This window comes from Streptomyces sp. NPDC089915 (genome assembly GCF_040684675.1).
Taxonomy (GTDB): Bacteria; Actinomycetota; Actinomycetes; order Streptomycetales; family Streptomycetaceae; genus Streptomyces.
This window is the reverse complement of sequence record NZ_JBFBGN010000006.1, coordinates 1-106840: the sequence shown is the minus strand read 5'-3', so window position 1 is coordinate 106840 and position 106840 is coordinate 1. Positions and strand designations below refer to the sequence as shown.

The 106840-nt window shown below is 74.0% G+C and carries 95 protein-coding genes and 2 pseudogenes; 51 read left to right on the top strand and 46 right to left on the bottom strand.

Annotation, left to right across the window (positions count from 1 at the left end; translation table 11 throughout):
* Both AB0O29_RS03770 and AB0O29_RS03765 read left to right on the top strand, forming a co-directional pair.
* The coding region (locus tag AB0O29_RS03770; RefSeq protein WP_365145539.1) for a Pls/PosA family non-ribosomal peptide synthetase at nt 1-3715 on the top strand (3715 nt) is incomplete at its 5' end.
* A gap of 97 nt (nt 3716-3812) precedes the next feature.
* Entirely contained in the window at nt 3813-4166 is a 354-nt protein-coding gene (locus AB0O29_RS03765; RefSeq protein WP_365145536.1) for a YrdB family protein, read from the top strand.
* Between the two features lie 9 nt (nt 4167-4175).
* Here the strand turns inward: AB0O29_RS03765 and AB0O29_RS03760 are convergent, their stop codons facing one another.
* Complete coding sequence (locus tag AB0O29_RS03760) at nt 4176-4877, bottom strand: NAD(P)H-binding protein (protein ID WP_365145533.1); 702 nt, start codon at nt 4875-4877, stop codon at nt 4176-4178.
* Nucleotides 4878-5089: 212 nt separating this feature from the next.
* Between AB0O29_RS03760 and AB0O29_RS03755 the strand changes: the two genes are divergently transcribed.
* Nucleotides 5090-5629: a DUF3291 domain-containing protein gene (locus tag AB0O29_RS03755; RefSeq protein WP_365145530.1), complete on the top strand. Its 540-nt coding sequence runs from the start codon at nt 5090-5092 to the stop codon at nt 5627-5629.
* Between the two features lie 40 nt (nt 5630-5669).
* Here the strand turns inward: AB0O29_RS03755 and AB0O29_RS03750 are convergent, their stop codons facing one another.
* The gene (locus AB0O29_RS03750; RefSeq protein ID WP_365145527.1) at nt 5670-6521 is read right to left on the bottom strand and encodes a LysR substrate-binding domain-containing protein; all 852 of its coding nucleotides are present in this window, start codon (nt 6519-6521) and stop codon (nt 5670-5672) included.
* Between the two features lie 82 nt (nt 6522-6603).
* Between AB0O29_RS03750 and AB0O29_RS03745 the strand changes: the two genes are divergently transcribed.
* A complete protein-coding gene (locus AB0O29_RS03745) occupies nt 6604-7116 on the top strand; it encodes a cupin domain-containing protein (protein ID WP_365145524.1) in 513 nt (170 codons plus the stop codon).
* 23 nt (nt 7117-7139) lie between these two features.
* Here AB0O29_RS03745 and AB0O29_RS03740 read toward each other — a convergent pair whose 3' ends face one another.
* Nucleotides 7140-8141, bottom strand: a complete 1002-nt coding sequence (locus AB0O29_RS03740) for a cation:proton antiporter (RefSeq protein WP_365145521.1) — start codon at nt 8139-8141, stop codon at nt 7140-7142.
* A 255-nt stretch (nt 8142-8396) separates the two neighbouring features.
* Between AB0O29_RS03740 and AB0O29_RS03735 the strand changes: the two genes are divergently transcribed.
* Both AB0O29_RS03735 and AB0O29_RS03730 read left to right on the top strand, forming a co-directional pair.
* Nucleotides 8397-9179: an SDR family oxidoreductase gene (locus AB0O29_RS03735; protein ID WP_365145518.1), complete on the top strand. Its 783-nt coding sequence runs from the start codon at nt 8397-8399 to the stop codon at nt 9177-9179.
* Between the two features lie 111 nt (nt 9180-9290).
* Nucleotides 9291-11123: a glycoside hydrolase family 15 protein gene (locus AB0O29_RS03730; protein ID WP_365145515.1), complete on the top strand. Its 1833-nt coding sequence runs from the start codon at nt 9291-9293 to the stop codon at nt 11121-11123.
* A 115-nt stretch (nt 11124-11238) separates the two neighbouring features.
* Here the strand turns inward: AB0O29_RS03730 and AB0O29_RS03725 are convergent, their stop codons facing one another.
* Nucleotides 11239-11712, bottom strand: coding sequence for a tRNA adenosine deaminase-associated protein (locus tag AB0O29_RS03725; protein WP_365145512.1), 474 nt, complete (start codon nt 11710-11712; stop codon nt 11239-11241).
* Nucleotides 11713-11889: 177 nt separating this feature from the next.
* On the opposite strand from AB0O29_RS03725, the gene AB0O29_RS03720 reads away from it, so the two are divergent.
* Nucleotides 11890-12951, top strand: a complete 1062-nt coding sequence (locus tag AB0O29_RS03720) for an NAD-dependent epimerase/dehydratase family protein (RefSeq protein WP_365145509.1) — start codon at nt 11890-11892, stop codon at nt 12949-12951.
* 87 nt (nt 12952-13038) lie between these two features.
* Here the strand turns inward: AB0O29_RS03720 and AB0O29_RS03715 are convergent, their stop codons facing one another.
* Both AB0O29_RS03715 and AB0O29_RS03710 read right to left on the bottom strand, forming a co-directional pair.
* The gene (locus AB0O29_RS03715; protein WP_365145506.1) at nt 13039-14157 is read right to left on the bottom strand and encodes a HAMP domain-containing sensor histidine kinase; all 1119 of its coding nucleotides are present in this window, start codon (nt 14155-14157) and stop codon (nt 13039-13041) included.
* On the bottom strand, nt 14154-14885 hold the full coding sequence (locus AB0O29_RS03710) for a response regulator transcription factor (RefSeq protein WP_365145503.1): 732 nt from the start codon (nt 14883-14885) through the stop codon (nt 14154-14156). The genes AB0O29_RS03715 and AB0O29_RS03710 overlap by 4 nt, the downstream gene beginning before the upstream one ends.
* Before the next feature lie 124 nt (nt 14886-15009).
* On the opposite strand from AB0O29_RS03710, the gene AB0O29_RS03705 reads away from it, so the two are divergent.
* From AB0O29_RS03705 to AB0O29_RS03670, 8 genes are all read left to right on the top strand, one after another.
* Complete coding sequence (locus tag AB0O29_RS03705) at nt 15010-15741, top strand: glycosyltransferase family 2 protein (protein WP_365145500.1); 732 nt, start codon at nt 15010-15012, stop codon at nt 15739-15741.
* Nucleotides 15738-16367 carry a DUF2064 domain-containing protein gene (locus tag AB0O29_RS03700; protein WP_365145497.1) on the top strand — a complete coding sequence of 210 codons (630 nt, stop codon included), beginning with the start codon at nt 15738-15740 and terminating at the stop codon, nt 16365-16367. The genes AB0O29_RS03705 and AB0O29_RS03700 overlap by 4 nt, the downstream gene beginning before the upstream one ends.
* On the top strand, nt 16364-17083 hold the full coding sequence (locus AB0O29_RS03695; RefSeq protein WP_365145494.1) for a class I SAM-dependent methyltransferase: 720 nt from the start codon (nt 16364-16366) through the stop codon (nt 17081-17083). Before AB0O29_RS03700 ends, AB0O29_RS03695 begins: the two co-directional genes overlap by 4 nt.
* Nucleotides 17080-18486 carry a glycosyltransferase 87 family protein gene (locus AB0O29_RS03690; RefSeq protein ID WP_365145491.1) on the top strand — a complete coding sequence of 469 codons (1407 nt, stop codon included), beginning with the start codon at nt 17080-17082 and terminating at the stop codon, nt 18484-18486. Before AB0O29_RS03695 ends, AB0O29_RS03690 begins: the two co-directional genes overlap by 4 nt.
* A gap of 32 nt (nt 18487-18518) precedes the next feature.
* Complete coding sequence (locus AB0O29_RS03685; RefSeq protein WP_365145488.1) at nt 18519-19952, top strand: molybdopterin-dependent oxidoreductase; 1434 nt, start codon at nt 18519-18521, stop codon at nt 19950-19952.
* A complete protein-coding gene (locus tag AB0O29_RS03680; RefSeq protein WP_365145485.1) occupies nt 19916-20467 on the top strand; it encodes a hypothetical protein in 552 nt (183 codons plus the stop codon). The genes AB0O29_RS03685 and AB0O29_RS03680 overlap by 37 nt, the downstream gene beginning before the upstream one ends.
* A 137-nt stretch (nt 20468-20604) precedes the next feature.
* Nucleotides 20605-21786 carry a serine hydrolase gene (locus tag AB0O29_RS03675; protein WP_365145482.1) on the top strand — a complete coding sequence of 394 codons (1182 nt, stop codon included), beginning with the start codon at nt 20605-20607 and terminating at the stop codon, nt 21784-21786.
* Between the two features lie 131 nt (nt 21787-21917).
* Nucleotides 21918-22235, top strand: a complete 318-nt coding sequence (locus AB0O29_RS03670) for a hypothetical protein (protein ID WP_365145479.1) — start codon at nt 21918-21920, stop codon at nt 22233-22235.
* Nucleotides 22236-22294: 59 nt separating this feature from the next.
* Here the strand turns inward: AB0O29_RS03670 and AB0O29_RS03665 are convergent, their stop codons facing one another.
* Entirely contained in the window at nt 22295-23110 is an 816-nt protein-coding gene (locus tag AB0O29_RS03665) for a hypothetical protein (protein ID WP_365145477.1), read from the bottom strand.
* Between the two features lie 63 nt (nt 23111-23173).
* On the opposite strand from AB0O29_RS03665, the gene AB0O29_RS03660 reads away from it, so the two are divergent.
* A complete protein-coding gene (locus tag AB0O29_RS03660; RefSeq protein ID WP_365145474.1) occupies nt 23174-24145 on the top strand; it encodes an SDR family oxidoreductase in 972 nt (323 codons plus the stop codon).
* On the opposite strand, the gene AB0O29_RS03655 is transcribed toward AB0O29_RS03660, so the two are convergent.
* From AB0O29_RS03655 to AB0O29_RS03640, 4 genes and pseudogenes are all read right to left on the bottom strand, one after another.
* Nucleotides 24136-25176, bottom strand: coding sequence for a WYL domain-containing protein (locus AB0O29_RS03655; RefSeq protein WP_365145471.1), 1041 nt, complete (start codon nt 25174-25176; stop codon nt 24136-24138). The genes AB0O29_RS03660 and AB0O29_RS03655 overlap by 10 nt on opposite strands.
* 39 nt (nt 25177-25215) lie before the next feature.
* The gene (locus AB0O29_RS03650; RefSeq protein ID WP_365145468.1) at nt 25216-26565 is read right to left on the bottom strand and encodes a tannase/feruloyl esterase family alpha/beta hydrolase; all 1350 of its coding nucleotides are present in this window, start codon (nt 26563-26565) and stop codon (nt 25216-25218) included.
* A 129-nt stretch (nt 26566-26694) separates the two neighbouring features.
* A pseudogene (locus tag AB0O29_RS03645) lies at nt 26695-28108 on the bottom strand (PHB depolymerase family esterase).
* A gap of 255 nt (nt 28109-28363) precedes the next feature.
* Nucleotides 28364-28900 (bottom strand): hypothetical protein, encoded by a 537-nt coding sequence (locus AB0O29_RS03640; RefSeq protein ID WP_365145465.1) that lies wholly within the window; start codon nt 28898-28900, stop codon nt 28364-28366.
* Between the two features lie 214 nt (nt 28901-29114).
* Between AB0O29_RS03640 and AB0O29_RS03635 the strand changes: the two genes are divergently transcribed.
* Genes AB0O29_RS03635 through AB0O29_RS03625 form a run of 3 tightly spaced genes read left to right on the top strand, consistent with a single transcriptional unit; the run spans nt 29115 to nt 34020 of the window.
* The gene (locus AB0O29_RS03635; RefSeq protein WP_365145462.1) at nt 29115-29972 is read left to right on the top strand and encodes a serine/threonine-protein kinase; all 858 of its coding nucleotides are present in this window, start codon (nt 29115-29117) and stop codon (nt 29970-29972) included.
* A gap of 1 nt (nt 29973) precedes the next feature.
* Entirely contained in the window at nt 29974-33546 is a 3573-nt protein-coding gene (locus AB0O29_RS03630) for a serine/threonine-protein kinase (RefSeq protein WP_365145459.1), read from the top strand.
* Nucleotides 33547-33603: 57 nt separating this feature from the next.
* A complete protein-coding gene (locus AB0O29_RS03625; RefSeq protein WP_365145456.1) occupies nt 33604-34020 on the top strand; it encodes a DUF3592 domain-containing protein in 417 nt (138 codons plus the stop codon).
* A 24-nt stretch (nt 34021-34044) separates the two neighbouring features.
* Here the strand turns inward: AB0O29_RS03625 and AB0O29_RS03620 are convergent, their stop codons facing one another.
* A complete protein-coding gene (locus AB0O29_RS03620) occupies nt 34045-34884 on the bottom strand; it encodes an EamA family transporter (RefSeq protein WP_365145453.1) in 840 nt (279 codons plus the stop codon).
* Nucleotides 34885-35100: 216 nt separating this feature from the next.
* Here AB0O29_RS03620 and AB0O29_RS03615 point away from each other — a divergent pair, with 216 nt between their 5' ends.
* Nucleotides 35101-36048 carry a LysR family transcriptional regulator gene (locus AB0O29_RS03615; RefSeq protein ID WP_365145450.1) on the top strand — a complete coding sequence of 316 codons (948 nt, stop codon included), beginning with the start codon at nt 35101-35103 and terminating at the stop codon, nt 36046-36048.
* Here AB0O29_RS03615 and AB0O29_RS03610 read toward each other — a convergent pair.
* The 6 genes from AB0O29_RS03610 to AB0O29_RS03585 form a co-directional block, all read right to left on the bottom strand.
* On the bottom strand, nt 36035-37453 hold the full coding sequence (locus tag AB0O29_RS03610; protein ID WP_365145447.1) for a cellulase family glycosylhydrolase: 1419 nt from the start codon (nt 37451-37453) through the stop codon (nt 36035-36037). The genes AB0O29_RS03615 and AB0O29_RS03610 overlap by 14 nt on opposite strands.
* A 150-nt stretch (nt 37454-37603) precedes the next feature.
* Nucleotides 37604-38881 carry a VWA-like domain-containing protein gene (locus tag AB0O29_RS03605; protein WP_365145444.1) on the bottom strand — a complete coding sequence of 426 codons (1278 nt, stop codon included), beginning with the start codon at nt 38879-38881 and terminating at the stop codon, nt 37604-37606.
* Nucleotides 38882-38916: 35 nt separating this feature from the next.
* Nucleotides 38917-40200, bottom strand: a complete 1284-nt coding sequence (locus AB0O29_RS03600) for a MoxR family ATPase (protein ID WP_365145441.1) — start codon at nt 40198-40200, stop codon at nt 38917-38919.
* Between the two features lie 121 nt (nt 40201-40321).
* The gene (locus AB0O29_RS03595; protein WP_365145438.1) at nt 40322-41764 is read right to left on the bottom strand and encodes a hypothetical protein; all 1443 of its coding nucleotides are present in this window, start codon (nt 41762-41764) and stop codon (nt 40322-40324) included.
* Between the two features lie 89 nt (nt 41765-41853).
* Complete coding sequence (locus tag AB0O29_RS03590) at nt 41854-43038, bottom strand: ATP-binding protein (protein ID WP_365145435.1); 1185 nt, start codon at nt 43036-43038, stop codon at nt 41854-41856.
* A gap of 260 nt (nt 43039-43298) precedes the next feature.
* The gene (locus AB0O29_RS03585) at nt 43299-43919 is read right to left on the bottom strand and encodes a DUF2867 domain-containing protein (RefSeq protein WP_365145432.1); all 621 of its coding nucleotides are present in this window, start codon (nt 43917-43919) and stop codon (nt 43299-43301) included.
* A gap of 96 nt (nt 43920-44015) precedes the next feature.
* Between AB0O29_RS03585 and AB0O29_RS03580 the strand changes: the two genes are divergently transcribed.
* The 4 genes from AB0O29_RS03580 (at nt 44016) to AB0O29_RS03565 (ending at nt 47715) form a co-directional block, all read left to right on the top strand.
* Nucleotides 44016-44573, top strand: a complete 558-nt coding sequence (locus AB0O29_RS03580; protein ID WP_365145429.1) for a TetR/AcrR family transcriptional regulator — start codon at nt 44016-44018, stop codon at nt 44571-44573.
* Between the two features lie 95 nt (nt 44574-44668).
* Nucleotides 44669-45178, top strand: coding sequence for a hypothetical protein (locus tag AB0O29_RS03575; protein WP_365145426.1), 510 nt, complete (start codon nt 44669-44671; stop codon nt 45176-45178).
* Nucleotides 45179-45637: 459 nt separating this feature from the next.
* Entirely contained in the window at nt 45638-47014 is a 1377-nt protein-coding gene (locus AB0O29_RS03570; RefSeq protein WP_365145423.1) for a nucleobase:cation symporter-2 family protein, read from the top strand.
* A gap of 107 nt (nt 47015-47121) precedes the next feature.
* Complete coding sequence (locus AB0O29_RS03565; RefSeq protein ID WP_365145420.1) at nt 47122-47715, top strand: molybdopterin-dependent oxidoreductase; 594 nt, start codon at nt 47122-47124, stop codon at nt 47713-47715.
* A 27-nt stretch (nt 47716-47742) separates the two neighbouring features.
* Here the strand turns inward: AB0O29_RS03565 and AB0O29_RS03560 are convergent, their stop codons facing one another.
* The 8 genes from AB0O29_RS03560 to AB0O29_RS03525 all read right to left on the bottom strand — a co-directional run bounded on the left by AB0O29_RS03560 (nt 47743) and on the right by AB0O29_RS03525 (nt 58360).
* Nucleotides 47743-48450 (bottom strand): M24 family metallopeptidase, encoded by a 708-nt coding sequence (locus tag AB0O29_RS03560; RefSeq protein WP_365145417.1) that lies wholly within the window; start codon nt 48448-48450, stop codon nt 47743-47745.
* Between the two features lie 49 nt (nt 48451-48499).
* The gene (locus AB0O29_RS03555; protein WP_365145414.1) at nt 48500-49174 is read right to left on the bottom strand and encodes a pyridoxal 5'-phosphate synthase; all 675 of its coding nucleotides are present in this window, start codon (nt 49172-49174) and stop codon (nt 48500-48502) included.
* 126 nt (nt 49175-49300) lie between these two features.
* Complete coding sequence (locus AB0O29_RS03550; RefSeq protein ID WP_365145412.1) at nt 49301-50407, bottom strand: type IV pilus twitching motility protein PilT; 1107 nt, start codon at nt 50405-50407, stop codon at nt 49301-49303.
* The gene (locus AB0O29_RS03545; RefSeq protein ID WP_365145409.1) at nt 50404-54300 is read right to left on the bottom strand and encodes a hypothetical protein; all 3897 of its coding nucleotides are present in this window, start codon (nt 54298-54300) and stop codon (nt 50404-50406) included. Before AB0O29_RS03545 ends, AB0O29_RS03550 begins: the two co-directional genes overlap by 4 nt.
* Complete coding sequence (locus tag AB0O29_RS03540) at nt 54297-54821, bottom strand: type II secretion system protein (protein ID WP_365145406.1); 525 nt, start codon at nt 54819-54821, stop codon at nt 54297-54299. Before AB0O29_RS03540 ends, AB0O29_RS03545 begins: the two co-directional genes overlap by 4 nt.
* Entirely contained in the window at nt 54818-55252 is a 435-nt protein-coding gene (locus AB0O29_RS03535) for a type II secretion system protein (protein WP_365145403.1), read from the bottom strand. The genes AB0O29_RS03540 and AB0O29_RS03535 overlap by 4 nt, the downstream gene beginning before the upstream one ends.
* Nucleotides 55249-56460, bottom strand: coding sequence for a type II secretion system F family protein (locus AB0O29_RS03530; RefSeq protein WP_365145400.1), 1212 nt, complete (start codon nt 56458-56460; stop codon nt 55249-55251). The genes AB0O29_RS03535 and AB0O29_RS03530 overlap by 4 nt, the downstream gene beginning before the upstream one ends.
* Nucleotides 56461-56524: 64 nt before the next feature.
* Complete coding sequence (locus AB0O29_RS03525; protein WP_365145397.1) at nt 56525-58360, bottom strand: GspE/PulE family protein; 1836 nt, start codon at nt 58358-58360, stop codon at nt 56525-56527.
* 250 nt (nt 58361-58610) lie between these two features.
* On the opposite strand from AB0O29_RS03525, the gene AB0O29_RS03520 reads away from it, so the two are divergent.
* From AB0O29_RS03520 to AB0O29_RS03510, 3 genes are all read left to right on the top strand, one after another.
* Nucleotides 58611-58994 carry a prepilin-type N-terminal cleavage/methylation domain-containing protein gene (locus tag AB0O29_RS03520; protein WP_365145394.1) on the top strand — a complete coding sequence of 128 codons (384 nt, stop codon included), beginning with the start codon at nt 58611-58613 and terminating at the stop codon, nt 58992-58994.
* Between the two features lie 140 nt (nt 58995-59134).
* Nucleotides 59135-59959 carry a prepilin peptidase gene (locus AB0O29_RS03515; RefSeq protein ID WP_365145391.1) on the top strand — a complete coding sequence of 275 codons (825 nt, stop codon included), beginning with the start codon at nt 59135-59137 and terminating at the stop codon, nt 59957-59959.
* Between the two features lie 84 nt (nt 59960-60043).
* Nucleotides 60044-60607 carry a helix-turn-helix transcriptional regulator gene (locus tag AB0O29_RS03510; protein WP_365145388.1) on the top strand — a complete coding sequence of 188 codons (564 nt, stop codon included), beginning with the start codon at nt 60044-60046 and terminating at the stop codon, nt 60605-60607.
* Nucleotides 60608-60704: 97 nt separating this feature from the next.
* Here the strand turns inward: AB0O29_RS03510 and AB0O29_RS03505 are convergent, their stop codons facing one another.
* Together AB0O29_RS03505 and AB0O29_RS03500 are read right to left on the bottom strand one after the other, a co-directional pair.
* The gene (locus AB0O29_RS03505; protein WP_365145385.1) at nt 60705-62693 is read right to left on the bottom strand and encodes an FG-GAP-like repeat-containing protein; all 1989 of its coding nucleotides are present in this window, start codon (nt 62691-62693) and stop codon (nt 60705-60707) included.
* Between the two features lie 114 nt (nt 62694-62807).
* Nucleotides 62808-63971: a hypothetical protein gene (locus AB0O29_RS03500; protein ID WP_365145382.1), complete on the bottom strand. Its 1164-nt coding sequence runs from the start codon at nt 63969-63971 to the stop codon at nt 62808-62810.
* 357 nt (nt 63972-64328) lie between these two features.
* On the opposite strand from AB0O29_RS03500, the gene AB0O29_RS03495 reads away from it, so the two are divergent.
* From AB0O29_RS03495 to AB0O29_RS03485, 3 genes are all read left to right on the top strand, one after another.
* A complete protein-coding gene (locus tag AB0O29_RS03495) occupies nt 64329-64958 on the top strand; it encodes a hypothetical protein (RefSeq protein WP_365145379.1) in 630 nt (209 codons plus the stop codon).
* A 95-nt stretch (nt 64959-65053) separates the two neighbouring features.
* Nucleotides 65054-66622 carry a prepilin-type N-terminal cleavage/methylation domain-containing protein gene (locus tag AB0O29_RS03490; RefSeq protein ID WP_365145376.1) on the top strand — a complete coding sequence of 523 codons (1569 nt, stop codon included), beginning with the start codon at nt 65054-65056 and terminating at the stop codon, nt 66620-66622.
* Nucleotides 66623-66626: 4 nt separating this feature from the next.
* Nucleotides 66627-67016, top strand: coding sequence for an excalibur calcium-binding domain-containing protein (locus AB0O29_RS03485; protein ID WP_365145374.1), 390 nt, complete (start codon nt 66627-66629; stop codon nt 67014-67016).
* Between the two features lie 115 nt (nt 67017-67131).
* Here the strand turns inward: AB0O29_RS03485 and modA are convergent, their stop codons facing one another.
* Nucleotides 67132-67950 (bottom strand): molybdate ABC transporter substrate-binding protein, encoded by an 819-nt coding sequence (gene modA / locus AB0O29_RS03480; RefSeq protein WP_365145371.1) that lies wholly within the window; start codon nt 67948-67950, stop codon nt 67132-67134.
* Nucleotides 67951-68319: 369 nt separating this feature from the next.
* On the opposite strand from modA, the gene AB0O29_RS03475 reads away from it, so the two are divergent.
* Nucleotides 68320-68739, top strand: a complete 420-nt coding sequence (locus AB0O29_RS03475; RefSeq protein WP_365145368.1) for a TOBE domain-containing protein — start codon at nt 68320-68322, stop codon at nt 68737-68739.
* Nucleotides 68740-68835: 96 nt separating this feature from the next.
* On the opposite strand, the gene AB0O29_RS03470 is transcribed toward AB0O29_RS03475, so the two are convergent.
* Entirely contained in the window at nt 68836-69537 is a 702-nt protein-coding gene (locus AB0O29_RS03470; RefSeq protein WP_365145365.1) for a M24 family metallopeptidase, read from the bottom strand.
* 326 nt (nt 69538-69863) lie between these two features.
* Nucleotides 69864-71276: an aminopeptidase P family protein gene (locus tag AB0O29_RS03465; protein ID WP_365145362.1), complete on the bottom strand. Its 1413-nt coding sequence runs from the start codon at nt 71274-71276 to the stop codon at nt 69864-69866.
* 147 nt (nt 71277-71423) lie between these two features.
* Here AB0O29_RS03465 and AB0O29_RS03460 point away from each other — a divergent pair, with 147 nt between their 5' ends.
* Nucleotides 71424-72407 (top strand): helix-turn-helix transcriptional regulator, encoded by a 984-nt coding sequence (locus AB0O29_RS03460; protein ID WP_365145359.1) that lies wholly within the window; start codon nt 71424-71426, stop codon nt 72405-72407.
* 33 nt (nt 72408-72440) lie between these two features.
* Here AB0O29_RS03460 and AB0O29_RS03455 read toward each other — a convergent pair whose 3' ends face one another.
* The gene (locus tag AB0O29_RS03455) at nt 72441-73412 is read right to left on the bottom strand and encodes an NADP-dependent oxidoreductase (protein ID WP_365145356.1); all 972 of its coding nucleotides are present in this window, start codon (nt 73410-73412) and stop codon (nt 72441-72443) included.
* A 108-nt stretch (nt 73413-73520) separates the two neighbouring features.
* Between AB0O29_RS03455 and AB0O29_RS03450 the strand changes: the two genes are divergently transcribed.
* Nucleotides 73521-73958, top strand: a complete 438-nt coding sequence (locus AB0O29_RS03450; RefSeq protein ID WP_365145354.1) for a helix-turn-helix domain-containing protein — start codon at nt 73521-73523, stop codon at nt 73956-73958.
* A gap of 10 nt (nt 73959-73968) precedes the next feature.
* Here AB0O29_RS03450 and AB0O29_RS03445 read toward each other — a convergent pair whose 3' ends face one another.
* A complete protein-coding gene (locus AB0O29_RS03445) occupies nt 73969-74184 on the bottom strand; it encodes a DUF6087 family protein (RefSeq protein ID WP_365145351.1) in 216 nt (71 codons plus the stop codon).
* 41 nt (nt 74185-74225) lie between these two features.
* Complete coding sequence (locus tag AB0O29_RS03440; RefSeq protein WP_365145348.1) at nt 74226-74660, bottom strand: peptidase inhibitor family I36 protein; 435 nt, start codon at nt 74658-74660, stop codon at nt 74226-74228.
* A 241-nt stretch (nt 74661-74901) separates the two neighbouring features.
* Between AB0O29_RS03440 and AB0O29_RS03435 the strand changes: the two genes are divergently transcribed.
* The 5 genes from AB0O29_RS03435 to AB0O29_RS03415 all read left to right on the top strand — a co-directional run bounded on the left by AB0O29_RS03435 (nt 74902) and on the right by AB0O29_RS03415 (nt 81307).
* The gene (locus tag AB0O29_RS03435; RefSeq protein WP_365145345.1) at nt 74902-77280 is read left to right on the top strand and encodes a serine/threonine-protein kinase; all 2379 of its coding nucleotides are present in this window, start codon (nt 74902-74904) and stop codon (nt 77278-77280) included.
* A gap of 38 nt (nt 77281-77318) precedes the next feature.
* A complete protein-coding gene (locus AB0O29_RS03430; RefSeq protein ID WP_365145342.1) occupies nt 77319-79406 on the top strand; it encodes a protein kinase in 2088 nt (695 codons plus the stop codon).
* 380 nt (nt 79407-79786) lie between these two features.
* Nucleotides 79787-79969: a hypothetical protein gene (locus AB0O29_RS03425; RefSeq protein WP_365145340.1), complete on the top strand. Its 183-nt coding sequence runs from the start codon at nt 79787-79789 to the stop codon at nt 79967-79969.
* Complete coding sequence (locus AB0O29_RS03420; protein ID WP_365145337.1) at nt 79966-80571, top strand: sigma-70 family RNA polymerase sigma factor; 606 nt, start codon at nt 79966-79968, stop codon at nt 80569-80571. The genes AB0O29_RS03425 and AB0O29_RS03420 overlap by 4 nt, the downstream gene beginning before the upstream one ends.
* A 7-nt stretch (nt 80572-80578) precedes the next feature.
* A complete protein-coding gene (locus AB0O29_RS03415; protein ID WP_365145334.1) occupies nt 80579-81307 on the top strand; it encodes a hypothetical protein in 729 nt (242 codons plus the stop codon).
* Nucleotides 81308-81364: 57 nt separating this feature from the next.
* Here the strand turns inward: AB0O29_RS03415 and AB0O29_RS03410 are convergent, their stop codons facing one another.
* The 3 genes from AB0O29_RS03410 to AB0O29_RS03400 form a co-directional block, all read right to left on the bottom strand.
* Entirely contained in the window at nt 81365-81583 is a 219-nt protein-coding gene (locus AB0O29_RS03410) for a hypothetical protein (RefSeq protein WP_365145331.1), read from the bottom strand.
* Nucleotides 81584-81675: 92 nt separating this feature from the next.
* On the bottom strand, nt 81676-82014 hold the full coding sequence (locus tag AB0O29_RS03405; RefSeq protein ID WP_365145328.1) for a metalloregulator ArsR/SmtB family transcription factor: 339 nt from the start codon (nt 82012-82014) through the stop codon (nt 81676-81678).
* 49 nt (nt 82015-82063) lie between these two features.
* The gene (locus AB0O29_RS03400) at nt 82064-82501 is read right to left on the bottom strand and encodes a transporter associated domain-containing protein (RefSeq protein ID WP_365145325.1); all 438 of its coding nucleotides are present in this window, start codon (nt 82499-82501) and stop codon (nt 82064-82066) included.
* A 174-nt stretch (nt 82502-82675) separates the two neighbouring features.
* On the opposite strand from AB0O29_RS03400, the gene AB0O29_RS03395 reads away from it, so the two are divergent.
* A complete protein-coding gene (locus tag AB0O29_RS03395) occupies nt 82676-83641 on the top strand; it encodes a sporulation protein (protein WP_365145322.1) in 966 nt (321 codons plus the stop codon).
* A 27-nt stretch (nt 83642-83668) separates the two neighbouring features.
* Here the strand turns inward: AB0O29_RS03395 and AB0O29_RS03390 are convergent, their stop codons facing one another.
* Together AB0O29_RS03390 and AB0O29_RS03385 are read right to left on the bottom strand one after the other, a co-directional pair.
* Nucleotides 83669-84601: a M56 family metallopeptidase gene (locus tag AB0O29_RS03390; RefSeq protein WP_365145319.1), complete on the bottom strand. Its 933-nt coding sequence runs from the start codon at nt 84599-84601 to the stop codon at nt 83669-83671.
* A gap of 4 nt (nt 84602-84605) precedes the next feature.
* Nucleotides 84606-85010 carry a BlaI/MecI/CopY family transcriptional regulator gene (locus tag AB0O29_RS03385; protein ID WP_365145316.1) on the bottom strand — a complete coding sequence of 135 codons (405 nt, stop codon included), beginning with the start codon at nt 85008-85010 and terminating at the stop codon, nt 84606-84608.
* A gap of 156 nt (nt 85011-85166) precedes the next feature.
* Here AB0O29_RS03385 and AB0O29_RS03380 point away from each other — a divergent pair, with 156 nt between their 5' ends.
* Nucleotides 85167-85433: a GlsB/YeaQ/YmgE family stress response membrane protein gene (locus tag AB0O29_RS03380; RefSeq protein WP_365145313.1), complete on the top strand. Its 267-nt coding sequence runs from the start codon at nt 85167-85169 to the stop codon at nt 85431-85433.
* Nucleotides 85434-85769: 336 nt separating this feature from the next.
* Here AB0O29_RS03380 and AB0O29_RS03375 read toward each other — a convergent pair whose 3' ends face one another.
* Nucleotides 85770-86429 carry a TetR/AcrR family transcriptional regulator gene (locus AB0O29_RS03375; RefSeq protein ID WP_365145310.1) on the bottom strand — a complete coding sequence of 220 codons (660 nt, stop codon included), beginning with the start codon at nt 86427-86429 and terminating at the stop codon, nt 85770-85772.
* Between the two features lie 119 nt (nt 86430-86548).
* Here AB0O29_RS03375 and AB0O29_RS03370 point away from each other — a divergent pair, with 119 nt between their 5' ends.
* Both AB0O29_RS03370 and rph read left to right on the top strand, forming a co-directional pair.
* Complete coding sequence (locus tag AB0O29_RS03370) at nt 86549-87628, top strand: aldo/keto reductase (protein WP_365145307.1); 1080 nt, start codon at nt 86549-86551, stop codon at nt 87626-87628.
* 135 nt (nt 87629-87763) lie between these two features.
* Nucleotides 87764-90424 (top strand): rifamycin-inactivating phosphotransferase, encoded by a 2661-nt coding sequence (gene rph / locus AB0O29_RS03365; RefSeq protein ID WP_365145545.1) that lies wholly within the window; start codon nt 87764-87766, stop codon nt 90422-90424.
* A 94-nt stretch (nt 90425-90518) separates the two neighbouring features.
* Here the strand turns inward: rph and AB0O29_RS03360 are convergent, their stop codons facing one another.
* A complete protein-coding gene (locus AB0O29_RS03360) occupies nt 90519-90689 on the bottom strand; it encodes a hypothetical protein (protein ID WP_365145304.1) in 171 nt (56 codons plus the stop codon).
* Nucleotides 90690-91265: 576 nt separating this feature from the next.
* Between AB0O29_RS03360 and AB0O29_RS03355 the strand changes: the two genes are divergently transcribed.
* Complete coding sequence (locus AB0O29_RS03355; RefSeq protein ID WP_365145301.1) at nt 91266-91721, top strand: hypothetical protein; 456 nt, start codon at nt 91266-91268, stop codon at nt 91719-91721.
* A gap of 80 nt (nt 91722-91801) precedes the next feature.
* Here the strand turns inward: AB0O29_RS03355 and AB0O29_RS03350 are convergent, their stop codons facing one another.
* Nucleotides 91802-92785: an NAD(P)-dependent alcohol dehydrogenase gene (locus AB0O29_RS03350; protein ID WP_365145299.1), complete on the bottom strand. Its 984-nt coding sequence runs from the start codon at nt 92783-92785 to the stop codon at nt 91802-91804.
* Nucleotides 92786-92964: 179 nt separating this feature from the next.
* Between AB0O29_RS03350 and AB0O29_RS03345 the strand changes: the two genes are divergently transcribed.
* The gene (locus AB0O29_RS03345) at nt 92965-93642 is read left to right on the top strand and encodes a TetR/AcrR family transcriptional regulator C-terminal domain-containing protein (protein WP_365145297.1); all 678 of its coding nucleotides are present in this window, start codon (nt 92965-92967) and stop codon (nt 93640-93642) included.
* Between the two features lie 187 nt (nt 93643-93829).
* Here the strand turns inward: AB0O29_RS03345 and AB0O29_RS03340 are convergent, their stop codons facing one another.
* Nucleotides 93830-94021: a hypothetical protein gene (locus AB0O29_RS03340; RefSeq protein ID WP_365145294.1), complete on the bottom strand. Its 192-nt coding sequence runs from the start codon at nt 94019-94021 to the stop codon at nt 93830-93832.
* A 256-nt stretch (nt 94022-94277) separates the two neighbouring features.
* Between AB0O29_RS03340 and AB0O29_RS03335 the strand changes: the two genes are divergently transcribed.
* The 6 genes from AB0O29_RS03335 to AB0O29_RS03310 all read left to right on the top strand — a co-directional run bounded on the left by AB0O29_RS03335 (nt 94278) and on the right by AB0O29_RS03310 (nt 101332).
* Nucleotides 94278-94850: a YbaK/EbsC family protein gene (locus AB0O29_RS03335; protein WP_365145291.1), complete on the top strand. Its 573-nt coding sequence runs from the start codon at nt 94278-94280 to the stop codon at nt 94848-94850.
* A 167-nt stretch (nt 94851-95017) separates the two neighbouring features.
* Nucleotides 95018-95662 (top strand): LysE family translocator, encoded by a 645-nt coding sequence (locus AB0O29_RS03330; protein ID WP_365145288.1) that lies wholly within the window; start codon nt 95018-95020, stop codon nt 95660-95662.
* Between the two features lie 196 nt (nt 95663-95858).
* Complete coding sequence (locus AB0O29_RS03325; RefSeq protein ID WP_365145285.1) at nt 95859-98072, top strand: helix-turn-helix domain-containing protein; 2214 nt, start codon at nt 95859-95861, stop codon at nt 98070-98072.
* 164 nt (nt 98073-98236) lie between these two features.
* Nucleotides 98237-98794: a DM13 domain-containing protein gene (locus AB0O29_RS03320; protein WP_365145282.1), complete on the top strand. Its 558-nt coding sequence runs from the start codon at nt 98237-98239 to the stop codon at nt 98792-98794.
* Between the two features lie 78 nt (nt 98795-98872).
* Nucleotides 98873-99745, top strand: a complete 873-nt coding sequence (locus AB0O29_RS03315; protein WP_365145279.1) for a hypothetical protein — start codon at nt 98873-98875, stop codon at nt 99743-99745.
* A 108-nt stretch (nt 99746-99853) separates the two neighbouring features.
* Nucleotides 99854-101332, top strand: a complete 1479-nt coding sequence (locus AB0O29_RS03310; protein WP_365145276.1) for an MFS transporter — start codon at nt 99854-99856, stop codon at nt 101330-101332.
* A gap of 36 nt (nt 101333-101368) precedes the next feature.
* Here the strand turns inward: AB0O29_RS03310 and AB0O29_RS03305 are convergent, their stop codons facing one another.
* Entirely contained in the window at nt 101369-102412 is a 1044-nt protein-coding gene (locus tag AB0O29_RS03305) for an alpha/beta hydrolase-fold protein (RefSeq protein WP_365145542.1), read from the bottom strand.
* 127 nt (nt 102413-102539) lie between these two features.
* Nucleotides 102540-104990: a penicillin acylase family protein gene (locus AB0O29_RS03300; RefSeq protein WP_365145273.1), complete on the bottom strand. Its 2451-nt coding sequence runs from the start codon at nt 104988-104990 to the stop codon at nt 102540-102542.
* 293 nt (nt 104991-105283) lie between these two features.
* On the opposite strand from AB0O29_RS03300, the gene AB0O29_RS03295 reads away from it, so the two are divergent.
* Nucleotides 105284-105895 (top strand): hypothetical protein, encoded by a 612-nt coding sequence (locus AB0O29_RS03295; RefSeq protein WP_365145270.1) that lies wholly within the window; start codon nt 105284-105286, stop codon nt 105893-105895.
* A gap of 18 nt (nt 105896-105913) precedes the next feature.
* Here the strand turns inward: AB0O29_RS03295 and AB0O29_RS03290 are convergent.
* Nucleotides 105914-106840, bottom strand: a pseudogene (locus AB0O29_RS03290) (hypothetical protein); the annotation flags it as partial.

The following is a 106840-nucleotide window of genomic DNA, read 5'->3' as shown; positions in this document are numbered from 1 at the left end:
GGCCCGCCTGCGCCGGGCCGGCGCGGGCCCCGGCGACCGGATCGGCGTACGCGTCCCGTCCGGCACGGCGCACCTCTACGTGGCGGTCCTCGCGGCCCTGCGCTGCGGCGCGGCGTACGTACCGGTGGACGCCGACGACCCCGAGGAACGCGCCGCCACGGTCTTCCGCGAGGCGGGCGTCTGCCTGGTCCTCGGGGCCGGGGGCGAGATCGGCCCGGGAGCGGTGCCGCCGCTGGGCGCCACCGTGGGAGCCGCGCCGCGCCCCGTCGAACCGGGCGACGACGCCTGGATCATCTTCACCTCCGGATCCACCGGCCTCCCCAAGGGCGTGGCCGTCCGCCACCGCAGCGCCGCCGCCTTCGTCGACGCCGAGGCCGGGCTGTTCCTGCGGGACCGGCCGCTCGGACCGGGGGACCGCGTCCTGGCGGGGCTCTCGGTGGCCTTCGACGCCTCCTGCGAGGAGATGTGGCTGGCCTGGCGGCACGGAGCCTGCCTGGTACCCGCGCCCCGGTCGCTCGTGCGGGCCGGCCACGAACTCGGGCCCTGGCTGGTCGAGCGGGGCATCACCGTCGTCTCCACGGTGCCCACCCTCGCCGCGCTGTGGCCGGCCGGCTCCCTGGACCGGGTCCGGCTGCTGATCGTGGGCGGCGAGGCCTGCCCGGCGGAGCTCGTGGACCGCTACGCCGTCGACGGCCGCGAGATGTGGAACACCTACGGCCCCACGGAGACCACCGTCGTGGCCTGCGCGGCCCGGATGCACCCCGGCGAACCCGTGCGGATCGGACTGCCGCTCGACGGCTGGGACCTGGCCGTCGTCGACGAGGCCGGGGAGGCCCTCGCGGCCGGGGAGACCGGCGAACTGGTGGTCGCCGGCGCCGGACTGGCCCGCTACCTCGACCCGGGCAAGGACCGCGAGGGCTACCGCCCCTGCCCCGCCCTGGGCACCGACCGCGCCTACCGCACCGGCGACCTCGTCCGGGCCGACCCGCGCGGCCTGGTGTTCGCCGGCCGCGCCGACGACCAGGTCAAGCTCGGCGGCCGGCGCGTGGAGCCGGGCGAGATCGACGCCGCGCTGACCGCGCTGACCGGAGTGCTCGCGGCCGCCACGGTCGTCCGGGAGACCCCGGCGGGCGGCAGGCTCCTCGTCGGGTACGTGGTGACCGGCCCGGACTACGTACGGGAAGGCGCCCGCGAGGAACTCTCCCGGCGCCTGCCCGCCGCACTCGTCCCCCTCCTCGCCGAGGTGCCCGAGCTGCCCACCCGTACCTCCGGCAAGGTGGACCGCGACGCCCTGCCCTGGCCGCTGCCCGCCGACCCCGCGCAGCAGGCCCCGCTGACCCCGACGGAGGCCCGGCTCGCCGCCCTGTGGCAGGACCAGCTCGGCATCCGGCCCGGCCCCGGCGACGACTTCTTCGCCCTCGGCGGCACCAGCCTGGGCGCGGCCCGCCTCGCCTCCGCGCTGCGCCCGGGCCACCCGGGCATCTCGGTCGCCGACCTCTACCGCCAGCCGGTCCTGCGGGACATGGCGGCCCACGCCGACACCCTCGTCGCCCGCCGGGACCCGCGCCCTCCCGTCCGCCCCGTCCCCCGCCGGGCCGGCCTCGTCCAGCTCCTGACGCAGACGGCCTCGTACGCGGTCACCGGCCTGCGCGGGGTGGTCGTCCTCGCCGGCGTCGACAACGTGCTGGGCCTGCTCACCCCGCACGTCTGGACCCCGCACACCCCCTGGTGGCTCGTCCTGACCGGCTGGCTGCTGCTCTTCACCGCCCCCTCGCGGTTCGCCCTCGGCACCCTCGCCGCCCGGCTGCTGACCCGGGGCGTGCGCCCCGGCACCCACCCGCGCGGCGGCTCCACCCACCTGAGGCTGTGGGCGGCCGAACGGGCCGTCGCGCTCTTCGGGGTCCCCGCGCTGCTCGGCACCCCGTGGGCCGCCCGCTACGCCCGCGCGCTCGGCTGCGCCACCGGTCCGGGGGCCGCCCTGCACGCGATGCCGCCGGTCACCGGGCTCGCCGAGTTCGGCGCCGGCTGCGCGGTGGAACCGGAGGCCGACCTCCGCGGCTGGTGGCTCGACGGGGACCGGCTGGTGGTCGGGGCCGTCCGGATCGGGGCGGGCGCGCGCGTCGGCCACCGTGCGGTGGTGATGCCCGGCGCCGAACTCGGCGAGGACGCCGAACTCGCCCCCGGGGCCTGCCTCGACGGCCGGATCCCGGCGGGCGGGAGCTGGCACGGCTCCCCGGCGCGGCCCCGGCCCGACGCCCCCGCCGCCCGGGACGCCGTCCGGCGCGGCCGCGCGGCGCTCCGACGGCCCTACCCGCGCCGTTGGCGGGCCGCCTACGGGCTCTCGCTCCTCCTCCTGCCCCTGCTGCCGGTCCTCGCCTCGCTGCCGGTGCTGGCCGCCACGTACCGGCTCGTCGCGGACAGCCCCACGCTCGGCGAGGTCGCCCGCCGCCTGGTGCTCGCCGCACCCCTCTCCGTCCTCGTGTCCGTCCTCTGCTGGATCGCCCTGGTCGCCCTGGTGGTACGCCTCCTCGGCCGGCGGATCACCCCCGGCAGCCACCCGGCCGACGGCGGCGTGGCCTGGCGGGTATGGCTGGTCCACCGGCTCCTCGACACCAGCCGGACCGGCCTGTTCCCGCTGTACGCGAGCCTCGCCACCCCGCTGTGGCTGCGCCTGCTGGGCGCCCGGATCGGCCGGAACACCGAGATCTCCACCGTGCTTCCGCTGCCCTCGCTGCTGCTCGTCGACGACGGGGCCTTCCTCGCCGACGACACCCTCACCGCCCCCTACGAACTGCGGGACGGCCGGATGCACCTGGGCGCCGTACGGGTCGGGCGCCGGGCCTTCGTCGGCAACTCGGGCATCGTGGGGCCGGGGCGGGACGTGCCCGACGGCGCCCTGGTCGGCGTCCTCTCCGACGCCCCGGCGGACCCCGCCCCCGGCACCTCCTGGCTGGGCCGCCCCGCGCTCGAACTGCCGCGCAGCGCCCCGTCCGTCGACGCGAGCCGCACCTTCGCCCCGCCCCGGCGGCTGGTCGTGGCCCGGGCCGCCGTCGAACTGTGCCGGCTGGTCCCGCTGGTCTGCGGGCTGCTGCTGGCCGAGGGCGTGTTCCTCGGGGAGGACCAGGCCCTGCAGACCGGCGGGCCGCTGTGGGCGGTGCTGGCCGCGGTGGCCCTGCTGCCGGCCGCCGGGGTGGCCGCCGCGCTGACCACCACCGCCGCCAAGTGGCTGCTGGTCGGCCGGTTCCGGGTCGCCGAACACCCGCTGTGGAGCCCGTTCGTCTGGCGCAACGAGCTCTACGACACCTTCGTCGAGTCCCTCGCCGTCCCCTGGCTGGCCGGCCCCTTCACCGGCACCCCCGTCCTCAACTGGTGGCTGCGCACCCTCGGGGCGCGGATCGGCCGGGGCGTGTGGTGCGACACCCACTGGCTGCCCGAGACCGATCTGGTCACCCTGGGGGACGGGGCCACGGTGAACCGGGGCTGCGTGCTCCAGACCCACCTGTTCCACGACCGCATCATGCGGATGGACGCCGTACGCCTCGACGCGGGCGCCTCGCTCGGCCCGCACAGCATCGTCCTGCCCGGCAGCACGGTCGGCGCGCACACCTCCGTGGGCGCCGCGTCCCTGGTGATGCGCGGCGAGACCCTCCCCGCCGGCACCGCCTGGGCGGGCAACCCGGTCGCGGGCGCCGCGGCGGCCGCGACCGGGGCGTGACGGGCGAACCCGGGCCGCGCATGGCCTGTTCATGACCATGCGCGGCCTGATCTAATGCACCGACCGTTCGCCGTCCGCCCACGAAAGGCACCGGCCGATGCTTCCCACCCCGCTCCACGTCGTCAACGAAGGTCTGGCCTTCCTCATGGAGCTGGCCGGGCTGGCACTGCTGGCCTGGTGGGGGTGGTCCACCGGCCAGAACACCGCGATCCGGATCCTGCTGGCCGTCGGCGCCCCGGCGCTCGCGGCCACCGTCTGGGGCCTGTTCGCCGCCCCCAAGGCCACGTTCACCATCCCGCTCGCGGCGATCCTCGTGGTCAAGGCCCTCTTCTTCGCCTCGGCCACGGCCGCCCTCCACTCCCTCGGCCACACCCGGCTCGCCGTCGCGTTCGCCGTGGTGGCCGTCGTCAACACCGGCCTCGCGGAAATGGACCGCCTGCGCCGCGGCTGACGCCGCCGGCTACTGGGCCGGGTACCCGCCGTCGCCCGGCTCGGCGGCGGCCGGCTCCGGGGCGAGGGCCAGGAAGTCCTCGTGGGTGCGGACGTGGACCCCGGGCCGGTCCTCCGCCAGCGCGGCGATCATCGCGGCGGCCAGCCGTCCCGCGGGCACCGGCCGGTAGGGGCGGGCGGGCCCGGCCAGCAGCGGGGCCAGCACGGTCGCGGCGGTGCCGCCGAGCCCCTCGCCCCGGCGGTGCGAAGGGCGGTGGCCGAGGATGAAGGAGGGCCGGAAGAACTCGGTCTGCGGGTAGCCCAGCGCCGTCACCTCCGCCTCCATGTCCCCCTTGACCCGCAGGTAGAAGGCCCGGGAACCGGATCCGGCGCCGACCGAGGAGACCACGGCGATCCGCTCGGCGCCCGCCTCCCGGGCCAGTGCGGCCACCCGCACGGTGTGGTGCTGGTCCACCTCACGGAAGGCCTCCTGCGAGCCGGCCTGCCGGATGGTGGTCCCCAGCGCCCCGAACACGTCGTTGACGTCCGGCAGTTCACCGTCGTTGAGCCCGGCGAAGTCCACCACCCGCGCGTCCAGCCGCGGGTGGCGCAGCCCCAGCGGCCGCCGCGCGAGCACGGTGACGCGGCCATAGCGCGGATCGCGCAGCAGCCGCGCCAGCAGCTGACCGCCGACGAGTCCGGTGGCTCCGACCAGGAGCGCGCTGCGGGTCACGGGATTCCCCTTCCACCGCCGACGGCCGCCCCGCCGGGATCCCGGCAGGATGCCACACCCGCACCGGCGCCCCGGCCAGGACCGGCCGCGAGAGGCCATGCGGACAGGGAAAACGCAACTTCGACAGGGCCCGCGCGGGCGGCTACCTTCACCTGGTCTCCGGCGATCGCCCACGCTCGCACCGGAGTTGCACACCAGACAGGGAGAGACGCATGCCCCAGCTCGCGCTGTACACCTTCGGCGTACTGAAGTCGCCCCTCGCCGATCCCGGCCCTCTCACGCGCGAGTTCTACGCCAGCGGTGAGGCCGTCTACCGGAAGCTCAGCGGGCACCCCGGATACCTGGCCCACGCGGAACCGACGGCCGCGGAGCAGGGCGTGCTCTTCACCGCGGACTGGGGCGCCTGGGGGGAGTTCGCCGTACCGGACTGGTACGACAAGGGCCGAACGGCGCAGACCACCGCCCTGGCCACGACCCTCTCGCTCTGGACCGACCTGCGCTCCGCCTTCGACGCGGTCTACACCGGGCTGCACCGCGAGGCGCTGAACCGGCGCCACGACTGGTTCGAGAGGACGGGACACCCGAGCCACGTCTTCTGGTGGGTCCCCGACGGCGCGATACCCACCTGGCGGGACGGGGTGTCCGGCCTGGAACACCTCCACGCACAAGGCCCCGCCCCACGCGCCTTCACCTTCCAGCGCTCCTTCGCCCCGGACGGCACCCCGTCCGGGTTGAGGGACGTCGAGGCCTGAGCCGTCCACGTCGAGGGCGGCGACGGAGGAGGCGTCCGGGTCAACCGCGGTAGGCCTCGACGGCGATCCGGACGAACGCCGCCACCAGCGGGTTCGCGTCGCCCCGCCGCCAGGCCGCCACCACGGGGTTCGGGACCATGCCGGAGAGCGGCACCAGGGCCAGCCCCTCGGGCGGGGCGTGGCCGAGCGGTGCCAGGCCGACGGTCCCGTTCCAGCGCACCGCCTGGAGGCACTCCTGTACCGCGCGGACGACCGGGCCCTCGCGCGGCTCGCCGGCGTGCCAGTAGGCCTGCCAGAGCGGATCGGTGCCCGCGGGGAACCGGAACCAGCGCCGGCCGGCCAGGTCGGCCGGCTCCAGCCGCTCCCTGCCGGCCAGCGGGTCGTCCGCGCGCAGGACCGCCCCCACGGGATCGGCGCGCAGCTCACGCACCGTCAGACCGGTCCCGTCGAACGGCCCGCGGGTCAGGGCGACGTCGACGAGTCCGGCCCGCAGCCCGCACGTCGGATCGGCCAGACCGGTCTCGCGGACGCGGACCTCGACACCCGGATGGCGGCGCCGGTAGGCGGCGGCCAGACGCCGGGCTCCCGCGTCGGCCTGGTCGCTCAGCATGCCGACCGTCAGCGTCGCGGCCCCGGCCGCGGAGGCCACCCGCACCCGCGCCCGCTCCACCCGCTCCAGCAGCGTGCGCGCCTCGTCCAGCAGCACCGCCCCGGCCGGGGTGAGCGCGACGCCCGAGGCCGAGCGGTCCAGCAGGACGGCCCCGAGGTCCGCCTCGAGCCCCTTGACCGCCCGGCTCAGCGGCGGCTGGGTCATGTGCAGCCGGGCGGCGGCCCGGCCGAAGTGGAGCTCCTCCGCGACGGCGACGAAGTACCGCAGTGTCCTCAACTCCATGACCGGCAACGATACTCAGGCGGTATCGGGGTTCCCCAGGCGGTATTGGACGGCCCCCGGTCCCCGGCGCTGGAATCGGGACATGACAGAGAACTCAACGGCCGGGCACCCCGGCGCCGACCCCGCCGTGTCCGTCGTCCGCCCGGACCAGGGCGAGACGATCGTCCTGGGCACCACGCGGATGCGCATCCTGGAGGACGGCACCACCACCGGACACCGGATCGGCTTCGCGGAATCCGTCCTCGCCCCGCACACCCCCGGCCCGCCGCAGCACCGCCACGCCGAGCACGACGAGGGGTTCTACGTGGTCTCCGGCACCATCCGCTTCACCGTCGGCCACGACAGCCACGACGCTCCCGCCGGCACCCTCGTCGTGGTCCCGCCCGGCGCCCCGCACACCTTCGCCAACGTGACCGGCCGGCCGGCCGTCATGCTCAGCACCTTCACCCCCGGCCGGTACGCGCAGTACTTCCGAGACCTGCGCGACCTGGCCTCCGACGGACGGGCCCCGTCCCCGCAGGCGCACATCGCCGCCATGAGCCGCTACGCCACCCACCCCGCCACCGACCACCCCGGCACCCCGCACGACGCCTGAGACCCCTCCCCGCCCGCGGAGGCTCAGCCGCGCGTCGCCGTGCGGGCGCGGGCCACCGCTCCGCGTTCGAACGCGAGGGCGATCGGGCGGACGGACAGCCCGTGCAGCACCACGCTGAGCAGCACGGTGGCGCACATCGCCGCGACCACGAAGTCCGCCAGGCCGCCCAGGACGAACCAGACCGCGAAGGCGAGCACCTGCCCGACGTGGTGGACGAGCGACAGGTTGGCGTGGCCGAGCGCGCGGGCGGCGGGGGCGTAGCAGACGCCGGAGACGAAGGCCGCCACGAAACCGTTCCCGTGGGCGAGGACGGCCGCCGCGTAGGTGAGGAAGGGCAGCGCCAGGGTGGCGAGCCGCAGGCTCTCGGCGGTGGCCCACTCCGCGCGGAGCGCGCGCCGCACGAGCCAGGCGGCTCCCAGCCCGAGCAGTCCGCCGATGAGCACGGCGGTCGCCGACTCCCGCACCACCCGCCACACCAGTGCGCCCAGCCCGCTGTCGCCGCTCGTGGTGAGATGGGCGAGGGCGAAGAGGAACAGGGGGGAGATCAGCCCGTCGTTCAGGCCCCCCTCCAGGTTGAGGGCCGCCCGCACCCGCAGCGGAACGCGCTCGTCGACGAGGAGCGTCGAGATCGGCGCGAGGTCGATCGGCATCACCACCAGCGCGGTCACCAGCAGCAGCCACCAGCCCGTGCCGGGGAACAGCAGGGCCCCGCCGAGCGTGGCCGCGCCGATGGTCAGGGGCAGCGCGATCGCGAGCAGCCGCCACTCGCCGACCGTGGTCTTCAGCCGGTGGTACTCGGTGGATTCGCAGGCGTCCAGGAACAGCAGCACGGCCAGGACCAGCTCGACGCCCCGCTGGAACGCGTGCGCGCTCAGGTTCTCCCGCACCGCCGGATCCTCGCCGGTGCTCAGGAACGCACCCGCGACCGCGAACGCCAGCGAGGCCGTCACGCTCCAGCGGGCGAGCCGTTCGGCCGTCACCGCCCACGCGAACAACAGGCACGCCACGATGAGGAACGCCGCCATGAACCCTCGCAGAATCGGGAGACCGGCCCGGCCTCGCGCCCCGCCCGGACACCGGACGGAGCCACGACCGGCCCCTGAACGCGGACCGTAACGGAGCCCGGGCCCCGCCGCTCCGGAGCCGAACGGGGCGCCCGCACGATTGACCCGATCGGCCGCCCCGGACCGCCACGGGGCCCACTCCCGGCCCGAGGCCCCGGAACCTAGACTGGAGCGTCCCCGGCTCCGGCCGTACCCCACGGGAGGGATGAGGCGGCGATGGGCGAACTGGACGGCAGGACCGCACTGGTGACGGGCGGCTCGCGCGGGATCGGGCGGGCGGTCGCCCTGCGCCTCGCCGCCGACGGGGCGCTGGTCGCGGTGCACTACGGCGGCAACGAGGCGGCGGCCGCCGAGACCGTGGCGCGGATCGCGGAGGCCGGCGGCCGGGCGTTCTCGGTGCGGGCCGCGTTCGGTGAAAGCGGCGCGGTGGACCGGCTGTTCGAGGGGTTCACCGCCGGGCTCGCGGCCCAGGGCGCGGACCGCGGCCTGGACGTCCTGGTCAACAACGCCGGCATCCACTCCACCCGTCCGATCGGACGGCTCTCCGAGGAGGAGTTCGAGCGGCTGCTGGCGGTCAACGTGAGCGCACCGCTCTTCGTCGTCCAGCGCGCGCTCCCCCTGCTCAGGGACGGCGGCCGGATCGTGAACATGGGCTCGGCGGCCACCCGGATCGCCAGCCCGCTCCAGATCGGCTACACCGTCACCAAGGCGGCCCTGGCGGCCCTCGGCCCCTCCCTCGCCCACGAACTCGGCGGACGCGGGATCACCGTGAACACGATCGCCGCCGGGGTGGTGCGCACCGACATGATCGCCCCCTACCTCGCGGTCCCCGAGGCGGTGGCGGGACTGGAGGCGATCACCGCCCTCGGGCGGGTGGGCGAGCCGGAGGACGTCGCGGACGTGGTGGGCTTCCTGGCCGGACCGCGCGGCCGGTGGGTCACGGGCCAGACCATCGACGTCTCCGGAGGCACGTACCTGGGTCCGCCGACGGCCGGGTGATCCCTCGCCGCGCCAACCGGGATTCGAATGGGCGTGCGATCGCAGGCGCGGGTCATCGGCTCACCGCGCCGGAATCCGTGCCCGATCTACCATGGACGGCAGGAGGCCGGCATGGAGTTCGGGAACGGATCCGGGGGAGCGGACGGCCCGCGGTACCTGCCGATCTCCGAGCACGGGCTCATCGGCGACCTCCGCACCGCCGCGCTCGTCGGGACCAACGGCACGATCGACTGGTACTGCTGCCCGCGCTTCGACGCCCCGAGCGTGTTCGCGTCCATCCTCGACGCCGAGCGGGGCGGCTCGTGGGAGCTGGCCGCGGACGTGCCGGCGCGGACCCGGCAGTTCTACTTCCCCGACACCAACGTGCTGATCACACGGTTCTACGCCGCCGACGGGGTGGCCGAGATCCAGGACTTCATGCCCGTCGTGGACGAGTCGCGGGAGGCCGTCCGCCACCGGCTGATCCGGCGGGTGATCTGCGTACGCGGCACCCTGCCCTTCAGGACGCGCGTCGCCCCGCGCTTCGGCTACGGCACGGAGGCGCACACCGTACGCGCACAGGCCCACGAGGCCGTCTTCGACTCCCCGTCGCTCTCCCTGGCCCTGACCTCCACCGCCCCGCTGGAAACCGACGGCACGGACGTGCGCGCGCACTTCAAGCTCCTCGAAGGCGAGTCCGTGGTGTTCGCCCTCGACAAGGTCGGCGACGGCGTCACCCCCCGGGGCTGCCCGCGCGCCGAGGCGCAGGAGCAGTTCGAGGCGACGGTCCGGTTCTGGAGCCGGTGGCTGAGCCGCTCGCGCTACCGGGGCCGCTGGCGGGAGATGGTGGACCGGTCCGCGCTGACGCTGAAGCTGCTCACCTACGTGCCGACGGGGGCGATCGTCGCCGCGCCCACGACGAGCCTGCCCGAGCGGGTCGGCGGCGAGCGCAACTGGGACTACCGGTACGTGTGGGTCCGCGACGCCGCCTTCTGCGTCTACGCCATGCTCCGCCTGGGCTTCACCTCGGAGGCGGAGGCGTTCATGGGCTTCCTGTCCGAACGGTGCATCGAGCCCGGAGCCGGCCCGGCCGGCCCCCTCCAGATCATGTACGGCATCGACGGGCGCACCGACCTGCCCGAATCCGAACTGACCCACCTCGAAGGCCACCTGGGGTCCGCCCCGGTGCGGGTGGGCAACGCCGCCACCGGCCAGCTCCAGCTGGACATCTACGGAGCCATGATCGACTCCGTCTACCTGTACGACAAGTGGGGCAAGCCCATCAGCAGCGCCCACTGGGACGAGGTCGGCACCGTCGTCGACTGGCTCTGCGACCACTGGGACCAGCCCGACGAGGGCGTCTGGGAGACCCGGGGCGGCCGGAGGAACTTCGTCTACTCGCGGCTGATGTGCTGGGTGGCGATCGAACGGGCCGTCCGGATGGCCAACCGGCGCGGCCTGCCCGCCGACCTCGCGCGCTGGCAGCGGAGCCGGGACGCGATCTACCGGCAGATCATGCGGGAGGGCTGGTCGGCCGAACGCGGCGCGTTCACCCAGGGCCTCGGCGACGACGTGCTCGACGCCTCCGTGCTGATGATGCCGATGGCCAAGTTCATCGCGCCCACCGACCCCAAGTGGCTGTCGACCCTGGACGCGCTGACCGCGGACCTGGTCTCCGACTCGCTGGTCTACCGCTACGACCCGCAGGCCAGCCCCGACGGCCTGCGCGGCTCCGAAGGCACGTTCTCCATCTGCTCGTTCTGGTACGTCGAGGCACTCACCCGCGCGGGACGCCTGGAGGAGGCGCGGCTGGCCTTCGAGAAGATGCTCACCTACGCCAACCACGTCGGGCTGTACGCCGAGGAGATCGGCCGCAGCGGCGAACAACTCGGCAACTTCCCCCAGGCCTTCACCCACCTCGCCCTCATCAGCGCCGCCTTCAACCTCGACCGCGCCCTCGGCTGAACCCGCGCGTCCCGTGTCGGCGGGACGTCGGCGGCCGGGGCCACCGTCGTACGCGGCTGCCGCGACCCCGCCCGTCCCCCGGCGGCGTCCGGGCCGCCGCCGGAGAAACGCCGGCTCAGGCCTTCACGCGGTCGAACTCGGCGGCGAACCCGCACCGCTCCGCGATCGTCCGCAGCAGGTCGTCCGGCAGGCCGTCCGGCCGGGCCAGCACGGCGGCCATGTCCTGCGCGGTGAGCCCCAGGTCGGTGACGATGCCCAGGTCCCCGGCCGGGACCCCGTCCGGTGCGTCGGCGTCGGGGAGGGCGGCGCCCAGGGCGTCCAGCGCCTGGGCGGCGAGGGTGTGCCGGTGCGCGGCCCGGGCGTCCGACAGCAGCAGGGCCGTGCCGGCCGGAGTGGGGCGCAGGATCAGGAAGAACGCCTCGTCGGCGTTGAAGAGCCCGCACAGGGGCTCCGGGGTACCCGCCCCGCGCACCGCGGCGACCGCCTCGTCGAGGCCGGTGAGCGCGGTGCGGTCCAGTCGGGTGCACTGCCAGTGGCCGTCCCGGCGGGCTACGGCGACGGCGTACCGGTGGTTCCTTCGTCGTGTCACGGCCCCACACCTGCCCCGTCGGCGCACCGGATAGCCCTCAGGGGTCCCGGCGTGGCCCGCACGGAGCAAGCGCGCCGCCCGGCGTACCCCGCCGCGCCGGTGGACGGAGGTGACGGAAGTCTTACGGGCCGGTGCGGGAGCCGTCATCGGGGGGCGGGGGTCCGTAGCGTGCGGGGCATGCGCGTACTCGTGACAGGAGGAGCCGGGTTCATCGGCTCGCAGGTGGTGGCCGTCCTGGCGGCCGAAGGACATACGCCGGTGGTGCTGGACGCCCTGCTGCCGGCCGCTCATCCGCAGGCCCCGCCGGAGCCGGACGCCGAGTTCCACCGGGGCGACGTCCGGGACGCCGCGACGGTGCGGCGGGCGCTGCGGGGGGTGGACGCCGTCTGCCACCAGGCCGCGATGGTGGGCCTGGGGAAGGATTTCGCCGACGCTCCGGAGTACGTGGCCTGCAACGATCTGGGGACGGCGGTGCTGCTGGCCGCCATGGCGGAGGCGGGGGTGCGGCGGCTCGTCCAGGCGGGGTCGATGGTGGTGTACGGCGAGGGGCGGTACGAGTGCCGTGAGCACGGGGTGGTGCGCCCGGGGCCGCGGGCGGTCGCGGATCTGGAGGCGGGCCGGTTCGAGCCGCGCTGCCCGCGCTGCGGCCGCGACCTCGTCCCCGGGCTGGTGGACGAGGACGCGCCGGTGGACCCGCGGAACGTGTACGCGACGACGAAGCTCGCGCAGGAGCACCTGGCCGCCGCCTGGGCGCGGTCCGCCGGCGGTACGGCCGTGTCGCTGCGCTACCACAACGTGTACGGGCCGGGCATGCCCAGGGACACCCCGTACGCGGGCGTCGCGTCCTTCTTCCGCTCCGCGCTGGCCCGGGGCGAGGCCCCGAGGGTGTTCGAGGACGGCGCGCAGCGGCGGGACTTCGTGCACGTACGGGACGTCGCGCGGGCGAACGCGGCCGCCCTGGCCGCCGTCGAGGACCTGCCGGCCGGCGGCCACAGGGCCTACAACGTGGGCAGCGGCGACCCGCACACCGTGGGGGAGATGGCCGCCGTCCTCGCGGCGGAGCACGGCGGCCCGGCGCCCGTGGTGACGGGGGAGTTCCGGCTGGGCGACGTCCGGCACATCACGGCCGACTCCTCCCGGCTGCGGCGCGAGCTGGGCTGGCGCCCCGAGACCGGGTTCGCACAGGGCATGGCCGAGTTCGCCCGAGCCGGACAGCGGGCCTCGGCCAGGGTCGGGTAGGCCGTCTCTTCCGGATCTTGCCGGGCGGCGCGGGTCGGGCAAGAGCCGGAGGAGACGGCCTGGGGGAGCCGGGCGGGGTCGTCCCGCTCAGCCGGGGCTGGCGGCCAGGGGGAGGGTGACCTCGAAGCGGCAGCCGCCGGGGACGTTGCGGACGTGCGCCCGGCCGGCGTGGGCCTCGACGATGCCCCGTACGATCGCCAGCCCGAGCCCGGCTCCGGCGGGGGGAGTGCGGGCGGGGTTGCCGCGCCAGCCGGTGTCGAAGACCTTCGTCAGGTCCTCCTCGGGGATGCCGCCGCACCCGTCGGTGACGGACAGCACGGCGGTGTCCTCCCGCCGGTCGACGCGGACGGCCACGGTGCCGTCGGCCGGGGTGTGGCGGATGGCGTTGCCGAGGAGGTTGGCCAGGACCCGGGTCATCTCCCTGCCGTCCACCTCGACCGGGACGGGGGCGATCTCGTCGCCGCACAGGCGGACGCCCCGTTCGCGGGCGAGCGGGTCGGCGCCGAGGAGGGCGTCGGCCGCGAGGTCCCGCAGGGAGACGCGGCTGGGGGTCAGCTCCAGGGCCCCTGCGTGGATGCGGGAGAGCTCGAAGAGGTCGCCGACCATGCCGGCGAGCCGGTCGACCTCGGTGCGGATCTGCCGGTGGTAGCGCGCGGGCTCGGCGGCCACCCCGTCCTCCAGGGCCTCGGCCATGGCCCGCAGCCCGGCGAGCGGGGTGCGCAGGTCGTGGGAGATCCAGGCGACGAGTTCACGGCGCGAGGCCTCCAGGGCGCGCTCGCGCTCCCGGGAGGCGGCGAGCCTGGCGCTGGTGGCGGCCAGCTCGCGGGTGACGGCGGCCAGCTCCGCCGTGGCCCGGGCCGGGGGCGCGGCGAAACTGCCCCCCTCGCCGAACGCGCGTGCCGCGAGGGCGAGTTCGCGGCCACGGGCCACGACCCAGCGGCCGAGCAGCAGCGCGGTGGCCAGGGACACGACGGCGGCCATCGCGGCCACCAGGGTGACGACGCTCAGGTCGTGCGGGGAGAGGAACATCGCGCGGGCGACGGCGAGGGTGCCGGCCAGCATCGCGGTGACGGTGACGGCGGCGACGACGGTCAGGGAGACGGCGACGGACCGGTGCCGCAGCAGGCGCAGCGCGACCGCCCCGAGCAGCCCGGCGCAGGCCGCGCCCCCGAACGCGAAGGCCGCGATCAGCAGAAGGTCCTTCATCCGGCGTCCGCCTCCCCGCCCGGCTCGAAGCGGTACCCGACGCCCCAGACGGTCCGGATGAGCCGGGGTGCGGCCGGATCGTCCTCGATCTTGGCGCGCAGGCGGCGCACGTGGACGGTGACGGTGGACAGGTCCCCGAACTCCCAGCCCCACACGTCCCGCATCAGCTCCTCCCGTCCGTGGGCCCGGCCCGGGCGGGAGAGGAAGTGCGCGAGGAGGTCGAACTCGCGCAGCGTGAGCGTCAGCTCCCGCCCGTTCCTGGCCGCCCGGCGGGTCCGCGGGTCGAGCAGGATCCCCCCGCCGGCCAGCGGCCCCGGCGCGGCGGGTTCCGGGGCCGCGGCCCGGCTGCGGCGCAGCACGGACTCGACGCGCAGGACCAGCTCGCGCGGGCTGAAGGGCTTGGTGACGTAGTCGTCCGCGCCCAGTTCCAGCCCGGCGATCCGGTCGTCCTCGTCGCCCCGCGCCGTCAGCATGATCACCGGAACGGGACGCTCCGCGCGCAGCCGCCGGCACACCTCCAGTCCGTCGAAGCCCGGCAGCATCAGGTCCAGGACGACGAGGTCCGGGTCGTGCCGCGCGGCGGAGTCGAGGGCGGCGGGGCCGTCGGCGGCGTGGTGGACGCTGTGGCCGGCCCGGCGGAGGTAGCCGGTGACGACCTCGGCGACGGTGGGGTCGTCGTCGACGACGAGGACCCGGGCGGGCGGGGAGGTGCTCATGGCCGTGCTCATGGGGCAAGCCTCCCACCCGGGCACCCGCTCCGTCTGCGGCGGGCGGCCACCGGGCGGCCGACGTCCGCGTTTCGTAAGGAGTCGATGTCCGCTATGTCCCCCGGGAATTCCTACGGTGGGAGCCGTGACCGAAACACAAGCCGTGCCCGGACCGTCCGTGGACGTCGTTCTGCCCTGTCTGAACGAGGCCGGGGCCCTGCCCTGGGTCCTCGCCCGCATCCCCGCCGGATGGCGGGCCCTGGTCGTGGACAACGGGTCCACCGACGGATCCGCCGACCTCGCCCGCTCCCTGGGCGCCACCGTCGTCACCGAGTCCCGGCGCGGCTTCGGGGCCGCCTGCCACGCCGGGCTCATGGCCGCCGAGGGGGAGTACGTCTGCTTCTGCGACTGCGACGCCTCCCTCGACCCGGGCCTGCTCAGCGGGTTCGTCCGGGCGGTGGCGGCCGGCGAGGCCGACCTCGTGCTCGGCCGCCGCCGCCCGCAGGGCCGGGGCGCCTGGCCCGCGCACGCCCGGGCCGGCAACCTCGCCCTCTCCCTGATGCTGCGCCGCCGCACCGGCCTGCGCCTGCACGACCTCGGCCCCCTGCGGGCCATGCGCCGGGCGGACCTCCTGCGCCTGGAACTGACCGACCGGCGCTCCGGCAACCCGCTCCAGATGGTCGTACGGGCGGCCGACACGGGCTGGCGGGTGCGCGAGGAGGACGTGCCCTACCTGCCGCGCGAGGGCAGGTCCAAGGTCACCGGCACCTGGCGCGGCACCTGGCAGGCCGTCCGCGACATGCGCGCGGTGCTCGGCGAACCCCCGTACGTCCCCGCCGGCGCCGGCCGGGCCGGGCGGTCGGGAGGCGTCCGGTGACCACCCTCCTCGTGATCGCCAAGGCCCCCGTGCCCGGCCGGGTCAAGACCCGGCTCACCCCGCCCTTCACCCCCCGGCAGGCGGCGGAACTGGCCGAGGCCGCGCTCGCCGACACCCTGGCGGCCGCGGCGGCCACCCCGGCCGACCGGCACGTCCTGGTGCTGGACGGCGCCCCGGGGCCCTGGCTGCCGCCCGGCTTCGAGGTACTGCCGCAGAGCGGCGGCGGCCTCGACGAGCGCCTCGCCGCCGCCTTCGCCGCGTGCGCCGGCCCGGCGCTGCTCATCGGCATGGACACCCCGCAGGTCACCCCCCGGCTCCTGGCACCCGCACTGGACTACACCGCCCGCGACGCCTGGTTCGGCCCGGCCGCCGACGGCGGCTTCTGGGCCCTCGGCCTGGCGGCGCCCGACCCGGCGCTCCTGCTCGGCGTGCCCATGTCCGTACCCGAGACCGGGGCCGTGCAGTACGAGCGGCTGCGCGCGGCCGGCCTGCGCACCGGGCTGCTGCCCCGGCTGCGGGACGTGGACACCGCCGCCGACGCCGCCGCCGTGGCCGCCCTGGCCCCCGGCGGCCGGTTCGCCACGCGGTACCGGCGGCTCAGCGCACCCGCACCGGCGGTCCGATGAGCGCCCCCACCACCTCCAGGCCGCCCGCCGGCCCCGCCCCGGCCTGGCGGGCCGACCCCTACGCCCTGGCCCTGCGCACCGGGCACGGCCCCCTCTTCCTGCGGCGCACCGACGGCTGGCTGCTGCCGCTGGAGGTCGAACGCTGGTGCGCCGGCGTCGACGCCGCCGACGAGAGCGTGCTCTCCCGCTGCCGCGGAAGCGTCCTCGACATCGGCTGCGGCCCCGGCCGGCTCGTCGCCGCACTGGCCGGACGAGGCCGCCGCGCCCTCGGCATCGACGTGACCCCGGCCGCCGTGAGCCGGACCGTCCGGAGCGGCGGAACCGCCCTGTGCCGCTCCGTCTTCGAGCCCCTGCCCGGCGAACGCCGCTGGGACACCGCCCTGCTGATCGACGGGAACATCGGCATCGGCGGAGACCCGGCCGCCCTCCTCGAGCGCACCGCACACCTCCTTGCCCCCGGCGGCCGCCTGCTCGCCGAGGCCGCGCCCGTCGAGGTGGACGAGCGGTGCGAGGTACGCCTCGACGACGGCCGCGGCACCCTCGGCGCTCCCTTCCCCTGGGCCCGGGTCGGCCGGCGGGCCCTGCTGCGCCACGCCGGGGCCGCAGGATGGCGCGCCGTCGGCAGCTGGACGGTGGCCGGCCGGCACTTCGCCGAGCTCACACACGGGACGGCGCCCGGCCCCGAGGCCCCCACGCCCCCCGGAGCCGCACCGTGATCCGGCCGTCCCCCGACCCCGTACGGGCCACCGCCGTCACCGCCGTCCTCGTCACCGCCCTGACCGCGGCGCTCGTCGTCACCGTCCGCGATGACGGCTACTTCACGGACCCGGCCGGCCTGTCCTGGCGGTACGCCGCCTGCTGGGCCCTGTTCGCGGCGGCCGTGTGGTCCCTGCGCCGCGTCCCCGCCCGGCACGCGGCCGCCCTCGTCCTCGCCGGCGGCGTCGCCGTCGCCCTGACGGGCCTGGTCGCCCCGCCGCGCACCAGCACCGACTCGTTCCGCTACGCCTGGGACGGCCGCGTCCAGGCGGCCGGCGTCTCCCCCTACGACCACGCCCCGGCCGACCCCGCCCTGCTGCGCTACCGCGACGACTGGCTGTTCCCCACCGGGAAGGCGTGCGGCGCCCCGGACCTCGCCCCGGTGTCCGAAGGCGTCTGCACCCGCATCAACCGCCCCCGCGTCCACACCATCTATCCCCCGGCCGGCGAACTGTACTTCCTCCTCGTCCACGCCCTCTCGCCCGACGGAGCCCGCCACAAACCCTTCCAGGCGGGCGGCGCCGTCCTCGCCGTCGCCACCACCCTGGTGCTGCTGCGCTTCCTGCGCCGGCGCGGTGACCCCCGTGCCGCGGCCTACTGGGCCTGGTGCCCGGCGATCGCCGTCGAGGCCGTCAACAACGCCCACGCCGACGCCCTCGCCGTCCTGCTGTCCGTCATCGGCCTGATCCTGACGGTCCGCCACCGGGCCTGGGGCGGGGCCCTGCTCGGCCTGGCCACGGCGGCCAAACTCCTGCCCGCCGTCCTGCTCCCCGGCGCCCTGTCCGGAGTGCGCCGCCCCCGGGACGCCGCCGCCACCCTGCTCCCCGCCGCCGCCGTCCTCACCGCCCTCTACCTGCCGTACGTCCTGCTCTCCCACTCCTCCGTCCTCGGCTACCTCGGCGGCTACGCCGGAGAGGAGGGCTACGAGGACGCCTCCGCCGGCGACCGCTACGCCCTCCTGCGGCTGCTGCTCCCCGACTCCTGGGCCCTCCCCGCCGTCCTCGTGGGCATGCTGGCCGTCAGCGCGTACGTGATCCGGCGGGGCGACCCCGGGCGCCCCTGGAGCGGTGCCCTCCTGGTCACCGGGACGGCCTTCCTGCTGACCACTCCCGGCTACTCCTGGTACGCCCTCCTGCTGATCGCCCTGGTGGCGCTCGACGGGCGCTGGGAGTGGCTCGGCGTCGCCGTCGCGGGCGCCGCCGCCTACCTGACGGGCCGTGCCGTCCCGCACGCGGGCACGGCCGTGTACGCCGCGGCCGCCGTCGCCGTCCTCTGCGGCTGGGCGGTACGCCGGCGGGCCGCCGCACGCGACCGCGCGGACCGGGGGCGGCTCACGTTCTCCACACCGGGGCCGAGCCGGTGAACCCACACGAGCGAGATCAGCGGAGGAACCCCATGGACGCCGACCACCACCGCCCCGACACCCCCGACGGCCCGGCGCGGGGGGACACCGAACCCGGCACCGACGGCCCGTCACGGCCGGCCCCGCTACGGGCGGCCTCGGCCTCCGCCCGCGCGGCCTCGGCCTCCGCCCGCGCGGCCTCGGCCTCCGCGCGAGCGGCCCTCGCCTCCGCCCGGGCGGCCGGCCCGCCGAGGGGCCCGTCCCGCCCGGAGTTCTGGCGCAGCCCGCTGCGCGGCCCGTGGCTGACCGCGGTGCTGGGCATCGTCCTGCTCCTCGGCATCACGGTCCTGTTCGCCACGGGCCTGCTGTCGTACGCCGCGTACGAACCGGACCTCGCGGCGGTCAACGACCAGACCCCCGGCAAGGGCCTGCTCGGCTTCTACCTGTTCTCCTGGCCGACCTCCCCCTACTGGCTCTACCGGGTCACCCAGGGCGTCCACGTCACCCTCGGCGTCGTCCTCGTACCCGTGCTCCTCGCCAAACTGTGGTCGGTGATCCCCAAGCTCTTCGCCTGGCCCCCCGTGCGGTCGCCCGCCCAGGCCGTCGAGCGGCTCTCCCTGCTCCTGCTGGTGGGAGGCGCCGGATTCGAGTTCGCCACCGGCATCCTCAACGTCCAGCTCCACTACGTCTTCCCCGGCTCCTTCTACACGCTCCACTTCTACGGGGCCTGGGTGTTCATCGGCGCCTTCGCGGTCCACGTGGCCTTCCGGCTGCCCCGTGCCGTACGGGCCCTGCGCGCCGGGCCCCGGCAGCCGGCCCCGGACAGCGAGGAGGCCGCCGGCCTCGTCTCGCCCGCCCCGGCCGCCCCCACCATCTCCCGGCGCGGCGTGCTGGGCATGGTCGGCCTCGGCTCCCTCGCGCTGCTCGCCGTGACCGCCGGACAGAGCGTGGGCGGCTGGTTCCGCCGGACGGCGCTCCTCGCACCGCACGGCCGGGACCCCGGCCCCGGCCCGGGCGGCTTCCAGATCAACAAGACGGCCGCCTCCGTCGGCATCCGGCCCAGCGACACCGGCCCGGCCTGGCGGCTGACCGTCCGGGGCGGCGGCCGCCAGATCGACCTCACCTACGCCCGGCTGCTCGCCCTCCCGCAGAACGAGGCCCTGCTCCCCATCGCCTGCGTCGAGGGCTGGTCCACCGCCGACCAGCACTGGAGCGGAGTCCGCCTCACCGACCTGGCCGCACTCGTCGGCCTGGGCACCGACACCCCGCAGGTCCTGGTCGAATCCGTCCAGCGGGGAGGATCGTTCAGCTCGGTCGTCCTGAGCGGCCGCCAGGTCCGGGACGCCCGCTCGCTGCTGGCCGTACGGGTCAACGGGGCCGTCCTCTCCCGCGACCACGGACACCCGGCCCGGGTGATCATCCCCGGCGCCCCCGGCGTGCACAACACCAAATGGGTCACCCGCCTCACCTTCGGGGAAACCACGTGAACACACCCCTGCCCACGGCCGCCTTCCGCCACCGCTACGGCGCCTCCACGCTCCACCTGCTCCTCGTCCTCGCCTCCTTCGCCCTGGCCTGCTACGCGGGCCTGCGCCTGCTCGAAGGCGACGCCCTCGGCGTGGCCGTGTGGTTCGTCGGGGCCGCGCTCCTGCACGACCTCGTCCTCCTGCCCCTGTACGCGGTCACCGACCTGGCCGTTCAGAGGCTCCTCGCGCGCGGTACGGCGGAAGGCGCCCGGACGGGGCGGACCGTCGTCAACCACGTCCGGGTGCCCGCCTTCGTCTCCGGGGTCCTGCTGCTGGTCTACTGGCCGCTGGTGCTCGGCCGGGTGGACCACTACACGGTCACCACCGGCCTGCCGTCCGGGGAGTTCCTCGGCAGGTGGCTGCTGATCACGGCCTGCCTGTTCGCCGCGTCGGCGGCCTGCCTGGCCGTGCGGCTGTGGAACGGGGGCCGGGACGCGCGCGGGTCCCGGGCCCGGGCGCGCGGGTCCGGCGGGTGACACCCGCCCCGCCGCCCCGCCTCCGGGACCGGACCGGACGGCGCACCCGCCGGCCGTCGCTGTCACACCGTCAGGGCACTACGCCGGTCGGCCGATGCCCGGCTGCGAACCCGCCGCGGCCTCCCTACCGTGACGGAATGACCCTCAGCCCGTCAGTGCGCAGGCTCCTCTCCTGTGCGGCCGCCATGGCCGCGGGGATGAGCGTCGTCGTCGTGCCGGCGTCCGCCGCCGTCCGAGCCGAACCGGCGCCCCCGCGGGCGGCCGCCCCGCCCGACCCGGCCCTCCTGCACCGCCCCGGCGTCCAGCTGCGGCCGCGCGAGGGCGCCCCCGCCCTGCCCGAGGACCTCTCCGCGCTCTCCTGGCTGGTGGCCGACGCCGACAGCGGGGAGGTGCTCGCCGCCCACAACGCCCACCTGGGCCTGCCGCCCGCCAGCACCATGAAGACGCTCTTCGCGCTCACGGCCCTGCCCCGGCTGCCGCGTACCGGGACCCACACCGTCACCGACGCCGAACTCGCCGACATCGGCGAGGGGAGCAGCATGGTCGGCCTCGACGCCGGCCTCACGTACCGGATCGCGGACCTGTGGAAGGGCGTCTTCCTCAGCTCCGGCAACGACGCCGTGCACGTCCTCGCCGCCATGAACGGCGGCTGGGAGCAGACGGCCGCCCGGATGCAGGCCAGGGCCCGCGCCCTGGGAGCGGTCGACACGCACGTGGTCTCACCGGACGGCTACGACGCCGAAGGCCAGGTGTCCTCCGCCTACGACCTGGCCGTGTTCGGCCGCGCCGGCCTCGCCGACCCCGACTTCGCCCGCTACGCGGCCCTCACCGACGCCCCGTTCCCCGGGGACACCGACTCCGAGGGCCGGCCGACGTGGACGTTCGGCATCGAGAACACCAACCGGCTGCTGACCGGCGAGGACGGCGTCGGCCGCTACCCGGGCATCGTCGGCATCAAGAACGGCTACACCTCCGAGGCCGGATACACCCTGGTCACGGCCGCGCGCCGGGACGGCCGCACCCTTCTGGCCACCGTCATGAACCCCCAGCGGGGCGGCGCCTTCGCGGTCTACGACGAGACGCGCGCCCTGCTGGACTGGGGCTTCGCCGCCGCCGGGCACGTGGACCCGGTCGGATCGCTCCAGCCCCCGCAGAAGAAGCCCGCACGGGCCGCCGCACCCGTCGTCACCGCCTCCACGGCCCCCGAGGAGCCCGGCTCCGGCTACGCCTGGCCGGCCGCGGCCCTCCTCACGGGCGCCGGCGCGGCAGCGGCGGCGGGCCTCCACCGGCGCCGGCGGGGCGGGGCCCGGACGCCGTGAGATGCCCGCACGCGAACGGGACGATAGCCTTGAACCGCCATGAGTACGGCGTAGCGGCCCGACCGCTGCCGCGGATTCCGGAGCCGTCACGCCCCACCGGCCGTATCTCAGCTCCCAAGGCAGGTTGAACGATGAAGCGGACACGTCGTCTCGCGGTACTCGCGCTCCTGATCGCTCCCCCTCTCGCACTGGGCCCCGCCGTCGCCGCCCACGCCTCGGCCCCCGCGGCCGCGAAGTGCAGCGTCGAAGTGGACTCGGCGGGCAAGTACCACGTGTGGGGCCAGGGGTTCCCCGCCGGCACGACGGTGACCTACTCCGGCTCCTCCACCGGCTCGGTCCCGATCGACACCTCGGGCAGGTTCGACCTCGGCGGCCTGACCGGAAGCACGTACACGGTCAAGACGGCGGACGGCAAGACCACGGTCACCTGCGCGGAGGTCCGCCACTGACCCCACTGCCGGCAGGCTCCCCGCCGGGAGTCCGGCCGCTGAACCGAGCGGCCGCCGGATCAGTGGGCCCAGGGCAGGCGTACGGCCTCGATGTCGTGGTCGTGGAGGAGGGCTTCGACGAGTGGGGGCGGGCCGGCGAGTTTGGTGGCCCACAGGTCGTAGTCCGTGCACAGGACCCACGACCGGTCGTCCGCCCAGAGGTTGGACGGGGTCCGGTAGTCCTCCTCGGCTTGGTCGTACAGGGCCTTGGCGTCCGCGAGCCGGCCGGCCCGGACGTGGGGGGTGTCGAAGTCCTCCGTGTTCTGGCCCAGCGGCGTGTAGTAGGCGAGGCAGCGGGTGTCCGGTCCCAGGGGGGCGTGCTCGGTGAGGATCTCGATCAGCCGGTCCCAGTCGGCCCGGTCCAGGCTGCCCTCGGACGGACCGGAGACGTCGAGCGGCCAGCCGCCCGCCTCGCGCAGCGACGGGAAGGAGCGGTGGCAGGGCAGGAGTCCCTCGGCGGCCACGGGATCCCCCGTCCGCCGGGCGAGTTCCGCCCAGGGCAGGCGGCGCCAGCGCCGTCCGGGGTGCTCGCCCTTGGACGGGGCGAAGGTGTCGGAGGGGTCCTCGAACACCTCGGCGGGGTCGAGCCCCGGGATGATCTCGTGGCCGCCGCTCTCGCTGTTCAGAAAGGCCCGCCGGTACTCGGCGTACGTCATGCCGAAGGGCCCGAGTTCGTGTGCGTGCATGCGGTGCAGCACCCAGGCCGCATCGGGCAGGGCCGGCGGCATGAAACCGGTGAGGCCGTCGTCGTCGGCCAGTTCCCGCAGCCAGCCGGTCTCCGCGGGCGCGGCGATCGGCCACAGGTCGGCTGTCGCGGGCGTCGAGGTCTCGTACACCGGCTCAGGATACGAGCCGGAAAGGTGACGTGTTCTGTCAGGTTTGGCAGGAACGATGGAGACATGAGCAACGAGGACACCACCACTCAGAACACCGCACGCCCCGGCCCGGCCGGTCCGCTCGCCGGGCGGATCGCGCTCGTGGCGGGTGCCACCCGCGGGGCGGGACGGGCGCAGGCCGTGGAGCTCGGCCGGGCCGGAGCGACCGTGTACGTCACCGGCCGCACCACCCGGACCCGGGCCAGCGAGGTCGGCCGGACCACCGAGACCATCGAGGAGACCGCCGAACTCGTCACCGCGGCCGGCGGCACCGGCATCGCCGTCCCCACCGACCATCTCGACGAAGCCCAGGTCCGCGCCCTCGCCGAGCGGATCGACCGGGACCACGGACGGCTCGACATCCTCGTCAACGACCTCTGGGGCGGCGAACACCTCCTGGCGGCCTCGGTGTTCGGGAAGAAGAGCTGGGAGACCCCGCTCGCCGACGGCCTGCGCATCCTCGAACTCGGCGCCCGCTCCCACGTGATCACGGCGGCGCTCCTGCTCCCGCTGCTGATCCGCTCCGACGCGCCGCTGCACGTCGAGGTCACGGACGGCACCGCGCACTCCAACCGCCGCTACCGGGAGAACATGTACTACGACCTCGCGAAGAACGCCCCGATCCGCCTCGCGTTCGGGCTGGGCCAGGAACTCGCCGAGTACAACGGAACGGCGGTCGCGGTCTCGCCGGGCTTCCTGCGCTCGGAGCAGATGCTCTCGTTCTTCGGCGTGAGCGAGGAGAACTGGCGTGACGCGATCGCCCGGGAGCCCTCCTTCGCGATCGCGGAGTCCCCGCGCTACCTGGCCCGCACGGTTGCGGCACTGGCCGCCGACCCGGACCGGGCGCAGCGGTGGAACGGCAAGTCCACCTCCAGCGCGGAACTCGCCCGGGCGTACGGGGTGACGGACGTGGACGGCAGCCGGCCGGACGCCTGGGCGTACTTCGAGGATGTCGTCTACGGAGGAAAGGAGGGATCCCCCGAGGACTACCGCTGACCGTCCGCCCGGTCGGCGCGGTAGAGGGCGGCCAGGGCGCAGGCGTGCTCGCGGAAGCGGGCGCGCAGCCCGGCCGGCGCCAGGACCTCGGCGTCCGCACCGAGCCGGGCCAGCTGGTCGAAGGCGACCTCCTCGGACTCCGCCGGCAGATCGACGGTCACCAGGCCTGCGGCATCCGGGGCGCCCGCCGAGGCGAGCGCGTGCGCGACGGCCGCCCCGTCCACGACGGCGGGCAGCCGCCGCAGCCCCCCGGCGGTCAGCCGGACCGTGACGGTCGTACGCAGCAGGGCGCGGGCGAACAGGGCCGAGCGGGCCTCCCAGTGCGCGGCCAGCTCGAAGGCCGGATCACGCGCGAACGGCTCCTCCGCTCCGGGCGCGGCCCCGAGCGCGGTGATCCGGTCGACGCGGTACGTACGCCAGCCGCCGTCACGGTCCTCCTCCCGCGCACCGGGGACGCGGACCACCGCGTACCAGGTGCCCGCCTTCAGCACGAGCCCGTACGGCTCCGCCACCCGCGTCACGGTCGAGGACGGCGCGCCGTCCCGGCCCGGACGCGCGTACGACAGCTCGACGGCCCGGTCCGCCCACACCGCCCGGGCCAGCTCCGGCAGCAGCTCCGGGGTGGCGGGCTCCCGGAACCACGCCGGCGCGTCGAGGTGGAAGCGGCGCACCGAGGACTCGGCGGCCTGGCGCACCGACGGGAGCAGCGTCGCGGTGAGCTTCAGCCGGGCGGTCTGCGCCGCGTCCGACAGCCCGAGGTCCCGCAGCGCCGACGGCAGACCGGAGAGGAAGAGGGTCTCCGCCTCGCTCGGATGGAGCGAGGTGAGCCGGGTCCGGTACCCCGCGGCGAGGAAGTAGCCGCCCACCCGGCCCCGCTCCGACCGGACGGGCACGCCGGCCTCCTGGAGCGCCTGCGCGTCGCGGATCACGGTCCGCTCGGACACCTCCAGCTCCCGGGCGAGCGCGGGCGCGGTCAGGCCGGGGTGTGACTGGATCAGGAGGGCCATACGGATCAGGCGGGCGGCACGCATGCTCCAAGGATCACCGACCGGGCGGGCGGACGGGACCTCTCAGGCGAGCGGGCAGCTGGTGAGCGGGTCCTCGCCCGGGGCGGGGAACGGCAGCGTACGCCCGGCCGGCGGCGGGACGCCCCGGCCGAGCCAGGTCTCCAGGGCGCTCATCGCGGAGCGGTGGCAGGGCAGGAGGGGGCGGACCCGGCCGGGGAAGGCGTCGGCCAGGGAGTCGACGTGCGTTCCCCCCTCGACCCGGTAGTAGCGCAGGAGCCGGCCGCGGCCCGCGTCGGCGACCATGCGCGCGTACACGTCGGAGTCCCGGCTGATCGGCAGGAGGACGTCGAGCGTGCCGTGCAGCGTGATGAGGGGCTTCCCGATGCGGCCCGTCAGCGCGATCCCCGCCACGGCGTCGTGGACGCTCCGGGGCCGCAGGCGGTAGTCGTAGTCCGCGTCGCAGGCGGGGGTGCCCGGCGTGCAGAACGGGGTTCCCGCCTCCCGGGCGCCGTCGTAGCCGGGGTCCAGTTCCTCGCGGTAGATGCGCTGGGTCAGGTCCCAGTAGTACTGGTGGTGGAAGGGCCACAGGAACTCGGAACCGGCCGGGAACCCGGCCGCGAGCATCTCCCGGTGCGCCCGGTCCGCCTCCGCGCCGCCGGCGGCGTAGCGCGGGTAGGCGGCCAGGGCAGGCGGCAGGAAGGTGAGGAGGTTCGGCCCCTGCTCCCGCCAGAGGGTGCCCTCCCAGTCGACGCCGCCGTCGTACAGCTCGGGATGGTTCTCCAGCTGCCAGCGCACCAGATAGCCGCCGTTGGACATGCCGGTGGCCAGGGTCCGGGAGGGAGGCCGCAGGTAGCGCTGGGCGACGACGGCGCGGGCGGCCCGGTTGAGCTGCGTGACCCGTTCGTTCCACTCGGCGATCGCGTCGCCGGGCGCCCGGCCGTCACGGTAGAAGGCGGTGCCCGTGTTGCCCTTGTCGGTCGCCGCGAAGGCGTAGCCGCGCGAGAGGACCCAGTCGCCGATGGCCCGGTCGTTGGCGTACTGCGCCCGCACCCCGGGGGAGCCGGTGACGACCAGGCCGCCGTTCCAGTGGTCCGGCAGGCGGATCACGAACTGGGAGTCGTGGTTCCAGCCGTGGTGGGCGTTGGTGGCGGAGGAGTCGGGGAAGTACCCGTCGATCTGGATGCCGGGCACCCCGCTCGGTTCGCTCAGGCCGGCCGGGGTCAGCCCGGCCCAGTCCGCCGGGTCCGTGTGCCCCGAGGCGACGGTCCCGGCCGTGGTCAGCTCGTCCAGGCAGGACGGGGCCTGGAGTTCGGCGCCGGGCACCTTCAGCCGTGCCAGGCCGGCGCAGTGCCCGTCCGCCGGGCCCGGGCCGCCGTGGTGGTCGGCGGCCGCGGGCGCCGCGGCGACGGCCACGAACGCGGCCGCCGCCGCGGCCGCCCTGCGGAACCTGCCGGGGCGTGACGCGCGCCGTGGGCGCGGGCCTGGTCGTCGGTGCACGGGGGTACCTCCGGTGAGTGGGGTCTGCGGGCGGCGCGGGGGTGGTCAGGGGCAGCTGCCGTCGGCGATGACGTACCAGCCGGCCGGTGACTCCTTCAGGGTGTGCGTGGTGAAGACGTTGTAGAGGCCCATGTTCTGGTTCGAGCCCTTGGCGTAGGCGTAGCCGCCGTTCGCGGTGGCGCGCCCCGCCTGGACCTGCCGGTAGTTGTCCGCCGTCCAGCACTTCGGCGGCGCGCCCGTCGTCGTGGCGCTGATCTCGGCCGAGCGGGCTCCCTCGACGCCGGCGCCGTCGCGGGCCGCCACGGCGTAGGCCGCCCGGGCTCAGGCCCGTGTCGGTGAACGGGGATCCGGCCGGAGTCGCGATCCGGGCCCCGTCGCGGTACACCGCGTAGGACGCGGCGCCGGCGACGTCGCCCCAGGCCAGGGTGACCGAGGTGTCGGTGGCGCCGGTCGCCGACAGTCCCGCCGGGGCGGGCGGACCGCCGGGTTGCTGCGCGGAGCCGTCCAGTCCGAAGAAGCCGGTGATCCAGTGGCTGGAGCAGATCGAGCGGATGAAGTGCGCCGTACCGGTGGCCCCGCACTGCTGGGGGCCGGTGCCCGGGTCCACCGGCGTGCCGTGCCCGATGGAGGGCACCCGGTCCACCTCGACGGCCACGCTCCCGTCGGCCGTCAGGTACTGCTCGCGGCGGGTGCCGTCCGGGCCGATGGCGGTGGTGCGGTCGGGGCTCTGGCCCAGGCCGTGGACGGCGGTCCACTGGTCACGCAGCTCGTCGGCGTTCTTCGGGACGACCGTGGTGTCGTCGTCCCCGTGCCAGACGGCCACGCGCGGCCAGGGCCCGCCGTAGCCGGGATGGGCGTCCCTCACGGCGGCGGCCCAGTCCGCCGGGGTGCGGTCCACGCCGGGGTTCATACAGGTGTAGGCGGCGGCCACGGTGTCGGCGCAGCCGTAGGGGATGCCCGCGACGACGGCGCCGGCCCGGAACACGTCGGGGTAGGCGGCGAGCATGACGGAGGTCATGGCGCCGCCCGCCGAGAGCCCGGTGACGTAGACGCGGGCCGGGTCGGTCCCGTAGTCGGCGGCCGCGCGCGCGACCATCTGCCGGATCGAGGCGGCCTCGCCCTGCCCGCGGCGGTTGTCGCCGGGCTGGAAGAAGTTGAAGCACTGCTGGGCGTTGTTGGCGGCAGTGGTCTCGGGGAACACGAGGAGGAAGCCGTACCGGTCCGCGAAGGCGGTCAGCCCGGAGTTGTCGGCGTAGACCTGCGCGCTCTGCGTACAGCCGTGCAGCGCCACCACCACGGCCGGGTTCGGGGGCAGACCGGCGGGCCGGTAGAGGTACATGTTCAGCGCCCCCGGATTGGACCCGAAGGAGGCGACCCTCTGCAACGGGACGGCGGCCCGCGCGGCGGGGGCGGGGCCGGCGAACACCGTCGCCGCCAGCAGGGCCGCCACGGCGGCCATCCGCCGTATCGTCCCGGCCGCCGCGCGGCGCACCCGTACCGTGGACGGCGCTCGCTGCGGTCGTACCCTGTGAGACGGCATGGCGGCTCCCTGTCACGGGTGGGGGGTGCCCGTAACGGTAGGAGCGGCCCTCACCCCGCGAGAATGGTGCGGCGGCCCACAGGCGGTGAACGGACCTGTACGCCCAGCCCGTTGCACCGTCGGACCCGCCCTGCTAGCCGCGCGCGACGGCCGGCTCGGCGCCCGTCCGGGGTCTCACGGACCCGCGTTCCCCTCGAAGTCGCCCACGTTGATCAGGGTCACCCGCCGGTGGGAGGCATTCCACTTCACGTGCTTGCGCGCGCCCCAGTAGTACAGCCCGTAGCCCTCGAGGTCGCCGTAGGAGCTCTCCTCACGCACCCGGTCGGGCGTGCCGAACACGGCCAGGAGCTCCTCGTACGAGGTAAGTTGGGAGAAACGGGCCAGGTGCGCCCCGTAGACCGCGAACCCGACGACCAGCCCGGCCCGGACCTTGTACGTGATTTCCCCGGCGCAGTAGAGGAATCCGTCCGACCCGACGGTGTGGTCGATGACCTCGTCGAGCGTCAGCCGCCACCCGTCCGCGTCGTGGTACTCGCTGTCGATGTCGTCCCCGCCGCGGTAGCGGGCGACCACGGAGGACTGGGCCTCGGTGATCCTGTGCCGGGGGACGCCGGCGGCGGGTGATCCCAGGGCCACGCCGTCCATCCGGAGCGTGGCCGGGTCGAGTTGCGGCCGGGCCAGGACGCCCGGGTCCTTGAGGATCTCGATCACAGGCGGAGTCTACGTCCGCGGAGTCCGGGGTCCTCGACGGCCGGTGCGAGCCCGTGAGGGCGAACCGGGATAGGTCCGTAGGTCCACCCCCCTTTACGGCTTGGGGCGGGAGGCGCCGGGGTAGGCAGCGGGGGAGTGCCGTGGCCCGGTCGCGGTGGTGCGGCCCGTCGTCATCGTGGCCGGCGCGGGCCGGGCGCGAGGGAGAGGGGACCTGGTGCGGTTCGGGGCGTGGGTCGTGGACGGGGAGCTCGGGCGCGGCGGAATGGGCGTCGTCTACGCGGCCGTTCACCGGGAGACCGGGGAGCGCCGCGCCCTCAAGGTCGTGCACGCGCCCGCGGGGGCCGGCGAGGAGGTGGCCCGGTTCGCCCGTGAGGTACGGGTCTCCCTGGCACTCGCCCACCCGCACGTGGTGCGCGTCATCGGGATCGAGCGCTCCGGACCGGACGGCGCCGGCGGAGCCCCCGACCCGCAGGGGGAGCCCTGCTGCCTGGTGCTCGAACTCTGCGACGGCGGCAGCCTCGCCGACCGGGTGCACCGCGACGGCCCGCTGCCGGCGCCCCAGGCCCTGGAGCTGTTCGACGGGGTGCTGGCCGGGCTCGCCCACGTCCACCGGGAACACGGCCTGGTCCACCGCGACATCAAACCGCACAACATCCTGCTCACCGGCGGCCCCCACGGCCGCCCGGTCGCCAAACTCGCCGACTTCGGCCTGGCCAAGGCCTACGAGAGCGCCGGGCTCAGCGGACTCACCCGCACCGGCGTCGTCATGGGCACCCCCGCCTTCATGCCGAGGTCCCAGCTGATCAACTACAAGTACGCCACCCCCGAGGTCGACGTGTGGTCCACCGCGGCCTCCCTCTACCACGTCCTCACCGGATCCCCGCCCCGCGACCTGCCACCCGGCCGGGACCCCTGGCTCGCCGTCGCCACCAGCCCCGTCGTACCCGTCGGCGAACGGGTCCCCGGGCTGCCGCCGGAGCTGTGCGAGGTCCTCGACTACGCCCTCAGCGACGAGATCGAAGGGGGCTTCGAGACCGCGGAGTCGCTGCGCGCCGCGCTCGGGGGAATCTGACGTGGACGTGGACGTGGACGCGGACGCGGACGTGGAGGCGGGCGGCATCCTCCTGACGGAGTTCATGGTCGAACGCCCCCTGGGCAGCGGCGGGTTCGCGGGCGTCGTACTGGTCCGCTCGCGCCGCACGGGCGAGCGGTACGCGGTCAAACGCCTGCACAGCGCCGATCCCGCACACCAGGGAAGGCTCCTCAACGAGGTACGCCGCTGGGTCGACCTGCCGGCACACCCCCACATCGCACCCTGCCGGTTCGCCCGCAGCATCGGCGACGAGGTCGCCGTCTTCAGCGAGTACGCCCCCGGCGGCTCGCTGGCCGACCGGCTCCGCTCCGGCGCACTGCACGAGGGCGGCGAACGGGCCGCGCTGCGCCGCGTGCTGACGGCGGCCGTCCAGTCCGCCTGGGGCCTGGCCGCCGCACACGGGCACGGTCTGCTGCACCTCGACGTCAAGCCCGCCAACCTGCTGCTCGACGACGACGGCACGGTCCGGCTGACCGATTTCGGGCTGGCCGCCGACCCCGGCTGGGGCGACGAGCCGCGCCTGGAACTCGAAGCGGTGGTCCGCTACATCGCCGACGTGCCCGGCGCCGGCGAGGAGGAACGCGAGCGGCTGCGCGCCGTCCTGCGCCGGCAGCTGCACCCGCCGCGCCCGCGCTCCCAGACCTCCCTCCAGGTCTCCGGGGCCGCCGCGGGCACACCCGCGTACGCCTCGCCCGAACAGGCCGAGGGACGCCGCGTCGGGATCCCGGCGGACGTCTGGAGCTGGGCGGTGACCGTCCTGGAACTGTTCGTGGGGGAGCGCACCTGGCCCGCCGGGACCGTGGCCGGCCTGGTCCTGCGGGCCGCCCGCTCCCAGCCCCTGACACCGGCCTCGCTGCGCATCCCGCCGCCGATGGCCGACCTGCTGGAACGCTGCTTCCGGGTCGAGCCCGCCCAGCGCCCCCATCCGTTCGGCGAGATCGCCGAGGAGGTCCTGCGGATCGCGGACGAGGAGACCGGCTTCCCCCTGGGGCTGACGCCGCCGCCCTCCGCCCCGGCCCCGGCGGCGGACCGAGGCGCGTTCCTGTACGAACGGCGCGCCCCGGAGACCGGAGCGTGGTCCGACCCGCGGGGACTCCTCCACTACGCCTACCGCACCGCCGGCCTCGACGAACGCGACGCCGTCGACTTCTGGCCGCCCGACACCGGCGGCCCGCACGCCCAGCTCCTCGGCGACCTGCGGACCCTGCGGGAGGCCCGTCGCGTGCTCGACTCCCTCCCCGGGCGCGAGCGGGACCGGCCGGAGAGGGCGTACGCACGGGTGCGCTGCCTGGCCGAGACCGCCCGGGTCCTCGAAGCGCTCGGCGACACCGACGGCGCCCTCGCCCACCATCGCACCGCCGCCGGCCTCGGTGACCGCCTGTCGGGGGCGGACGCCGCCCTGCTGGCGGCCGTCCTCAACTCGATGTGCGGACTCCAGCGCCGCACCGGCGATCTCCCGGCGGCCCTCGGCACCGCGGAGCGCGCCGTGACCCTGGCCCGGAGGCTCCCCGACGGGGGCGCGGGAACCGTGCTGGGCTCCGCGCTGCTGCGACAGGCCAACGTCCTGGGCGACATGAGCCGCCGGGAGGCCGGCCCGCCCGCCGAGGCCCTGGCCGCGCGCGCCGCCACGCTGTACGAGGCCTCCGCCGAGGAGTTCGCCGCGACCGACGACCCGCTCGACGTCGTCCCCTCCCTCACCAACCTCGCCGCCCTCGAACGGACGCGCGGGAACCGGCGGCGTGCCGCCGAGCTGTGGCGGGAAGCCGAGGCACTGCTGGACCGGCGCATCAGCCGCGCGCCCGCCGACCGGTACGCGCGCGAGCTGAAGGCCGCCACGGCGGTCCAACGGGCCCAGGCCGGCGAGACGGAACAGGCGGGCACCGCCGTGGAACTCCTCACGGCCATGGTGTCCGACGAGGGCGTGTACCAGCTGAGCGGACGCCTGGGCGAGGCGCTGATCCTGCGCGGCCGGGCGGAAGAGGAGGCCGGACGGGTACGGGCCGCCCGCGACAGCTACGCCGAGGCCGTACGCCGGCTGGAGCAGGCCGTGCTCCTGGCCGGCGACATCACCGCCGCGAACCGGCTGGCCCGCGCCGACGACAGCCTGGCCCAGCTCATCGGAGTCCTGGAGGACCCGGTCCGCGGGCTCGAACACGCCCGTACCTCCCTCGGCCGGTGGCGCCTGCTCACCGAGGCGGACGGCGCGGCGGCCTGGGGCGGCAACCTCGTGCACGCCCTGACCAAGGCGGCCCACATCGCACTGGACGCCGACGCCCCCGAGGAGGCCGGACGCGACCTCGACGAGGCCCTGGAGATCCTCGGCTCACCCGGATACGCCGGCACCGCGCCCGTACCCGACTCGGAAGCGGCCTCCGTCCACCGCTGCCGGGCGGTGTGGCTGCGGCGCACCGGCCGGCCACGGGAAGCGCTGGAGGCCTGCGGCCACGCCCTCGACCACCTGGGCACCGGCCCGGCCGCGACCGACACCGCCACGGACCCGGCCCTGAACCCGGCGACCGCCGGCGTGTACGTCCTCACGCTGGAGACCCTCTCCGCCGCGTACGCGGACCTCGACGACCACGGACGGTCCCTCCACGCCCAGGAGGCCGCGTACGCCGCACTCGTGCGGTCCCCGGGCACCCGCGCCCCCTCGGCGGAGCTCGCCCAGAGCCTCCAGGCCCTGGCCGGCGCCCGGATGCTGTACGGACTGCAAGCGGAGGCCGCCGAGGCCGCGCGCGGGGCCCTCGACCAGTACACCGAGCTGATCCCGGAGGGCCGGTCCGACCTCGCCGCGGAGGCCGCACGCGTCACCGGCGTCCTCGCCACGTCCCTGATCAACACCGGCGATGCCGAAGGCGCCGAACGCGCCCTGGCGCGGCTGCTGTCCCAGTACGGCCGCCTGTCCACGGACGACCCGGCCCTCGGCCGCGCCGGCCGCTTCGCGGCCCGGTGGCTGCCCGACTCGCCGGAGCCCGCGCACCGCAGGGGCGGTGACGTGCACGCCTTCATGAGCGAGGCGTTCGGCAACCAGCACCGCGAGCTGCGCGGACTGCTCGCCGTCACGCCCGCCGACCTGCCCGCCCGGCTGGCGGACCTGGGCGCGGCCGTGAACCGGGCGTCCCGGGCCGGAGCCCAGGGCGAACGGCGCGTGGCGTCGATGCTGCTGGAGGAGATCGTGGGCAAACTCGCCTGGCTCAAGGGCAGGCACCCCGGAGCCGACGTGGAGTACCTGTACGGCGAGGCCGCGCTCCGGCTCGGCACCTTCGCGATGGGCTGCGGCCGCGACGCGGCCGCCGCGAGCGGCTTCGCCCGGGGGACCGCGGCCTACCGCACCCTCGTCGTCACGTACGGGAGGCGCGAGCTCGTGGACCGCTACCTGCGGGCCCTGTCCGCCCCGGTCATGCTGCACGCCCTCCGCAAGGACGAGGCCGCCCTGCAGGGCGCCCTCCGCGAACTCCACGACCAGGCCCGCCGCCACGACCCCCGCAACGCCACCGCCTGGCTGGAACGGGCCCGCGCCTCCGTCACGGACCTCCCCACCGGCGACGCGTAGCCGAGCGGGCACCCCGGGCCGGGCAACCGATGCCCGCGCCCGTGCGTCGGACACCACATGCGACGTGAACTGCTCTTCCCGCTCATACCCCTGCTGATCGGGGTGGTCTTCCTAGGCGTCGGCGTCCATGGACTCCGCCGTGCCGGGGAGCTCCGTCGTACGGGGGTCACGGCGGTGGGGCGGGTCGTCCGGTACCGGACCCGGAGCGACCACGACGGGGCCACGTACCACCACCCGGTCGTCGCCTGGACGACCCGCGACGGCCGCGCGTGCGAGCACTCCTCCAGGCTCGGGCGCGGCAGCGCCAAACGGATCGCGGTGGGGAACGCGGTCACGGTCCGGTACGACCCGGGGGATCCCGGGCGCTTCGCGATCCAGGGCTGGGACTCGACGACGGTGTACACGGTGTTCACCGGGGTGGGGGCCGTCCTCACCCTCGGCGCGCTCGCGGTCTTCCTGCCGGCCGCCGTCTGACCGGCGGGACTCGAACCGGGCGGTTCAGCTCGTGGCGGGGGCTTCGGCCGGGTCCGTGGTCGGGCGGCCGCCGGTGCGGGTCGCGCCGATGCCGGCGATCACCACGCAGGCTATGCCGACGGCGGGCGCCGGGCCCGGGGTCTGGCCGAGGACGAGGAGTCCGATCACCGTGGCGAAGGCGGGCTCCAGGCTCATCAGGGTGCCGAACGCGGAGGTGGTGAGCCGGCGCAGGGCGAGGAACTCGAGGGCGAAGGGCAGGACCGGGCTGAGCAGCGCCAGGGCCAGCATGATCCACAGCGCCGGCCAGGTCAGGTGCGAGGTCAGGACGGGAGTGGCGACGAGCATCCCCAGCACGCCCGCGACCGGCATGGACACGGCCAGACCGGCCAGCCCGGTGACGCTGTCGCCGACCCGCTGGGTCAGCAGGATGTACACGGCCCAGCAGGCGGCCGCGGCCAGCGCGTATCCGATGCCGAGCGCGTCCAGGGACCCGTGCCAGGGCTCGGTCAGCAGGACGACGCCGAGCGCCGCCGAGGCCGTCCACACGCGGCGCCCGCGCCCGGGCCCGTACAAGGAGACCGCGAGCGGGCCGAGGAACTCCAGGGCGCTCGCCGTGCCCAGCGGCAGACGGCTGAGGGCCAGCGTGAAGAAGAGCATCATGCCCGCGGTCGCCACGCCCAGCGCGAGGCACGCCCGCAGGTCCCCGCGCCCGAAGTCGCGGCGCCGGGGCCGGACGAAGAGGAACAGCAGCAGGCCCGCCCAGCCCAGCCGCAACCCCGCCGCGCCCTGCGGGCCCAGCTGGTCGAAGAGCGGCACGGTCAGGGCCGAGCCCAGCTGCACGGCGGACATGGCGGCCACGGCCATCAGCACACCGGTGCGGGCCGGGTTCTGCCGGGGCCGGGGCCGGGGCCGGGGCGTGGGCGTGGGCCGGGGCCCGGGCGGGAGCCGGAGCCCAGGCGCGGGCGTCCGGGGCGAGGCAGGGGTCACGGGGGTCATGGGCCCCAGTAGATGCCCCCGGCATCGTTCATGTCCACGTGCCGATCATGGACAGTTCGTTCGGGAAACCTGGACAATCAGCGGATGGAAACCCGACGCCTGCGCCTGCTGGTGGAACTGTCCCGCCTGGGCTCGATGCGCGCGGTCGCCGACGCGACGGGCGCCACCACCTCGACGGTCTCGCAGCAGCTCGCCGTCCTCGCGAAGGAGATGGGCGCCGCGCTGATCGAACCGGACGGGCGGCGCGTGCGGCTCACCCCGGCCGGCCGCCGGCTCGCCGAGCACGCCGTGACGATCCTCGCCGCCGTGGAGACCGCCCGGCTCGACCTCGCCCCGGGGGCCGAGCCCAACGGCACGCTGCGGGTGGCCGGCTTCTCCACGGCCATCCGCGTCCACCTGCTCCCCCTGATCACCGAACTCGCCCGGACGGTGCCCCGCCTGCGGATCCTGGTGCGCGAGCACGAGCCCGCCGAGGCCCTGCGGCTGCTGGCCGCCGACGAGACCGACCTGGCCCTCACCTACGACTACGACCTGGCCCCGGCCGACCGCGACCCCGCCGTACACACCACCGCTCTGTGGACGGCCCCCTGGGGCCTGGGCGTCCCGGCCCACGCCGAGGTGCCGGAACGGGCCGGCACCCTGGAGGTCTTCGCCCGCTTCACGGCACACGACTGGATCGTCAACTCCCGCAACACCGCCGACGAGACGGTGATCCGCACCCTGGCCTCGATGGCCGGGTTCACCCCGCGCATCACCCATCAGTCCGACAGCCTCGACCTGGTCCAGGGCATGATCACCGCCGGGCTCGGCGTGGGCCTCCTGCCACTGGGCACCCCGACCCTCCCCGGCGTCCGCCTCGTACCCCTGCCCAGCCCGCCCGTCACCCTGCGCGCCCACGCCCTGGCCCACCCGGGCCGCCTCGCCTGGCCCCCGCTCGCCCTGGTCACCGACCTGCTGGCCCGGCGGGCGGAGGGAGGCGGCGGCGACGGAGAGGAACCCCGTCCGACGCCGGGGCGGGCTACCGAGGGCTGACCGTGACCTCGTACGTGGTTCCGGTGCGTCCGCGGGTGTCCACGGAGACGGTCTGGCCGCGGCCGTCCCACCTGGCGTCGCCGCCCCGGACCGTGACGCGGTAGCCGTTCGGGTAGGCGTCCCGGGGCACGGTGATCTGGGTGGGCCCCCCGGTGCCGCCGCGGGTGCGGAAGGTGAGGGTGTAGGTGCGGGTGGCGGGGTCGTACGCGAAGCCGAGCGGGTCGCCCGCGACGGCCCGCGCGTAGGGCTGGACCAGCAGCAGGGCGTTGGGCTTCGGCGCGCCCGCCTGGTCGAGGAAGCAGTAGCCGCCGCCCCGGCACCACTGCCACCACGTCCAGCCGCTGGAGAAGCGGTCCAGGGCGGCCGTCATATCGGTGACGAACCGGCTCCCGTGCGGCACGTAGGGGTTGCCGCCCCACTCCCCGACGATCACCGGCATGCGGTTGCGGGCCGGGTAGTCGCTGATCGCGGCCTCGTACGCGGGGATGAAGGTGCCGTCGGGGTCGTAGTCGCCGCCGGTCTCCATGGCGGTCTCGTAGAAGTGCGGGGCGTACCCGGCGTGCGGGTCGTCGATGCGTCCCAGCCGCGTGGGGACGCCGAGACCGACGATGACGGTGGGTTCGACGAACACCCACGACCTGTCGTCGACCAGACGGACCGCCCGCGCGAGGCGGTTCCACATCTCGGTGAGCTCGCCGGCCTCGAAACGGGCCGCCGCGGCGGGGAGGTCCTCGCCTTCGAGGAACCTCGCGAACGGCTCGTTCATCAGGTCGTAGCCGAGCAGCGCCGGGTGGCGGCCCAGGGCGGAGGCGACCGTCATCCACATCCGGGCGTGCGCGGCGCGCAGATCGGTGTCCTTGTACAGGCGGTCGAAGGCGGCCTGCACGGACGGCTCGAAGTACTCGGAGAACCAGTCCTCGGGCACCGGCGTGAACGGCAGCCCCTCGTCCCGGGTGGCCCACCCGGGAACGCCGCGGGAGCCGAAGTGCGGCCCGTAGACGTCCTGGTGGGCGTCGAGGACGACCTTGACGTGATACCGGTCGGCCCAGTCCAGGATGCGCCGCATCCTGGCGAGGTAACCGCGGTCGTACCGCCCGGGGGCGGGTTCGAGGTCGTCCCAGAAGAAGGCGAGGCGCGCGAGGTTGAAGCCCCGGGCGGCCATGTCCCTGAGGTCGCTCTCGTGGATGTCGGCGAACGCGTCGGCGCCCCGGCCGCCCTTGTCGGCCAGGTTGAAGCCGCGCCACTGCAACGCGCGGCCCTGGCCGTCGGTGATGAAGGTGCGGTCCCCGACCGTGACGCGGTCGGGGGCGCGGCCGGGGCGGGCCTGGGCCTGCCCGGGCAGGACGCCGAGCAGGAGGGCCGCCACGGCGAGGGCGACGGGGGCGAGACGGGAGGACCGGCGCATGCGGGAGACCCTTTCGGGGGCGGCTTCTCGGGCGGCGTGCTACTGGCCGGTCGGATGTTACTGATGGGTGAGGGAAGTTCCCATGGTTTCGCGGGAGTTGACGGAACTTCCCTCCGGGCCGGCGGTCGGCGGCACGTTCACCCCGGGTCGTCACCCCAGGTGGACGACGCGGGCCCACGGGGGCGGGGTGGGGACGTGGTCCTCCTCGGCCGAGGTGTCCACGGGGCGGGGGAAGAGGCCCACGATCGTGCTGCAGGAGGGCTGGGCGGAGGGCCAGGGCGTCTGCCCGTCCGTCAGGGCCACGATCACGTCCGGGCGGGGGTGGGAGCGCAGCGCCCGGGCGAAGCCCGACCGCATGTCCGTGCCGCCGCCGCCGATCAGTTCCAGGTTCTCGGCCCGGCACAGCGGTACGGCCACCCCCGCCGCCGCGTCGCAGGAGATCACCGAGACCAGATCGCGGCGGCCGCCCACCGCCCGTGCGATCGCCGCCACCTCCAGCAGCGCGGTGCCGAGTTCGGCGTCGCTGACCGACCCGGAGGTGTCGATCACGACGCAGACCCGGGTCGGCATCCGCCGCAGGCTCGGCAGCACGACGCCGGGAACCCCCGCCGAACGCCGGGACGGGCGCCGGTAGCTGTGGTCCTGGCTCACCCCCGGCCCGCCCGCGGCCGCCCGGACCGCCGCGCCGAGCAGCTGCCGCCACGGCTGCGGGGGGTGGAAGGCCTCGTCGGCCCACCGCCGCCAGCCCTCCGGCGTGTCCCCGGGCCGGCCGGTGATCGCCTCGGCCACCCGGAAGCGGACCGCGTCCCGCTGCTGCCGGGTCAGCCCGTGCGCGCCCTCCGGCCCCAGCTCCCAGGGCCGCGCCCAGCCGTCCGCGCCGCTGCCGCAGTCCAGCCAGGCCAGTTGCGCGGTGTGGTCGCTCATCGAGAACCGTCGCAGGTACTCCTCCATCAGCAGCCCGTCGGGCAGGCCCGACATACAGGGCCGCACGGCCCCCGCGGGCATCGGCAGGCCGTCGCCGTAGATGTCGTCGTTGATCTCGAAATCGGCGGCGATGTTGCGCCGCAGCCGCTGCCCGGGGCCCTCCTCCCCGTGCTCCCGCGCGTACCGCTCGCCGCGCTCGTGATGGTCCCGCAGCAGGTGGGAGACCTCGTGGACCCACACGCCCGCCAATTGCTCCAGCGGGGTGCGCGCCACGAAGGACGGGGAGACGTAGCAGCGCCAGTGGGCGTCCACCGCCATGGTGGGCACCGACCGGTCCTCCACCACGTGCAGCGCGAACAGCGCCGCGGCGAGGTACGGGCGGACGGTGGCCGCGTGCAGCCGGGCGGCCAGCAGCTTCTCCGTGTCCAGCGGGACCGCGGGGCCGGAGGGCGGCGAGCCGGGGACGGCCGCCCGCACCGGGCGCGGGGGCGGGGGAGGGGCCATGGGGCGAGGGCGCGGCCGCGCCTGTCCGGGGGCGGTCACGGGCGTCCACCCGTGCGGGCGCCCGCGGCCTTCGCGGTGCGGGCCACCGAGTTCTCCGCCCGCCGGGAGAGGCCGACCACCGAGGCGATCCGCTCCACCGCCTCGGGCACCTCCCAGTCGTCCCGCCGGAGGGCGGCGAGCGCCTTCGCCGGGCCGACCAGCAGATCCGGGGCGCCGGTCTCCAATGCCCTGACGAGGACCGCCCAGGCCGCCTCCCAGCGCTCGCGTTCCGGGCGCGCCCCGACGGCGGCGACCACGCCTTCGAGGGCCGCCTGACGCAGGTCTCCGCGCTCCGGCAGTTCGGCGGCGGCCGGGTCCGCCAGCAGGGAGTCCGGGTCGGGCAGCTCCATCCGGTCGATGTGGGCGAGCAGTTCGAGACCGGGGCCGTCGCCGACCGCGCCCCTGACGAGCAGCGCCAGCACGTCGCGGGAGACGTCGGCGGCCGTGCCGAAGGCCAGCAGCGTCATGGCGGTCTCCCAGCTGCGGGGCGAGGGCCATGCGCCGCCGCGCCGGGTCTCGGTGTTCGGCAGCCGGTGGATGAGCGTGGGCCGGGCGGCCAGGAAACCGCAGACCGCGCGGCGGGCGAACGCCACCGCCCCGGTCAGCCGCGCCGGGTCCAGCCGGGGCAGCTCGGCGCGCGGCCAGACCCCGCCGAGGCCGCGCACCACCACCTCCCGGTCGTGCACCCAGTAGAGGTGCACGAAGCGGTTGGCCAGGGGCGGGCTCAGCTCCCAGCCGTCCGCGGCCGAGGCGCGCGGATTGGCCGCGGCCACGATCCTCACGCCGGGCGGCAGTTGGAGTGCGCCGACCTTGCGCTCCAGTACGACGCGCAGCAGCGCGGCCTGGACGGCGGGCGTGGCGGTGGACAGCTCGTCGAGGAAGAGCAGTCCCCGTCCGGCGCGGACCAGTTCCACGGCCCACTGCGGCGGCGCCATGGGCACCCCGTTCACGGCCGGGTCCTCGCCCAGGACGGGCAGGCCGGAGAAGTCGGTGGGCTCGTGGACGCTGGCGATCACGGTCGTCAGGGGCAGGCCCAGGGAGGCGGCGAGCTGGGTCAGGGCGGCGGTCTTCCCGATGCCCGGCTCACCCCAGAGCAGGACGGGCAGGTCCGCGGCCACGGCGAGGGTGAGCGCCTCCAGCTGCTCGTCGGGGCGCGGCTCGGTGGTGGTGCTCCGAAGGAGCGTCAGGAGGTCCTCGGCGACGGTGAGTTGAGGCCGGTCGTCGGTCCCGGGAAGGCCGGGGAGGAGGGGGAGGGCGGGCAGGAGGGTGCTGGAAGGCATGGGTGTGTCACCTGTGTGGGTTCGGGGACGGAATCCGTCCGGACGCCGTTGATGGCGATGGCGATGGCGACGTGCTGGGGGTGAGGCGCCTGTGGAGGGGTGTGCGTTGCGTGGCCGGCCGTCAGCCGTGGAATCCGGTCCGGGGGCGGGTACGGGTGCCCCGCTTGCGACGGAGCACCAGGGGGAGGCGTCGGTCGAGCCGCGGCCGGTGGTCGCCGGGGTCCGCCACGAGGGCGGCGGGGTGGACGGGCACCAGCCCGGCGCGGAAGAGCCCGTGGTCGAGGCGGCCCGCCACCGCCGCGTCCAGGGCATCCCGCAGGGGGCCTTCGCGCAGCACCGCGGCGGGACCCAGCAGGCCCTCGACCACGGCCAGGGCGCCGGTCACGTCGCCGTGGCCGAGCCGCTCCCGGACCGCGGGCAGCGCCTCGGGGCTGCGGTGGACCGCGTCGATCGCCCGCAGGCAGGGCAGGCCGGGGCCGCCGAGCGCCATGAGCAGCTCCTCGCGGGCGAGTTGAGCCGGCTCGTGGTCGACGGCCGTCAGCCTCCCGTCCCGCAGCGCGATCCGGTGGACCTGCCCGGCGCAGTCGACCCGGTGCGGGTCGGTGCCCCGGGAGGCCTCCGGGCCGGTGTCCCGCACCTCCCCGGGCGGGGAAGGCCGTACGGAGCCCCGTGCCGACAGGGCCTGCGCGACCAGCGGGTGCAACCGGTCGGCCCGGAGCAGGCCGGCCCGTAGCAGTTCGAGGTCGGGCAGCGCTCTGGCCGCGGCCTCCGGCAGCACCGGCAGAGCCGCTGCCGCCGACGGCACCTCCCGTACCGGCCGCACCGCGGGGGCGTGGCCGTCGTCGGGGGCGACGAGTTCGTAGACGCCGTGGCTGCGCGTCCCGAACCGTACGGTGAACCGGCCGCGAGGCGGGAGGCCGTCGGCCCGCAGCAGCAGCTCGGCCTCGGCGGCCCAGTGTTCCGGCGGGTGCGGCGGTCCGTCGTCGCCCGGCTCGCACCACTCCCTCGCGGACGGGGTCTGCGGGGCCCAGCACCTGCCGGCCAGCTCGCCGCCGCGCGTGCCGTCCCAGAGGTGGCGGTGCAGGTCGAGCCGGAGGCGCCGGTCGGGGTGGGGGTGGGGGTGGTGCGCGGGTGCGGAGTCCCCGGGCCCTTCCCAGAGCGCCAGGGACATCCGCTGGCCCGCGTCCGCCCAGGCGGGCGGTGTCCGCACCACCAGCTGGGGCGTGGCCCGGCCGCCGGTCCCGTAGCGGGCCAGGCAGAGGGTGAGGCCGGGCCGCAGACGCCCGTCGGGGGTCGTCCGCGGCATGTGCCAGCGCAGCAGATCGGGCGCCAGACGGCGCAGATCGGCCCGCAGGCGTGAGGTGAGGTCGGTGCCGTGGCGTTCGCGCACGGCGCGCAGATCGAGATCGACGTCGATCCGGGCGGCGGCGCAGGCCCCGGCCCAGTCACCGGCGGCGCGGCGCGCCGTGGCGTTCTCGATCATGGACGGTGGCACGGCGTACTCGCGTACGCGTTGCCACATGAGCAGCCGGGCGGGAATCGGTTCCACGAGGTGAGGTGCCATCAGCACTCACCTTGCGTGGACGATTCCCCCATTCCGGTAGAGGAGTAGGTGTTCATCGGCGGCATCATAAGCAGATCACGGATGGTCTGTCAGCCTGGATTACCCACCCCCCTTTCGTTTCCCGTGGCCGCCCGGCCGAGGACGTGGCGGACGACGGCCGCGGCGTCGCCGGGGTTGCGCTCCAGCCACTCGGTGAGGTGCGCGCGGACGACCTCTCGGACGTAGTCCATCGCTTCGGGGTTGCCGAGCCTGGTTTTGGTGCAGCCTTCGAAGACGGGGTGGGTGAGTTTGACGGAGAGGACGGCCGTCAGGCCCTCGTCGACGGCCTCGGCGCTGAGGTCCCCGCCGTCCGGCGGCAGCAGGCCGTGACGGCGCGCGTAGTCGTTGAGGAGGTCCGTGAGCGCGGTGCGGAAGCCGTGTTCGTGGGCGCCGCCCTCGACGGTGCGGGTGCTGTTCGCGAAGGAATGGAGCCCTCCCGGGGACCCGGTGTTCCACTCCATCGCGACCTCCGCGAGGAGCGTCCGGTCCGCGTTCTGCGACGCGAAGGCGAGGGCGGCCGAGTGGACGCGGCCGCTCGGGTGCGGGCTGAGGTGGGCGAGGTAGGCCGGGAGGCCGCCGGAGTGGTGGTGGCGGACCGGGCGCTCCGGACGCTCGTCGGTGAGCGAGACGGCCAGGCCCTCGTTGAGGCAGGCCAGTTCCCGGAGGCGTTCCGACAGCGTGGCGAACGAGAAACGGGAGGGCTCGAAGATGCCGGCGTCGGGCAGGAACGCGATCGCGGTGCCGTGCCCGCCCGTCTCCTCGTGCCGCGTCAAGGCGGTGACCGGGACGCCCTTCTCGTACGCCTGGGTCCAACGGCGGCCGTCCCGGCGGACCTCGACCGTGAGCCGGCTCGACAGCGCGCCGACCACGCACAGGCCCACACCGCCGAGGCCGCCGGAAGTCCCGTAGCCGGTACGGGGCTTGGAGCCGAAGGAGAGCTCCGTCAGTTCGCGCTCGATGCCCTCGACGGGCATGCCCCGCCCGTGGTCCGCGACGCGGACGCCCCCGTCCGCGGTGATCGTGACGTCGATGGCCCCGCCGTGCCCGGCAAGGTGCTCGTCGACCGCGTACGCGACGACCTCGTACACCATCTGGTGCAGCCCGCGCTCGCCGGACGAACCGATGTACATGCCCGGTCGCTTGCGGATCGCCTCCCGGGCGTCGAGTACCCGGATGTCACTGGCCGTGTACTCGTTCACCTGCGCGGGCTGACTGGACTTGCCGGACTCGGTCATGAAGAACCCTCCCCTGGCCGTTCTGAACAGGACGGTGAGCGGCCGCTCTTGCGTGCCCATCCTAGGGAGCCGACGGTAAATCCGCTGGTCAGGCCGTGTAGGGGAAGGCCGCAGGGAGTCGTCTGTACGGCTCCGCCGTAGCCGACCTTCCGGGGTGCCGACGCTGCGGGCGGAGCGGCGCGCAGGCCCCGCCGGAGGCGTGCGCGGAGCCTTTCCGGCGGGACCCCGGGGGGTTTTCCCGGTGAGTTCTCCCGCCGGCGTCACGCGCGGGGCGGCTCCACGGGCCTTCCGGAGCGGCGGGCGGCCGCGCCCTCGCGCCAGTCGCGCTCGATGCCGCGGATGAGCGCCGGGTAGACGCCGAGGTAGCGGAAGGGCTTGATGCCGAGCATGTAGAGGGAGCCGAGCCGGCCGTTCGGTTTCACGAGCACCGTCATCCGGCCGTGGTACCCCCCGGCTCCGTCCGGGACCCAGCCGATGTGCAGTACCCCGTGGACGGTCCGGTTGGCCGTCTCCGCCGCCCATTCGTCATGCGTCAGGAAGACGGAGGTGAACGGAACGGACGCGGGGTCCGGCCCCCGGGGGCCCTCCCGCAGATCGGCCGGGAGCCGGTCGCGCAGGGAGGGGACCCGGCCGCCGACCCCGTCGGCGGGATCGTCCCAGCCGAGCAGGGCGCCGAGCCGGCGGCGGACCGCGAAGAGCGCCCGCCCGACGGGGGAGGCGACGGGGTCGCCCTCGCCCCGCGCGAACTGGTCGACGAGCAGGGCCAGATCGTCGGGACCGCCGGGAGTCGGCAGCTCCCAGACGTCCTCGACGCGGAAGTCGCCGGCGATCTCGTGGATGCGCCAGGGACGGGAGGTGTGCGCGGATTCCGGAAGCCTCACGAGCGTTCCCCTGTCTATACGATGCCGTATAGAAGAAGGCTACACCGGTCTATACGGCACCGTATAGACCGGTGGGTCCGAGGGAGGAGGCAGATCGTGGGCGTGACCCGCACACCACGCGGCAAGTGGATCGAGGAGGGCCTGCGGGCGCTCGCCTCCGGGGGCCCCGAGGCCGTCCGGATCGAACCGCTGGCGCAGGCGCTCGGAGTCAGCAAGGGCGGCTTCTACGGGTACTTCCGCAACCGGGACGCACTGCTCGGGGAGATGCTCGACACCTGGGAGCTCGCGGTCGCGCAAGCCGTGATCGACCAGGTCGAGAGCGAAGGCGGAGAGCCCCGCGCCAAGCTGGAGCGGCTGTTCGCCATCGCCCTGGCCGCCGAAGGGCCGACGAGGGGCGTCGAGGTCGAGCTCGCGATCCGCGACTGGGCCCGGCGCGACGCGTCCGTCGCGGAGCGGCTGCGGCGCGTCGACAACCGCCGCATGGACTACCTGCGCTCGCTGTTCGGCGCGTTCTGCCCCGACGAGGCCGAGGTCGAGGTCCGCTGCATGTTCGTCTTCTCCGTGAGGATCGGCGAGTACTTCATCGCCGCCGACCACGGCACCCGCAGCCGCGCCGAGCTGATGGAGCTGATCCAGAACCGGCTGCTGAGCTGAAGGGCGGGCGCGCGGCCCGGCGCGCGGCCCCGGCGCGGAATTCCGCGCGATGTTGCTGCGCGGACCCGCCGCGGCCACGCCCTACGGTGGAACCCGTGGCGGAACGTGTGGTGGACGTGGTGGGTACGGCGGCGGCTACGGCGCACCTCAAGGAGCGGCTCTACGCGACGATCACCATGATCTCCGTCGTCATCGGCCTCGCGGGCACCGGCCATCCGGACGCCGCCGGGGCCGCCGCCGCGGTCGCGACCGCCGCGGCGGGCCTGTGGCTGGCCGCGTTCGTCGCCGACCAGCAGGCCCACCGCGTCACGCACGGATCGCTCGCCCGGGGACGGGAACTGCGGACCATGCTCTTCGTCAGCAGCCCCCTGCTCCTGTCGGCGGTGGGCCCGCTCCTCCTGATCGGCGTCTCCGCACTGGGCGCGATGGAGCTGAGGACGGCGCTGTACACGGCCGCCGGGGTCAACGTGGCCACCCTCTTCGCCTGGGGCTGCTACGGCGGGATCCGCGTGGGCGGCGGAACGGCCCTCGCGGTCCTCGCCGGCGCGATCGACGCGGCGATCGGCACCGCGGTCGCGGTGGTCAAGGCCGCCGGCGGCCACTGAACGGAACGTCCGGAACGGGCCGGGTGGCGAACTCTCCCGAGATGTCCGGTGCTTGACAGGAACATCAAATCGTGAGGAACTGACTCGGCTCGGTGAGACCGGAGCAGCCCCCGATCGCGTGGACACCACGACGGTGCGGCACCTCCGGTCGATCGGCACAGCCCGGGACACCATCCCCGTCCCGGCCCGCCGGTCCACCCCCTCCGCGTACGCCGGACTCCCGCTGCATCAGGCCCGCCGGGCCTCCGGTCACGAGTCCGCCCGACGCCCCCGCGCATCGCGCGCCACCGAAGCCTCGACCCCACCGGCACGCCCGGCCGCTCCGGCGCGTCCGCAGCCGTGCCCGTGCCCTTCGCAGCCGACCGCGCGCCGCGCGGCCGGCCCCGTACCCGCGCCTCCGGCGCGGTGTGCGGCGCCGGCCGTGCCGCTGGTCATGTCCAGCCCAGGAGCGACCTGAACATGAACGAAACCCAGAACCCCGAGCCCGAGGCGGCCACGCATCCCGTCGACCGGACCCTGCCCCCGGCCAAGCTGATCGGCGCCGGGCTGCAGCACGTCGCCGCGATGTACGCGGGCGTCGTCGCACCGCCCCTCGTCGTCGGCATCGGCGTCGGCCTGTCCACCGCCGACATCGCCTTCCTGATGAGCGCGAGCCTGTTCGCCTCGGGCATCGCCACGCTCCTGCAGACCCTCGGCTTCTGGAAGATCGGCTCCCGCCTGCCCTTCGTCAACGGGGTCTCCTTCGCCGGCGTCGCGCCGATGCTCGCGATCGCCAAGGCGCAGAGCCCCGAGGACGCGCTGCCCGTCATCTACGGGGCGGTGATCGTCGCCGGACTCCTCGGATTCCTCCTGGCGCCCTGGTTCTGCAAGCTGGTCCGCTTCTTCCCGCCGATCGTCACCGGTACGGTCATCACCCTCATCGGCGTGTCGTTGCTGCCGGTCGCCTTCAACTGGGCCCAGGGCGGCAACCGCAAGGCGGACGACTACGGAAGCCTCACCAACATCGGCCTGGCCGCCGCCAGCCTCCTGATCACGGTCGTCCTGCGGCGCCTGCTGCGCGGATTCCTCAAGCAGCTGTCCATCCTGCTCGGGCTGATCGCCGGCACCCTGCTCTCCCTGCCGCTCGGCGTGGCCGACTTCAGCGGGATCACCCACACCGCCCTCATCGGCTTCCCCACCCCGTTCCACTTCGGCGCTCCCCAGTTCACCGTCGCCGCGATCATCTCCATGTGCATCGTCATGCTCGTGATCATGACGGAGACCACCGCCGACGTCCTGGCCCTCGGCGAGATCGTCGGCCGGCCCGCGGACGAGAAGACGCTGGCCGCCGCCCTGCGCGCCGACGGCCTCGGAACCGCCCTCAGCCCCTTCTTCAACGCCTTCGCCGCCAGCGCCTTCGCCCAGAACGTCGGCCTGGTCGCCATCACGAAGATCCGCAGCCGCTTCGTCGTCGCCGCGGCCGGAGGCATCCTCGTCCTGCTCGGCCTCTGCCCCGTGCTGGCCTCGCTCGTCGCCCTCATACCCCAGCCGGTCCTGGGCGGCGTCGGCATCACCCTCTTCGGCACCATCGCCGCCAGCGGCGTACAGAACCTCACCAGGGCCTCGCTGGAGCACGGCGACAACGTCCTCATCGTCGCCGTCTCCCTCGGCGCCGGCATCATCCCGATGGCCGCCCCGACGTTCTACCACTCCGTCCCCGAAGGCCTGCGCATCATCCTCGACTCCGGGATCAGCACCGGCTGCGTCGTCGCCGTCCTCCTCAACCTCGCCTTCAACCACCTGGGCCGCACCCCCGCACCGGCCCCCGCGGAGACCGCCACCCAGCCGGTGCACTGACCCCGCGGTCACCCAAGAGGTGAATCTGCCAGAATGGCTCGCATCTGCGAGGCTGATGCCTCATTCGTCCGTCGATGCCGGTGCAGAGCACGTGAGAGCCGAGGTACGTGGTGTGGAGTGAACCCCTCCCTCCAGGACAGCGCCTGGTCAGGGGATGGCCGGTCTCCCATTACGGGCCGGTGCCCCGCTTCCGGGCCGCCCGCTGGAACCTCCAGGTCTTCGGGGCCACCGCGACCGGAGAGAAGTACTCCTGGACCTTCGAGGAGATCGCCGCCCTGCCCACGGCGACGATCACCACCGACCTCCACTGCGCCTCCGGCACGACCACGACCGGCCACGAGTTCTTCGGAGTGCCGGCCGCCGCCCTGCTGGAGCTGGCTCCGCCGGCCCCGGAGGTCACGCACGTCATGGCCTGGGCGGAGTACGGGTACAGCGCGAACCTGCGCCTCGCCGACTTCCGTGCCGAGCGGACGCTCATGGCCACCCACCACGACGGCGAGCCGCTGACCGCCGAACACGGCTTCCCGCTCCGCCTGGTCGTGCCGCACCTCTACGGCTACAAGGGCCCGAAGTGGCTGCGCGGGATCGAGTACATGAACCAGGACCGACGCGGCTTCTGGGAGGAGCGGGGCTACCACAACATCGCCGACCCGTGGACGGGACGGCGCCACTCCTACCAGGAGGACGAGGACGGCGCCTAGACCGCCCCCTCCGGGCGTGAGCGGTGCTCAGAACAGGTCGAGCAGGGCCTTGTGCGTACCGCCGACGCCCGCGTGCTCGTCGACCAGGTGGAGCTCCAGGAGCCAGTGGGCCTCCCAGCCGTCCGGCGTCGTACGCCGCAGCGGCCGGTCGTTGTCCGGCCAGATGTAGGCGTCGGCCCGCGCGCACATCGGGTTGGCGGCCGGGGGTTCGCCCGCCACATGACCGGCGTGCCATCCCCCGAGGGTCCAGCCCGCCTTGGCGGCGAGGGCCCGCAGCTCCTCGTACAGCTGCCGGCCGGTGATCCGCCGGTCCGCGTGGAAGGCCTCCCGGCCCGCGGCGAACAGCCGCGGAAGGTCCTCGCGCAGCCTCGTCCCGGCCGGATCGTCGCCGAGGACCACGGTGCGGGCGAAGTCGGTCCCGTCCCCCGCGAGCAGCGGACCGAAATGGGCGGTGACCGTGTCACCGGGGCCGATGGCCCGGTCGGCGGGCGGCTCGTCGCCGTACGGGAGCACCGTGTGCGGCCCGGAGCGGACGAGCCGCCCCGGCCACCGTACGTGCCGGCCCAGCAGCTCCCGGGCCAGGTCCCCGATCCGGTCGGTCACCTCGTACTCGCTGCCGCCCGCCGCGATCAGCCCGCGCCGGGTGACCTCGGCGAACAGGGCCTCCGCCTTCCGCTGGGCCTCCACCAGGCCCAGGGCGCGCAGCCGCTCGTCCATCCGGTCGGGTATCGCCATCGCCTTCGTTCTCTTTCTCTGCTTCTCTGCCGTCTTGCCCGGAGGTCGGTCACGACCAGAGGGGGAACCGGGCCCAGCCGGCCGGGGTGCGCTCGTAGCGCAGGCGGGTGTGGACGCGGTCCGCCGACGCCTGCCAGAACTCGGCCTCCACCGGCGCGAGGGTGTAGAGGGTCCAGGCGGAGTCGACGAGCGACGGGTCCCTGCCGATCAGGCCCAGGCTCTTCTCCAGGGCCTGGTCGCGTTCGGCGGGGTCGGCGAGGTACTGGCTCTGGCGGCCGAGCAGGGCCTCCGCGCGGGCCGTGGGCGAGCGGGCGAGGAAGTCCTCGGCGTTGTCCCGTGCCGAGCCGGGGGTGACGGGGCCGCGCAGCCGGACCTGGCGGCCGTGCCCGGGCCAGTAGAAGGTCAGGGCGGCGCGCGGGTGGACCGACAGCTGGTGCCCCTTGGGGCTGAAGGCGTGTCCGGCGAACCGCCATCCCGAGGCGTCCACGTCCTTGAGGATCAGCACCCGGGCGTCCGGGTCGCCGGCCTCGTCGACCGTGGACAGGGTCATCGCGTGCGGATCGGGCAGACCGTCCGCGACCGCGTCGGACAGCCAGACCAGGAAGAGGCGGACCGGGTCGTCCGGAGCCTCCTCGGGAAGGAACTCGGGCAGCGGCCCCGAGAAGACCTCCAGACCGCGTAGCCACCCGCGGACGCCGCCGACGCTCTGCTCCGGACCGTTCACCCGCCACCTCCTCGACCGCACACCTTGACGCTCCATCCTGCATCTGCGGCTTAAATTCGACAATCTCCTGGCAGATGCTTGGCTCATTAGCCAAAGGCGGCCTCGCCTGAGCAGGGGGAATTGGAGCTAGCGACAAGGGCCGCCGGGCCGCCGGATGTCCTCCGGGTAGGCCGTGTGCGGTACGGCCTGCTCATAGGCGACGACGCCCGCCGCGACGAGGGCGTTGATGCAGGCCTCCAGGGTCTGCATGCCGTCGCGGTGGCCGGTCGCGATCACGTTCCGGATCTGGCGGGTCTTGCCCTCGCGGATCAGATTGCGGATCGCCGGCGTGCCCACCAGCACCTCGAAGGCGGCCACCCGGCCCCCGCCGGTCCGGGGGATCAGGGCCTGATTCAGGATGCCGACCAGGGTGTGCGCCAACTGCAGCCGGATCTGCGGCTGTTGCTCGGCCGGGAACACGTCGACGATGCGGTCCAGCGTCTGCGACGCGTCGTTGGTGTGCAGCGTGGCGAACACCAGGTGCCCGGTCTCGGCGATGGTCAGCGCGGCGGAGATGCTCTCCGGGTCGCGCATCTCGCCGAGGAGCAGGACGTCGGGATCCTCGCGCAGGGCCGAACGCAGCGCGGCGGGGAAGGAGTCGGTGTCGGTGCCGACCTCGCGCTGGCTGACCGCCGAGCGCTTGTGCCGGTGCAGGTACTCGATCGGGTCCTCGATGGTGAGGATGTGCGCCGGCCGGTGCGTGTTGACGTGGTCGAGGAGCGCCGCCAGGCTCGTCGACTTCCCCGATCCGGTCGGCCCGGTGACCAGCACCAGCCCGCGCGGCATCCCCGCCCAGCCGAGGACGACCGGGGGGAGGCCGAGCTGCTCGGACGAGGGCACGTCGAACGGGATGATCCGCAGCGCCAGCGCGGACGCCCCGCGCTGTACGAAGGCGTTCCCGCGCAGCCTGGCCCGCTCCCCCCAGCTGAACGAGAAGTCGACCTGCTTCTCCCGGCGGAACCGTTCCGTGAGTTCCTCGCCCAGCACCCCGGTCACCAGGCGGTCGGCCTCCGGCTCGGTCAGCGCGGCCCCCTCGACCGGACGCAGGGCGCCGTCGACGCGGAGGAACGGCGCCGATCCGGAGGTGAGCAGCAGGTCGCTGCCGCCCCGCTCCCACAGCTCGGCGAGCAGGTGGTCGATGGTCGCGGAACTCGGCCCGGGCATGGTGGTCTCCAAGGTGGTGTGCTCGTTCACGGCAGGACCGTCCACTGCTTGACGGTGGCGGCGTGGCCGTCGAAGGACACGGCGGCCCGCAGGAGCGGACCGGACAGCAGGTCGATCCTGGTACCGCCGAGGTGCTCGGTCGCGCCGCCCGCGCCGGCGGTGACGGTGTAGGTCACGGTCAGCCCGGCCAGCTGGGAGGCCCGGGTCAGGCCGCACGGCGCCAGGTCGATCCGGTCGGGCACCGGGCCGCCCGCGCCGGGACGGACCGGCACGTCCAGCGCGTCGCCGTCGCCGGCGCAGGTGCTGCCGGCGAAGTCCACCGACACCCTCACCGACCGCACGTCGCCCTCCTCCTGGTGCGCCACCTGCAGGACGGCGTGGTCGAGAGGTCCGGTCGGGGCCGGTGCCGGCGGGGCGTAGCCGCCGAGGGTGACGGAGGCCCGGCCGCCGCCGGGGACGGCGGCGGCCGTCACGTCGACGGGCGCGCCGGGAGCCGGGGGAGTGAACCCGCTGACCGCGGTGGCCGACGCCGGTTGCGCGGTCACGGCCGGATAGGCGGTGAACAGCACCGGCTCCGGCGGGATCCCGATGACCGGGCGGAGGTATCCGGCGGCCGGCCGGATGCCGAGGGCGATGGTCCGGGCGATGAGGCCGCGGGTGACGACCTGCGAGGCGACCTGGCTCATCGACAGGTCGACGGCGGCGGACGGCGCGTAGACGGTGCCGTCGACCACCAGGCGGCTGTGATCGGCGGCGGTGTCGGCGGTGTCGGTCGACTTCAGCACCGGGCAGCGGTCGCCCGTGGTGAGGCAGCCGGACAGGGGCCTGAGGGAAGGGGCCCGGAAGACGACGTCGAGCTCGACGCCGTCGAGCCGGTCGACGGCGCCGGTACTGCCCGTGCCCAGCCTCGCGGTGTAGTCGACGGCGAGCCCGGACCACTGGCCGGCCTTCGTGACCCCGCAGGCGCCGAGGTCGACGACGTCGACGCCGAGCGCCCCCTTGCGGGCGGTCAGGGCGTGGACCGCGTCGCAGGCGGTACCGGTGCCGGAGACGGCCAGTGCGGCCGCGGGCGGCTGCGCCGGCGCGGGTGGCTCCGTCGGCGAAGGCGGCGTGGGCGGCGTGGGCGGTGCCGGGGTGGTGTCGTCGTCCTGGTGCGCTACGCGCAGCACCACTTTGTCGACCACCGCCCCCGCCGGCAGGGGCGGCACGGCGAACGCGTCGAGCCGGACCGATGCCGAGGGGGTGGCCGTGGACAGCGTCACGGCCGAGGTGGTGGCGTCGATCGCCGTCGCGTTCCCCGGGGCGGGGAACGCCGCGGTGCCGGGCGCCGCGGTGCTGGTCGCCCTGGCGGGCGATGCCGGGACCGGGGGCCGGTACGACAGGTCCAGGGCGGTGCCGTCGAGCTGGGCGGTGGCGCCGGTGGCGCCGGCGCCGAGGGCGGCCGTGTAGGTCACGACCAGTCCGTTCAGCTGCGCGGGGTCGGTCAGTCCGCAGGCGGCGACCAGGTCGAGGGTGTCGGTGCCCAGGGAGCCCTGGCGCGGGGCGAGGGTCCGGGGGCCGGCGCACGAGGGGGGCAGGCCGGGGCCGGTCAGGGTGACCGAGACCGTCGGCGGTGGTCCTCCGGCCGCGCCGGGATCGTCGCGGTGCGCGATGTGCAGCGTGGCCCCCTCCAAGACCGAGCCGGGGACCAGCGCGGGGGTGTCGTAGCCGCCGAGGTCGATGGCGGCGGTCGGTCTGCCGGGGTCGAGCGCGGCGCGGGCCGTGTCGGTGCCGTCGATCGCCTGGGCGTTGGCCGCGGCGGTGAACGTCGTCGACTTGGCGCTGGTCGCCGGCCGGGGCGCCGGCGGGTCGTAGACGACTTCGAGCCATACGCCGTCCAGGGAATCGGCCCCCAGGGCGCCGCCCCCGTCCAGTGCGGCGGTGTAGGTCGCGGTCAGGCCGGTCAGCCGGGCCGGGTCCGCGATGCCGCATGCCTTGAGGTCGACGCGGTCGTCGCCCAGGGCGGCCCGCGCGGTCAGCGGCAGGTCGGCGCACCCGGCTCCGCCGCCCGCCGGGGCGACGTGGATCCTGGGCGCCGCCGCGTCGCCGGTCTCCCGATGGGCCACCCGCAGCACGGCGGAGTGGACCGTCGACCCCGGCGGCAGGGGCGGCCGGCCGAATCCGGCCAGGGTGATCGAGGCGGACGGGGCCGCCGTGGTCAGATCGGCGCCCGCCACCGCAGCCGACGGTTGTTCGCCGATCTCCAGGGCGTTGTCGGGAGCGGTGCCGGCGGCGGTGAACCCGGTCGACGCGGACACGGAGGCCGGCTTGAAGGTGGTCGGCGTGCGGTAGGCGACCTCCAGCCAGATGCCGTCCAGGCGTTCCGTGGCGGTGGTGCCGCCGGCGTCCAGGGCGGCGGCGTAGGTCACCGTCAGGCCGGCGAGCCGGGCCGGGTCGGTGAGCCCGCAGGCGCCCAGCAGGTCGATCGGGGGATCCGTGGCGAGCGCCGTGTGCCGGGGCAGGTCGTCGGTACGGCAGGTGTCCGCGCCGACGCCGGTGGTGACCTTCACGGCGCCGGGGGCGGTCAGGCTCCCCTCGTCCTGGTGCCGGACGTGCAGTGTCGCGCCGGTGACGACCGAGCCGGGCGGCACCTTCGGGGTGAAGCCGGCGAACCGCACCGAGGCCGACCGGCGTTGGGCCGGGTCGAGGACGGCGTCGGCCGTGCAGCCCGCGGTGCCCGTCGGCTGCGCGCACCCGGGCGCGGTGGGCCGCTCGCCGCCGGTCAGCGCGTGGACCGGGTCGGCGAACCCGGTGTTCGCGACCACCCCGGTCGGCTTCAGCGTGTGGGACGGCTTCGGCGGCTGGACCCCGTACACCGCCACCTGCTGCGCGTCCGGGGTCACCGGGGCGCACAGTTCGGCGTGTCCGCGGTCGACCTGGAACCGGCTCTCGCCGCCCATCACGACCTGGACGCCTTCGGGCCGCGTCCTGTCGCAACCGCCGGGAGCGGGGACGGCCGGGCGGGTGGTGGCACCGGGATCCCAGCCCGCCGGCGTGCCGCCGACCACGCTGACCGTGGGATCGCCGACCGTCCAGACCGGGGTGCCGCCGGTGAAGGTGAAGTCGAGGTAGTAGACGCCCGGCTGCAGCCAGACGACGACGCCGGGGCAGTCGCCGCCGGTGAGCCGGGTGAGGGCGCCGGCGTCGTCGTAGTGACCGGGCTGCAGCCGCACCAGCCAGGAACCGGGGGCCGGGCACGCGGGCACCGTCCGCCGGACCGGGACGGCCGTGACGGGCGGGGCGTGGTCCGGGTCGGCGCCCACGACCGGGTCGGCGGGAGCCGGCGGGGTGTCGTTGGCGCAGTCGTGCGCGTACGGGGCCTGGGCCGGGGACAGCGGGGTCTGCGATACGGCACGGGAGCAGTCGCCGACGGCGGACACGTCCCCCGACACCAGCATCGAGGCGCCCGCGCTGGTGGTGACGTCCGACCGGGAGAACACGCCGCCCTGCACGCGCAGGCCGGGCGTGGTCACGTGGACGCCGTCCCCGGCCGCCTGGCCCAGGCTGCGCAGGGCCTCCTGCGGCTGGGTCGCGCGCGTGGTGGCCGCGGACGCGTTGAGGGGGTCGCAGTGGACCGTCATCCGCTGCCCGTTGAGCGGCGGGGCGGTGTAGTCGGCGCACGGGTTGCCCTGCGCGAAGTTCGCGATCGCCAGCTGCGTGGCGCCCTCGGCGCCGTAGCTCCGCCTGCCCTGGTCGGCGTAGGCGCCGGCGGCCTTCAGCCCCGTGCCGGCGAAGGACAGGAGGGAGACGGCGACCAGGGTGAACACGACGACGAAGGCCAGCGCGAGGACCAGCGTCGCGCCCTGCTCGTCATCGCGCCGGCGGGGCGGATCGAGGCGCCGGGGCGGGGCGGGGCTGCGGCTCGGGGCGGGGCGGCCGGTCATGACGCGCTCGACCGTCGGACGGCGGTGAGGGCCGTCGGGGGTGCGGCGGGGTCGCTCTGCACGGTCAGCGTTACCTCCGTGGGCGTGGTGCACGAGGTCTCGGCACCGCAGGTCAGCGTCACCGGATCGGCCGGTGCGGTGGGGGCGAGCCGGCCGAGGAGCGTGGTGACGACGCCCCCGCTCGTGCACTTCAGGCGGTTCAGGGTGCCGGTCGGCCGGTCGTAGGTGTAGACGACGTCGGTGCCGGGCCCGCTCAGGTGGACGATCACGCCGGCGGCGCCGCAGGCGGGGGTGGTCGTGACCCGGTCCGCGCTCTGCACGTCGCCGTAGAAGTAGCGCTGGAGCGTTCCCACGGCGCCGGTGGCGGCCACCCGCCTCTCGGTGCCGGCCGTGAACCGCAGTCCGAGGATGATCGCCTTGGACAGCAGCGTCCCGATGACCCCCACGATGACGATCGTGACCAGCAGTTCGGTCAGGGTGAACCCCGATTCCGAGCGCCTGGCCGGCGGTCGTTTCCTCACGACAGCATCGCCTCCCGCTTGACCACTTCGAGCCTCGTGTCCTTGACGGGGTGCGGGCCGGTCGCGCGCACGGTGAGCGTCACCTTCTGCACTCCGGTGTCGGCCGCCGGGCAGGGCAGGCCGAACGCACCCACCCCGTCCCAGTACTCGATCTCGACCGTCACGCTGTACCCGGCGGGCGGCGCGGGGGTCTCGTAGCCGCGGGCGCAGGCGACGTACGGGGCGCTGACGACCTTCTCGGCGGCGCTGCGGACGACCGAGTCGGCGGTGGTGACCTTCTGCTGCGCGGCCGAGCTGACGATCGCGGTGCCGATGCCCCCGAGGATGGCGACGAAGGCGACGCCGATGAGCACCACGGCGACGAGGGCCTCGACCAGGGTCTCGCCCTCTTCACCGCGGCGCAGCCGCGGGCCGCGGGCCGGGCCGGTCACTGGACCTCGACCTGGTTGTAGACGCCGTAGATCGCCGAGATGAGGGCGACGGCCACGAACCCCACGACGACCCCGACCATGATGACCACGGCCGGCTCGAACAGGCTGGTCAGCCGCTTGAGTTTGTGCTGGAGTTCCTTCTCGTAGAACTCCGACACGTTCTCGAGCTGGTCGTCGAGGGTTCCGGTCTCCTCGCCCACGCGCATCATCTGGGTGACCGCTCCGGGGAACAGCCTGGTGCGGGAGAGCGGTTGGGAGATGCCGCCGCCTTCGAGCATCTCGGTCCGGGCGTTGCCGATGGACCGTTCGTACACGAGGTTGTTGGCACCCGCGGCGGCCAGGTCGAGGGCCTCCGGGATGGGCACACCGGCCTTGATCATCGAGGTCAGGATGCGGCAGAACCGTTCGATGACCATGAAGCGGACCACGTCGCCGACTACCGGCGTCGCCAGCAGGAAGCGGTCGCGCAGCACCCGTCCCCGCTCGGTCCGCAGACCGGCGACCAGCGCCACGACGAGCACGAGGAGCACACCGGTGATGACCGGGTACCAGGCCGTGACGAAGTCGGTGAAGCCCAGCAGGATCCGGGTCGGCAGCGGCAGTTCCGCGTGGAAGGACGCGAAGAACACCTTGAACCGGGGGAGGACGAAGATCACGAGGACGAGGACGACGGCGAGGGCCAGGACCATCACCAGGCTCGGATAGGTCAGGGAGGAGCGGATGGTGCGCCGGCCCTCGACGTCGCGCTCGATGTAGCGGGACAACTGGGCCATCACCACGTCGAGTTCACCGGTCGCCTCAGCCGAGCGCAGGACGGAGATGTAGAAGGGCGGGAGCGCCTTGGTGTGAACGGCCATCGAGGCGGCGAAGCTCTCGCCGAAGCGCAGCGAGTCCATGACGTCGACGAGCACCCTGCCGAGCTTCTTGTCCTTGGTCTCGGCGCGGATGATCTCCAGGGCGTCGAGGATGGGCACTCCGGCTTTGATGAAGGTGGCCATCTGGCGGGAGAAGTTGCTCAGTTCGACCAGGTCGACCTTCTCCGCGGTGAGTTCGAGCTGCAGCAGGTTGCGGCCCTCGGCCTTGACCGACCGGACCTCGTAGCCCTGCCGGGTCAGGCTGTCGGTGACGCCGTCGACGCTGGAGCCCTTGAGCACGCCGGCGGCCTGTTTCCCGTCCGGGCCGACCGCGACGTACTTGAAGGTGGCCATGCCGGTGCACTCCTGGTTGTTCGGTGTCAGAGGTTCGTGTCGTCAGAGGTGGGGAGGAGGCGGCCTAGACCACGTACACGCTGGACATGATCTCCGCGATGGTCGTGGTCCCCTCCTCGACCAGGCGGACGCCCCCGTCCAGGAGGCTTTCCATGTGCTGCTCGCGGGCGGTCCTGCGCAGGCTGTCGACGGGTGCCTTCTCGACGAGCTGCCGCTTGATCTCGTCGCTCATCACGAGCAGTTCGAAGACGCCGATCCGCTCCTGGTAGCCCGTCCGGGAACAGAAGTTGCAGCCCCGCCCCTGCCAGAACTCGATGTCGGCCGACCCGCCGGCCTTGGTGAAGAAGGCCAGTTCGTCCACGCCCGGCCGGTAGGGCTCGCGGCACTGGTCGCAGATCCGCCGCACCAGCCGCTGGCTGACCACCCCGGCGACCGTGGAGGTGATCAGGAACGGCTCGATGCCCATGTCGACGAACCGGTGCAGCGCGGAGCAGGCGTCGCCGGCGTGGATGGACGACAGGACGAAGTGGCCGGTCAGCGCGGACTCGACGGCGATCCGCGCCGTCTCGGCGTCCCGGACCTCGCCGACCAGGATCACGTCGGGGTCCTGCCGGAGGATCGAGCGCAGCCCCGTCGCGAACGAGACGCCCGCCTGGTCGTTGATCTGGATCTGGTTGACCGACGGGACCACGTACTCCACCGGGTCCTCGATGGTGGTGATGTTGCGCTCGCTCTGGTTCAGCTCACCGAGCGTGGCGTACAGGGTGGTCGTCTTGCCGCTGCCGGTCGGTCCGCCGCAGACGACCATGCCGTAGGGGGAGCGCAGCAGGGAGGCGAACCGTTCGTAGGTCGCGGCGGGCATGCCGAGTTCGGCCAGCCGCAGCAGGGTGCGGTTGCTGTCGAGCAGCCGCAGCACCGCCTTCTCGCCCCAGATGGTGGGGGTGGTCGCGACCCGGATGTCGACCGACCTGCCGTCGATCTCGGTGGCGATCTGCCCGTCCTGCGGGCGCCGCCGGTCGACGATGTTCATATTGGCCATGATCTTGATCCGGCTGACCACGGACGGCCCCATGTTCTCCGGCAGGCTCAGCACGTCGTGCAGCGCGCCGTCGATGCGGAACCGGACCCGGACCCGGTCGGCGTGCGGTTCGACGTGGATGTCGGACGCCCGGTCGCGCAGGCCCTGGGTCAGCATGAGGTTGACCAGGTGGACGACCGGAGCGTCCTCGCTCACCACCCGGGCCCCGGAGCCCGCGCTGCGGCCGGTCTCGGTCGCCTCGAAGGCCTCGACCAGGCTGCTGACACCGGCCAGCGCCCGGTAGGCGCTGTCGATCGAGCGGCGGATGTCCGCGGGGGCCGCGATCGCCAGCCGCACCCGGTCCGGCGCGACGGCCCGGCCGACCTCGTCGAGCACGCGCGGGTCACCCGGGTCGCCCGCGGCGACCAGCAGGGTGCCCTCGTCCCGCCGTACCGCGACGACGCCGAGCGAGCGGGCCAGCGCCTCCGGCACCCGGGCGGCCGCCTCGGGATCGGGTTCGCTCTGGCGCAGGTCGGCGACGGGGACGTCGAGCTGGACCGACAGCGCCTCGATCAGCGACCGCTCGTCGAGCATGCCGAGCTCGACCAGCAGGGCGCCGAGCCGCTTGCCCGACGTCGCCTGTTGCAGGAGCGCCTCGTCCACCTGCGCCGGGGTGAGCAGCCCGCGCCGCACCAGCAGTTCCCCGAGGCGCTCCCGCTGTGCGGGCGACGGCCGCGCCGCGCCGGAGGCCGCGTCCGGGGCCGCTGCGTCCGCGGGGGCCTCGGACGGCGCCGGGCCCGGCGCTCCGTCGGGCAGGGCGGCGTCCTGGCCCGCAGGGCTCGTCGTCGCCTCGCGGCGTCCAAAAAGCCGGCGATTCGCCACGGAACCCACCCCTATCGCACGTCCAGAGCAACGGCCGATCAATCGCCCCGGAGCACGTCACGGAACTGTCAGCCATTGAGTAATCAGTTGCAGCCTACAGCACGTCATCGGCCTGGCATCTGCCACGGAAATCGGAGATGTTCCTCGGATCCGTCTCTTGTCGGCCCACTGCCCGCTCAGTAGTCTACGGCTGATTAATCACGCTGCTACTAGTGCTCGATCGTGCAGCGGTTGCCGTAGATGGAGAGAGATGTTCACTTACCTGCAAGCCACATCGCGCCGGCGGAAGCATGCGCGGAACGAGACGGCAGAAGCCGGCTTCACGCTGATCGAGCTCCTCGTCGTCATCGTGATCCTCGGCATCCTGTCGGCCATCGTCGTCTTCTCCGTCCGCGGCATCAACGACAAGGGCCAGGGCTCGGCCTGCAAGACCGACAAGTCCACGATCCAGACCGCGGAGGAGGCGATGTTCGCCTCCTCCGGCAAGTACGGCACCGTGGACGAGCTGGTGACCGCCGGGTTCCTGTCCAGCGCCTCCAACTGGTACGTGGCCGCCGTGAACCCCGCCACCGGCAAGGCCGACATCACGCTGAAGGCGCCCGCCGACACGAACGCCTGCAAGGACTTCGGCTGAGGGTGACCCTCGCCTGACGACCGCCGACCGCCAGCAGGTGGTCGGCGGTCTTCGGGCGTTCGCCTCACCGGGAGGCATCGCCGGATCCAGCGTTTTGTGACGGTAGCGACCGGTATGGGCCATGCGGCACCATGGCGGCCATGCCACCCACACTTGTCTTGATCATCGGTCTGCTGGGGCTCGCGGTGGGCTCGTTCCTCAACGTCGCCGTCTCCCGCGTGCCGGCCGGACTCTCGGTCGTCCGGCCCCGCTCCGCCTGCCCGCACTGCGCCACCCCGATCGCGCCCCGGGACAACATCCCCGTCGTGTCCTGGCTGCTGCTGGGCCGGCGCTGCCGCGCCTGCCGGGCTCCGATCCCCGCGCGCTACCCGCTCATCGAGGTCCTCACCGCGGCCCTGTTCGCCGCCGAGGCGCTGCGCTTCGGCCCGTCGGAAGTGCTGCCCGCCGAACTCGTCTTCACCGCGGGACTGCTGGCCCTGGCCGCCTGCGACGCCGAACACTTCCTGCTCCCCAAGCGGTTGCTCTACCCGACCCTCGGGCTCACCGCCGCCTGTCTGCTCGCCGCCGCGGCCGCCACCGGCCAGTGGGACCGGCTCGGCATGGCCGCGGCGTGCGGAACGGGCGGGTTCGCCGTCTTCTTCGCCCTGCACTGGGTGCGGCCGGCCTGGCTCGGGTTCGGCGACGTGCGCCTGGCCGGCCTGCTCGGCACCGGGCTGGGCTGGCTCGGTCCGTGGTACCCCGTCTTCGCGCTGCTGGCCGGCAGCGTCGCCGGGCTGCTCGTCGGCATCGCCCTGATGGCCGCGGGGCGGGCGACCCGCCAGACCCGCCTGCCCTTCGGCGTGTTCCTCGCCTCCGGGGCCGTCGCCGCCATCCTCGTCGGCGCCCCCGTAGTCCACTGGTACGAGACCGCGGGCGACCCGTACGCGCCGGCCGCATCGCTCACCCCGGTCCGCGACCTGCCCTGACCGCCCGCCCCATCGGGCCGATCGGACGGATCGGCCCGGCGGCCGGCATCGCGAACGCGACCGGTGATCCTTACCCTTGTTACTATGAAGGAACCTGATCTGCCACTGGCCGAGTGGATCGTGCTCGCACTCATGGCCGAACGGCCCAGCCACGGCTTCGCCATCGCGACGCTCACCGCCGAAGGCGCGGAAATCGGCGAGTTCTGGTACATCTCGCGCCCCATGGTCTACCGGTCGATCACACGGCTGGTCGAGCGCGAACTGATCACGGCGGTCGGCTCCGAAGAGGGCAATCGCGGACCGCAGCGCATGATCTACGCCGCCACCCGCTCGGCGAAGACGACGGTCACCAAGTGGCTCAGCGAGCCCGTCACCGAACTGTTCGACGTCCGTGCCGAGCTCACGTGCAAGCTCCTGCTGCTGAAGCGCCGCGCCACCAGCCCGGCCCGGCTGGTCGAACGCCAACGGCTGGTCATCGACGAGATCGAGGACTCGCTGCGCGCCAAGGAGCACGCGGCCGACGACCACATCGCCCGCGCGAACTACGCCCTGCGACTGGAACACGTCCGCGCCGCGCGCCGTTTCCTCGACGCGGTAGACGTAGCCGTGGACGCCGACGCGCCGAGCCCGGCGGTCAAGACCGTCTGACGTGAACGCAAAGGGCCCGGCGATCGCTTCTTCGCGATCGCCGGGCCCGCTTCGCACGTCAGGGTCCCGTGGTCAGCCGCCGGAGGCGGTCCGTCGGCTACGGAACCTCGACGACGGTCTCGCAGGAGCCGCCGGGCGAGACCGAGTCCGTGCCCGCGAGGGCCGGACCGCCGTTGCCGTCACCGGCGCAGACGTCGGTGTCGCTGCCGCCGGAGAGGGTGTCGCTGCCCGCGCCGCCGACCACGGTGTCGTTGCCGGAGCCACCGGAGAGCGCGTCATCGCCGGCCCCGCCGCGGACGACGTCGTTGCCGCTGCCGCCGCTGACGGCGTCGTTGCCGTCACCGCCGTCGAGGTAGTCGTTGCCGCTGCCGCCCGACACCGCGTCGTTGCCGCCGAAGGTGCAGATCGTGTCGTTGCCGCCGTTACCGCTGACGGCGTCGTTCCCGTTGCCGGTCGCGATCACGTCGTCGCCGCTCGTGCCGTTCACGATCCCGTTGCCGGTGATGGTGGCGGCCCGGCCGTTGCAGCCGGCCGCGACGTTGATCGTCACGGTGGCGACGTTCGAGTCGACCGTGCCGTCGGTCGCCTTGTACGTGAAGCTGTCGCTTCCGACGTAGGCGCTCTCGGCCTGGTAGTTGAACGAGCCGTCCGCGTTGAGCGTGAGGGTGCCGTGCGCCGGCCCGGTCACGACCGCCGCCGTCAGCGCGCTGCCATCGGGGTCCGTGTCGTTGCCGAGCACCCCGGAGGCGCCCACGACGAGCGGGGTGTCCGACCCGACCTGGTTGTACGAGTCGTTACCGGCCGTCGGCGTCCGGTTCGTCGTGTTGAGCAGCACCGACGCGTCCTTGACGTACGACGCCGAGCTGTTGTTGTTGGCGGTGACGACGTCGGGACGCCCGTCGCCGTCGAGGTCGGCCACCGCGACCGCCTGCGGGTTGAGACCGCCGTTCAGCCCGAAGGCGAGCGGGCTGCCGAAGGCACCCGCGCCGTTGCCCTCCAGCACGACGACCTCGTTCGAGCCGGCGCTGGAGACGACCAGGTCGACGTGCCCGTCGCCGTTCGTGTCGGCCACCGCGGCGGAGGTGAGGTTCGACCCCGCCGACAGGACGCTCGCGGCGGCGAAGCCGCCCGAGCCGTCGCCGAGCAGTACGGCGACCTGCCCCGGCGTGCCGGGCGCCACCAGGACGGCGTCCTGCTTGCCGTCCTCGTTGACGTCGGCGAGCTTGAGCTTCGACGGCAGCGCCAGGCCGGCCGAGACGCTCGACGGGGTGCCGAAGCCCCCGTGCCCGTCGCCCAGCAGCACGGAGAGCGTGCTGCTCGTGTTGTTCGACGTGACGAGGTCCTGGTGGCCGTCGCCGTTGAGGTCGGCGGCCGCGATGCCCTGCGGGCCGGTACCGGCGCCCAGGGCGAACCGCGTCGCCGCGCCGAACGTCCCGTCGCCGTTGCCGAGGACGAGGGCGGCGTTGTTCGTGTTCGTATTGGCCGTGACGAGGTCCTGCTTGCCGTCCTCGTCGAAGTCGCCGACGGCGACGTCGGTGGGGAAGCGCACGAGACACGGGTTGTCGCCCGTGGTGTCGCAGCCGGGCGTCGGGTTGAGCTGCACGGCCGTTCCGGCGGCGAGGGCGCCGGTGCCGTCGCCGAGCCAGACCAGGGCGACGTTGCCGCGCGCGTCCTGGCTGACGACGTCCTTGTGGCCGTCGCCGTTGACGTCGCGCATCACCGCCGAGCCGATGAAGATGCTCGACGAGGTGCGCGGCGCCGCGTACTTCGTCACGGCGGCGAACGCGCCGCCCCCCGAGCCGAGGAACACGCCCAGGCCCTCGGTGCGGATCGCCGTCACGAGGTCGGGCTTCCCGTCCTCGTTGAGGTCGCCGATCACGACGGCGGAGCCGCCGCGGCCGGTGTCGTCGAGGCTCGCCGCGGTCCCCAGGCCGGTGGTGTTGGTGGCGGTCGCCGAGGCCGAGGTGGCGACCACGACGATGGTCGCCGCCGCGAAGGCGAGCGCCGGGATCCGGAGCGGCCGGAGGCGTCTGACGGCCGCTGAGCGGCCTTCCGGCGTGAGGTGCCGGCGTGCTGATCTGTTCATGGGTGAGGCCCCTCCTCAGGGCCGGGTGAAGGAGACGAGGGCCGCCGGGACCGGACCGTCGGCGGGCGGGGTTCGTGCCCGGCCGACGGTCCGCTGCCCGGTTCGCGGGATCGTCTAGTAGCCGTAGGCCGCGAGGGTCGACTGGATGTTGCTGTTCGTGTCCCAGTCGATGTTGAACAGGTTCGACCAGGCGGTCGCTGCGCCGGTGTTGCCGCCGGTCAGGGCGACGCCGTACTGCTCGATCTCGCCGTAGCCGGAGTAGGCGCTCGAATCGAGCTCGGTCCACGTGTTGGGATCGTTGCTCGTGGTGTTGTTCAGCGAGCTCGACGTCCAGCTCACGTTCACGATGTTCGACTTCGCGACCAGGCCCAGCTGGGTGTTGCCGCCGGCGTTCGACGTCACGGCGCCGCGCACCTGGCTGATGCCCGATTCCAGGCGCACCTTGCAGGCGGTGCCGGCGCTGTCGCACGCGCTGCCCCGGAACACGTTCTGGCTCGGCCCGCTGTCGGTCCAGGTGAACCCGTTCTGCGTCAGCGCCTGCTTGGAGGCCGCGCCGAACGGCGCGGAGGCCGGGTCGGCGACGGCGATCCGGTGCCCGCTCGTCCCGAGCCAGCTCACCACGCCCGAGATCGTCGTGGGCGCGCCGGAGATCGGGGTGGCGTCGCAACGCGGCGACTGGGCCTTGCCGTTGCCGCTTCCGTTGGCGTCGGCACCGAGCGCCAGCGGGGGAGTCGCGCCGTTGGACGGGTCGTCGCCCTTGCCCGTGCCCGCCCAGCTGCCGCTGCAGCTGTAGATGGCGAGGTGGCCGACGGCCACGAGGTGCTTGCTGTTGGGGTCGCCGTTGCACTCGACGCTGCCGCTCGCCGTGCAGGTGCCGCCGGAGGCGGTCGGGATGACCGCGTCCACGTTGGCCTCGTCCGCCGACAGGAACGCGTCGATGTGCAGCGGCCCGTCGACGCAGTTGTTCGACGAGGAGGGGTTACAAGTGGTGTACGGGCCGGCGCTCTTCAGCTGCTGGCGCAGGTTGCCCGAGGTGATCCCGCGCATCGTCGACGTGTCGATGGCCGGCTTGTTCCAGAACCCGCCGACCTGCGACGCGGGGTTCGCGACGAACGGCGTGAACGACCTGACCGACGCGATCGTGCCCTTCATGTCCTTCAGGGCGGGGTACATGTTGTTCGCGATGCCGACCTGCGAATCCGTCGACGCGGACGCCATCGGTGCCGCGACGCCGATCAGGGCCGTGGCGAGGGCACCCGCCGCGAACGCGTTCCGCATGCGGCGCATGGCGCTGCGGCCGGAGCGCGAGGCGCTCCCAGTGCGCCTGGACTGTCGTTGCATTTGTTACTCCTCATTGATCCGGTGGGCGGCGGCCGCCGTGCGAGCACCCTGGGGGCGGCTCAGGCAAAAGCTCGCATTTCCTGGGCATCTGCCAGGTTTCCGGGCATGTAAGCGCCGCACATGCCGAGATAGTGCTCAGTCCGGACTCAGTAGTCAATGGTTGACAACTAGTCGAGCTGTGGTTGTAATGCACACATCCAGCCTGCAATGGTCGGCAGGCGAGTGTCGTCTGCCCGCCGCAGGACGCACAGAAGGGGCCGGCGGCACGATGGGCAGAGGCGTGAGATGGCAGGGTTGAGCGGACCGTCGCGCTCGCGCGCGATCAGGCGGGGTGCGTTGGTCCTCGCCGTCGTCGCGGTGGCGCTGGGCGTCGTGGTGTTCGTACGCGGTGGGTCGGATGCGGGCGCCCCGGCCAAGAGGGCCGAACGGGAGTGGTGCACGCCGGGTACCCCGCGCAGCGTGCTCTGCCCGAACGGCAAGGCGTTCGACGCCAAGGAGTTCGTCAGCCACGGCAAGGCCTTCGAGTGCGGCAACTTCGCCAGTCAGGCGGATGCCCAGGCGGTGCTGCGGGCGGACCCCGATGACCCGAACCACCTCGACGACGGGGGCGGCGTCGCGTGTCGCGGACTGCCCGAACCGCGCGACACCAAACCCGTTCCCCGCCCCGCGGCACCCTGCGGCCCCGGCGACACCCGCAGCGCGCGCTGCCCGCAGCCGGACCGGGCCTTCGACGCCCGCTACTTCCTGCGCTACGGCAATGACGCCTACGACTGCACGGACTTCGCCGGCCAGGCGGACGCGCAGGCCGTGCTGCGCTTCGACCCCGCCGACCCGAACCACCTCGACGGCGACGGGAAGGGCATCGCGTGCCCGGACCTGCCGGGACCCAAGGACGTCAAGCCCGTGCGCCGGGGAACTCCGTGACGCGGCAAGGGCCCGCGGGTAGGCCCGTGCCGGACGTGACCCATCGATCGAAGGAAGCCCCGACCACCATGACACCGGACCATCGCCCGTTCCTCTTGCGCGCCAGACGCCAGGACGGCTTCACACTGATCGAGTTGCTCGTGGTCATCGTGATCCTGGGCGTCCTCTCCGCGATCGTCGTGTTCTCCGTCAGGGGTATCGGGGACAAGGGCCGCAAGAGCGCGGTTGCCGCGGACGCCGCCACCCTGCGGACGGCGGAGGAGGCCTACTGCGCGAAGCACGGACACTACGGGACGGTCGACGACCTCAAGGCCGGCGGACTGCTGACCGGCGAGCCGGTCTACAACATGGTGTCGGTCGGCGAGGAGAACAAGTGCGGACGGGGCGAGAAGTCCTCGTACACGCTGTATGACACCTCACCGTCGGAAGCCGCGAAGGACTCGATTCCGGTGGGAGCGAATCCGACCGACGTCGCGGTCGACGCGAAGGCCAACCGCGTGTACGTCGTGGCCAAGGACGGCAACAGCGTGACCGTGGTCGACGGTAAGACCGACACCCAGCTCGGCGCCGCGATCGACGTCTCCGGCGCCGTGACGAACCCGACCCGGATCGCGGTCAACCCGGACACGGGCCGGGTCTACGTCGGCGGAACGGGCGGCGTCGCGATCATCGACACGGCCAACGGCAATCAGGTGACCCGCGTCGACGGCTTCACGGCGACCGTCACCGGCCTGGCCGTCTCGCCCGAGAACGGCGAGGTCTACGTCGGCGGCGGCAGCGCCCTGACCGGGGACTCGACGGTCGCCTACATCGCGGCCGGAGGCTCTTCGGCGACGCCCGTTCCGCTGACCGCTCAGGGGCTGGTGAACGGGAACTCCTCCATGGACTTCTCCTTCAACCCCGCGCGCCACGAGGTGTACCTCACGAAGAGCAGTCTGGGCTCCGGCGACACCCCCGACGGCAGGCTCGGCCTGTTCGCCATCTCGTCGCAGACCCACACGGCCAGAATCGTATGGTCGGAGAAGACGAAGACGGGCTGCGCCGTCAACACAGGGAACCTGCTCGTCGCGAACTCGGCTCGCGGCACGGCCGTCGTCGATCCGAATCGCAACCTCGTCTACCTCTTGGCCAGGAGGTGCGCGCCGGTGGACCCGGCGAAGCCCACGGGCACGTGGAAGCCCGTCGCCACGACGATCGCCATCGACCCCGGCAGCGGTGGTGTGACGGCGATCGACGACCCGGTGGGTGTCCCCTTCGCCCCCATCTCCGCGGTCTACAGCGCCGCCTCGGGATCGGTCTACGTCTATGCCGTCGGTGGACCCGGCCCGGCGCAATGCGGGGGTTCCGGCGGCCGTATCAGCCAGATCGTCGGGACGACGGCCATGCGGCAGACGGCGATCTGCGCGGAGACGGCCGCCGGCGGGAACATGGCCCACACCGTCGCCGTGCTGAAGAACTTCAACCGGGTCTTCGTCGCGCAGCGCAAGACCGACGTCGCGCAGGGCGGCCTCGCGGTGGCCGACGGCACCACGCTGCTGACGCAGGCTCCGCTCGGCACGTCGGGCGAGTTCGGCGCGCTGGCGGTGAACGACGCCACGGCGAAGGTGTACGCGGTCGACGTGGCGAACAAGAAGCTCGCGGTGTTCCGCACGGGATCGGACTAGGACCATGCCAGACCAGTCACGGAGCCTCCACGACGGCCGGGTTCACCGGCCGCGACCGGGCCGCCGCACCTTCATCACGGTGGCCGGGGCCATCGCGGCGGTCGCCCTGACCGCCTGCGCCGGCAACGCCCCCTCGGAGACGAGCACGATCGACGTCACCCCCTACGTCCACAAGGGCCACGTCGTCGACTGCGGCACGTTCAAGGCCCAGGCCGACGCCCAAGCCGTGCTGCGCGCGGACGCCCTCGACCCGAACGGGCTCGACCGGGACGGCGACGGCGTCGCGTGCCCGGAGCTGCCCGGGCCGAAGGACAAGAAGCCGGTCCACCGCGACTTCATGACCGACCTGGACGGCGCTCCGATCGTCGAGCCGGTCAAGCCGTCGCCGACGTAGCCGGACGGTAGCCCGGGCTCGCACCCCGCGAGGCACCCGATGCCCGCATCCGGTCCAGGAACACCTGGACCCGGATGCGGGCATCGGCATGGGACGGGGCATGGGACGCCCCCGGTCAGGGCTGCTGGAAACCGGCCTGCCGGAGGATCCGCTGCGCCTCGGGAGTGGAGAGCCACTTCACGAAGGCGTCCGCGGCGGCGGTGTTCTTCGTCGCCTTGAGGGTGGCGGCGGGGTAGGAGGCGATGGCGTTCTGGTCGTCCGGGATCTCCACGGCGTCGACCTTGCCCTTCGACGCGGCCGCGTCCGTCTTGTAGACGAGCGCGGCGTCGGCCTCGCCCAGCTCGACCTTGGACAGGGCCGCCCGCACGTTCGGCTCCTGCGAGACGGGGGTGACCTTGAGGCCCTGCTTGTCGAGGACCTCCTTGCTGTAGCGGCCGGCCGGGACCTCGGGGGCCGCCAGGACCACCTTGATCTTGGAGTCGGCCAGGTCCTTCAGGGAGTCGATCTTGTGCGGGTTGCCGGGGGCGGTCGCGATGACGAGCCGGTTCTTCGCGATGACCGTCGGATCGTTCGTCTCGCCCTTCAGCCCGTCCATCGTCTTCGTGTCGGCGGTCACCAGGGCGTCGGCGGGCGCCCCCTGCTTGACCTGGGCGGCCAGTTCCTGCGATCCGGCGAAGGAGAAGGTCACCTTCGTCCCCGGGTGCCCCTTCTCGTAGGCCGCGCCCGCCTGCTGGAACACGTCCGTGAGGGAGGCCGCCGCCAGCACGGTCAGCCGCGCCGCGGGCACCGATGCCGATTCCGGCGGTGACGGGGAGGCGGAACCGGTGGCGGCGTCACTGCTGCCGCAGGCCGCGAGGGCGGGAAGCAGCAGGACCCCGGCCGCAGCGGCGGCGGCATGGTGGAGGCGTGAAGGCCCCGGGGGACGGATGGCCATGGCGAATTCTCCCTTTTCCTCGCGTCGTTAAAAGCGATCGCAATTCCGAGAATCTCTGCGGTTCTGCCGGGCTTTTGCCATGCCAGCGTACCCGTATGCATCGCATCTGCCGACTTGTCCGCCAGGGCTGCCGCAAGGGGCCGGCTCCGTCCAGAGGTCGAAAGTCCCAGGTCAGGCGGTCATCGGGCCCGGCCGAATCAGGCCGTGAGACCTCCTCGGATAAGCCAGGGGGATTCGGCTGTTCGGTTGGCGAATGAGAGGTGGCGTCCGTGGCCGGATTTGCGCTCCTGTAATGTCGGCCGTAACGCAGGTCACACCGGGCCGGCGTATTTCCGTCCCCGTTTTCTTCTTCAGTGAGGCGTGGTTTTCATGACCCTGTCCATCCGCAACCAGATCGCCGGAACCGTCACCTCGGTCACGGCCGGCGAGGCCATGTCCTCGGTGAAGGTCCGTCTGGAGGGCGGCCAGGAGGTCACCGCGGCGATCACCACCGACGCCGCCAAGGAGCTGGGCCTGGCCGAGGGCTCGGCGGTCAAGGCCCTGGTGAAGGCGACCGAGGTCTCCCTGGCCACCGCCGCCGTCTCCGGCGTCTCCATCCGCAACCAGATCCCCGGCACCGTCGTCGACGTGGCCGCCGGCCCGGCCATGGCCTCGGTCAAGGTCGACGTGGCCGGCGGCGGCCTCACCGCCGCCATCACCGCCGACGCCGCCAAGGACCTCGGCCTCGCCGCCGGTACCTCCGTCGTCGCCCTGATCAAGGCCACCGAGATCTCCCTCGCCGCCGCCTGACCCTCGGTCACGCGCCGGGCGCGGTTCCTCCCGCGCCGGGTGCCGGCGCCGTCGGCCGGCCGGGTCCCCTTCGGGGCCGGCCGGCCGACGTCCGTCTCAGACGAGGTCCAGCAGTTCCGCGTGCACGGCGGTGTGGCCGTGCCGTTCGTCGACGAGGTGGATCTGCAGGATCCAGTGGGCCCGCCACCCCTCCTCCAGGGTCCGGCGCAGGGGAAGGCCGTTGTCCGGGCCGATGAAGACCTCCGGCCGTGCCGCCTCCTCGTACGGGGCGGGCGCGGTGCCGGTCAGCCGGCCGCAGTGCGGGGCGCCCAGGCTCCGGCCGGCCTCCGCCGCCAGGCGAAGGACCTCCGCGTAGAGCTCGCGGCCGGTCAGGGAGTCTTCGGCCCGAAGGGCGTTCCGGGCGCCGGTGGCCACGGCGGCCGCGTCGCGCACGAGGCGCCGGCGCGCGAGGTCGTCACCGATGGCCACGGTCCGGGCGAAGCCCGTCTCGTACGGGGCCAGCAGCGACTCGAAGTCCAGCACGACCAAGTCCTGCGCGCCGATGACCCGTTCCGGCCATCGCCCGCCCACCACGGTGTTCGCCCCCGCCCGCGCGAACCGGCGGCCGACCCGGCCCGCCCGTACGCCGAACACCTCCCGGGCGATCAGGGCGATCCGGTTGTCGACCTCCTCCTCGCCGCGCCCGGGCTGGATCACCTGAGCGCCGACCACGTGCGCGAACAGGCGCTGCGCCATGCGCTGGCCTTCCAGAAGGTGCAGGGAGCGCAGCCCCATGTCGATCCGGTCCAACGTCGCCATCGTGCGTCCTTGCTGTGAGCCCCTAGTCGCGCCGCCCGTCGCCGGGCCCGCCCGCGCGAGGGTGACCACCGGACCGGCTGTTGCGCGCCGGAGCGGTCACGAAGCGGAGGTGGTGATCGACCGGCGCGAAGGGTGGGCCCTGACCACGTCGCCGAACCTAACAGCGTGCCCCCGCCCGGCGTCACCGGTGGATCATCCAGGGCTGGACCGATCCCGGACGCGCATCTTGGTTCCCCGTACGAGAGCGGCCGGGTGCGGCAAGGGCCCCGCGGGGCAACCGCGTTGGGTCCCGGGGCGGCGCCGGCGGTGCCGCCCCGGCCCCTTCCTCAGCCCGCCACCCGGGCCATCCACGCCTCGACCTCGTCCGCCGAACGCGGCAGGCCCGCGGACAGGTTCTCGTGGCCGTCGGCGGTCACCAGCAGGTCGTCCTCGATCCGGACGCCGATGCCGCGCCACTCCTCCGGCACCGTGAGGTCGTCCGGCTGGAAGTACAGCCCCGGCTCCACCGTGAGGACCATGCCCGGCTCCAGCACGCCCTCGACGTACTCCTCGGTGCGCGCGGCGGCGCAGTCGTGGACGTCCAGGCCCAGCATGTGGCCGGTGCCGGCCATGGTGAACCGGCGCTGCAGGCCGAGCTCGAACGCACGGTCCGCCGGGCCCTCGATGAAGCCCCACTCGACGAGCCTCTCCGCCAGGTGGCGCTGCGCCGCCACGTGGAAGTCGCGGTAGGCCGCCCCGGGCTTCACGGCGGCGAAGCCCGCCTGCTGGGCCTCGTACACGGCGTCGTACACCGTGCGCTGCACCTCCGTGAACGTGCCGCTGACGGGGAGGGTGCGGGTGACGTCGGCGGTGTAGAGGGTGTGGGTCTCCACGCCGGCGTCGAGCAGGAGCAGGTCGCCGGGGCGCACCGGGCCGTCGTTGTCGGTCCAGTGCATGATCGTGGCGTGGTCGCCGGCGGCGCAGATGGAGCCGTATCCGACGGAGTTGCCCTCCAGCCGCGCCCGGCGGAAGAAGGTGCCCTCGATCCACCGCTCGGAGGAGTCGACGGCCCGGGAGAGCTCGCCGACGCAGTCGGTGAACCCGCGCACGGTGGAGTCGACCGCCTTGCGCATCTCGCCGATCTCCCACTCGTCCTTGACGAGGCGCAGCCCGCTCAGGGCCTCCTCCAGCTCGGCGTCGCGTCCGGCGTCGGTGCTGACCGCCGCCTCCAGCGCCGGGTCGACCCCGCGGACGATGCGGGTGGGCGCCTCGGGCGCGGCGGCCAGGTCGGACGCCGCCGCGCGGACGTCACGGCACGACAGGCCGAGGACGCGCTCCGACTCGGCGAGGGAGCGGCGGCGGCCCATCCACAGCTCGGCGGTGTAGCCCAGCCAGAACTCGTCGCTGTCCCGGCCGTCGCGCGGCAGCAGGTAGCAGTACGCGTCGTGGCCGCCGTCAGGGCGGGGTTCGAGGACGAGCGCGCCGTCACGGGCCCGGTCCCCGGTCATGTGGACGTAGCCGGAGTACGGGCGGAACGGGTAGGGGTCGTCGTTCGAGCGGGTCTTGAGGTTCCCGGACGGGACGACCAGCCGCTCGCCGGGGAAGAGCGCCGAGAGCGCGGCGCGGCGCAGGGCCGCGTGCGGGGCCTGCTCGTCGAGCGCGAGGCCGTGCTGCTCGGTGTCCGCCCAGCCCGTCCTCATGAGGGCGGACAGTTCCCCGGAGATCTCCGAGTAGAGGCCGTTCTTACGGGCGTTCGCCACGTCGTGCACCTTCTTCCGGACGGGTTCGACCGCCGGGGACCCCGGCGACTCCCGGACGGTACTGCGGCGGCGCGCCCCCGGAGGCCCGGCCGTGTCAGTGGCACTGATCGGCCACCGATGGCCCCGGGGCCGTCGATAATGCGGTGCATGGCGAACGCGAGACTGGACGAGGCGCTGCGGATGCTGGGGGTCGGCCCCGCGGCGTGCCGCGTGTACCTGGCCCTCCTGGAACTGGCCCCGGCGCCCCTCACCGCGATCGGGCGGGCGGCCGGGCTGGAGGGCGCCGCGTTCGCCGCGGCGTACGGCGAGCTGGTCGACGCCGGGCTGGCGGGCGCCGCCGAGAACGGCGCGGACGTGGTGGCGCCCGTCCCGCCCGCCGCCGGCCTGGAGATCCTCGCCAGGCACCGCGCGGCCGAACTGGAGGCCTCCCGGATCACGGTCGGCGGCGCGTTCGAATCGTTCCGCCGGCAGCGGCTCACGGCGCAGGACGACCACCTCGTCGAAGTGGTCACCGGCGACGCCGTCGGCCCGCGGCTCCGCCAGGCCTGGGACAGCGCCCGCGAGCAGATCCGCCAGCTGGAGTCGCCGCCCTACTTCCCGCAGACCGAGGCCCTCGACGACGCACTGGCCACCCTCGCCCGCGGAGTGACGCAGCGGGTCGTCTACTCGAAGGCGTCACTGGAGACGCCCGGACGGCTGGAGACGGCCATCGAGCCGTGCATCGAGGCGGGCGAGCAGGCCCGGGTGGCGCCGACGGTACCGGTCAAACTGCTGATCATCGACGAGGCGTACGCGCTGGTGTCCCTGTCGATCAGGGAGTCCGACGTGCACAACACGACGCTGGTGGTCCAGCCGTGCGGGCTGCTCTCGGCCCTGATCGCCCTGTTCGAACAGACCTGGGGGCAGGCGCTCCCCTTCCACGGCCGGACCACTCGCCCGGCCGGGCTCCCGCCGGCCGACCGTCGGCTGCTCCGGCTCCTCGCCGGCGGCGCGGCGGACGAGGTCATCGCCCGCGAACTGGGCATCAGCCGCCGCACCTTCTTCCGCCGCCTCCAGATCCTGATGGCCCGCCTGGGCGCCGAGAACCGCTTCCAGATGGCCCTCCAGGCCCAGCGCAACGGCTGGCTGTGACCCACGCGGCCGGCCCGCCCGGGGGCGCAGCCCTCAGGGGGTGAGGACGATCTTTCCCGTCACGCGGCCGGACTCGCTGAGTCCATGGGCTCCGGCGGCCTCCTCCAGCGGCAGGACCCGGTCGACGGCGGCCCGCAGGAGGCCCCGCTCCACCAGGTCGGTGATGTGCTCCAGATCGGCGCCGGACGGGGTGAACCCGAACTCGGCGAAGCGGATGCCGCGCGCCTCGGCCTGCTCCCGGACGGCGGTCCGGTCGGGGCCGGTGCCGCGTACGTCGACGAGGATCCCGCCGGGCACGAGCGTCCTCAGCGACCGGGGCCCGTAGTCGCCGCCGATCGGGTCCAGGACCACGTCGACGTCACGCACGGCCTCGGTGAAGTCGTGGGCGGTGTAGTCGACGAGCAGGTCGGCGCCCAAGCCGCGCAGGAACCCGTGCTTGCCCTCGCGGGCGGTGCCGATGACGTAGGCGCCGCGCGCCTTGGCGATCTGCACCGCGAGATGTCCGATCCCGCCGGCCGCCGCGTGGACGAGCACCCGCTGCCCGCTGCCGACGGCGGCGACCCGCACGAGCGACTGCCAGGCGGTGAGCGCCGCGACCGGCAGCGCGGCGGCGGCCACCGCGCTGATGCCCGCCGGCGCGGCGGCGAGGGCCGCCACCGGTGCGACGGCGTACTCGGCATGGGAGCCGTGGGGCGGAAACGCGCAACCGTACACCTGGTCGCCCGGCTCGAACCGCCCCGTCCCCTCGTCGCCGAGGGCCACCACCACCCCGCACAGGTCGAGACCCAGCGTGAACGGGGGCGCGCCGAACTTCCTCACCGCGCCGGAACGGACCTTCCAGTCGGCCGGATTCACCCCGGCCGCGTGGACGCGCACCAGCGCCTCGCCGCGACCCGGCGCCGGCAGGTCCGTCTCGACGACCTCCAGGACGTCCGGGCCGCCGTAGCCGCGCTGGCTGACCGCACGCATACGGGCGGTCGTACGGGCGGTCGTACGGGTGGTCATACGGAAGCTCCTCTCGGGTCGACGGCCGGACCGGCCGCTCGTGATCACCATCCTCAACGCCCCGGTACCCCTTGTGAAGTAGGCACCTGATTGATACCCAGGTACCTCATGGAAACCAACGCGAGCGCACCCTCCGAGGACTGGACCGCCGTCTACCGCCGCGACTGCCCCTCGCGCACCGTCGTCGAGATGCTGGCCAACAAGTGGGTGCTGTACGTCCTGGCCGCCCTCCGCCGGGCGGACCGGCCGATGCGGTTCAGCGAACTGCGCCGGCTCCTCGACGGGATCACGCAGAAGATGCTGACCCAGACCCTGCGCGCGCTGGAACGGGACGGCCTGGTGAACCGCACGGTCTACCCCACCGTCCCGCCCCGCGTGGAGTACGGACTCACCGGACTCGGCGTCGAGGCCGGCCGGCTGACCGGCGCCATCGGCGCATGGTCGGTCGAGCACGCCCGGCAGGTCCTGGCCGCCCGCCGCGACTTCGACGACCGGGCCGCCACACCCCCGCAGCCCGTATCGCCGCCCGGCACGATCCGGTCGTGACAGGCCGCCGTCAGGGCTTGCGGTGCCGGCCCGTTCCCCTGTCCAGCCGGGTGGTGCGACCGGGGACTTGGGCCGCCTGTGCCCGGGCGGAGGGGTTGAGGAGGCGGCATGCCGCGGCGTGGTCCTCGACCACGGTGACGGTGACCCACTGGAAGCCGTCCCGGCTCATCCCGGTGGTGGCACTGGAGCGGGTGGCCTGAGAACTCCGGCGCCGGTGCGCCGGCACGTCCCGAGGACGCGCCGCCGCACCGCGCGGACCCGGGCGGGTCAGCCGCAGGAGCCGGAGATCCAGCGGTGGGAGCGGACCTTGTACGTCCCGGCGAGGTTGGCCCCGTGCTGCCGGCGCTCGCAGCCGATCCGGTCGGTGTAGTCCGTGCCGAGGTAGTAGGCGACACCGGTGGCGCTCGATACGCCGGCGTTGAACGCGGACTTCACGTTCGTGGTGCCGGCCCACGAGCAGCGGATGCTGCCGCTCAGCCAGTCGGGGTCCGCCTCCGACCAGGCGCAGCGCTGACCGGTGAAGTTGAACTCCGTCCAGAAGCAGACGTTCCCGGAACCGCAGTCGATGGCGGCCCGCGCCAACGCCTCCCGGCTCGGGACGGGCACGGCGGCTGGCGCGGCCTCGGCGGTGGCGGGCACCAGGGCGGCGGTCAGGGCGAGCGCGGCGGTCGAAACGGCCATGCCCACACGGTTCTTGCGCATGCGGGAGATCCCTTTCTCTGGTTGAGCAGGGCGGCAAGCACGTGGTGTACGGAGTCGGGCGCCCGCGGCGCTCCGACTCGGCGGCCACACCCTGCCAGCGCCGTCGTGCGGGCAACAAGGCGACGCGGGGAAACCGTCCGAAAGCACCGGCCCCCTTTCCGCCACCGCACGTGATGAGGTCTGCCCTGCACGTCCGGGGCGGCCGGGGCGGCGTGCGGCGGATCATGGTTCAATGCCGAGCGTGACAGAGTCCATACGCCCTGGTGGAAACTGGAGTTCCGAGATCGGACCGCTGGGTCCCGGCGATCCGCGGGAGGTCGGCCCCTACCTCATCGAGGGACGGCTGGGCGCGGGCGGCATGGGGCAGGTCTTCCTCGGCACGTCGGCGAGCGGCCGCCGGGTCGCCGTGAAGCTGATCCGGCCGGAGCTGGCCGGCAGCGCCCGGTTCCGGGAGCGGTTCGCGCGGGAGGCCGCCGCCGCGCGGCAGGTCGGCGGGTTCCACACGGCGCAGGTCGTGGACGCCGATCCGGCGGCGGAACCGCCGTGGCTGGCCACCGCGTTCGTACCGGGTCCGACCCTGCAACGGCTGGTCGACGCCGACGGGCCCCGCGACCCGGAGGCCGTGCTGCGGCTCGGCGCCGGCATCGCCGAAGGGCTGGCCGCCATCCACCGGTGCGGGCTCGTGCACCGGGACCTCAAGCCGGGCAACGTGATCGTGGCCGAGGACGGTCCGCGCATCATCGACTTCGGCATCGCGCTCGAACCGGGCGCGGACGCGCAGACCCGGGCCGGGTCGGTCATCGGGACGTACGCCTACATGTCACCGGAGCAGGTACGGGGCGAGGCGCTCTCGCCCGCCGGCGACGTGTTCGCCTTCGGCTCGGTACTCGTGTTCGCGGCGACCGGCCGCAGCCCCTTCGACGCGACGACCGTCCCGGCCATCGTGCACCGGGTCGTCACCGAACCGCCCCGGCTCGACGGCCTGGCCGCCCCCTTGCGCGAGCTGGTCGAGGCATGCCTCGCCAAGGACCCCGCCCACCGCCCCGGCATGGACGAGGTCCTGACCCGCCTCTCGGTCACCGGCCCGCGGAGAGGACCGAACACCGCGCCCGGCACGCCACCCGGCACCCTCGGAGCGGCACCGGGCGCCTCCGGGGCTGCTCCGGGCGCGTCCGGGACGGAGCCGGGCGCCTCTGGGACGGCACCAGACGCCTCTGGGACGGCGCCCGGCGCCTCCGCGACAGCACATGGCGCCTCCGGGACCGCGCTCGGTGTCTTCGGCACGGCGCCCGATGCCTTCGAGCCCGCGCCCAGTCCCGTCGAGGCCACCCCCGGTGCCCCCGTAGCCGCGCCCGCCTTCTTCGAGGCCACGCCCGGTGCCCCCGCCCCCGGCCCCTTCGCAGCCGCGCCGGGTCCCGTCGAGGCCGCGCCAGGCGGCACGTTCCACGCCCTGCCGACGCAGTCGGCCGAGGCGCCGGCGGGGCCGCCCGTCCCGCCCGGTACGCCCACCGCCCCCGCTCTCCCCAAGGCCGGGGCCGGAGCCGTGTCCCGCCGTACGCTGCTCCTCGGCGGGATCGGCGTCGCCGCGGCGGCGGCCGTCGCCGTACCCGCCTACCTGCTGCGCGACTCCTGGCTGGGATCGGCGTCGCAGCCGGACCGGACCCGGCCCGTGGCCCGGCTCGAAGGGCACCCGCAGTCCCTGACGCGCCTCGCCTTCAGCCCGGACGGCCGGACCCTGGCCGCCGCCGGGTCCGCCGGCGAGCTGTGGCTGTGGGACACCGTCACCCGCCGTACGGTCACCAAGTTCGGGGGAGAGCCTCCGCGCGCGAACGGCCTGGTCTTCACCCCGGACGGCCGTACACTGGTGGGCAGTTGCGATGACGGAACCCTCAGGCGCTGGGACGTACGGTCCCGGACGCCCCTTCCCGCGGTCACCGGATTCGAGCCGTACTCGCTTCCGACCCCGTACTCCCTCGCGGTCAGCCCCGACGGCACCGTCCTCGCCGCAGCCGGCGCGGGCGCGCTCCAGCTGTTCGACCTGGCGAGCGGCCGCCGCCTGAAGAAGCTCGAAGCGGGCGAGCCGTCCGGCGTGGTGTTCACCCCGGACGGCAAGGCGGTGGCCACCGCCTCCCGCCAGCGGATCCTCCTCTGGGACGTCGGCGGCGAGGGCGGGGAACAGCCCAGGACGTTCACCGACGACTCCGTCGCGTTCCGCTTCAACCGGGTGCTGATCAGCCCGGACGGAAAGACCATCGGCGGCGCGGGGCCCGGCGTCCACCTGTGGGACCGGGAGACCGGACGGCCCACCGCCACCCTCACCTCACCGCACCGGCGCCTTGAGGAGGCCGCGTACCGGCCGGGCCACCGGATGATCGCGGGCGGCGGCTTCGGGCTCGGTCCCGGGGACGACGTCAACGACAAGGCCCTGGCCGCCACCGGCGGCACGATCACCCTCTGGGACCTGAACACCGGGCGGGTCGCCCTGACCCTCACCGCCGACCTCGCGCCGTCGGTCGCCGCCCCCCTGCTCTCCGCCCTGGAGTTCAGCCCGGACGGCAAGACCCTCGCGGCGGCGTTCAGTTCGTCGGACCGAACGATCCAGCTCTGGCGGCTCGCCTGACCGGCCGCCTCCCCTCTTCCTCTCAACGGACGGTACTCATGGACGCGTTGTTGCCCCACGACCCGCAGTGGGTCGGCCCCTACCGCCTGGAGGGACGGCTGGGCGAGGGCGGCATGGGCCAGGTCTTCCTCGGCACCTCGCCCGGCGGCCGCCCGGTCGCGGTGAAGCTCATCCGCGCGGAGCTGGCCGGCACCGGCCGGTTCCGGGAGCGGTTCGCGCGGGAGGTGGAGGCCGCACGGCAGGTCGGCGGCTTCCACACGGCGCAGGTCGTGGACGCCGACCCGGCCGCCGCTTCCCCCTGGCTGGTCACCGCCTTCATACCGGGCCCCACCCTGCACCGGGCGGTGGCCGAGGGCGGGCCGCTCGATCCGGTGGCGGCGCTGCGGCTCGGGGCGGGGCTCGCCGAAGGGCTCGCGGCGATCCACCGGTGCGGGCTGGTCCACCGGGACCTCAAGCCGGGCAACGTGATCGTGGCCGAGGACGGGCCGCGCATCATCGACTTCGGCATTGCGCGGGCCGTGGACGCGAGTTCACTGACCGCGACCGGATCCGTCATCGGGACCTACGCCTACATGTCGCCGGAGCAGATCCGCGCCGACCGGGCCGGACCGGCCAGCGACGTGTTCGCCCTCGGCGCGGTGCTCGCCTTCGCCGCGACGGGCCGCGGCCCGTTCGACGCGCCCTCCCTGCCGGCCGTCGTCCAGCGGATCCTGGACGAACCGCCCGCCCTCGACGGGATCGAGGGCGAGCTCCGGGCCGTCCTCACCGACTGCCTCGCCAAGGACCCGGCAGACCGCCCCGGCGTGGAGGGTCTGCCCGCACGGTTCGCGGCCGCCGTCGCGGGTACGGCACGGGTCGCCCCGCCACACCACGAACCGACCGTGGTGGCGGCCCCGTCCGGACGCACCCCGCAGCCGCCCGCGGGCCCGGTCCCCGCCGCGGGCCCGCGGCAGGACCCACGCGCACTGGCCGCCGAGGCCACCCGAACCCACGCACCCCCGACGTCCCCCGCGCCGCCTGCCCCCGGCACCCCCGCACCCGGCCCCTACAGCCCCGCACCCGCTGCCCGCCCCCACACCCCGGCCCCCGGCCCCCACAGCCCCGACGGCCCCGTGCCCGGGCGTCCGACCACCCCCGTGACCGCCCCGGCCCGCCGGGGGCCCTCGCGCCGCGCACTGCTCATCGCGGGCGCGTCGGCCGCAGGGCTCGCGGCGGTCGGCGTCCCCGCCTACCTGCTGCTCCGCGAGAACGACGTCATGGAGGGCCCGAGCGGCACGTACGAGCTCGCGTTCAGCCCCGACGGGAACACCCTGGCCGCCGCCGGCGGGGACGGCGAGATCTGGCGCTGGTCGCCACCCGGCAAGAAGGCGGGCGTCACCCGGATCGGCATCGCCCCGTACGTGCAGGCGCACGTCTTCACCCCGGACCTCAAGACGCTCTACCGGGCCGACGAGCACAGGATCCTGAAGTGGGACGTCGCCACGGGCCGCACGGTCGGGACGTTCACGGGGGAGACCACGGGCAAGGACCAGGACGGGTTCGTCCACGCTCTGGGGCTCAGCCCCGACGGGAAGACCCTGGCCGCCAGCAGCGGCCGCGGCCTGTACCTGTGGGACACCGGCTCCGGCTCCCGGCTCGCGCTGCACGAGGACGTCAAGAACGGCCCGGCCGCGTACAGCCCGGACGGGTCGATGCTCGTCACCGGATCGCCGGTCCAGCTGCGGAAGGGCTCGGCCGACGCCGTCCTGGCCACCCTCGACGCCACGGTCGCGAACGGCGCCGTCTTCAGCCCCGACGGCCAACTACTGGCCTTCGGCGACCAGGGCGACGGGGTGCGCCTGTGGAACACCGCGACCCGCCAGGACGTCGCCACCCTGGAAGGCCACAACTCCCCGGTCCAGGCGGTCGCCTTCCACCCCGACGGCCGCACCCTGGCCACCGGTGACCGCGACGGCAAGGTCATCATCTGGTCCACCACCTCCGGCACCTCCACCGCCACCCACGAACCCGGATCCTCCGTCGAGGCGCTGGCGTTCAGCCCCGACGGGAAGAAGCTGGCCGCCGGGTGCGGCAGCGGCACGAGCTCGGGCGGCAACGACACGGTGTGGCTGTGGGGGACCGGCTGAGCTCAGCCCGTCCTGGCGGCCGATGACCACACCGGCCGGGGGTCCTGTGGTCTGCGTCACAGCCGCAGAGGGCGCCGCGGTTGCCTTCCGTTCAGCAAAGAGAACGCGAACGTTCGCCGGATGGGTCATTGACGCAGGTCAGGGGTGCGACTGTGGCGTCAAATGGGGCAGGGTCCTCAAAGAGGGGTAACTGTGAACACCTGTACGGGGTTTGAGCGACCGACGGGTAACTGACAGTTGAAGAATTTTGCTCGGCTGCCGTCTCCACGAACGGGCCACTCGACAGGCTTTGCTGTTCCACGAGAGCAACCGCGCTCGGAGCGCCGCCCGGGGAAACGGCACTCACCCCACTTCAAGCATGAATGGACCACCACCCTGTGATGAACCACGACGTGGCCAGCCTGGCGCTGGCCCTGGCCGCCGCGGGACGCGCCTTCGCTCCCGACGTGCGGGCCCTGCTGCGGCGGCTCCTGGGCGCCGGCGTCCGAGTGGGAGCGGCGAGTCTGGTCGAACAGCGGGAAGCGGCTCGCCCCGAGGCGCTGGACGAGGGGAGCCGGTCGTGACCGAGCAGCCGCCCGCCGACTCCGCCGGCACGCGCGAACCCAGCCAGATCATGCCCCACGCGTACTGGGCCTTCCTCGCCCTCCACCACAAGCCCTACCTGGAGTACGCCCGGGTGCTGCTCGGCGACGAGGAGGAGGCCGCCGGCGCCGTCCACGCCACCTTCGTCCACCTCGCCGCGATATGGGCCCACCTGACGGCGCAGCCCAACATGGCCGCCTACGCGTGGGCGCAGCACAAACTGCTGGTCGCCGACGAGCTCATCATCAGCGGCCGCGAGCCGGCGGCCAGCGCGACGATGGCCTTCGACCGCGCCACGCGCGCCGCGACCTCCGCCGTCCTGCGCGACTTCCGCGAACAGTTCCGGGCGCAGATGGACGAGCTTGAGAACAGCATCGGTCTGTATGCGGCGATGGACCGCCTTCCGGAGCGGCAGTTCGATGTGATGGTGCTGTGCTACGCCCTGAAGTACACCACCAAGCAGACGGCCGACACGATGGGGATCACCCCGGCCACCGTCCGCACCCTGCGCTGCAGCGCGCGCCGGAGGATAGCCAAGGAAATGGGCCTGGACATCGAACTGGGCATCGAAGATGAGGAGTGATGAGTCCGTGCCCCACACCCCCCGCACCGTGGACGAGCTGCTGGCCCGCGCCAGGGTCTTCCAGGGCGACTACACGCCCGCGCACCTCGAAGCCGCGCGCGAACGCCTGGTCACCCACCTCACCGAGGCCCGCTGGAGCCACCTCCTGGCCGGCACGCCCACGGCTCCCGCGGCCCCGGCGAGCCGGCCCGCGGCCCTGCACGAACAGGCCGCCCACCAGCTGTGGGCCCTGTCCCAGAACGTCATCACCAACACCGAGGCCGCCGACCACATCGCCCGGTTCCAGGACGCGCGCGACCCCGGCGGTGCCCTCGCCTTCGCCTGCCTCCTGGACCTCGCCCACGTGGAGGACGGGGCCCAGTTCTGGTGGCAGTTCGCCGCCGGAGCCGGCAACCCCACCGGTGCCCTGTGCCTCTACCTCCTGCACCTGCGCCGCGGCGAGATGCGCGACGCCAGCCACTGGGCGAGCCAGATCGGCCAGCTCGAAGCCGCCGACGACGGCGCCATCGCGCACTACAGGCCCGTACCCCACGAGCAGACCCATCCCACCGCGCCCTCCGCCGGCATCACCATGCGCTACGAAACCCGCTCCGCTCCGGACGACATCTCCATCTCCGACGAAGCCGTCAAGGACACGGTCGAGCAGCTCGGCATGGACCGCCACGAGGAACTGGGCCGCATCCTGACCCCCACCGCGGGCCTGGCGAAGCAGATCGAGGAACTCGCCACCCACTGAACCCCGTTCGCGCCCCCGGCGGTCCCACGCACCACCGCCGGGGCATCGCTCCCGGCCTCAGCGCGGCCGGGCGGTCTTCCGCATCCTCATCCCGCCGGCGATGAGCGCCAACCCCACGGCGACCACGCCGAGGTAGGCGTTGGAGGGAAGGTCGGCGACCTTGTGCAGCCAGCCCCACTCCGTTCCGAAGAACCTCTGCGAGGCGAAGCCGACGACCCCCTGGGCCCCGATGACGTAGCCGATGCTTTCGAGCGTGTATCCGATGGTTGTTCGCACGGGTCCAGCCTCTCGCGGCGGTGACATGAGTGCGTCCTCCGCAAGACCGAAAGCACGGGGGTCCCGGTAGGCCGAAGGATGCAGTGCGCGCGTCATCCCTCCGTGCCGGCGGCGGAGCAGACCTGTTTCACCTGCTCGTCGAGCATCGCCTGAACGATCGTCAGGGCGTAGGGCTCGCGGATCGAGTAGATGTGGCGACGCCGGTGACGCCTGGCCTGGACGAGGCCGGCCAGGCGGAGTTGGGTGAGGTGCTGGCTGACGGTGGGCAGCGCGCGGCCGACGCGGTCCTGGAGCTGGGAGACGTCGCGCTCTCCCTCGGCGAGCGCCCAGATCAGGTGCAGGCGGACCGGGGAGGACAGGACCGCGAACATCTCGCCCGCACGCGAGAACACCTCCGGCTGCGGATCGGCAGGGCGGTTCACGTGGTTCATGGCAGTGCGGTTCCTCCCCCGAGAACGTACTACAGAGCTGTAGAACCTATCAGCGGGACCGCGCCCCTACGTCGGACGGGGGCGGTGCGGTGAGGGCCACGCGGTCGGCCCGGTGGTGCTCCATGTCGAGCACGGCCAGGTCCCATCCGGCGACGGTGACGGTGTCGCCGGCGGCCGGGACGCGCTCCAGGCGGTCGGCGATCAGACCCGCGAGGGTCTCGAAGGGGCCTTCGGGCGCCACCAGTCCGAGCTCCTCCAGCCGGTCCAAGTGGAGCGATCCGCTGGCCTCGTAGGCTCTGCGGCCGTTCTCCTCGGGGGCTTCGATGAGGTCGGGGACCTCGACGGGACCGATTCCGAGGTGGACCGTGCGGGTGAACTCATCGACTGTACAAGCAAGTTGATGGCCTTCGGGGCGTCTGAGGCGCCCGCCGAGGGTGAGGGTGCGTGCGAGGAGCGTGGCACGGCCGGGTCCGGGAAGTTCGCCCATTGCGGGTCTGCCGCTCCGTTCCTTCTCGGCGGACCGCGTGGGCCCGGGTTGTCTGGGGGAGCCCCCTATGCTTCTACAAGCATGTAGATTTTTCCAGTGCCGATCTTCGCCCGGGCGGCCACTCGCCGGGGCGCCCGGCTCTCCGAACCATGACTGAAGGAGTGGACCCCCACGATGGTGTTCAAGCGACTGCTCGGCTCGATGGGTGTCGGCGGCCCGGCCGTGGACACGGTCCTCGACCCCGCCGGCGCGACACCCGGCGGCAGCCTGTCCGGTGAGGTCCGTCTGACCGGCGGCCGCGCGGACTTCGACATCGAGCACATCAGGCTCGAACTCGTCGCCCGTGTCGAGGCGGAGACCGAACACGGCGAGCACGACGGCAGCGTCGTCTTCGAACGCTTCACCGTCGGCGGCGGCTTCCGCCTCCACGAGGGCGAGCACCGCACCGTGCCCTTCACGGTCACACTGCCGTGGGAGACCCCGATCACCGAGCTGCACGGGCAGCCGCTCGGCGTCGTCCTCGGGGTGCGGACCGAGTTGGGCGTGGCGGGCGCCAAGGACAAGGGGGACCTCGACGCCCTGACGGTCCGTCCGCTGCCCGTCCAGGAAGCGGTCCTGGAGGCGCTGGGCCGGCTCGGCTTCGGCTTCAAGTCCGCCGACCTCGAGTACGGGCGCATCACCGGCACCGGCCAACAGCTCCCCTTCTACCAGGAGATCGAGCTCACCCCCGCCCCTCGGTACGCCGCCCAGGCGAACGAGATCGAGGTCACCTTCCTCGCGAACCCCGCGGGGATGGAGGTCGTCGTCGAGGCGGACAAGCGCGGCGGCCTCTTCTCCGGCGGCCACGACGCAATCGCCCGCCACACCGTCGACCACGGGCAGGCCGCGGGCACGGACTGGAACACCGAGGTCGACTCCTGGATCCAGAGCCTGCTCTCCGCCCGCACCGGGCACACCCAAAAGGACGGCCCGGGTTACGACGACGGCCGCCGCTCCGGCCCCGGCATGGGCACCGCCCTCGCCGCCGGTGCCGCCGGCCTCGCGGTCGGCGTCGTCGGGGGCCTGGTCGCAGCCGAAGTCGTCGACGAGGTGGGGGACTTCTTCGAAGGAGACGATGAGGAGGACGACGAGGAGTCGTAGTCCCCCCGCACCCCGCCGGTTCTTCGGCTAGGAGCCGAGCGCGGAGTGCAGGATGACGAACAGCGTCACCGCCGAGTTGGCCGATGACAGGGCCGACACCGCCACCCCGGCGGCGGCCGTCCACATGGCGAGGCCCAGCGTCGTGAACACCGACAGCCCGTTCCTGGAGACGGGGGCCGGGCCCAGCAGGGCCGCCACCCGGCGCGGCACCGGCCCGGCGGCGAAATGGGCCAGCGAGGTGAAGGGCGCGCCCCGGGAGACCAGGGCGGACTTGCCCACCGCGAGCGCGACGGTGCGCCGGCTGCCGGTCCGGGCCGCCGCCTCCTCGTCCGCCCACCGCTCCGCGGTGAACGCCACCGCCGTCCGCAGCGGCCGCAGGAAGGGGTTCGCCCGCGCCGCGAGCCGCACCGTCAGCAGGAACCGGTCGTGCCGGCCGGACAGATGGGCCCGCTCGTGGGCGAACAGCGCCCGCCGCTCACCCGGCGCGAGTCCGGACAGCATGCCGGTGCTGACCACGACCTGGCCGCCGCCCCGCCGGCCGGGCAGCGCGTACGCGTAGGGAACCGGATCCGGCAGCACCGCCACCGACCTGCCGGCCAGCCCCGCCACGGCGCGCGCGGCCCGCCGGCGCACCCGGTAGTGCCGCCACCCCGCCCCCAGGCAGGAGACCAGGACGGCCAGCAGCGCCGGGATCGCCAGCCGCCCGGCGACCTCGTCGTAGGGGACCGCCTCGCGGACCTCTGGATCCGACCAGCCGTCCGGCAGGGGATTGCCCGGCAGTTGCGCGGTCCCGACGACCATCAGCAGAGCCAGGCACAACGTGCTGCACACCGCCAGAAGGCCGGCCGTCCAGGTCAGCAGCCAGGTGGCCGTCCGCGGATGCAGCCGGTGTTCGGCCAGCCGGGCGATCGGCCAGGCGGTCAACGGCAGCACCAGCGGCAGGAAGACGAAGACCCCCATGCCGTCAGCCTTCGCCCTGCTCCGACGCCTGCGCCAGCAGATCCCGCAGCAACTGCTCGTCCCCGGGCGTCAGCGCCGTCACGAAACTCGCCAGCACCGCCTCCCGGTCCGCCTCCGCGTCCAGCACCTTGCGCATTCGCAGTGCCGCCAGCCCGGCCTCGTCGGCGACGGCCGTCCACTCGAACGAACGGCCCACCCGCTCCCGTTCCACGGCACCCTTGGCGTGCAGCCGCGTCAGGATCGTCATCACGGTCGTGTACGCGATCCCCCCGCCGATGTGCTCCTGCACCCAGCCGGCCGTGACCGGGCCCGGCGCCCGCCCCACGGCGGCCAGCACCTGGGACTCCAGCTCGCCCTGGCCGCGACGGCGGGACGCCTGCCCGGCACCGTCGTCTGCGTCGTCTCTCACCGTCGTCAGCCTCCCGTCCGCAACGGGCTCATCGTACTGATCACAAGGACCTTCTACAGTCCTGTAGATTCGCGGAAGCCGGAAGGACGGCCCGCATCCTCGAAAGCGGGACGGTCCGACGACTCCGCCCGACACGCAGCAAAGGAAACGACCGCCATGGGCATCCTCGCCTGGATCATCCTCGGCCTCATCGCCGGAGCCCTCGCCAAGCTCATCCTCCCCGGCCGCGACCCGGGCGGCTGCATCGGCACCACCGTCATCGGCATCGCCGGCGCCTTCCTCGGAGGCTGGCTCTCCGCCAAGTTCCTCGACCGGCCCATCGACAAGCACTTCTTCGACCTCCCCACCTGGGGCTCGGCCATCGCCGGCTCATTGGTCCTGCTGATCGCCTACCGCATACTCTTCGGCAACTCCCGCGACTGACCACACCCCCCGGCGCCCCCGGCCCGGCCCGAACGGCGGCGCGTAGGGGGTCGCCCCAGCCCCGCCCGGGAGCGCGGCCGGGCCGCACAGTCCGTCACGCCGGCGGACACGGCCCCGGCGCGCACCTTCTAGGAGCCCGGCCCGACGAGGCCGTCGAGGTCCGCCCCGGCTCACGCGCCTCCGCCGAGAGGGAGGCACCCCGTGACCGTGCCCGCCAACCCTGCGCCGCCTGGACCGCCTCCCTCGACGTCGAGCTGAGCCCGCGGGTGCCGGACCGGTAGGGCGCGTCCGAGGAGGGGAATCAGGCTCCCCGCGCAGCCGAGCCGGGCCCGGTGTTCACGGAGTGCGTACGAAGGCCCCGGCGCGGGCCGCCGCCGCGGCTGCCGCGGCCGCCCGTCCGGCCGCGGCCTCGTCCAGCGGGGCGTCGGTGGTCAGCAGTCGGTAGTACAACGGGGCGGAGACGGCGCGCACCACCTCGGCGGGGTCGGTGCCCTCGGGCAACTCGCCCCGTGCGACGGCCTCCTGGACGCAGGGCGCCCATTCCGCGACCCGGACCTCGTAGAAGCGGTGCAGGGCCTCGGCCGTGCGGGCGTCGCCCGCGGCGGCCGCGATGACGGCTTTGAACAGGGGGCCCTGGCGCGGGTCGGACAGGGTGCGCCGGACCAGCCGGGCGTTGGCCAGCAGGTCCTCCTCCAGCGAGCCGGTCTCGGTGCGGGGGAGTGACTGCTCGGCCATATCCGTCAGCAGGTCGGCGACCAGGCCGGCCACCGTGCCCCAGCGCCGGTAGACGGTGGTCTTGCCCACCTCGGCCCGCCGGGCCACCTCGGCGAGGTCCAGGCCGTGGAAGCCCTCTTCGGCCAGCATGTCCCCGGCCGCCTCCAGCACCGCGGCCCGCACCCGGGCCGTCCGGCCCCCGGGGCGGACGGTCCCCGGTTCGACGGTCCCGCCCCCCGCGGCCCCCGCACCTTCGGCGTCCCGCGAGCCGTCCGCGGGCATGGGGGCATCACTCGACAACGTCATAACGGGTCCCTGGTTCCATTAGCGGCGATCGGCTGTTACGTTGGGATCACCTTAACGGGTCTACGTTCCCGTTACTGTCGTCTGGGGAGTCCGTCATGGAATACAGGCAGCTCGGTGCATCCGGCCTCAAGGTCCCCGCCCTCGGCTTCGGCGCCGGAACCTTCGGCGGCCGGGGCCCCGTCTTCGGCGCCTGGGGCAGCACCGACGCCCAGGAGGCGCGCCGCCTCGTCGACATCTGCCTCGACGCCGGCATCACCCTCTTCGACACCGCCGACGTGTACTCGGCGGGCGCCTCCGAGGAAGTCCTCGGCCAGGCCGTCAAGGGCCGCCGCGACCAGGTGCTCATCTCCACCAAGGCGGGCCTGCCGACCGGCGACGGCCCCGGCGCCTACGGCACCTCCCGCTCCCGCCTCATCGCCGCGGTCGAGGACGCCCTGCGCCGCCTCGGAACCGACCACATCGACCTCTTCCAGCTCCACGGCTTCGACGCCGCCACCCCCGTCGAGGAGGTGCTCGCCACCCTCGACCAGCTCGTCCGCTCCGGCAAGGTCCGCTACACCGGTGTCTCCAACTTCGCCGGATGGCAGCTGATGAAGTCCCTCTCGGCAGCCGACCGGCACGGCTTCCCCCGCTACGCGGCCCACCAGGTCTACTACTCCCTCGTCGGCCGCGACTACGAATGGGAGCTCATGCCTCTCGGCCACGACCAGGGCGTCGGCGCGATCGTGTGGAGCCCCCTGGGCTGGGGCCGCCTCACCGGCAAGCTCCGCCGCGGCCGCCCGCTGCCCGCCGCGAGCCGGCTGCACGCCACCGCCGACTACGGCCCGCCCGTGGAGGACGCCCACCTCTACGACGTGATCGACGCCCTCGACGAGGTCGCCCGGGAGACGGACCGGACCATCCCCCAGGTGGCCATCAACTGGCTGCTGCGCCGCCCGACCGTCTCCACCGTCCTGATCGGCGCCCGCGACGAGCGGCAGCTGCGGCAGAACACGGGCGCCGTCGGCTGGCAGCTGACCGCCGAACAGGCCGCCCGCCTCGACGCCGCCAGCCACCGACCCGCGCCGTACCCGTACTTCCCGTACGAGCGCCAGGAGGGCTTCGCCCTCCTCAACCCCCCGATGAACAGCACAAAGGCAGGGAGAAGCACTCTCCCTGCCACTTCCAACCTATAGCGCACAGGGGGGCTTGCCGCAAGGCCCCCGTTCCGGCGCAGAATCGTCGGCCGGAGCCACGCATCGCGAAGGATGGAGACCACACGTGCGAACGCCGTCGCCGTCGACGTACCCGGCCGTCCCGGAGGGATCCCGGTGAGCGAGCGGTACGTGTTGGACCTCCAGGACCTCGACGCCGCGCAGGTCGCCCTCGTCGGCGGGAAGGCCGCGCACCTGGGCGGCCTGTCGCGGATCGAGGGCGTCCGCGTCCCGGAGGGCTTCTGCGTGACGACGGACGCCTTCCGGCGGATCCTGCGGGAGACACCGGCCGTCGAGGACGGGATCGACCGGCTGGAACGTGTGGACCCGGACGACGGGGAGGCCGTCCGCACGCTCGGCGAGGAGGTGCGCCGGGCCATCGCCGGGGTCCCCGTCCCGGACGCCCTCGCGGCGCGGATCACCGAAGAGCTCGACCGGTTCGGCGAGCAGGCCGGCTGGGCCGTCCGCTCCAGCGCGACGGCGGAGGACATGCCGTCCGCCTCCTTCGCCGGCCAGCACGACACGTACCTGAACGTCGTCGGGGCGGCGGCCGTCATGCGGCACGTCAGCCGGTGCTGGGCCTCGCTGTTCACCGAGCGGGCCGTGGCGTACCGCCGGAGCCACGGCATCGACCACCGTACGGTCCACATGGCCGTGGTCGTCCAGCGGATGGTCTTCCCGCAGGCGGCCGGTGTGCTGTTCACCGCCGACCCCGTCACGGGTGATCGGAAGACCGCCGTCGTGGAGGCGGGCTTCGGCCTCGGCGAGGCCCTGGTGTCGGGCCTGGTGAACCCGGACGTCTTCACGGTGCGGCACGGCGCGGTCGTCGCCAGGACGATCGCCGCCGAGGAGCCCGCCGTCCGCGACCCGGCCGCCGGCGGTGCGCGGGAGACGGCGGCCGACGCGCGGCGGCGGGAGCGGCCGACGCTGACGGACGCGCAGGCCGTGCGGCTGGTCCGGATCGGGCGGCGGATCGAAGAGCGTTTCGGACGCCCGCAGGACATCGAGTGGTGCCTGGCCGACGACGGCTTCCACATCGTTCAGAGCCGGCCGATCACGACGCTCTTCCCGGTCCCGGTCCCGGTCCCCGTCACCGCCGACGCGCCCGTCCTCGCGCCCGGGAGCGGCCCTGAGACGGGTGCGCACGGGAACCGCGTCTACGTCTCCGTCGGCCACCAGCAGATGATGACCGACCCCATGAAGGCCCTGGGGCTCTCCGTGTGGCAGCTGACGGCCATGGCGCCGATGCACGAGGCCGGCGGCCGGCTGTTCGTCGACGTCACCGGGCGCCTGGCCTCGCCCGCGACCCGCGCAGGCCTCCTGGACGTCGTCGGGCGCGGCGATCCGCTGGTCAGGGACGCTCTGGAGACCGTCCTCGACCGCGAGGGCTTCCTCCCGCCGCCGCCCGAGCCTCCCGGCGCGGCACCCGGCGGGCCGGCGCCCGGCCGGGCGCCCGCCCCGCTGGACGCCGATCCGGCGGTCGTCGCCGAGCTGATCGAGCGCAGCCGGCAGTCCCTCGCCACCCTGGAGCGGGAGATCCGGACGAAGACCGGACCGGAGCTGTTCGACTTCCTGCTGGAGGCCTTCCGGGAGCACAAGCGCTTCCTCCGCGATCCGCAGAGCCTTCGGGCCGTCATGGCGGGGATGGAGGCCACCTGGTGGCTCAACGACAACCTGCGGGCGTGGCTGGGCGAGAAGAACGCGGCCGACACCCTGACGCTGTCCGCCCCCGGCAACGTCACGTCCGAGATGGGACTGGCGCTGCTCGACGTCGCGGACGTGATCCGCCCGTGGCCGGAGGTGGTGGCGTTCCTGCGGGGCGTCGAGGACGACGGCTTCCTCGACGGGCTGGCGGAGCTCGCGGGCGGACCCGAGGCGCGCGACGCCATCGAGGCCTACCTCGGCCGGTACGGCATGCGCTGCGCCGGCGAGATCGACATCACCCGCCCCCGCTGGCGTGAGCGCCCCGCCGCGCTCGTGCCCCTGATCCTCGACCATGTCGGCAACTTCGAGCCGGGCGCCGCCGCACGGCGCTTCGAGCAGGGGCTGCGGAAGGCGCGGGAGAAGGAGCGGGAGGTGCTGTCACGCCTGCGGGCACTGCCGGACGGGGACCGGAAGGCCGATGAGACCCGGCGGATGATCGACCGCGTCAGAGCCTTCATCGGGTACCGGGAGTACCCCAAGTACGCCATCGTCAGCCGCTCCTACGTCTACAAGCAGGCCCTGCTGGAGGAGGCCGGGCGGCTCGTGCGGGCGGGCGTGCTCGCCCAGCGGGAGGACGCCTTCCACCTCACCTTCCAGGAGCTGCACGAGGCCGTACGCACGCGACGGGTGGACGAGCGGCTCATCCGGCGGCGCGAAGAGGAGTTCCGGTCGTACCGGGCGCTCACGCCGCCCCGTGTCCTCACCTCGGACGGTGAAGCACTCAACGGTTCGTACCGGCGCGACGACGTTCCGCCGGGTGCCCTCGCCGGCCTGCCCGTCTCAGCCGGGACCGTCGAGGGCCGGGCCCGCGTCATCCTCGACATGGCCGACGCCGACCTCGAGGCCGGCGACATCCTGGTCACGGTCTTCACGGACCCCAGCTGGTCCCCGCTGTTCGTAGGCATCACGGGCCTGGTGACGGAGGTGGGCGGGCTCATGACCCACGGCGCGGTGATCGCCCGGGAGTACGGCCTCCCGGCCGTCGTGGGAGTAGCCGCGGCCACCCGGCTGATCCGGGACGGCCAGCGGATCCGCGTCCACGGAACGGACGGCTACATCGAACTCCTGGACTGACGGCCGCGACGGGGGAGCGGCACGGCAACCGCGAGTTCCGGGCTCCGGCACTCGCGGCTGCTGCGGATTCGGTTGCTTCGCTTGTCCGGGCGGTCTACTCGGCTGTCGGTTTGCCGGCCAAGGCCTTGGTGACGGTCTGCGCTGTCAGCCCTGTGGCGCGCATCAGGTCGGACTTCGGTACGCCGCACCGGTGAGCCGCCCGCATGGAGGCGTTGCGCAGTGCGACATCCGGCCGGAAGCGGTGGCGGGCCAGCTTGCCCTGCACGACCGCGGTGAAGCGGAGCAGTAGGCGGCCTCGCCAAGTGATCAAGGCGTTGCGTGGTGAGAGTGTCGCGGATGTTGCCAAGGCGTGCCTTTCGCTCGATTGATCCTCACTCGACGGTGACGGGAACGCGGGCCGCTGGGCAGAGCGCGAACAGGTCACTTCGGCACGAAGCCCGGGGACACTACCGGGAAAGGAGAGGCCTCAAGGGGCGCCCGCACCGTTCAGTGCCCCACAAGCCGCGTCCGGAATTTGAGTGGCACTGACCTTGAGGAGGGTTCCCCCCGTGACCTTCCGGCTGGGGAATCGTTCCTTCTGGTGTCGCACCGCATGTCTACCGCTCCCCCGCGGTACCGCGACGGCGGGCCCGGGAAGCCGTCCCCCGACTTCCCGGGCCCCATCTGGCCGCCAGGGGTGGTTTTGCGCCGTGTGGGGATATTTCGCCGGTTTGGGGTGAGGCGACCTGGTTTCCAGGGGGAGTGAAGTGGCGTTTCGGCGCTGAAGGTGCTGGGCCGTACGGGTGAGCGCGTCGTTTCTTCGCTGTCGGCCCCCGACGCCGTCCGACTACAACTTCGTTCCATGATCAAGCACTTCGTGCGGCGCGGTCTCCCCGTGCTCGCCCTCGCGATCCTGCCCGTACTCGCCTCCGTCCCGGCCGCCGACGCCTCGTCCGCGCCGGCCGCGGCCTCAGCCGCCCGCAGCGACGCCCACTTCTACGGAGGCTCCACCCTCAACAAGAACCAGGCATGGACCTCCGGCAACGGCCGGACCGTCCTGCGCGTCCAGAGCGACGGCAACTTCGTCCTCTACAAGGACGGCCGTGCGGCCTGGCAGGCGCCGGGCGTCTGGCCCAAGGCCAACCGGGCCGTCTTCCAGGAGGACGGCAACTTCGTCGTCTACGACGCCAACGGCGGCGCCGTCTGGGCCGCCGGCACCTGGCACAAGGGCTCCTACCTGTCCGTCCAGGACGACGGCAACGCCGTCGTCTACAACAGCGCCAACCAGCCCGTCTGGGCCACCAACACCGGCGACTGACCACCCCCCCCCGCACGGCATGACGAAGGGCCCCGCCAGACCTCGTACGGTCCGGCGGGGCCCTTCGGGCGAGCTCCGCGTCAGCGGGCGGGCAGGGTGAGCGAGACCTTGCCCGTGTGGCGGCCGTCGAGCAGGTGGCGGACGGCGGCCGCGGTGTCGGCGAGCGTGAACACCCGGTCGACGACGGGCCTGAGAGCGCCCGCGTCGATGAGCGCGGTGAGGTCGCGCAGCCCGTCGGCGTGCTCGGACGCGATGAAGGTGCCGAGGTGCTGCGTGGTGAAGGGGGACAGCGCCTGGGCGCGGAGCTGGCGGTCGGTGCCGCCGAGCCAGGCGCCGTCGCCCTCGCCGCCGGTGATGACCAGCCTGCCGCGCGGGGTGAGGGCGCGCCGCAGGTTCCGCAGGCGGGAGTTGCCCGCGATGTCGATGACGGCGTCGTAGCCTCGGGGGCCGGCGAGGCAGTCCTCGCGCGTGTGGTCGATCACGCGGTCCGCGCCCAGGGCGCGTACGGCGTCGAGCTTGGCGGTGCTCGCGACGGCCGTGACCCGGGCGCCGAGGGCGTGGGCGAGCTGCACGGCGAAGGTGCCCACGCCGCCGGAGGCCCCGGTGACGAGGACGCTCTGCCCTTCCCGCACCCTGCCGTGGTCGCGGACCGCCTGGAGCGCGGTGAGCGCGCTGACGGGTACGGCCGCCGCCTCCTCGAAGGTGAGTCCGGCGGGCTTGGGGGCGATCCTGTCGGGGCGGGTGGCCGCGAACTCGGCGAAGGCCGCCACCGCCGTGCCGTAGACCTGGTCGCCGGGCGCGAAGCCGGTCACCTCGGAGCCGACCGACTCGACGACACCGGCGAAGCTGCGCCCGGGGTTGGGGAGCTTCGGCCCGCGCAGCCCGCTCACCGGGCGCACCGCGTACGGCCGTCCGGCCATCAGGTGCCAGGTGCCCCGGTCCACGCTGGAGGCGCACACCCGCACCAGGACCTCACGCGGCCCGATCCGCGGCCGGGCGAGCCGCGCCGTACGCAGTACGGCCTCCGGTTCGGTGCCGTAACGGTCCTGCACGACCGCCGTCATCGTCCGCGTCCCGGCTTCACCCGCGGCAATCGCCGCAGGCCGACTCGTGTTCCGCATGGCCCCTGTCCCGTCACCTGGCGATACTTACGCTGTAAGTGCTCCACTTACGCCGTAAGTACAGCACTTACGGCGTAAGCTCGTCAACGCCGCGCACCGACGACAGGGAGTGACCGTCCGCCATGGCCCCGCGTACCACCCGTCAGCAGTCCCGCGAGCCGCTCACCCGGCAGCGGGTCCTGCACGCCGCCGTCGGGCTCGCCGACGCGGGCGGCCTGGCGACGCTCAGCATGCGCAAGCTCGGCGAGGCCATCGGGGTCGAGGCGATGTCCCTGTATAACCACGTGGCCAACAAGGACGACCTCCTCGACGGCATGGTCGACCTGGTCTTCGGGGAGATCGAACTGCCCGTGCCCGGGGACGAGTGGCGGCAGGCGATGCGGCGGCGGGCGATCGGCATGCGCCTCGCGCTGGCGCGCCACCCCTGGGCGATCGGGCTGATGGAGTCGCGCTCCACCCCGGGCCCGGCCACCCTGCGCCACCACGACGCCGTCCTCGGGTGCCTGCGCGAGGGAGGGTTCTCCCTGGCCCTGACCGCTCACGCCGTCTCGGTCCTCGACAGCTACATCTACGGCTTCGCCCTACAGGAGAAGTCACTGCCCTTCGGGTCGCCGGAGGAGACGGCCGGCCTGGCGGAATCCATCATGGGCGGCTTCGGCGACGACGAGTACCCGTACCTGACGGAGATCGCCACCGCCCACGTCATGCGCCCGGGCTATTCCTTCGGCGACGAGTTCGAGTACGGCCTGGACCTCGTCCTCGACGGCCTCGGCCGGGCCGCGGCATCCACATCGGGTTGACGCCCGCCCCCTCGGCCAACTCACCTGCCGGTGGAGGGATTTCCGGAGTGCGGGCGGAGACTCGACGTGTGTGCCGCGCAGGCTCCCGAACCCCCCGTCGCGCACGACCGGGGGCAGGCCCGTCGGCGGAGCCGAGCGGGCCTGCCCCCAGTCCTGGTCCTGGCCCAGGCGGACCGGGTCGGGGCCGTCAGCGGGCGTGGTGGCGGAACCGGTGCTGGCGGGGGACGTCGGTCAGCCTCCGCGTACCCGCGCGGCGGTGGGCGCCGTGACTTCGCCGGCCCGGGAAGGGGTTGCGCCGTGCCGGGGCGCTGGGGGCCAGGGCCAGCAGCGCGACGAGGGTGAGGACTGCGACGAGGATGAGCACGGTGAGGAGGGTCATGTTCCTTCCTTTCGTCGGACTCTGACTACCTATCGTTACTAGTTGTTACCAAATCGCATAGAGCTAAACACGCAGGGTGAAATTCAGCCGCCGAGGCGCCCTGTGCCGGCCGGTCTCGTGCCACCGGCTCCACAGCCCGCCGGGGTCCGCCCTCGAACTCGGGCGCGGCCACGGCGACATGAATCCCCCGACCCGGTCGGAGCGCGGGAGCGCCTGGCGCAAGGACTGTGACGGGAGAGGGTGTTAGCGTGCGGGGATGCGTGATCTTCCAGCGATGTTCAGCCGGTTCGACGACGCCGCACCGGCCCCCGCCAGACTCGGGGAGCTCATCCCGCCGGTGGCCGAGGCGATCGCCCGCTGGGCCGGGGACGTCCCGGCCGAGGAGTTCCTCTACGTGGACACCGATCCGGCCATCGCGGACACGGCCGCGTTCGTCGCCCACTACGGGCAGGAGCTGCTGAGGGCGTCGGCGAACTGCGTGGTGGTCGCGGCGAAGCGGGGTGGCGAGAGCACTCTCGCCGCCTGCCTGGTCCCCTCGTACGGCCGGGCCGACGTGAACGGGGCCGTGCGCCGCCGGCTGGGCGCGCGGAAGGTGTCGTTCGCGCCGATGGAGACGGCGGTGGAGGCGACGGGGATGGAGTACGGGGGGATCACCCCGTTCGGTCTGCCCCCGGCCTGGCCGCTGTTGGTGGACGCGGCGCTGACCCGGATGCCGTACGTCCTCATCGGCAGCGGCCGCCGCCGCGGCAAGCTCATCGTGCCGGGCGCGGCGTTCGCTCAGCTGCCGTCCGCCGAAGTCCTCCAGGACCTCACCCCGGACACCCCCTGACCCGAAGCCTCGAACCGGGGGCGCCCGCAGGTCACGAACGGCCGGAACGTACCCTGCGGGTGGCGCGCCGGCCCATGCCTGCGCGTCGGACCAGTCCGTGAACCGCGGTGGGCGGCTCCCGCGCTCTGAGGCATCGGCTGCCTCAGGAACGACCAGGAGGTAGACCAGTGATCACTCTGACCGCGGCGGGCGGGGTGGCCCTGGTCGAGCTGGGCATGGCCCTGACCCCGGGACCGAACATGATCCACCTGGCCTCCCGCGCGATCACCCAAGGCCGCAGGGCGGGCCTGGTCAGCCTCAGCGGGACCGCCGTCGGGTTCCTGTGCTACCTCGTGGCCGCGGCCGCCGGCCTGTCCGCCCTGTTCGCCGCCGTGCCGCTGGCGTTCACCGTGGTCAAGCTCGCCGGCGCCGCCTACCTGGCCTACCTCGCCTGGGAGATGCTCAAGCCCGGCGGCCGCTCGCCCTTCACCCCGCGCCACGACCTGCCCCCGGTCTCCGACGCCCGCCTGTTCTCGATGGGGCTGCTGACCAACCTGCTCAACCCCAAGATCGCGCTGATGTACGCCGCACTGCTGCCCCAGTTCCTGGACCCGCAGGCGGGCCCGCCGTGGGCGCAACTGCTCCAGCTCGGCGGCGTGCAGATCGTCGTGGGCATCGCCGTGAACGCGATCATCATGCTGGGCGCGGCACGGGTCTCGGGGTTCCTGGCCACCCGCCCCCGCGTCATGGCCGCCCAGCGCCTCACGGCAGGCGGCCTCCTCGGCGCCTTCGCCGTACGCACCGCCCTGTCCCAGGGCCCCGCCACCCCCTGACCCCGACCGTCGAACCCCGCCCCCTCCCGGCCGCCTCCGGTTCCGGCGAGGGGGCGGTGGCCGTCGCGGCGAGCGGTGAGCAGAGCGGAACGGCAGGTTTCGCCTGCAAAAGACGTGTCATGCATACTCTCCTGGGAGCGGTACGGCGGTCGGGATCGACCGCACTGAGCAGGGGACAGCAGGGGACATTCCAGACATGGACACCGGTACGCCGGCCACCGGCGCATTCGGGGCGCTTCTGCACGCTCTGCGGACGAGGGCCGGGCTGACCCAGGAGGAGCTGGCACACGCCGCGGGGGTGAGCGTGCGGGCCCTGTCGTACATGGAGCGCGGACAATCCCGGGGGCCGCAGCGCCGGACCGTGCGGGCGCTGGCCGTGGCCCTGGGCCTGGACGCCGCCGGCGCCCGGGAACTGGAGCACACCGCCAGCCTGGGCCGTTCTCGCCCCGCCCGCACGCACGACACCGTCCCGCCGCCCGCCGCCGTACCGGACGCCGTCGCGCCCGATCTGCTGCCGCGCGCGCCGCGCGCCTTCCACGGGCGGGCCGCGGAACTCGCCGCCCTGTCCCGGGCCGCCGCGGACGAAGCGCCCGTCTGCCTGATCATCGGGCCCGCCGGCGTCGGCAAGACGGCCCTCGTACTGCACTGGGCCCACCAGAACCGTGCCGGATTCCCCGACGGGTGCCTCTACGCCGACCTGCGCGGATTCGGCGACACGGGCGAGCCCGCCCTCATCGAGGTGCTGCGCGAGTTCCTGCTGGCCCTCGGAGTGCCCGACGGCCGGATCCCGCAGTCCGCGAACGGCGCGGCCGCGCTGTTCCGGTCCCACGCCGCCGACCGCCGGCTCCTCGTGGTCCTCGACAACGCCCGCGACTCCGAGCAGGTCAGGCCCCTGCTGCCGGGCGGTCGCCGCTGCGTCACCGTCGTCACCAGCAGGCACCGGCTGCCGGGGCTGATCGTCACGGACACCGCCCGGCCGGTCGCCGTGGACGTGCTCGCGCCCGAGGACGCGACGATGCTCCTCGCCGGAGTCCTCGGCACGGAACGCGTGCACGCGGAACCGGTGGCCGCCCGACGGCTGGCCGAACTGTGCGGCGGGCTGCCCCTCGCGCTGCGGGTGGCCGCCGCCCGGCTGGCGGGCCGGCCCGGCCGGTCGCTGGGCGAGATGGCCGCCGAACTGTCCGACGAGACGCGCCGGCTGGCCCTGCTGGACGTCGAGGACACCGGCGTACGGGCGGCGCTGCGCCTGACGCTGCAACAGCTTCCGCGCCACGTCGCCGACCAGTTCGCGTATCTCGGCCGCCACCCCGCCACACACGTCGACCGGTACGCGGCCGCGGCCCTCGCGGGCACGGACCCGGCGGCCGCCGAGGAGTGTCTGGAACGGCTGGCCGTCGCACACCTCGTCACGGAGACGGCGCCCGGCCGGTGGGCGATGCACGACCTCGTGCGGCTCTACGCGAGGAGCCTGGACGCCGGGCCCCACGCACTGGAGCGCGTGCTCGACCACTACATCGTCACGGCCCTCGCGGCCGTGGCGGCGGCCGAGCCCGGCAACGAGGAGTGCTTCCCGCTGCCGGCGGACCACCTGCCGCCCGCCGCCGTGAGGGAGTTCGGCGACCGGTCCGCCGCCGTGGCCTGGTACGCGGCCGAGCGGGACGACCTCACCCTGGCGGTGGCCGCGTCGCGGGCCGCCGGACTGCACGGCCGGACCTGGCGGATCGTCCTGACGCTGTGGCCGCTGATCGTGTGGCGCATCCGGGACGGCTGGGTCCCGCTCCTGGAGACCGGGCTGGAGGCGGCCCGGGCCGACGCCGACCGGCACGGCGAGGCACGGGTGCTGAACGTGCTCGGCTGGGTGCTGATCGAGGAGGGGCGCATCGAGGAGGCGCTGACCCACCTGGGGGCCGCCACGGCGCTCGCCTTCCGGGCGGGTGACGCGGTGGCCGAGGCGAACGCCCTGATCGTCCTGGGCGTAGCGCAGGCGGCGCTGGGCCGGCTGGACGAGGCCGCCGAGGGCTGTGAGCGGGCGGTGGAACTGGCCCGCGAGGCCGGCGACCGGACCATCGAGCGACTGGCCATGCAGCACCTCGCCCGCCATTGGGCCGACGCCGGCACCTGGCGCCGGGCCCTCGACACGGCGACCGAGGCCCTGGCCTTCGACGACCGCCGGGGGACCGCCGACGTCCCCCGGGTCCTGCTGCTCATGGCGAGGGGAGAGGCGCTCCTGGGGCTCGGGGACGAGGCCGAGGGCATCGCCCAGCTCGAACTGGCGGCCAAGGAGGCCGAGTCGTCGGGCTACGAGGACGGGGCGGTGCGGGCGCTCGGCGTGCTGCTGCGGGTAGCGCCGGACGCGGGACTCCGGGCCCGCTACGACGCGGCGGTCGCGCGGCTCACGACCCGGGCGTGAGCCGGCCCCACCGGCCCTCATGGGACCGGGGGCGGCTCGAAGACCGGGCGGCGTAAGACTTTCGTCACCGGGCCGGAGCTGGTGCCGGCCGCCGCGTACGCGTTGACTGGCGGTCGACGGATGGCCGACGGACGGTCGACGGATCGGCGAGGAAGGGCAGTTCAGTGACGGAGAAGAAGCGGCGGCGACGGCTGTGGACCGGGCTGTCGGTCGCGGCGGCGCTGGTGTCGGGCCTCGGCGTGTACTGGTTCCAGCCGTGGAAGCTGTGGCAGGACGCGACCCTCCACGAGGCCCTCCCCACGGCGTCCGGGATCCCCGCCGAACCCGGGCCCGCGTCCTCGGCGGTGCCCCCGGGAGCGTCGGCCGTTCCGCAGACCCTGGCCCGGGGCACGCTGATCAGCCACGAGCACACCACGACGGGCACCGTGCGGCTGATCCGGCTCTCCGACGGCTCCCGCACCCTGCGGCTGGAGGGCCTCGACACCAGCAACGGCCCGGACCTGCGCGTCTGGCTCAGCGACGCCCCGGTGAAGGAGGGGGTGGCGGGCTGGTCCGTCTTCGACGACGGCAAGCACGTCAGCCTGGGCGCCCTCAAGGGCAACAAGGGCGACCAGAACTACGAGATCCCCGCCGGGGTGAACCTGGCCGACTACCGCAGCGTCACCATCTGGTGCGACCGCTTCGACGTCTCCTTCGGCGCGGCCGCCCTCACCACCGCCTGATCCACCACCCGGCCCGACCGCGGCCGGCCCGGCCCGGGGCCGCGCCGTCTCCGGCGCCGCCACCCGTAAGGTCGTCCCATGAGCACGGCCGACGAACACCGCATCGCCCTCGACCTCCTCGACGGCCATCTGGAGGAGCTGTGGCGGGCGGCCGGCGAACTCCGGCGGGGAAACCGGGCCGTCGTCCCCGGGCCCCCGCGCGAGCCGGCCGAAGCCGCCGGGGACGGGGCGGCCTCGGAGCTCCTGCGGTGGGGGTACCGGCGGCTGCACACCGTCCCGCGCGCCCCGGCCGACGCGTTCGCCCGAGGCGTCGGCGACACGCTCAGGGAGCTGCGGCGCCGCCGCAGCCGCTGGAACGAGGCCGCCCTGCGCCTGTTGGAGGACCCGTACGTCTTCCTCGCCACGGGCCCGCGCCGGTACGAGGACTGGGCCGAGGACGTACTCGCCCTGATGCGCCGGCAGGTCCCGGACCCGCGCGGCTGGCTGCGCATCGACCACGACCGCATAGACCACGACCGCATAGACCGCGACGGCACCGACGACGCCCGCCGCACCGTGCCGGCGTACCCCTTCGAGCCCCCGCCCGCCGCCGGGTTCCCGGACCGCCTGTACGAGCTGGAGCCGGCCGGTGCCGTCACCGCGCTCGCCGTCATGGCGGAGGAGTGGGACGGCGGCCGGCCCGTGCGGGACCGGTCGGAGCGCGACGCCCTGCTGGCCGAGGCGCGGATCCTGCTGGAGCGGTACGGCCCGGACGCCCGTTTCTGGACGAACGCCCGGGACGCGGCATCGCAGCCCGCGCGGGACTTCGTCCGGGCCGGTCTCAAGGGCACGGGGGCCCACCGGTTCCTCACCGACGCCTACGTCAACGGCCTCGACCTGGTGGAGGAGCTGGGCCTCATCGCCGTGTCCGGCGACGAGGTCGGGGTCTTCTGGTCCATCGGCGCGTCCTGACACCGGTGCGCCCGTACGCCCGAACGGGGGCGTTCGCGCATGCGGGGCCCGATCGAGGGCACACGGCAGGGCAGGGGTAATGCCGAGGAGGAGGGAACCGAGGAGACGATGACGGCCGATCCTGATTCCGAAGCGCCCGCCGCCGCGGGAACCGTCACCAGCGCCGTCCCGGCCCGCCTGGACCGCCTTCCGTGGTCCCGTTGGCACTGGATGGTGGTGATCGGCCTCGGCACCGTCTGGATCCTCGACGGACTGGAGGTGACCGTCGTCGGCAACGTCGCCGGCCGTCTCGCCGAGGAGGGCAGCGGCCTCGACATCACCGCCGCCCAGGTCACGGGCGTGGCCGCCGCCCTCTACGTGGCGGGTGCCTGCTCCGGCGCCCTCTTCTTCGGGTGGCTGACGGACCGCTACGGCCGCAAGAGGCTCTTCATGGTCACCCTGGCGGTCTACCTGGGCGCGACCGCGATGACGGCCCTCTCCTTCGAGTCCTGGTGGTTCTTTCTCTTCAGGTTCCTCACCGGCTTCGGGATCGGCGGGGAGTACGCGGCCATCAACTCGGCGATCGACGAACTGATCCCCTCCCTGTACCGCGGCCGGGTGGACCTCGTCATCAACGGCACCTACTGGCTCGGCGCCATCGGCGGAGCGCTGCTGTCCATCGTCATGCTCGACACCGCGCTCTTCCCGCAGAACCTCGGCTGGCGGCTCAGTTTCGCCCTCGGAGTCGTCCTCGGCCTGGTCATCCTCCTCGTCCGCCGGCACGTCCCGGAGAGTCCGCGATGGCAGCTCATCCACGGAGAGGAGGAGCGGGCCGAGGCGCTGGTGTCCGCCGTCGAGAAGGGGATCGAAGGGGAGAGGGGCGAGCGGCTCCCGCCGCCCGCCGGGGAGATCACCATCCACCGGCGCCGGAGCATCGGCTTCGGACTGATCGCCAGGACGGTGTTCGCGCGCTACCCGCGCCGCGCGTTCCTCAGCCTGTCGCTCTTCATCGGCCAGGCGTTCCTGTACAACGCCGTCACCTTCGGCTTCGGCGTCATCCTCACCACGTTCTTCGGCGTACCGACGGGCCGCACCGGCTACTACTTCGCCGTCATCGCGGCCGGCAACCTCCTCGGCCCGCTGCTGCTCGGCAAGCTGTTCGACACCGTCGGCCGCCGCATCATGATCTCCTCCACCTACCTGCTCTCCGGCCTGCTCCTGTTCGGGACGGCATGGCTCTTCGACCGGGGCTCGCTGACGGCGGCGAGTCTGACGGCCTGCTGGTGCGTGGTCCTGTTCTTCGCATCCGCGGGCGCCTCCAGCGCGTACCTGACCGTCTCCGAGGTCTTCCCCATGGAGACCCGCGCCATGGCCATCGCGTTCTTCTACGCCCTCGGCACGGCCGCCGGCGGTATCAGCGGCCCGCTGGTCTTCGCCGACCTCACCGGGTCGGGCGCGGTCGGCGACACCGCGCTCGCCTTCCGGATCGGCGCCGCGCTGATGTGCGCCGCCGGCCTGGTGGCGGCGTTCCTGGCCGTCAAGGCGGAGCGCCGCTCGCTGGAGGACATCGCCGAGCCGCTGTCGGCGGCACGGCCCGAACGCCCGTAGGCCCGCAGACGCCCGCGGATCCGTACCGTCAGGAGATCAGGAGGCGAAGGACCGCTCCAGCCGGGGGATCAGGTCCTGGAGGTCCCTCTCCCAGCACCAGGCGTTGTGGCCTCCGTTGCAGTTGGCGCCCCAGGCGGCGCCGTCGCCGTAGTCGACGTAGTGGTAGGACATGCCCAGCGCGTCCATCCGCTCCTTGACGTGCTTGGAGGCGCCTTCGACCCAGAACTCCAGGTCGGTGACGTCGCCGCGCCCGTTGCCCACGTAGACGGACACCCCGACTCCGCCGTCCTTGAGCCGGTCCATGTGCTGGGACGGGTCGACCTCGTTCCACCGCCAGTCGACGTTGAACACGGGGTAGGGCGAGCCGAACAGGGCGTCACTGTCCACACCCGGCTTGTAGGGGTCGGCGGCGGGGTCGCAGAACCCGGAAGCGGAGGCGCACACGGCGCCCTGCGCGTCGATGACCGTGGCGACGGCGGCCATCCGCAGGTCCATGGAGTCGGCCGACAGGTCGATGTCACCCGACAGGGACGCGGTCTGGCTGAACAGGTCCGGGCGGACCTGGGCGTAGTGGAAGGCGCCGAACCCGCCCATGGAGACGCCCGCCACCGCCCTGGCCTTCTTGGTGGCGATGGTCCGCAGGTTCGCGTCGATGAACGGGATGACCTGCTTGAGGTGGAAGTTCTCCCAGTTCTGGGCGCCGATCGCCGTGTTCTGGTTGAGCCAGTTGGCGTACCAGCCCCGGGCGCCGCCGTCCGGGATGACCGTGATCATCTGATCCGATACGGACAGCGCCGGATAGTTCTGCTGCACCGGGTCGTCGGGCGAGCCGTGCAGGAAGTAGAGCACGGGGTAACGCCGTGCCGGGTCGCTGTAGTAGCCGCGCGGCAGGATGATCTTCACGTGGTGCCTGCCCGAGACCTCGGGCGTGGTCACGGTGATGGAGAAGTCGGTCGGACCGCCCTGCGCCGCGCCGACCTGGGTCAGGCCGAAGCCGTCCTTCATCGGCGGCGGCGCGGTGCCCCCGTCGGCGGCCCCGGCCACACCCGCGGGTGCGGCGAGTCCCACGACGGCGACCATCACCGCCAGCACCGCCCGCCACCGGCTCAACCTCTTCGTCACGGCATCCTCCCTCGTGAACCTTGTCGTCGTGAGGAACGCAACCTACGGGCGGGCGATGAAACGCCGATGAAGGCGGCCGCTCAGCTCAGGAAAGGACCTTGACCTCCAGGACGGGGGAGGCCGCGATCTGCTCCTCGGTGTACCGCTCGGTCACCCACTGGCCGGCCGAGAACAGCTTGGTCTGATCTGCGTAGTGCGGCGAGTTCGGGTCGGCCGACTGGGAGTAGGCAAGCAACGAATAGGCCTCGGGCGGTCCTTCGGCGGTGAACCGCACCTGCTGGATGAAGCTGGACCCGAAGGCGATGTCCACCTTGCCGTCGATCATGGCCGGGGTGACCACGTTCAGTACGCCCAGTTCGTGGATCGAGCCGTGGACCGGGATCTTCTCCCCGCCCCGGGTGACGTTCTGGACGGCGGACAGCGGCGCGTCCAGTGCGATGCCCGCGTTGCGCAGCGACAGGACCGCGCGGGCGAGCGAGTCGCGGACGGCCGAGTTCCCGGAGTCCAGGGAATTGGGGGTGTGGACCGGGTCCTTGGCGTCGAAAGCGATCCGCCACGGCAGTTTCTCGATCGCCTGGCCGTTCTGCAGGAAGGCCCAGAAGTTCTCGAACAGCCAGGAACCCCGGCTGTCCGACGTGTACTTGTGGCTCTTCCACGCGGCCAGGACCGGGCACGCCCCGCTGATGTCGACCAGATTGCCGTCCACCACGACGAGCCCGAACAGGGTGTCCCGGCAGGCCTTCACCGTGGCGTCCAGCGCCAGGTCCGCCGCCCTGCTGTTGTCGGCGAAGAGCAACTGCCGCATGTTGGAGGAGGTGAAGCCGCGGCCCGGCAGGCCGTCGGTGCCGTCGATCCGGTTCTGCGCGGTCAGGAGGAGCTCCTGGGTGCGCAGCGACCGGGGGGCGGCCGTGTCGCCCATCACCCGGGGGAAGGCCAGCGGCTGCTCGGGGTTGGCCAGCCAGGCGCTGTCGTTGGCGTTGCCCGCGTAGTCCGAGCGGATCAGGCGCGGCTGCTTGTGCGGGTCCAGCAGCCCGGGCGCGACCGCGTTCGGGTCGTCGGGCCAGTCGCACGCGCTGCGCTTGCCGTCGAAGATGGAGACGGGCGGTACGTTCGGCAGCCTCAGCGACTGGTTGAACAGCAGCCGGCCGGTCGCGGTGAGGCACGAGTCGGCGTGCTCGTCGGTGATGTTCGGCGTGGCCTGGATGTCCGCGTACAGGGCGTCGCCCTTGCGGTCGGAGGCGATGGTGTTGAAGAAGGGCACGCCCTGCGTGGTCTCCAGGGTGTTCACCACGTCGCGGACGTCGGTGGCCTGGTCGAGGCGGAACCAGGTGTTGAGCGCGCGCAGGTTGTCCATGTTCACGTCGCGCACCGCGTGCGCGCTGACCACCCAGGGCAGCGGGATTCCCTGGACCGACGTGGTGATCGGGCCGTAGCGGGTGGCCCACAGGGTCCGGGTGACCTTGCCGGTGGAGCCGTCCTTGTTGAGCACGTCCACGGTGACCTGCTGCGAGGTCATCTTCTGCCAGGTGCCGTCCACCAGGTAGTTGGTGGGGTTGAGCGGATCCACCTGTACGTCGAAGAGCCCGAACGGGGACACGGTGGCGACCGTGTGGCTCCAGGCGACGTCGTCGTTGTGGCCGATGTTGACCGCGGGGAATCCGAGCAGGCTGGCCCCGGTGACGTTGATCTTCCCCGGGATCGTCAGCTGGCTCTGCCACATCCGGTTCTTGCCCTGCCACGGGAAGTGCGGGTTGGCCAGCATCATGCTGGTGCCCCCGGACACGCCCTGCGAGCCGACCGCCAGCGCGTTGCTGCCCATGCTGCTTTGCCGGCTCGCGGCCATGGCCTCGCGGATCCTCTCCGCGGTCTGCTCGGGTGAGGCCGCGGGCGCGGCGGCGGAGACCGACGCCCCCGGCGGGGCGGCGTTCACCTCGCCGTCCAGCAGCGCGTCGGCGGTGCCCATGATGATCTCGGCGTGCGCGTGCCGGTAGACGTCCATCTCGGTGATCGGCCGCACCCAGGCCGCCCCCCGGCAGGCCGGGTCGGTGATGTTGCCGGCACCCGTCTCGGCCAGGTACCGGTTGTAGCCCCGGACGTAGCCGCGGATGGCCTCCTTGACCTCCGGCTCGGGCCCGTTGGGGGCGGGCTGGTCGACCAGTCGCTCCACCACCCGGTCGTCGTTGATCCGCTGGAAGTAGATGTCGCTGTTGAGGTTGGTGGTGGTGTCCTGGTGCTCGCCCGGGCTCGCCTTGCCATCGGGCCCCAGATACCGGGAGAGCCGGGCGTCGACCATCAGATAGGTCCGGGCCAGGGTGCAGATGTTGTCCTTGGCCGCCGCGTATCCGTAGCCCGTTCCCAGCCCCTCCCAGTCCGAGGCGATGATGTGCGGGATGCCGTATTCCGTGTAACGGATCGTCGGGGCGGCCGGCCCCGGCGCGGCCGCCGGCGGCGGTCCTGCGGCCGACACCGTGCTGATCACCGCCACGGCGGCCGTCGCCGCCGTCGACAGCCTCGCTCTGAATCCCCACCGCGCCATCGAGTCGTCCTTCCCCTCGGGTTCCGTCGCGTCCGAACCCGGTCACGCTAAGGAGGAGGGATGAAATCCCGATGACGCGTCGCCGCGGCCGGGCGGTCCGGCGGCGGGCAGCCGGTGGCGCGAAATCGCGTCCCACCGCCACCACCCCTCCCCGGAGGGGGACGCCGCAACCGTCCGGGCCCCCGCCCGGGAGGAGGGGAAGTTCCGTGTTCTGCTGACCGCGTGGCGCTGGTGCGGGATGGTCGTGGCAGGGCCTGCCGTGGTGGCGGGCCGTCACGCTGGAGGGGGTTGTCATGGCGGACGATCGGGAGACGTGGACGACGGACGAGTTCGGTACCTCTCACGAGGGCTGGGTCGGTGTGCTGCTGGCCGACGGAACGGTGCCGGCCCCGGCGTTCTTCGACACGGGTTCGGGCCCGGACGTGCACCAGACGTCCCACTGGTCCGTCTACGACGGCCGCTTCTCTCACGTCCCGCGGGCGGCCGCGCTGCGCGGGGTGTGCTCGTGCGGGTGGACCGGCCCGGACCACGTCCTGGACTGGTCGCTGATCGGCGAGCAGGACCTGGAGGACGCCGCCGACGAACAGGCTGACGCCTGCTGCCAGGACTGGGACGACCACACCTCCGCCGTCGAGGCGACCACGATCCCGCTACCCGAGACGATCACCCACCTGCTGACCCAGTTGGAGGCCGAGATCGGCAAACTCGGCGACACCTCGCCCCTCGCCGCGGTACGCGCCGTCCGCTGGCTGGAGATCACCGCGAGCGGGGCGGGGTACTGGGCCGCCCGCTCGGCCCAACAGGACACCACCCCGGCGCGGGCCGCCGCCGCACTCGGCCTGAGCGAGGCCGCGACCCGCCGCGAACTGGCCCGCCTGGGACGCTGGAACCCCTATCACGCCTGATCTGTCACGCCTGATCTGTCACGCCTGAACGCCTTGGGCTGTCCCTGCGTCCGGCTCGATGGTGCTCAGCGCCTCCCGTACGGCCCGGAGCAGTTCCTCGTCCGCCGGAATGCCGCCGTAGCGGCGGGGCGAGGAGGCGACCTCGTGCAGTACGGGCAGGGCCGCCGCAGCCGGGCCGCCGATCGCGCCCAGAACCCGTACGGTCCGCAGCACCAGCGGGGTCGTCGAGTGCCGGGCCAGCGGCGCCAGCTCCGGCAGCAGGGCCTGCACGGCCGGCCCCGCGTCGCCGGTGATCCGCCACCAGGCCTCGGCGGCGCCGACCCGGCTCCACTGTCCGGGGCACGTCAGCAACGGCCGTACCGCATCGGCATGGAAGGAGGCCAGCGGGCCCAGATCGGCCAGATAGCGCAGCACCGGTTGCCCGAGGCCGGCCCGGACTGCCGCCCCGCACACCCGCAGGGCGGGTTCCGGATCCGCCGTGACGCGCCAGTACGCCCAGGTGGCGGTCTGCGCACCGCCGTGCCACGGATGGCGGCCGGGCCCGGGATCGGCGGTGGCGAGGGCGGCGAGAGGGCCGGCCGCCCGCCCGGTCGCGGCGGCCGGGCCGATCGCGCCCAACGCCTCCGCCGCCGCACGGGCGAAGGGGGTGTGCAGCAGCCCGACCAGCTCGGGCACCGCCGGTGCGGCCACCGGACCCCACTCGGCGAGGGTGCGCAGGATCCTGGGGGCCGCGTGGCCCTGCCGGTCGTCGCCGGCGAGCCGTCGGCGCAGGACCGGCAGCAGCTGCGGGGCCCAGCGCGCGGGCAGCGGGGCGACGTCGAGCCAGGGGCTGGAGAGGCGGGCGGTGTACCGGCCGGCGGCCCTGTCGTCGCCCATGCCGACCAGGGCCCGCAACACCAGGTCGGCGTCGGTCGTGTGGCCGAGCGGTCCGGGGGCGCCGCCGCC

Bases quoted from the DNA above. Each gene is read 5' to 3' on its own strand.
- AB0O29_RS03405 (WP_365145328.1), bottom strand. From the start codon at position 82,014: ATGAACCACGTGAACCGCCCTGCCGATCCGCAGCCGGAGGTGTTCTCG.
- AB0O29_RS03625 (WP_365145456.1), top strand. From the start codon at position 33,604: ATGCGACGTGAACTGCTCTTCCCGCTCATACCCCTGCTGATCGGGGTG.
- AB0O29_RS03560 (WP_365145417.1), bottom strand. From the start codon at position 48,450: ATGGCGATACCCGACCGGATGGACGAGCGGCTGCGCGCCCTGGGCCTG.
- AB0O29_RS03485 (WP_365145374.1), top strand. From the start codon at position 66,627: ATGCCAGACCAGTCACGGAGCCTCCACGACGGCCGGGTTCACCGGCCG.
- AB0O29_RS03310 (WP_365145276.1), top strand. From the start codon at position 99,854: ATGACGGCCGATCCTGATTCCGAAGCGCCCGCCGCCGCGGGAACCGTC.
- AB0O29_RS03520 (WP_365145394.1), top strand. From the start codon at position 58,611: ATGTTCACTTACCTGCAAGCCACATCGCGCCGGCGGAAGCATGCGCGG.
- AB0O29_RS03425 (WP_365145340.1), top strand. From the start codon at position 79,787: ATGAACCACGACGTGGCCAGCCTGGCGCTGGCCCTGGCCGCCGCGGGA.
- AB0O29_RS03505 (WP_365145385.1), bottom strand. From the start codon at position 62,693: ATGAACAGATCAGCACGCCGGCACCTCACGCCGGAAGGCCGCTCAGCG.
- AB0O29_RS03735 (WP_365145518.1), top strand. From the start codon at position 8,397: ATGGGCGAACTGGACGGCAGGACCGCACTGGTGACGGGCGGCTCGCGC.
- AB0O29_RS03350 (WP_365145299.1), bottom strand. From the start codon at position 92,785: ATGACGGCGGTCGTGCAGGACCGTTACGGCACCGAACCGGAGGCCGTA.
- AB0O29_RS03680 (WP_365145485.1), top strand. From the start codon at position 19,916: ATGGGTCACCCGCCTCACCTTCGGGGAAACCACGTGAACACACCCCTG.
- AB0O29_RS03765 (WP_365145536.1), top strand. From the start codon at position 3,813: ATGCTTCCCACCCCGCTCCACGTCGTCAACGAAGGTCTGGCCTTCCTC.
- AB0O29_RS03675 (WP_365145482.1), top strand. From the start codon at position 20,605: ATGACCCTCAGCCCGTCAGTGCGCAGGCTCCTCTCCTGTGCGGCCGCC.
- AB0O29_RS03715 (WP_365145506.1), bottom strand. From the start codon at position 14,157: ATGAAGGACCTTCTGCTGATCGCGGCCTTCGCGTTCGGGGGCGCGGCC.
- AB0O29_RS03335 (WP_365145291.1), top strand. From the start codon at position 94,278: ATGCGTGATCTTCCAGCGATGTTCAGCCGGTTCGACGACGCCGCACCG.
- AB0O29_RS03370 (WP_365145307.1), top strand. From the start codon at position 86,549: ATGGAATACAGGCAGCTCGGTGCATCCGGCCTCAAGGTCCCCGCCCTC.
- AB0O29_RS03400 (WP_365145325.1), bottom strand. From the start codon at position 82,501: ATGGGCGAACTTCCCGGACCCGGCCGTGCCACGCTCCTCGCACGCACC.
- AB0O29_RS03295 (WP_365145270.1), top strand. From the start codon at position 105,284: ATGGCGGACGATCGGGAGACGTGGACGACGGACGAGTTCGGTACCTCT.
- AB0O29_RS03740 (WP_365145521.1), bottom strand. From the start codon at position 8,141: ATGGCGGCGTTCCTCATCGTGGCGTGCCTGTTGTTCGCGTGGGCGGTG.
- AB0O29_RS03440 (WP_365145348.1), bottom strand. From the start codon at position 74,660: ATGCGCAAGAACCGTGTGGGCATGGCCGTTTCGACCGCCGCGCTCGCC.
- AB0O29_RS03730 (WP_365145515.1), top strand. From the start codon at position 9,291: ATGGAGTTCGGGAACGGATCCGGGGGAGCGGACGGCCCGCGGTACCTG.
- AB0O29_RS03660 (WP_365145474.1), top strand. From the start codon at position 23,174: ATGAGCAACGAGGACACCACCACTCAGAACACCGCACGCCCCGGCCCG.
- AB0O29_RS03720 (WP_365145509.1), top strand. From the start codon at position 11,890: ATGCGCGTACTCGTGACAGGAGGAGCCGGGTTCATCGGCTCGCAGGTG.
- AB0O29_RS03430 (WP_365145342.1), top strand. From the start codon at position 77,319: ATGGACGCGTTGTTGCCCCACGACCCGCAGTGGGTCGGCCCCTACCGC.
- AB0O29_RS03600 (WP_365145441.1), bottom strand. From the start codon at position 40,200: ATGCCTTCCAGCACCCTCCTGCCCGCCCTCCCCCTCCTCCCCGGCCTT.
- AB0O29_RS03455 (WP_365145356.1), bottom strand. From the start codon at position 73,412: ATGACCACCCGTACGACCGCCCGTACGACCGCCCGTATGCGTGCGGTC.
- AB0O29_RS03530 (WP_365145400.1), bottom strand. From the start codon at position 56,460: ATGGCCACCTTCAAGTACGTCGCGGTCGGCCCGGACGGGAAACAGGCC.
- AB0O29_RS03685 (WP_365145488.1), top strand. From the start codon at position 18,519: ATGGACGCCGACCACCACCGCCCCGACACCCCCGACGGCCCGGCGCGG.
- modA (WP_365145371.1), bottom strand. From the start codon at position 67,950: ATGGCCATCCGTCCCCCGGGGCCTTCACGCCTCCACCATGCCGCCGCC.
- AB0O29_RS03395 (WP_365145322.1), top strand. From the start codon at position 82,676: ATGGTGTTCAAGCGACTGCTCGGCTCGATGGGTGTCGGCGGCCCGGCC.
- AB0O29_RS03475 (WP_365145368.1), top strand. From the start codon at position 68,320: ATGACCCTGTCCATCCGCAACCAGATCGCCGGAACCGTCACCTCGGTC.
- AB0O29_RS03595 (WP_365145438.1), bottom strand. From the start codon at position 41,764: ATGGCACCTCACCTCGTGGAACCGATTCCCGCCCGGCTGCTCATGTGG.
- AB0O29_RS03590 (WP_365145435.1), bottom strand. From the start codon at position 43,038: ATGACCGAGTCCGGCAAGTCCAGTCAGCCCGCGCAGGTGAACGAGTAC.
- AB0O29_RS03340 (WP_365145294.1), bottom strand. From the start codon at position 94,021: ATGACCCTCCTCACCGTGCTCATCCTCGTCGCAGTCCTCACCCTCGTC.
- AB0O29_RS03745 (WP_365145524.1), top strand. From the start codon at position 6,604: ATGACAGAGAACTCAACGGCCGGGCACCCCGGCGCCGACCCCGCCGTG.
- AB0O29_RS03305 (WP_365145542.1), bottom strand. From the start codon at position 102,412: ATGGTCGCCGTCGTGGGACTCGCCGCACCCGCGGGTGTGGCCGGGGCC.
- AB0O29_RS03390 (WP_365145319.1), bottom strand. From the start codon at position 84,601: ATGGGGGTCTTCGTCTTCCTGCCGCTGGTGCTGCCGTTGACCGCCTGG.
- AB0O29_RS03750 (WP_365145527.1), bottom strand. From the start codon at position 6,521: ATGGAGTTGAGGACACTGCGGTACTTCGTCGCCGTCGCGGAGGAGCTC.
- AB0O29_RS03355 (WP_365145301.1), top strand. From the start codon at position 91,266: ATGATCAAGCACTTCGTGCGGCGCGGTCTCCCCGTGCTCGCCCTCGCG.
- AB0O29_RS03450 (WP_365145354.1), top strand. From the start codon at position 73,521: ATGGAAACCAACGCGAGCGCACCCTCCGAGGACTGGACCGCCGTCTAC.
- AB0O29_RS03670 (WP_365145479.1), top strand. From the start codon at position 21,918: ATGAAGCGGACACGTCGTCTCGCGGTACTCGCGCTCCTGATCGCTCCC.
- AB0O29_RS03695 (WP_365145494.1), top strand. From the start codon at position 16,364: ATGAGCGCCCCCACCACCTCCAGGCCGCCCGCCGGCCCCGCCCCGGCC.
- AB0O29_RS03615 (WP_365145450.1), top strand. From the start codon at position 35,101: ATGGAAACCCGACGCCTGCGCCTGCTGGTGGAACTGTCCCGCCTGGGC.
- AB0O29_RS03710 (WP_365145503.1), bottom strand. From the start codon at position 14,885: ATGAGCACGGCCATGAGCACCTCCCCGCCCGCCCGGGTCCTCGTCGTC.
- AB0O29_RS03300 (WP_365145273.1), bottom strand. From the start codon at position 104,990: ATGGCGCGGTGGGGATTCAGAGCGAGGCTGTCGACGGCGGCGACGGCC.
- AB0O29_RS03515 (WP_365145391.1), top strand. From the start codon at position 59,135: ATGCCACCCACACTTGTCTTGATCATCGGTCTGCTGGGGCTCGCGGTG.
- AB0O29_RS03655 (WP_365145471.1), bottom strand. From the start codon at position 25,176: ATGCGTGCCGCCCGCCTGATCCGTATGGCCCTCCTGATCCAGTCACAC.
- AB0O29_RS03545 (WP_365145409.1), bottom strand. From the start codon at position 54,300: ATGACCGGCCGCCCCGCCCCGAGCCGCAGCCCCGCCCCGCCCCGGCGC.
- AB0O29_RS03755 (WP_365145530.1), top strand. From the start codon at position 5,090: ATGCCCCAGCTCGCGCTGTACACCTTCGGCGTACTGAAGTCGCCCCTC.
- AB0O29_RS03460 (WP_365145359.1), top strand. From the start codon at position 71,424: ATGGCGAACGCGAGACTGGACGAGGCGCTGCGGATGCTGGGGGTCGGC.
- AB0O29_RS03620 (WP_365145453.1), bottom strand. From the start codon at position 34,884: ATGGCCGTGGCCGCCATGTCCGCCGTGCAGCTGGGCTCGGCCCTGACC.
- AB0O29_RS03375 (WP_365145310.1), bottom strand. From the start codon at position 86,429: ATGCCCGCGGACGGCTCGCGGGACGCCGAAGGTGCGGGGGCCGCGGGG.
- AB0O29_RS03610 (WP_365145447.1), bottom strand. From the start codon at position 37,453: ATGCGCCGGTCCTCCCGTCTCGCCCCCGTCGCCCTCGCCGTGGCGGCC.
- AB0O29_RS03510 (WP_365145388.1), top strand. From the start codon at position 60,044: ATGAAGGAACCTGATCTGCCACTGGCCGAGTGGATCGTGCTCGCACTC.
- AB0O29_RS03325 (WP_365145285.1), top strand. From the start codon at position 95,859: ATGGACACCGGTACGCCGGCCACCGGCGCATTCGGGGCGCTTCTGCAC.
- AB0O29_RS03570 (WP_365145423.1), top strand. From the start codon at position 45,638: ATGAACGAAACCCAGAACCCCGAGCCCGAGGCGGCCACGCATCCCGTC.
- AB0O29_RS03500 (WP_365145382.1), bottom strand. From the start codon at position 63,971: ATGCGGAACGCGTTCGCGGCGGGTGCCCTCGCCACGGCCCTGATCGGC.
- AB0O29_RS03470 (WP_365145365.1), bottom strand. From the start codon at position 69,537: ATGGCGACGTTGGACCGGATCGACATGGGGCTGCGCTCCCTGCACCTT.
- AB0O29_RS03315 (WP_365145279.1), top strand. From the start codon at position 98,873: ATGAGCACGGCCGACGAACACCGCATCGCCCTCGACCTCCTCGACGGC.
- AB0O29_RS03345 (WP_365145297.1), top strand. From the start codon at position 92,965: ATGGCCCCGCGTACCACCCGTCAGCAGTCCCGCGAGCCGCTCACCCGG.
- AB0O29_RS03605 (WP_365145444.1), bottom strand. From the start codon at position 38,881: ATGGCCCCTCCCCCGCCCCCGCGCCCGGTGCGGGCGGCCGTCCCCGGC.
- AB0O29_RS03380 (WP_365145313.1), top strand. From the start codon at position 85,167: ATGGGCATCCTCGCCTGGATCATCCTCGGCCTCATCGCCGGAGCCCTC.